108 protein-coding genes and 1 tRNA gene (2 of these 109 cut by a window edge) are annotated in these 113,215 nt (G+C 65.7%); 58 read left to right on the forward strand and 51 right to left on the reverse strand.

All coding sequences use genetic code 11. From position 1 onward, the window contains the following. The 3 genes from ubiG to VHN57_RS14140 all read left to right on the forward strand — a co-directional run. Window positions 1-204: the 3' portion of a bifunctional 2-polyprenyl-6-hydroxyphenol methylase/3-demethylubiquinol 3-O-methyltransferase UbiG gene (ubiG, locus tag VHN57_RS14130; protein ID WP_423284236.1), read on the forward strand. The gene continues 531 nt to the left of window position 1, outside the view; the window shows 204 of its 735 coding nt (coding positions 532-735); its start codon lies off the left edge, out of view; its stop codon occupies window positions 202-204. A 385-nt stretch (window positions 205-589) separates the two neighbouring features. Beyond that, entirely contained in the window at window positions 590-1,123 is a 534-nt protein-coding gene (locus VHN57_RS14135) for an energy transducer TonB family protein (protein ID WP_048937694.1), read from the forward strand. A 144-nt stretch (window positions 1,124-1,267) separates the two neighbouring features. After that, a complete protein-coding gene (locus tag VHN57_RS14140) occupies window positions 1,268-1,861 on the forward strand; it encodes a YdeI/OmpD-associated family protein (RefSeq protein WP_278984973.1) in 594 nt (197 codons plus the stop codon). Window positions 1,862-1,865: 4 nt separating this feature from the next. Here the strand turns inward: VHN57_RS14140 and VHN57_RS14145 are convergent, their stop codons facing one another. Together VHN57_RS14145 and VHN57_RS14150 are read right to left on the reverse strand one after the other, a co-directional pair. Further along, window positions 1,866-2,138, reverse strand: coding sequence for a hypothetical protein (locus VHN57_RS14145; RefSeq protein ID WP_278984971.1), 273 nt, complete (start codon window positions 2,136-2,138; stop codon window positions 1,866-1,868). Window positions 2,139-2,188: 50 nt separating this feature from the next. Then, entirely contained in the window at window positions 2,189-4,816 is a 2,628-nt protein-coding gene (locus tag VHN57_RS14150) for a TonB-dependent receptor (RefSeq protein ID WP_278984978.1), read from the reverse strand. A gap of 445 nt (window positions 4,817-5,261) precedes the next feature. Between VHN57_RS14150 and VHN57_RS14155 the strand changes: the two genes are divergently transcribed. Continuing rightward, window positions 5,262-7,298 (forward strand): tetratricopeptide repeat-containing sulfotransferase family protein, encoded by a 2,037-nt coding sequence (locus VHN57_RS14155; protein ID WP_423284239.1) that lies wholly within the window; start codon window positions 5,262-5,264, stop codon window positions 7,296-7,298. Window positions 7,299-7,392: 94 nt separating this feature from the next. On the opposite strand, the gene VHN57_RS14160 is transcribed toward VHN57_RS14155, so the two are convergent. Both VHN57_RS14160 and VHN57_RS14165 read right to left on the reverse strand, forming a co-directional pair. Then, window positions 7,393-8,805 (reverse strand): sensor histidine kinase, encoded by a 1,413-nt coding sequence (locus VHN57_RS14160; RefSeq protein ID WP_278984968.1) that lies wholly within the window; start codon window positions 8,803-8,805, stop codon window positions 7,393-7,395. Next, window positions 8,795-9,448, reverse strand: a complete 654-nt coding sequence (locus VHN57_RS14165) for a response regulator (protein ID WP_004208051.1) — start codon at window positions 9,446-9,448, stop codon at window positions 8,795-8,797. The genes VHN57_RS14160 and VHN57_RS14165 overlap by 11 nt, the downstream gene beginning before the upstream one ends. 106 nt (window positions 9,449-9,554) lie before the next feature. Between VHN57_RS14165 and VHN57_RS14170 the strand changes: the two genes are divergently transcribed. The 4 genes from VHN57_RS14170 to VHN57_RS14185 are packed head-to-tail and all read left to right on the forward strand — an operon-like array spanning window position 9,555 to window position 14,505. Next, complete coding sequence (locus VHN57_RS14170; RefSeq protein WP_037512766.1) at window positions 9,555-10,628, forward strand: ABC transporter substrate-binding protein; 1,074 nt, start codon at window positions 9,555-9,557, stop codon at window positions 10,626-10,628. Between the two features lie 2 nt (window positions 10,629-10,630). Beyond that, window positions 10,631-12,121 (forward strand): OprO/OprP family phosphate-selective porin, encoded by a 1,491-nt coding sequence (locus VHN57_RS14175; RefSeq protein ID WP_048937700.1) that lies wholly within the window; start codon window positions 10,631-10,633, stop codon window positions 12,119-12,121. Window positions 12,122-12,155: 34 nt separating this feature from the next. Continuing rightward, window positions 12,156-13,457, forward strand: coding sequence for a CitMHS family transporter (locus VHN57_RS14180; RefSeq protein ID WP_010335556.1), 1,302 nt, complete (start codon window positions 12,156-12,158; stop codon window positions 13,455-13,457). Window positions 13,458-13,461: 4 nt separating this feature from the next. After that, window positions 13,462-14,505, forward strand: coding sequence for an AbrB family transcriptional regulator (locus VHN57_RS14185; RefSeq protein WP_423284242.1), 1,044 nt, complete (start codon window positions 13,462-13,464; stop codon window positions 14,503-14,505). A gap of 184 nt (window positions 14,506-14,689) precedes the next feature. Here VHN57_RS14185 and VHN57_RS14190 read toward each other — a convergent pair whose 3' ends face one another. Both VHN57_RS14190 and VHN57_RS14195 read right to left on the reverse strand, forming a co-directional pair. Beyond that, window positions 14,690-15,343, reverse strand: a complete 654-nt coding sequence (locus VHN57_RS14190; protein ID WP_048937702.1) for a YjbE family putative metal transport protein — start codon at window positions 15,341-15,343, stop codon at window positions 14,690-14,692. A 117-nt stretch (window positions 15,344-15,460) separates the two neighbouring features. Further along, entirely contained in the window at window positions 15,461-16,111 is a 651-nt protein-coding gene (locus VHN57_RS14195; protein WP_004208058.1) for a DedA family protein, read from the reverse strand. Between the two features lie 201 nt (window positions 16,112-16,312). Between VHN57_RS14195 and VHN57_RS14200 the strand changes: the two genes are divergently transcribed. Beyond that, window positions 16,313-17,359: an NADP(H)-dependent aldo-keto reductase gene (locus VHN57_RS14200; protein WP_278984963.1), complete on the forward strand. Its 1,047-nt coding sequence runs from the start codon at window positions 16,313-16,315 to the stop codon at window positions 17,357-17,359. 18 nt (window positions 17,360-17,377) lie between these two features. On the opposite strand, the gene VHN57_RS14205 is transcribed toward VHN57_RS14200, so the two are convergent. Continuing rightward, entirely contained in the window at window positions 17,378-18,718 is a 1,341-nt protein-coding gene (locus VHN57_RS14205) for a sensor histidine kinase (RefSeq protein ID WP_278984961.1), read from the reverse strand. Beyond that, window positions 18,708-20,117, reverse strand: coding sequence for a sigma-54-dependent transcriptional regulator (locus VHN57_RS14210; RefSeq protein ID WP_278984959.1), 1,410 nt, complete (start codon window positions 20,115-20,117; stop codon window positions 18,708-18,710). Before VHN57_RS14210 ends, VHN57_RS14205 begins: the two co-directional genes overlap by 11 nt. A gap of 183 nt (window positions 20,118-20,300) precedes the next feature. On the opposite strand from VHN57_RS14210, the gene VHN57_RS14215 reads away from it, so the two are divergent. From VHN57_RS14215 to VHN57_RS14230, 4 genes are read left to right on the forward strand one after another with little or no spacing between them, the layout of a single operon-like run. Continuing rightward, window positions 20,301-20,501: a hypothetical protein gene (locus VHN57_RS14215; RefSeq protein WP_004208062.1), complete on the forward strand. Its 201-nt coding sequence runs from the start codon at window positions 20,301-20,303 to the stop codon at window positions 20,499-20,501. A 52-nt stretch (window positions 20,502-20,553) separates the two neighbouring features. Further along, entirely contained in the window at window positions 20,554-21,870 is a 1,317-nt protein-coding gene (locus tag VHN57_RS14220) for an efflux RND transporter periplasmic adaptor subunit (protein ID WP_037512776.1), read from the forward strand. Between the two features lie 11 nt (window positions 21,871-21,881). Beyond that, a complete protein-coding gene (locus VHN57_RS14225) occupies window positions 21,882-22,574 on the forward strand; it encodes an ABC transporter ATP-binding protein (protein ID WP_004208064.1) in 693 nt (230 codons plus the stop codon). A gap of 24 nt (window positions 22,575-22,598) precedes the next feature. Beyond that, window positions 22,599-25,103 (forward strand): FtsX-like permease family protein, encoded by a 2,505-nt coding sequence (locus VHN57_RS14230; protein WP_278984954.1) that lies wholly within the window; start codon window positions 22,599-22,601, stop codon window positions 25,101-25,103. A gap of 63 nt (window positions 25,104-25,166) precedes the next feature. Here VHN57_RS14230 and VHN57_RS14235 read toward each other — a convergent pair whose 3' ends face one another. Beyond that, on the reverse strand, window positions 25,167-25,610 hold the full coding sequence (locus tag VHN57_RS14235) for a pseudoazurin (RefSeq protein ID WP_017501382.1): 444 nt from the start codon (window positions 25,608-25,610) through the stop codon (window positions 25,167-25,169). An 88-nt stretch (window positions 25,611-25,698) separates the two neighbouring features. Continuing rightward, on the reverse strand, window positions 25,699-26,250 hold the full coding sequence (locus tag VHN57_RS14240; RefSeq protein ID WP_278984951.1) for a rhodanese-like domain-containing protein: 552 nt from the start codon (window positions 26,248-26,250) through the stop codon (window positions 25,699-25,701). A gap of 84 nt (window positions 26,251-26,334) precedes the next feature. On the opposite strand from VHN57_RS14240, the gene VHN57_RS14245 reads away from it, so the two are divergent. After that, entirely contained in the window at window positions 26,335-27,159 is an 825-nt protein-coding gene (locus VHN57_RS14245; protein WP_278984949.1) for a quinoprotein dehydrogenase-associated SoxYZ-like carrier, read from the forward strand. Beyond that, on the forward strand, window positions 27,156-28,109 hold the full coding sequence (locus tag VHN57_RS14250; RefSeq protein ID WP_278984947.1) for a quinoprotein relay system zinc metallohydrolase 1: 954 nt from the start codon (window positions 27,156-27,158) through the stop codon (window positions 28,107-28,109). Before VHN57_RS14245 ends, VHN57_RS14250 begins: the two co-directional genes overlap by 4 nt. Before the next feature lie 13 nt (window positions 28,110-28,122). On the opposite strand, the gene VHN57_RS14255 is transcribed toward VHN57_RS14250, so the two are convergent. Next, a complete protein-coding gene (locus tag VHN57_RS14255; protein WP_010335543.1) occupies window positions 28,123-29,058 on the reverse strand; it encodes a lactate/malate family dehydrogenase in 936 nt (311 codons plus the stop codon). Between the two features lie 15 nt (window positions 29,059-29,073). Continuing rightward, window positions 29,074-29,889 (reverse strand): HpcH/HpaI aldolase/citrate lyase family protein, encoded by an 816-nt coding sequence (locus VHN57_RS14260; RefSeq protein ID WP_278984975.1) that lies wholly within the window; start codon window positions 29,887-29,889, stop codon window positions 29,074-29,076. A 77-nt stretch (window positions 29,890-29,966) separates the two neighbouring features. Between VHN57_RS14260 and VHN57_RS14265 the strand changes: the two genes are divergently transcribed. From VHN57_RS14265 to VHN57_RS14285, 5 genes are all read left to right on the forward strand, one after another. Next, window positions 29,967-30,938: an SPFH domain-containing protein gene (locus VHN57_RS14265; RefSeq protein WP_169860132.1), complete on the forward strand. Its 972-nt coding sequence runs from the start codon at window positions 29,967-29,969 to the stop codon at window positions 30,936-30,938. Between the two features lie 457 nt (window positions 30,939-31,395). Next, window positions 31,396-31,842, forward strand: a complete 447-nt coding sequence (locus tag VHN57_RS14270) for an NfeD family protein (RefSeq protein WP_423284249.1) — start codon at window positions 31,396-31,398, stop codon at window positions 31,840-31,842. Between the two features lie 160 nt (window positions 31,843-32,002). Continuing rightward, the gene (locus tag VHN57_RS14275; protein WP_423284251.1) at window positions 32,003-33,079 is read left to right on the forward strand and encodes a CFI-box-CTERM domain-containing protein; all 1,077 of its coding nucleotides are present in this window, start codon (window positions 32,003-32,005) and stop codon (window positions 33,077-33,079) included. A 140-nt stretch (window positions 33,080-33,219) separates the two neighbouring features. Then, a complete protein-coding gene (locus VHN57_RS14280; RefSeq protein WP_004208075.1) occupies window positions 33,220-33,714 on the forward strand; it encodes a hypothetical protein in 495 nt (164 codons plus the stop codon). A gap of 138 nt (window positions 33,715-33,852) precedes the next feature. Next, a complete protein-coding gene (locus VHN57_RS14285; protein WP_423284253.1) occupies window positions 33,853-35,688 on the forward strand; it encodes a DUF885 domain-containing protein in 1,836 nt (611 codons plus the stop codon). Between the two features lie 245 nt (window positions 35,689-35,933). Here the strand turns inward: VHN57_RS14285 and VHN57_RS14290 are convergent, their stop codons facing one another. The 3 genes from VHN57_RS14290 to VHN57_RS14300 all read right to left on the reverse strand — a co-directional run bounded on the left by VHN57_RS14290 (window position 35,934) and on the right by VHN57_RS14300 (window position 38,964). Next, window positions 35,934-36,782: a ferredoxin--NADP reductase gene (locus VHN57_RS14290; RefSeq protein WP_010335536.1), complete on the reverse strand. Its 849-nt coding sequence runs from the start codon at window positions 36,780-36,782 to the stop codon at window positions 35,934-35,936. Between the two features lie 137 nt (window positions 36,783-36,919). Beyond that, window positions 36,920-37,237: a hypothetical protein gene (locus tag VHN57_RS14295; RefSeq protein ID WP_004208078.1), complete on the reverse strand. Its 318-nt coding sequence runs from the start codon at window positions 37,235-37,237 to the stop codon at window positions 36,920-36,922. A gap of 125 nt (window positions 37,238-37,362) precedes the next feature. Next, window positions 37,363-38,964, reverse strand: a complete 1,602-nt coding sequence (locus VHN57_RS14300; protein WP_278986436.1) for a phosphoenolpyruvate carboxykinase — start codon at window positions 38,962-38,964, stop codon at window positions 37,363-37,365. Between the two features lie 284 nt (window positions 38,965-39,248). On the opposite strand from VHN57_RS14300, the gene VHN57_RS14305 reads away from it, so the two are divergent. The 9 genes from VHN57_RS14305 (at window position 39,249) to VHN57_RS14345 (ending at window position 47,165) form a co-directional block, all read left to right on the forward strand. Further along, complete coding sequence (locus tag VHN57_RS14305; RefSeq protein ID WP_004208080.1) at window positions 39,249-39,953, forward strand: response regulator transcription factor; 705 nt, start codon at window positions 39,249-39,251, stop codon at window positions 39,951-39,953. Then, window positions 39,922-41,517 (forward strand): sensor histidine kinase, encoded by a 1,596-nt coding sequence (locus tag VHN57_RS14310; protein ID WP_423284256.1) that lies wholly within the window; start codon window positions 39,922-39,924, stop codon window positions 41,515-41,517. The genes VHN57_RS14305 and VHN57_RS14310 overlap by 32 nt, the downstream gene beginning before the upstream one ends. Before the next feature lie 117 nt (window positions 41,518-41,634). Next, entirely contained in the window at window positions 41,635-42,069 is a 435-nt protein-coding gene (locus tag VHN57_RS14315) for an HPr kinase/phosphorylase (RefSeq protein ID WP_004208082.1), read from the forward strand. Beyond that, on the forward strand, window positions 42,066-43,004 hold the full coding sequence (gene rapZ, locus VHN57_RS14320; protein WP_278986434.1) for an RNase adapter RapZ: 939 nt from the start codon (window positions 42,066-42,068) through the stop codon (window positions 43,002-43,004). The genes VHN57_RS14315 and rapZ overlap by 4 nt, the downstream gene beginning before the upstream one ends. Window positions 43,005-43,026: 22 nt before the next feature. After that, window positions 43,027-43,431 (forward strand): PTS sugar transporter subunit IIA, encoded by a 405-nt coding sequence (locus VHN57_RS14325; protein WP_004208084.1) that lies wholly within the window; start codon window positions 43,027-43,029, stop codon window positions 43,429-43,431. After that, window positions 43,428-43,700 (forward strand): HPr family phosphocarrier protein, encoded by a 273-nt coding sequence (locus VHN57_RS14330; protein WP_004208085.1) that lies wholly within the window; start codon window positions 43,428-43,430, stop codon window positions 43,698-43,700. Before VHN57_RS14325 ends, VHN57_RS14330 begins: the two co-directional genes overlap by 4 nt. A gap of 139 nt (window positions 43,701-43,839) precedes the next feature. After that, entirely contained in the window at window positions 43,840-44,835 is a 996-nt protein-coding gene (locus VHN57_RS14335; protein ID WP_278986433.1) for a sensor domain-containing diguanylate cyclase, read from the forward strand. A gap of 88 nt (window positions 44,836-44,923) precedes the next feature. Continuing rightward, window positions 44,924-45,721, forward strand: coding sequence for a TrmH family RNA methyltransferase (locus tag VHN57_RS14340; protein ID WP_037507764.1), 798 nt, complete (start codon window positions 44,924-44,926; stop codon window positions 45,719-45,721). Window positions 45,722-45,893: 172 nt separating this feature from the next. Next, on the forward strand, window positions 45,894-47,165 hold the full coding sequence (locus VHN57_RS14345; RefSeq protein WP_423284260.1) for an MFS transporter: 1,272 nt from the start codon (window positions 45,894-45,896) through the stop codon (window positions 47,163-47,165). A 1-nt stretch (window position 47,166) separates the two neighbouring features. On the opposite strand, the gene VHN57_RS14350 is transcribed toward VHN57_RS14345, so the two are convergent. The 12 genes from VHN57_RS14350 to VHN57_RS14405 form a co-directional block, all read right to left on the reverse strand. Continuing rightward, window positions 47,167-47,682 carry a GNAT family N-acetyltransferase gene (locus VHN57_RS14350; protein WP_423284262.1) on the reverse strand — a complete coding sequence of 172 codons (516 nt, stop codon included), beginning with the start codon at window positions 47,680-47,682 and terminating at the stop codon, window positions 47,167-47,169. A gap of 68 nt (window positions 47,683-47,750) precedes the next feature. Further along, entirely contained in the window at window positions 47,751-50,447 is a 2,697-nt protein-coding gene (locus tag VHN57_RS14355) for a TonB-dependent receptor plug domain-containing protein (RefSeq protein WP_004208090.1), read from the reverse strand. A gap of 326 nt (window positions 50,448-50,773) precedes the next feature. Beyond that, the gene (gene rplS / locus VHN57_RS14360; protein WP_004208091.1) at window positions 50,774-51,142 is read right to left on the reverse strand and encodes a 50S ribosomal protein L19; all 369 of its coding nucleotides are present in this window, start codon (window positions 51,140-51,142) and stop codon (window positions 50,774-50,776) included. Window positions 51,143-51,147: 5 nt separating this feature from the next. Next, the gene (gene trmD, locus VHN57_RS14365) at window positions 51,148-51,885 is read right to left on the reverse strand and encodes a tRNA (guanosine(37)-N1)-methyltransferase TrmD (RefSeq protein ID WP_278987584.1); all 738 of its coding nucleotides are present in this window, start codon (window positions 51,883-51,885) and stop codon (window positions 51,148-51,150) included. Further along, entirely contained in the window at window positions 51,882-52,154 is a 273-nt protein-coding gene (locus tag VHN57_RS14370) for a hypothetical protein (RefSeq protein WP_004208093.1), read from the reverse strand. The genes trmD and VHN57_RS14370 overlap by 4 nt, the downstream gene beginning before the upstream one ends. A 54-nt stretch (window positions 52,155-52,208) precedes the next feature. Beyond that, the gene (locus tag VHN57_RS14375; RefSeq protein WP_278987585.1) at window positions 52,209-53,678 is read right to left on the reverse strand and encodes a serine hydrolase domain-containing protein; all 1,470 of its coding nucleotides are present in this window, start codon (window positions 53,676-53,678) and stop codon (window positions 52,209-52,211) included. Window positions 53,679-53,707: 29 nt separating this feature from the next. Continuing rightward, window positions 53,708-54,082, reverse strand: coding sequence for a type II toxin-antitoxin system VapC family toxin (locus VHN57_RS14380; RefSeq protein ID WP_278987586.1), 375 nt, complete (start codon window positions 54,080-54,082; stop codon window positions 53,708-53,710). Further along, window positions 54,079-54,348 carry an AbrB/MazE/SpoVT family DNA-binding domain-containing protein gene (locus VHN57_RS14385; protein ID WP_125986220.1) on the reverse strand — a complete coding sequence of 90 codons (270 nt, stop codon included), beginning with the start codon at window positions 54,346-54,348 and terminating at the stop codon, window positions 54,079-54,081. The genes VHN57_RS14380 and VHN57_RS14385 overlap by 4 nt, the downstream gene beginning before the upstream one ends. Window positions 54,349-54,379: 31 nt before the next feature. After that, entirely contained in the window at window positions 54,380-54,874 is a 495-nt protein-coding gene (rimM, locus tag VHN57_RS14390) for a ribosome maturation factor RimM (protein ID WP_004208097.1), read from the reverse strand. 5 nt (window positions 54,875-54,879) lie between these two features. Then, window positions 54,880-55,320 (reverse strand): 30S ribosomal protein S16, encoded by a 441-nt coding sequence (rpsP, locus tag VHN57_RS14395; protein WP_004208098.1) that lies wholly within the window; start codon window positions 55,318-55,320, stop codon window positions 54,880-54,882. A 41-nt stretch (window positions 55,321-55,361) separates the two neighbouring features. Then, entirely contained in the window at window positions 55,362-56,852 is a 1,491-nt protein-coding gene (ffh, locus tag VHN57_RS14400; RefSeq protein ID WP_010335520.1) for a signal recognition particle protein, read from the reverse strand. Window positions 56,853-57,045: 193 nt separating this feature from the next. Continuing rightward, window positions 57,046-57,768, reverse strand: a complete 723-nt coding sequence (locus VHN57_RS14405; protein ID WP_278985479.1) for a hypothetical protein — start codon at window positions 57,766-57,768, stop codon at window positions 57,046-57,048. A 148-nt stretch (window positions 57,769-57,916) separates the two neighbouring features. On the opposite strand from VHN57_RS14405, the gene VHN57_RS14410 reads away from it, so the two are divergent. Beyond that, complete coding sequence (locus VHN57_RS14410) at window positions 57,917-59,314, forward strand: amino acid permease (protein WP_278985480.1); 1,398 nt, start codon at window positions 57,917-57,919, stop codon at window positions 59,312-59,314. Window positions 59,315-59,394: 80 nt separating this feature from the next. On the opposite strand, the gene VHN57_RS14415 is transcribed toward VHN57_RS14410, so the two are convergent. From VHN57_RS14415 to VHN57_RS14425, 3 genes are read right to left on the reverse strand one after another with little or no spacing between them, the layout of a single operon-like run. Further along, window positions 59,395-60,921, reverse strand: coding sequence for a DHA2 family efflux MFS transporter permease subunit (locus VHN57_RS14415; protein ID WP_004208105.1), 1,527 nt, complete (start codon window positions 60,919-60,921; stop codon window positions 59,395-59,397). A 12-nt stretch (window positions 60,922-60,933) separates the two neighbouring features. Further along, a complete protein-coding gene (locus tag VHN57_RS14420; RefSeq protein WP_037517377.1) occupies window positions 60,934-62,070 on the reverse strand; it encodes an EmrA/EmrK family multidrug efflux transporter periplasmic adaptor subunit in 1,137 nt (378 codons plus the stop codon). Then, entirely contained in the window at window positions 62,063-63,577 is a 1,515-nt protein-coding gene (locus VHN57_RS14425; RefSeq protein ID WP_169860116.1) for an efflux transporter outer membrane subunit, read from the reverse strand. The genes VHN57_RS14420 and VHN57_RS14425 overlap by 8 nt, the downstream gene beginning before the upstream one ends. Window positions 63,578-63,667: 90 nt before the next feature. Here VHN57_RS14425 and VHN57_RS14430 point away from each other — a divergent pair, with 90 nt between their 5' ends. Beyond that, the gene (locus tag VHN57_RS14430) at window positions 63,668-64,321 is read left to right on the forward strand and encodes a TetR/AcrR family transcriptional regulator (RefSeq protein WP_278392718.1); all 654 of its coding nucleotides are present in this window, start codon (window positions 63,668-63,670) and stop codon (window positions 64,319-64,321) included. Window positions 64,322-64,373: 52 nt separating this feature from the next. Beyond that, the gene (locus VHN57_RS14435; protein ID WP_423284270.1) at window positions 64,374-64,997 is read left to right on the forward strand and encodes a response regulator transcription factor; all 624 of its coding nucleotides are present in this window, start codon (window positions 64,374-64,376) and stop codon (window positions 64,995-64,997) included. On the opposite strand, the gene VHN57_RS14440 is transcribed toward VHN57_RS14435, so the two are convergent. The 4 genes from VHN57_RS14440 to argH are packed head-to-tail and all read right to left on the reverse strand — an operon-like array spanning window position 64,978 to window position 68,666. After that, window positions 64,978-65,736, reverse strand: coding sequence for a siroheme synthase (locus VHN57_RS14440; RefSeq protein WP_278985481.1), 759 nt, complete (start codon window positions 65,734-65,736; stop codon window positions 64,978-64,980). The two genes, VHN57_RS14435 and VHN57_RS14440, sit on opposite strands and share 20 nt — an antisense overlap. After that, complete coding sequence (gene lysA / locus VHN57_RS14445; protein WP_097384273.1) at window positions 65,736-67,001, reverse strand: diaminopimelate decarboxylase; 1,266 nt, start codon at window positions 66,999-67,001, stop codon at window positions 65,736-65,738. The genes VHN57_RS14440 and lysA overlap by 1 nt, the downstream gene beginning before the upstream one ends. Window positions 67,002-67,026: 25 nt before the next feature. Further along, window positions 67,027-67,293 (reverse strand): hypothetical protein, encoded by a 267-nt coding sequence (locus tag VHN57_RS14450; protein WP_048937729.1) that lies wholly within the window; start codon window positions 67,291-67,293, stop codon window positions 67,027-67,029. 5 nt (window positions 67,294-67,298) lie between these two features. Then, window positions 67,299-68,666 carry an argininosuccinate lyase gene (argH, locus tag VHN57_RS14455; RefSeq protein WP_037517474.1) on the reverse strand — a complete coding sequence of 456 codons (1,368 nt, stop codon included), beginning with the start codon at window positions 68,664-68,666 and terminating at the stop codon, window positions 67,299-67,301. 43 nt (window positions 68,667-68,709) lie between these two features. Here argH and VHN57_RS14460 point away from each other — a divergent pair, with 43 nt between their 5' ends. The 8 genes from VHN57_RS14460 to nadB all read left to right on the forward strand — a co-directional run bounded on the left by VHN57_RS14460 (window position 68,710) and on the right by nadB (window position 78,401). Further along, window positions 68,710-69,312, forward strand: a complete 603-nt coding sequence (locus VHN57_RS14460; RefSeq protein ID WP_017501888.1) for a TlpA family protein disulfide reductase — start codon at window positions 68,710-68,712, stop codon at window positions 69,310-69,312. Window positions 69,313-69,564: 252 nt separating this feature from the next. Beyond that, window positions 69,565-72,132, forward strand: a complete 2,568-nt coding sequence (locus VHN57_RS14465) for a TonB-dependent receptor plug domain-containing protein (protein ID WP_029547592.1) — start codon at window positions 69,565-69,567, stop codon at window positions 72,130-72,132. A 157-nt stretch (window positions 72,133-72,289) separates the two neighbouring features. After that, window positions 72,290-73,426, forward strand: a complete 1,137-nt coding sequence (locus tag VHN57_RS14470; RefSeq protein ID WP_278985482.1) for an aminotransferase class I/II-fold pyridoxal phosphate-dependent enzyme — start codon at window positions 72,290-72,292, stop codon at window positions 73,424-73,426. After that, window positions 73,423-74,682: an aminotransferase class V-fold PLP-dependent enzyme gene (locus tag VHN57_RS14475; RefSeq protein ID WP_423284274.1), complete on the forward strand. Its 1,260-nt coding sequence runs from the start codon at window positions 73,423-73,425 to the stop codon at window positions 74,680-74,682. Before VHN57_RS14470 ends, VHN57_RS14475 begins: the two co-directional genes overlap by 4 nt. Window positions 74,683-74,701: 19 nt before the next feature. Next, window positions 74,702-75,139, forward strand: coding sequence for a RidA family protein (locus VHN57_RS14480; protein ID WP_029547593.1), 438 nt, complete (start codon window positions 74,702-74,704; stop codon window positions 75,137-75,139). An 84-nt stretch (window positions 75,140-75,223) separates the two neighbouring features. Continuing rightward, window positions 75,224-75,511, forward strand: coding sequence for a terminase small subunit (locus tag VHN57_RS14485; protein ID WP_278985484.1), 288 nt, complete (start codon window positions 75,224-75,226; stop codon window positions 75,509-75,511). 206 nt (window positions 75,512-75,717) lie between these two features. Beyond that, window positions 75,718-76,647, forward strand: coding sequence for an ABC transporter ATP-binding protein (locus VHN57_RS14490; protein ID WP_125997914.1), 930 nt, complete (start codon window positions 75,718-75,720; stop codon window positions 76,645-76,647). 134 nt (window positions 76,648-76,781) lie between these two features. Next, window positions 76,782-78,401 carry an L-aspartate oxidase gene (gene nadB, locus VHN57_RS14495; protein WP_278985485.1) on the forward strand — a complete coding sequence of 540 codons (1,620 nt, stop codon included), beginning with the start codon at window positions 76,782-76,784 and terminating at the stop codon, window positions 78,399-78,401. Between the two features lie 116 nt (window positions 78,402-78,517). Here the strand turns inward: nadB and VHN57_RS14500 are convergent, their stop codons facing one another. Beyond that, window positions 78,518-79,360 (reverse strand): alpha/beta fold hydrolase, encoded by an 843-nt coding sequence (locus VHN57_RS14500; protein ID WP_423284277.1) that lies wholly within the window; start codon window positions 79,358-79,360, stop codon window positions 78,518-78,520. A gap of 155 nt (window positions 79,361-79,515) precedes the next feature. Between VHN57_RS14500 and VHN57_RS14505 the strand changes: the two genes are divergently transcribed. Continuing rightward, complete coding sequence (locus tag VHN57_RS14505; protein WP_037517655.1) at window positions 79,516-80,664, forward strand: serine hydrolase; 1,149 nt, start codon at window positions 79,516-79,518, stop codon at window positions 80,662-80,664. 103 nt (window positions 80,665-80,767) lie between these two features. Here the strand turns inward: VHN57_RS14505 and VHN57_RS14510 are convergent, their stop codons facing one another. After that, window positions 80,768-81,571, reverse strand: coding sequence for a transporter (locus tag VHN57_RS14510; RefSeq protein ID WP_278986907.1), 804 nt, complete (start codon window positions 81,569-81,571; stop codon window positions 80,768-80,770). A gap of 105 nt (window positions 81,572-81,676) precedes the next feature. On the opposite strand from VHN57_RS14510, the gene VHN57_RS14515 reads away from it, so the two are divergent. The 3 genes from VHN57_RS14515 to VHN57_RS14525 are packed head-to-tail and all read left to right on the forward strand — an operon-like array spanning window position 81,677 to window position 85,902. Continuing rightward, on the forward strand, window positions 81,677-82,768 hold the full coding sequence (locus VHN57_RS14515) for an FUSC family protein (protein ID WP_423284279.1): 1,092 nt from the start codon (window positions 81,677-81,679) through the stop codon (window positions 82,766-82,768). A gap of 47 nt (window positions 82,769-82,815) precedes the next feature. Next, complete coding sequence (polA, locus tag VHN57_RS14520; RefSeq protein ID WP_278986899.1) at window positions 82,816-85,614, forward strand: DNA polymerase I; 2,799 nt, start codon at window positions 82,816-82,818, stop codon at window positions 85,612-85,614. Between the two features lie 9 nt (window positions 85,615-85,623). Beyond that, window positions 85,624-85,902 carry a hypothetical protein gene (locus VHN57_RS14525; protein ID WP_423284281.1) on the forward strand — a complete coding sequence of 93 codons (279 nt, stop codon included), beginning with the start codon at window positions 85,624-85,626 and terminating at the stop codon, window positions 85,900-85,902. A gap of 121 nt (window positions 85,903-86,023) precedes the next feature. Here the strand turns inward: VHN57_RS14525 and VHN57_RS14530 are convergent, their stop codons facing one another. The 3 genes from VHN57_RS14530 to VHN57_RS14540 form a co-directional block, all read right to left on the reverse strand. Next, complete coding sequence (locus tag VHN57_RS14530; protein ID WP_278986903.1) at window positions 86,024-86,305, reverse strand: TFIIB-type zinc ribbon-containing protein; 282 nt, start codon at window positions 86,303-86,305, stop codon at window positions 86,024-86,026. A gap of 2 nt (window positions 86,306-86,307) precedes the next feature. Beyond that, window positions 86,308-87,000: a Bax inhibitor-1/YccA family protein gene (locus VHN57_RS14535; RefSeq protein ID WP_278986909.1), complete on the reverse strand. Its 693-nt coding sequence runs from the start codon at window positions 86,998-87,000 to the stop codon at window positions 86,308-86,310. A 251-nt stretch (window positions 87,001-87,251) separates the two neighbouring features. Next, window positions 87,252-88,013, reverse strand: coding sequence for a MerR family transcriptional regulator (locus tag VHN57_RS14540; RefSeq protein WP_278986904.1), 762 nt, complete (start codon window positions 88,011-88,013; stop codon window positions 87,252-87,254). A gap of 97 nt (window positions 88,014-88,110) precedes the next feature. Between VHN57_RS14540 and cysS the strand changes: the two genes are divergently transcribed. After that, entirely contained in the window at window positions 88,111-89,613 is a 1,503-nt protein-coding gene (cysS, locus tag VHN57_RS14545) for a cysteine--tRNA ligase (protein WP_423284284.1), read from the forward strand. 63 nt (window positions 89,614-89,676) lie between these two features. Next, complete coding sequence (locus VHN57_RS14550) at window positions 89,677-92,565, forward strand: CHAT domain-containing protein (protein WP_423284286.1); 2,889 nt, start codon at window positions 89,677-89,679, stop codon at window positions 92,563-92,565. On the opposite strand, the gene VHN57_RS14555 is transcribed toward VHN57_RS14550, so the two are convergent. Next, window positions 92,546-93,559, reverse strand: coding sequence for a 2-hydroxyacid dehydrogenase (locus VHN57_RS14555; protein WP_278986953.1), 1,014 nt, complete (start codon window positions 93,557-93,559; stop codon window positions 92,546-92,548). The genes VHN57_RS14550 and VHN57_RS14555 overlap by 20 nt on opposite strands. 153 nt (window positions 93,560-93,712) lie before the next feature. On the opposite strand from VHN57_RS14555, the gene VHN57_RS14560 reads away from it, so the two are divergent. Together VHN57_RS14560 and VHN57_RS14565 are read left to right on the forward strand one after the other, a co-directional pair. After that, window positions 93,713-94,078 (forward strand): Rap1a/Tai family immunity protein, encoded by a 366-nt coding sequence (locus VHN57_RS14560; protein ID WP_017502598.1) that lies wholly within the window; start codon window positions 93,713-93,715, stop codon window positions 94,076-94,078. 127 nt (window positions 94,079-94,205) lie between these two features. Then, window positions 94,206-95,576 carry a class II 3-deoxy-7-phosphoheptulonate synthase gene (locus VHN57_RS14565; protein ID WP_004208138.1) on the forward strand — a complete coding sequence of 457 codons (1,371 nt, stop codon included), beginning with the start codon at window positions 94,206-94,208 and terminating at the stop codon, window positions 95,574-95,576. A gap of 65 nt (window positions 95,577-95,641) precedes the next feature. Here the strand turns inward: VHN57_RS14565 and VHN57_RS14570 are convergent, their stop codons facing one another. Next, window positions 95,642-96,970, reverse strand: a complete 1,329-nt coding sequence (locus tag VHN57_RS14570) for a cytochrome P450 (RefSeq protein ID WP_278986956.1) — start codon at window positions 96,968-96,970, stop codon at window positions 95,642-95,644. A 139-nt stretch (window positions 96,971-97,109) separates the two neighbouring features. Between VHN57_RS14570 and VHN57_RS14575 the strand changes: the two genes are divergently transcribed. Next, entirely contained in the window at window positions 97,110-98,963 is a 1,854-nt protein-coding gene (locus tag VHN57_RS14575; RefSeq protein WP_278986959.1) for an acyltransferase family protein, read from the forward strand. Window positions 98,964-98,965: 2 nt separating this feature from the next. Here VHN57_RS14575 and VHN57_RS14580 read toward each other — a convergent pair whose 3' ends face one another. Beyond that, window positions 98,966-99,862 carry an N-formylglutamate amidohydrolase gene (locus VHN57_RS14580; protein WP_278986961.1) on the reverse strand — a complete coding sequence of 299 codons (897 nt, stop codon included), beginning with the start codon at window positions 99,860-99,862 and terminating at the stop codon, window positions 98,966-98,968. Window positions 99,863-99,997: 135 nt separating this feature from the next. Here VHN57_RS14580 and cpdR point away from each other — a divergent pair, with 135 nt between their 5' ends. After that, window positions 99,998-100,375, forward strand: coding sequence for a cell cycle two-component system response regulator CpdR (gene cpdR / locus VHN57_RS14585; RefSeq protein ID WP_004208143.1), 378 nt, complete (start codon window positions 99,998-100,000; stop codon window positions 100,373-100,375). Here the strand turns inward: cpdR and VHN57_RS14590 are convergent. Continuing rightward, on the reverse strand, window positions 100,368-101,708 hold the full coding sequence (locus VHN57_RS14590; RefSeq protein ID WP_125997899.1) for a dicarboxylate/amino acid:cation symporter: 1,341 nt from the start codon (window positions 101,706-101,708) through the stop codon (window positions 100,368-100,370). The genes cpdR and VHN57_RS14590 overlap by 8 nt on opposite strands. 142 nt (window positions 101,709-101,850) lie before the next feature. On the opposite strand from VHN57_RS14590, the gene VHN57_RS14595 reads away from it, so the two are divergent. Then, a tRNA-Val gene (locus VHN57_RS14595) sits at window positions 101,851-101,925 on the forward strand. A 91-nt stretch (window positions 101,926-102,016) separates the two neighbouring features. Then, on the forward strand, window positions 102,017-102,631 hold the full coding sequence (locus VHN57_RS14600; RefSeq protein ID WP_278983417.1) for a 5'-methylthioadenosine/S-adenosylhomocysteine nucleosidase: 615 nt from the start codon (window positions 102,017-102,019) through the stop codon (window positions 102,629-102,631). Here VHN57_RS14600 and VHN57_RS14605 read toward each other — a convergent pair. From VHN57_RS14605 to petA, 5 genes are all read right to left on the reverse strand, one after another. Next, a complete protein-coding gene (locus VHN57_RS14605; protein WP_423284291.1) occupies window positions 102,628-103,701 on the reverse strand; it encodes an endonuclease/exonuclease/phosphatase family protein in 1,074 nt (357 codons plus the stop codon). The genes VHN57_RS14600 and VHN57_RS14605 overlap by 4 nt on opposite strands. Window positions 103,702-103,772: 71 nt before the next feature. Beyond that, on the reverse strand, window positions 103,773-104,309 hold the full coding sequence (locus VHN57_RS14610; RefSeq protein WP_004208158.1) for an adenine phosphoribosyltransferase: 537 nt from the start codon (window positions 104,307-104,309) through the stop codon (window positions 103,773-103,775). A gap of 81 nt (window positions 104,310-104,390) precedes the next feature. Beyond that, window positions 104,391-105,239 (reverse strand): cytochrome c1, encoded by an 849-nt coding sequence (locus VHN57_RS14615; RefSeq protein ID WP_037507701.1) that lies wholly within the window; start codon window positions 105,237-105,239, stop codon window positions 104,391-104,393. A 14-nt stretch (window positions 105,240-105,253) separates the two neighbouring features. After that, on the reverse strand, window positions 105,254-106,546 hold the full coding sequence (locus tag VHN57_RS14620; protein WP_188082018.1) for a cytochrome b: 1,293 nt from the start codon (window positions 106,544-106,546) through the stop codon (window positions 105,254-105,256). Between the two features lie 11 nt (window positions 106,547-106,557). Next, window positions 106,558-107,124: a ubiquinol-cytochrome c reductase iron-sulfur subunit gene (gene petA, locus VHN57_RS14625; protein ID WP_026109474.1), complete on the reverse strand. Its 567-nt coding sequence runs from the start codon at window positions 107,122-107,124 to the stop codon at window positions 106,558-106,560. A gap of 193 nt (window positions 107,125-107,317) precedes the next feature. Between petA and VHN57_RS14630 the strand changes: the two genes are divergently transcribed. Genes VHN57_RS14630 through VHN57_RS14640 form a run of 3 tightly spaced genes read left to right on the forward strand, consistent with a single transcriptional unit; the run spans window position 107,318 to window position 109,252 of the window. Further along, window positions 107,318-107,776: a tRNA (cytidine(34)-2'-O)-methyltransferase gene (locus VHN57_RS14630; RefSeq protein WP_037507697.1), complete on the forward strand. Its 459-nt coding sequence runs from the start codon at window positions 107,318-107,320 to the stop codon at window positions 107,774-107,776. Next, entirely contained in the window at window positions 107,773-108,648 is an 876-nt protein-coding gene (gene hemF / locus VHN57_RS14635) for an oxygen-dependent coproporphyrinogen oxidase (protein ID WP_423284295.1), read from the forward strand. Before VHN57_RS14630 ends, hemF begins: the two co-directional genes overlap by 4 nt. A gap of 4 nt (window positions 108,649-108,652) precedes the next feature. Then, the gene (locus tag VHN57_RS14640; protein WP_278983408.1) at window positions 108,653-109,252 is read left to right on the forward strand and encodes a GNAT family N-acetyltransferase; all 600 of its coding nucleotides are present in this window, start codon (window positions 108,653-108,655) and stop codon (window positions 109,250-109,252) included. On the opposite strand, the gene VHN57_RS14645 is transcribed toward VHN57_RS14640, so the two are convergent. Next, window positions 109,234-110,028 carry a hypothetical protein gene (locus VHN57_RS14645; protein ID WP_004208165.1) on the reverse strand — a complete coding sequence of 265 codons (795 nt, stop codon included), beginning with the start codon at window positions 110,026-110,028 and terminating at the stop codon, window positions 109,234-109,236. The two genes, VHN57_RS14640 and VHN57_RS14645, sit on opposite strands and share 19 nt — an antisense overlap. A 76-nt stretch (window positions 110,029-110,104) precedes the next feature. Here VHN57_RS14645 and lipB point away from each other — a divergent pair, with 76 nt between their 5' ends. The 3 genes from lipB to VHN57_RS14660 all read left to right on the forward strand — a co-directional run bounded on the left by lipB (window position 110,105) and on the right by VHN57_RS14660 (window position 111,958). Then, complete coding sequence (gene lipB, locus VHN57_RS14650) at window positions 110,105-110,809, forward strand: lipoyl(octanoyl) transferase LipB (RefSeq protein ID WP_069335739.1); 705 nt, start codon at window positions 110,105-110,107, stop codon at window positions 110,807-110,809. A 62-nt stretch (window positions 110,810-110,871) separates the two neighbouring features. Further along, a complete protein-coding gene (locus tag VHN57_RS14655) occupies window positions 110,872-111,159 on the forward strand; it encodes a hypothetical protein (RefSeq protein ID WP_037517609.1) in 288 nt (95 codons plus the stop codon). A gap of 103 nt (window positions 111,160-111,262) precedes the next feature. After that, window positions 111,263-111,958: a hypothetical protein gene (locus VHN57_RS14660; protein WP_037517606.1), complete on the forward strand. Its 696-nt coding sequence runs from the start codon at window positions 111,263-111,265 to the stop codon at window positions 111,956-111,958. 12 nt (window positions 111,959-111,970) lie between these two features. On the opposite strand, the gene queE is transcribed toward VHN57_RS14660, so the two are convergent. Then, on the reverse strand, window positions 111,971-112,615 hold the full coding sequence (queE, locus tag VHN57_RS14665) for a 7-carboxy-7-deazaguanine synthase (protein WP_278983403.1): 645 nt from the start codon (window positions 112,613-112,615) through the stop codon (window positions 111,971-111,973). 3 nt (window positions 112,616-112,618) lie between these two features. Beyond that, window positions 112,619-113,215 carry the 3' portion of a 7-cyano-7-deazaguanine synthase QueC gene (gene queC / locus VHN57_RS14670; protein ID WP_004208170.1) on the reverse strand. 105 nt of this gene lie beyond the right edge of the window, so only the last 597 of its 702 coding nucleotides appear in the window; the start codon falls outside the window, past its right edge; it ends in the stop codon at window positions 112,619-112,621.

The raw sequence follows: 113,215 nt of genomic DNA on the forward strand, positions 1-113,215 counted from the left end.
ATCGGCGAAAGCATCGGCGGCATTCCCAAGGGCACGCATGACTGGGCCAAGTTCATCACCCCCGATGAACTGACCGCCTTGCTCGAAGAGGCGGGCCTGGAAGTCACCGACAGCAGCGGCCTCGCCTTCGATCCGGCGCGCGGCTTCACCCTGTCGGCGAACACAGCGATCAACTATCTTCTGACCGCGCGCCACAAGGGCTGAAAAGGACTCGGGCGCGCCAGCCTCAAGTCGACCGTCCCGCCATGGTCGACATGTGCCCCCGCCATCCTGCGCCAGGCCGGCCCGCGCGCCGGAATAACGCCCCGCTTTCCGGGACTTCCTCCCTTCCCCTGCCATCCAGCGCCAGAGAGGCCGCCCAAGAAACGCTGTTCTCACGAAAAGCATTTGCAACTAAATTTTAATTTCCAAACATCTTAAGCATCTAAATGGCAAATTCATTTGCCAAATTGTCATTTCATCTTTCGCCTGATAAAAAATGCGGGTGCAGACATTGCCGGGTCGCCGTCTGCACCTTCGACCGCATGCGGGCCGACCAACGACGTCCTTCCCGCCCCCGGCCGATCATCCGCTCTCAGGAGATCGAAACATGAAACTGCTTTTTTGCCTCTGCCTTGCCGTGCCGCTGCTGCTGCCGGCCGCATCCCGCGCCCAATCATCCGCCCCCTCGATCGACGTGACGGCGCCCACCACCGCCCCGCCCACGCTCGACCGCTGGGTCGAACGCACCGGCAACATCCTCTCCAACCGGCTGCGCTATCCCACCATCCTGTCCGGGCCGGAGGAAGGCATCGTCCAGGTCAAGTTCGCCTGCAGCGACAGCGGCGCGCCGGCCGGCATCGCCCTGCTCAACTCGTCCGGCTCGCGCCAACTCGACAAGGCGGCGATGCGCGCCATCCAGAGCATCCCGACCCTGCATCCGCTGCCCGCCGGCATCGGCGCCGGGCAGAATTATGTCGCCACCATCCTCTTCGCCACGACCCAGGCCAGCTACAATCGGCAGATCCGCGATCTCCAGCGGCAGGCGCTCGACAATAATGCCCGCTTCGCCCGTCGCGCGGGTGGCCCCGCCATGGCCATCGCCCTGCTCGACACGCCGGACACCCCGCGCGCTGTCAACTGAGCCAGGCTCTGCGGGCGCGTGAAAGGGGCGCGCCCGCAGTCCCCCTCGCTGCGCCCCGTGCGTTGCACTGCCCGCCGGCTGATGGCATCACCAGCCGATCGGGACAGCCGCTTAAGCCCGCGGCACAGCGAGGGGGATCATCCTATGGCTATGGATCCACGGATCGACGCCTATATCGCCGCCCAGGCGGACTTCGCCCGGCCGATCCTCATCCATATCCGCGCGCTGATGCACGCCGCGTCTCCGGACATGGGCGAAGCAGTGAAATGGGGCATGCCCTTCTTCACCTACAGGGACCAGAATCTCGCCAACATGGCCGCTTTCAAGGGCCATGCCGCCTTCGGCTTCTGGCATGACAAGGTTGGCAGGGAAGATGCCAGCGACGACGCCATGGGCCAGTTCGGTCGCATCACCGCCCTTGCCGACCTCCCCTCCGATGCCGACATCGCCGGGCTGATCGCGCAGGCCATGGCCCTGATCGACGCCGGCGATCGCCCACGCACCGGCCCCAAGGCACCAAAGCCGCCTCTGCCGGTCCATCCCGCCCTCGCGGCCGCCATTGCCGCTGCCCCGGCCGCCGCCGCCATCTGGGCCGCCTTCCCGCCCGGCAAGATCCGCGACTATTGCGAGTGGATCAATGAGGCGAAGACCGACGCCACCCGCGACAAGCGCATCGCCCAGGCCGTCGACTGGATTGGCGAGGGCAAGGGCCGCAACTGGAAATATGAGAAGAAATAGGGATCTACTTCCGTCCCTCCCGCGGCTCTGCGGGCCAGCAATTGGTGCAGCGCCGCCAGCAACTGACGCCCGGCATCGCGATCGCCGGCTTCAGCCCCGGTTCGGGATGCAGCCCCGCCAATATCTCCGGTGAAACACCCTCTGGCGCGGCGCGGCTGTGGCACATCAGGCATCGGGCGCGATAGCCTGCGCGCGTCAGGCCGGAATGATCCTCCTGCGCGCGCGGCGCCACCGGCATGGCGAGCAACATGCCCGCCACCCCGATGAAAATGGCCATGCCCCGCGCGCATATCGTGCGGGGCATGGCCATATTGTTCGGCGACCTGTTTAGAATTTTTGGCCGAACCTTATGCCGAAGAATTGCGGCTTGATCGTGAAGGTGCGCGAGCTGTTGGCGCAGAAGTCGATCGAGCAGAAGGTGTTGCGCGTCAGCTGCCCACGCTTGTCGAAGGCGTTCTGCAGGAACAGAGTGACGCTCCAACCATCCTTCTTGATCCCGCCCGAAAAATCGAAGCTGACAAAGCCCTTGGTATTGCCCAGCAGTTCGTTGCTCTCGACGTTCAGATCCTGCGTCGCGCCGGTCTGGTAGAGCGCCGCGCCCTGGATATAGGCGGCATAGTCGCCCAGGTCGGTGTCATAGCGGATCGATGTCGTGCCCTTGAAGCGCGGCTGGCGCGGCAGGCGGGTGCCGTTGGCGGCCGCGACCTGCGGCGTCGGCGGGCTCGATCCTTCGACGAACTCGCCCAGCGTACAGCTGCTCAGCTGCGCAATGGACTCGGTCTCGGTATTGAGTGCGAAGTTGCAGAAATCGCCCTTCAGCTTGGCATCGTTGAACGCGCCGGAGGTGGAGATCGTCACCTTGCCCAGCCGCAGGTCCGCATCATATTCGATACCCTTGACCTCGGCCTTGCCGGCATTGCCGGTCATGCCCGCGCCCTGTGCGCCCGACACCACCACGCCATATTGGATATTGTTCCACTTCTCATAATAGACGGCGGCGTTGAAGCGGAAGATATTGTTCCAGGTCGTCTTCACGCCGACCTCGAAATTGGTCAGCGTTTCCGACTTGAACGGCGCGACATTGACGATCTTGCCCAGGCTGCGGATGCGCAGCGGCCGGTTGAACCCGCCAGGGCGGAAGCCGGTCGAATAGTTGAAATAGACCATCTTGTCGGGCTGGAACTGCCAGTCGAGCGCAACCTTGTGGGTCTCGCCATCCTCCTTGTAGCGGCCGGTGCCGTCCGCCGCATTGGGGTTGGTGTTGACGCAGGTCAGCCGCTCGTCATCGGGCAGCGGCGTGGTGCAGCCCACGCCTGCGGCCGATCCGGCCACGCCCGCAAAGCCCCGAACCTTATAGTCGGTCCAGAAATAGCGGATGCCGCCGGTCAGCTTCAGCGTCGGCGTGATGTTGTAATGACCTTCGGCGAAGATCGCCTTGTCATGATAGAGCTGGTCCTGCTCGACATAATAGAAGGCGTCGCCCTTCACCGCCTGAGTGCCCAGGATCATCGTGCCTAGCGGATTGCCATTGGCGTTGATGACGTCGCTGGTATCGAAATAGGGATTGCCGTCCTCGTCATAGGCGATGCCATACATGGCCGGCACGCCGATCAGCCCGCCCGCCACATCGCCGCCGCCGGTCGCGGTATAGCCGGTGATCGTATCCAGTCCGCGGATCGCATAGCTGGTGTTCAGCTCATTCTTCTGCCGCTGATAGAAGCCACCGACGGTCACGTCGAACGGCCAGTCCTTGGGCGTCGAAATCCGCAATTCCTGGGTGAATTTGTTGCGGTGCGTGTCGGCATGATAATATTGGGTCGGGTTGATCATCTGGCACTGCTGACTGGCGCCAGAGCCGGTGCAATTGTCGAAGAATTGCAGATAGCTTTCATAGCCCGGCCCGAAGCCGTCATAGGTGACCGTGTAATAGGTATAGTCGTTCAGCGTGCGGGTGCGGCGCTTGAAATAGCCGGTGGCCGAGACGATGTCCCAGTCGCCGATATGGCCATGGATCGATAGCGCCGCCTGATACCAGCGATCGTCATTCTTGGTCTGGTCATAGTCATGGACTTCCAGGTCGCCGACCCGCGGATCATAGCCGAAATAACCGCGCGCCACCTGCTTCTGGGCCGTGATCTCGGGCGTGATGTCCCAGCCCTCGGTCGGCTGCCACAGCAGCTGGAAGCGGCCGCCAAATTCGCGGATGGTGTTGTAATCATCCTTGGCGATGTCGCTATTGTCGAGCGTGTAGGATGTGTTGGGATTGTTGTCGCCCAGCGTCAGCGTCGACGAACTGCCATCGTTGAACGTGCCATTGTTGGGCGTATTGTCGATATAGCCGCCGTCGCGCCGATAATAGCCCATGGCGCGCACCGCCAGCGTCGGCGCCAGCGGCACGTTGATGTAGGATTCCAGCTGGCCGCCGAAATCACCCTTGCCATATTTATTGGCTTCCACGTCATAGCCGAACTCGAACTTGTCGAGCTTGGGCTTGTTGGTGATCAGGCGGATGGTGCCGGCCAGCGAGCCGGCGCCATAGAGCGTGCCCTGCGGCCCGGACAGCGCCTCGACCCGTTCCAGGTCATAGGCATGGATATCAGGCACTTCGGTGCCGGTGATCGGCATGTCGTCGAGATAATAGCCGACCGAGGCATAGGCACCGCCGGCGGGCACGATACCGCGGAAGAAGGCGGTGTTGCGGCCGGGGCCAATGCCCTCGAACGAGACCGACGGCAGCAGTGCGGCGAAATCGCTCAGGCCCTTCACCTGTCGTTCCTGCAATTTCTCCGCACCCAGCGCCTGCATCGAAATCGGCACCTTCTGGATGCTCTGCGCGCTGCGCGTCGCGGTGACGACGATCTCGCCCAGCCCCTGTTCGGCCTCGGCGGCGGCCGCATCGGCGGCGGCGGCATCGGCTGCCGGGGCCTGCGCCAGTGCCGGCGCGGACAGGATCATCGGTGTGAGGAACGTGCTCGTACCAAGCGCGCAGAACGTGCGCACTCTTCGCGAGCGGAGACGAATGGCCATACGAATACCCCCTGATACGCGTTGCGACTCGTCCTCTCCTGCGAAATTCGCCCGGTGCTCCGGGTCTCCTTCCCTGACGCGTTCGCATGGCCTCGCGCACCGACGGCCGACAGGGCGAAGGATGCCCCGCCCGAAAGAGAGACTCTTTCAGGATCGCCGCCAGACGCTGGCCACGCTGTTTATCTGTTCCATAATCCCCGGACAGTTCGCTTTTGCAGCAATCAGAACAACTGTCCTAAATTCGATACTGCCGATCGGACACGCCCTGTCAAGCGGCTGTTCGGCGACTTTTTGAAACTTTTACGACAAGCTGACTCGACGCCTGCCTGCAGCCGTCATAAGATTTTGAGCAGTCGCACAAATATGAGGGGCTATGGGGAACGCGTCCGCCGTACCGGCAACCGACAGCATCCAGACGGCGCTGGCAGACGCTGCCGCCCTGCTCGACGCCCGCCCCGATGCGGCCTTGGCGCAGGCCGAGGCGATCCTGCGCCGGGCCGGGCGCCTGCCCCCCGCCGAACTGCTGATCGGCCAGGCGCTGCGCCGCCTCGGCAAGCCCAAGGCCGCACTGGCCCGGCTCACCCCCCTCGCCCGCCAGCATCCCACCGTCCCCGCGATATTGTGGGAACTGGCCCAGGCCGCGCAGGAAGCCGGCGACCAGCGTCAGGCGATCGGCGCGCTCGAAAGCCTGACCCGCCAGCAACCCGGCGTCCCCGGCGGCTGGTTCATGCTGGCCGGGCTGCTACGCACGATTGGGCGCGATGGCGATGCCTGGCGTGCCGACCTGTCGGGCGTCCACGCCGCCTCGCGCGATCGCGACCTGCTGGCAGCGGCCCTAGCGATGAACGAGGGGCGACTGGACGATGCGGCCGCGCTTCTCACGGCGCGCGCCGATCGCCTGCCCGACGATCCCGCCGGCACCCGCCTCATGGGTGAGGTGCAGTGGCGGCGCGGCGACATGAATGCCGCCCTCGCTCATGTCGAGCGCGCCGTCGCGCTGGCACCCGGCTTCGACCTCGCCCGCGATTTCCTCATCCGCCTGCTGTTGCAGAACAACCGCCTGAGCGAAGCGCTGGCCCATGCCGAAACCCTCGCCCGCTCGCCGATCCATAATCCGGGCTATGACCTCATCCGCGCATCGGTGCTGGTGCGGCTGGGCGATCAGGACGCGGCGCGCGCCATCTATGAGCGGTTGCTGGCCGATCGGCCCGACCAGCCGCAGGTCTGGCAGAATCTGGGCCATGCGCTCAAGACGCTGGGGCGACAGGCCGACGCGGTCCATGCCTATCGCCAGGCGGTCCATCATCGCCCGACCATGGGCGAAGCCTGGTGGAGCCTCGCCAACCTCAAGACCGTGAAGCTCGACGCCGCCGACATCGCCACGATGGAGCGCGCGCTCGAAACCCTGGCCCGCGATGGCCAGACGGAGGGCGAGGATGTCTTCCACCTCCATTTCTCGCTCGGCAAGGCGCAGGAGGATCGCAAGGCGGACGAAGCGGCCTTCCGCCATTATGACGCCGGCAACCGGCTGCGCCGCGCCATGATCCGCCATGATGCCGGCGAATTTTCCGCCGAAGTGGCGGCCACCGCCACGACCTTCAGCGCGCCCTTCATCGCCGCCATGGGCGATGGCGGCTGCCCCGCGCCCGACCCGATCTTCATCGTCGGCCTGCCGCGCGCGGGATCGACATTGGTCGAGCAGATCCTCGCCAGCCACAGCCAGGTCGAAGGCACGATGGAACTGCCCGAGATGATGATGATCGCCAGCCGCCTGCAATCGCGGGTGGACGATGGCGAATTTGCCGATTTCGCGACCATGGCGGCATCGCTGACCCCGGCCGACCGTCGTCGGCTGGGCGAGGAATATGTCGAACAGACCCGCGTCCACCGACAGAGCGGCAAGCCGCGCTTCATCGACAAGATGCCCAACAACTGGCAGCATGTCGGCCTCATCAAGCTGATCCTGCCCAATGCCAGCATCATCGACGCGCGCCGTCATCCGATGGGCTGCTGCTTTTCCGGCTGGAAACAGCATTTCGCGCGCGGCCAGGCCTTCACCTATAACCTTACCGACATCGGCCTTTATTATCGCGACTATGTCGCGCTGATGGCGGCCTATGACGCGGCCGCGCCGGGCCGGGTCCATCGCGTCATCTATGAACGGATGGTCGCCGACACGCCGGGTGAGGTCGACCGGCTGCTCGCCTATCTCGGCCTCGATTTCGAGACCGCCTGCCTGTCCTTCTGGCAGACCGACCGGGCGGTGCGCACCGCCAGTTCCGAACAGGTGCGCCAGCCCATCTATACCGGCGGCGTCGATCATTGGCGGCGATTCGAACCCTGGCTGGCCCCGCTGGCCGACGCGCTCGGGCCGATCGCGCACAGCTATCCCGACCTGCCGCCGCGCTGATCATGCGCGCCTTTACGCCCCTCCCTTCCAAGGGAGGGGCCGGGGGTGGGTGCGCCGCGAAGCGGCGGCCTACGCGCCAGTGGGCAGACGCGCGCTAAACCCCGCCATCCTCCCCCCGTCGCGGAAAGCGCACTCGGATATGCGTGCCCACGCCACCCTCGACAATCTCCACCTGCGCGCCCATGCGCGACGCGGCGGACTGGACGATGGCAAGGCCCAGCCCCGTCCCCTCCGGCGCGCTGGCGCCGCCCACGCGAAAGAAGCGTTCGAACACCTTGTCGCGATGCTCCACCGCAATGCCGGGGCCGTCGTCGCTGACCGTCATCAGGGTCGCATCCTCGCCCTGCGCCAGCGCGATCGTCACCGTGCCGCCGGGCCGGTTATAGCGGATGCCATTGTCGACCAGATTGGCCAATATCTCGAACACCAGCGTGCGATGCGCCTCGACGCGATAGCTTTCCGCGTCCGACGCCTCCAGATTGAGTTCGACCTGCGCCTGGATCGCCTGGTTGATCAGCCGGTTGACCACCACCGCGCTCACTTCCTTCAGGTCCACCGTCTCCAGCGGCGGCGATGCCCCGGCCTCCTCGGCCCGCGCCAGCGCCAGCAACTGCGTCACCAGCCGCTCCAGCCGCTGCGCCGCATCGGCAATTTCGTCGAACGCCTCGCGCGATCCCCGCCGCGCCAGCTCGATCTGCACCTTCAGCACCGAAATCGGCGTGCGCATCTGGTGCGAGGCATCGGCGGTGAAACGGCGCACGCCCCCCGTGGCCTGGTCCAGCTGGCGCAGCAACCGGTTGAACGCCCGCGCCAATGGCCGCAATTCGCTCGGCAACGGCCCCGCATCCAGCGCCGAGAAATCGGGCCGCGCGCCGCCATCGCGCACCTCGACCGCGCGCCTCAGCCGCAGCAACGGCCGCAGGCTCCAGCCCAGCGCCGGCCGCAGCAGCAGGATCGCCACCCCCACCAGCGTCAGTTCGCCGATCAGCAGCGCGATCATCAGCCGGTGCATCAGCGCCCGCCGGTTATCCAGCGTCTCGGCCACCTGCACGATCACCGGGTCGGCGATCCGCGGCAGGCTGCGCTTCACCTCGCCGATGCGGATGTCCTGCCCGCGATACCGGGCAAAGCGGAACCGCGGCTGGTCGACCGGCATGGTCCGCGGGTCGGGCGCGGGCAGATCGGCATAGCCGGTCAGCAGCGTGCCACCCACCGCGATCCGGTAATAGACATTGTCCCGCTCGCTATTTTCCAGCATGCCGAACGCGGCGGGCGGCAGGTCCAGCGTCACCTCGCCCCGTTCCACCTGCACGGTTTCGGCGATCGCGCCCAGCGCGCCACCCAGCACCCGGTCGTTGGTCCGGCGGACCACGTCGGAAATCAGCGTCGCGCCGCCCACGCCGATGATCGCCGCCGCGCCCAGCATCGGTCCCAGCATCGCCGCCAGCAGGCGGGTGCGCAGGGCAATGGCCCGCCCCTCGCCCGATGGCCGTCCCTCATTGGGCATCGAGCATATAGCCCACGCCGCGCACCGTGCGGATGCCCGGCCCGTCGGGCGCCAGCTTGCCGCGCAGCCGGGTCACATGCACCTCGATCGCATTGCTGCCGACCGGCTCGTCAAAGCCGAACACCTCGCCGATCAGCAATTCGCGCGGCACCACCTGCCCGGCCCTGGTCGCCAGCGACTCGAGCACCGCCAGTTCGCGCCGGCGCAGGTCCAGCGCCCGTCCGGCGACATCGGCGGCGCCGGTCGATCGATTGATGGTCAGCGGCCCGACCGTGATTTCCGGGGTCGGATCGCCGCCCCGCCGCCGCCCCAGCGCCCGCACCCGCGCCTCCAGTTCCTGGGGCTCGAAGGGCTTTCGCAGATAATCGTCGGCGCCCAGGTCCAGCCCCCGCACCCGGTCGTCCAGCGCATCGCGCGCAGTCAGCATCAGCACCGGCACTTTCTCGCCGCGCCGGCGCAATTCCGCCAATACGGTGAAGCCGTCGATATCCGGCAGGCCCACGTCCAGTATCACCAGCGCATAGGGTTCGCCGCCCACCACCGCCAGCGCATCCTCGCCGGTCGCGACATGGTCCACCGCATGGCCGCCCGCCCGCAGCAGCGCTGCAATGCTGCGCGCCAGTGCGGCGTCATCCTCGATCATCAAAATCCGAATAGGGCACCCGATGCTGAAAGGTTGATGACAGCTTGGCTTCGTAACTGCCTCTCCCAATCCGACAGAAGAACGGAACATGTGAGGAGCAGGGTCGATGCGAAGGGTTATTCAGATAGTGGCGGCGCTGGCAAGCCTGTCCGTCACCAGCGCGACAGCGGTAGCGCAAAGGCCAACCGGCTATCCGCGTTCCTATGACGATCTGATCGGCGATGCCCGTGCCGAACGGCAGGTCATCGTCTATGCCAATGCCGACACGTCGGAAATGGCACCGGTCATCCTGGCGTTCCAGCGCCGCTATCCCGGCGTCACCGTCAGCTATTCCGACCTCGGGTCGAACGAGATGTTCCGCCGCTTCTCGACCGAGGCGCGCAGCGGCCGGATGTCGGCCGACCTGGTCTGGTCGTCGGCGATGGACCAGCAGGTCAAGCTCATCAATGACGGCTTTGCCCAGGCCTATGCCAGCCCGGAAAAGCCCGCCCTGCCCGCCAATGCGGTGTGGAAGAATATGGGCTTTGGCGTCACCGCAGAGCCGATCGCCTATGTCTACAACAAGAAGGCGATTGCCAATCCGCCGCGCAGCCATGCCGCGCTGGAGGCGATGCTGCGCAAGGATCGCAAGGCGCTGACCGGCAAGGTCGCGACCTTCGATCCTGCCCGCTCGAACACCGGCTATCTCTATCTGACCCAGGATTATGCCATCACCCGCGACACCGGCTCGCTGGTCGAGGCGATGGCCGCGACCCGGCCGCAACTGCACATCACCACCGAACCGATGCTGCGCGGCGTGGCCGAAGGCAAATTCTCGATCGCCTATAATGTGATCGGCTCCTACGCGCAGGAACGCGCCCGCCGCGACCCGCGCATCGGCGTCGTCTTTCCCGAAGATTATACCATCGTGATGTCGCGCATCGCCTTCATCGCGCGCGAGGCGCGGCACCCTGCCGCCGCCAAGCTGTTCCTCGACTTCCTCCTCTCGCGCGAAGGGCAATCGCTGCTCGCGCAACATAGCCTCTGGCCGGTGCGGACCGACATCAACGGCCGCCGCCTGCCCGCTGCCCAGGCCCGCTCGATCCGCGTCGGCCCGCAGCTTCTCGTCAATCTCGACCGCCTCACGCGCCAGCGCTTCCTGCGCGAATGGCAGGCGGCCCTTGTTTCCGGAGCCCGATAAGCATGTCCCATCTGATGTTGCGCGGCGGTTGCGCCGCGCTGGCACTGATCGTCGCCACGCCCGCCCTCGCCCAGACGCCCAGCGCCGATGATCTGGCCGCACTGGTGAAGGCCCAGGCGGCCGAGATCGCCGCGCTCAAGGCCCGGCTCGACAAGATCGAGGGCCAGCAGGCCGCCGCCCAGGCCGCGACTCCCCCCGCCGCTGCGCAGCCCGCGCCGCAAATGGCGCAGCAGGACACGGCCCAGCCGCTGGTCATCGCCCCCTTCGCGCCGCAGATCGTGCCGCCCGGCCCGGCCGATATCGACGTGGCCCAGGCCCGCGCGGTCGCCGCCAATCCGTCCGGCGTCACCACCGAATGGGGCGCGGGCCTGCCCGTCTTCCGCTCGGCCGACGGCGTCTTCACCTACAAGCCGCGCGGCCGCATCCTGGTCGACGTCAGCTCGACCATGGGGTCGAAATATGGCGGCCGCAACACCACGACGACCGGCATGCGCGCGCTGCGCCTGGGTCTGGAAGGCGGCGTCGGTCCGCATTTCTTCTACCAGTTCGAAAGCGATTTTTCGGAGAATGAGGTCGACATCGTCACCGCCTTCCTGGGCTATCGCAACAAGATCAGCAGCAAGGTCGATTATGACGTGCGCGCCGGGCACCTGTTCAACGACCGCGCCTTCGAAGGCAGCACCGGTTCGGACTCCACCCCCTTCCTGGAACGGGGCGTGGTGTCGACCGCCATCATCCCGCAGCGCGGCTTCTACGGCATCGGCATCATGGGCCGCATGTTCGGCCCCAACTGGCATGCCTCGCTCAGCGTGACCGGCGACCGCGTCGATGGCGAACAGGCGACCAATGACAGCCGCACCTTCAGCGGCCGTGCGCACTGGAACCCGATCAGGACCGATCGCTCGCTGCTCCATGTCGGCGGCTGGTTCTTCGACGAAGCCCTGTCCTCCGCCGCGACCACGCTGACCCGCAGCACCGTCATCGGCGGCCGCTTCAACGGCGCGGTCCGCGTCACCACCGGCGAACTGCTCGGCGGCCGCTCGACCACCGGCTATGGCGCGGAACTGGGCGGCTATGTCGGCGGCCTGTGGGTGATGGGTGAGGCCGGCCGCCGCATCGCACGCCTCGACGGCGGACGCCCCAGCTTCGAAAGCAAGGCCTGGAGCCTGTCGAGCGGCCTGTTCCTGACCGGCGAACTGCCGCCCTACAACCCGCGCCTCGGCAGCTTCGGCCAGCCCAATGTGCTCGACCCCGTGCTGGACGGCGGCCTCGGCGCGATCGAGCTGACCGCCCGCTACGAAAATCTCGATTATACCGACCTGGTGCTGGGCGGCGACGGCTGGGCCGCGACGCTGGGCGTCAACTGGTATCTCAACAGCTTCACCCGGATCCAGCTCAACGGCATCCAGTGGCACACCAACAACCGCGCCGGCACCTACACGGGCGGCGATGACGGCCAGACCGTCAGCGCCCGTGTCGGCGTGACCTTCTGATCCTCCTTCCTCCAGCCCCCTCAAGGACGCAGCGATGAATCTTGCCCTGCTCGGCTTCCTGATGGTCGCCACCTTCATGACGCTGATCATGACCAAGCGGATGACGCCGCTGGTCGCGCTGATCGTCATCCCCTCGCTGTTCGGCGTGATCGCCGGTCAGGCCGCCGGCCTTGGCGACATGATGATCGACGGCATCAAGAATCTGGCGCCGACCGGCGTCATGCTGCTGTTCGCCATCCTCTTCTTCTCGACCATGACCGACACCGGCCTGTTCGACCCGCTGGTCGCCCGGCTGGTGAAGATCGTGCATGGCGATCCGCTGCTGATCCTGCTGGGCACCGTGGTGCTCTGCGCGATCGTCAGCCTCGACGGCGACGGGTCGACCACCTACATCATCACCATCGCTGCGCTGCTTCCCCTCTACAAAAGGTTCGACATGAACCGGCTCTATCTCGTCTGCCTGCTGATGGTGACGAGCGGGATCATGAACCTGACCCCGTGGGGCGGGCCGACCGCCCGCGCCGCAAGCGCGCTGAAGCTGGACCCGGCCACCCTGTTCCTGCCGCTCATCCCCGGCATGATCGCCGGCCTCGCCTTCCTGCTCGGCCTCGCCTTCTGGTTCGGGATCAAGGAACGCCGCCGCCTCGGCAAGGTGCAGGCGCGCCAGTCGGTCGCCCCGTCGGACCTGGGCGTCTCGCAATATCCCGAAGCGCGCCGGCCGCATCTGCGCTGGTTCAACGGCCTGCTGGTGGTGGCGCTACTCGTCCTGCTGGTCTGGGGCGTGCTGCCGCTCTCGGTGCTGATGATGATCGCCTTCGCCATCGCCATGATCGTCAACTATCCCGGCGTCGCCCAGCAGAAGGAACGGATCGCCGCCCATGCCGGCAATGTCCTGTCGGTCGTGTCGCTGATCTTCGCCGCCGGCATCTTCACCGGCATCCTCGGCGGCACCGGCATGGTGGAGGCGATGAGCAAGGAAGTCGTCGGCGTCATCCCGCCCGCGCTCGGCCCCTATATGGCGCCGATCACCGCCCTGCTCTCCATGCCCTTCACCTTCTTCATCTCCAATGATGCCTTCTATTTCGGCATGCTGCCGATCCTTGCCGAAGCCGGCGCCCATTATGGCGTCGAACCGATGGCGATCGCCCGCGCCTCGCTGATGGGCCAGCCGGTCCATCTGCTCAGCCCGCTGGTCCCCTCCACCTATCTGCTGGTCAGCCTGGCGGGCGTGGACCTGGCCGATCATCAGCGCTTCACCCTGTTGCCCGCCGCCGCGGTCGGCATCGTCATGACCCTGGTCGGCATGATCGCCCTGGCTTTCCCCTTTGTCGCCTAGGGGGGTGGACACACTTCTCCGCTTCCTGGCGGCGCTTGCCGTCGGGGCGGCCGGCGGCGCGCTTTTCTGGTCGATCCATGCGCCACTGCCCTGGGTGCTCGGATCGATGGCGGCCTGCGCGGTCGCCAGCGTCGCCGGTTTGCCGATTCAGGCTTCCGCCGCCACCCGCCGCCCGATGGCGGCGGTAATCGGCGTGGTGCTGGGCAGCAGCTTTGGCCCGCATTTGTTGCCGCAGGCGCGCGACTGGATCATCCCGCTCGCCGCCCTGCCCTTCTTCCTCGCCACCGCCGCGCTGCTGTGCGTCACCTATTTCCGCAAGGTCGCGAAGTTCGACCCGGCCACCGCCTATTTCGCCGGCATGCCCGGCGGCATTGCCGAGATGGTGGTGATGGGGGCGGAGCGCGGCGCCGACGAGCGCGCCATCGGCCTGATCCATGGCGCGCGCATCTTCCTCGTCGTCTTCATCCTGCCCTTCCTGATCCGGCTCGACCATGCGCCGGTCGCTACCAGCGCCATCACCCCGGTGACCGGCGATGTGGCCAGCTGGTCGCTGCTCTTCTGGGGGATGGGCTGCGCGCTTCTGGGCCTGCTGATCGGCCGGCTGTTGCGCCTGCCCGCCTGGCATCTGGTCGGGCCGCTGGCGGTCAGCGCCGCCGTGCATATGAGCGGCCTCGCCGATTTCCGCATTCCCGGCTGGGCACTGGCCGCGGCACAGGTCGGCCTTGGCGCCACCATGGGCTGCCGCTTCGTTGGCCTGACGTTGAAGGGATTGCTGCGCATCCTGGCGCTGGCGGCGGGGTCGACGGCGATCCTGCTGGCCGTCACCTTTGCCTGGGCGGCGGGGATCGGCACGCTCGCCGGGGTCGATCCGGTGCTGCTGACGCTCGCTTATCCGCCAGGCGGTCTCGCCGAAATGAGCATGGTTGCGCTCAGCCTGGCGCTGGAGCCGGGCGTCGTCGTCATCCACCATCTGACCCGCGTCATCCTGGTGCTGATCGGCGCGCCGCTCGGCTTTGCCTCCATGGGGCGGAAGAACGGGGCCGACTGACCAGCCCCGCGCTTTCTGAGAAATGCGCCTCTGGCGCATCCGCACCGGCCCGCACCCCCACCCGACCGCCCAGACATGGTATCCTGATGGGAGGTCGGGTGGGGTTCAAACGAGTCACGTGCCTCGTTTGAAGGCCGGTGCCGCATCGAAAATGCGCTCTTCCGCGCATTTTCCAAACAGGGCCTCAGAACAGGGTGATGAGGCCCGTGGCCGGGTCGATCGCGCCTTCATAGATCATCTTGCCGGCGACATAGAGGATCACGATCAGGCCGAAATAGGCGATCGCGCGATAGCGTTCGATCACGCGGGCCAGCAGGTTCGCCGCCACGCCCATCAGCGCTACCGACAGGACAAGCCCGATCACCAGGATGCCGGGATGCTCCCGCGCCGCGCCGGCCACCGCCAGCACATTGTCCAGGCTCATGCTGACGTCGGCAATGGCCACCGCCCAGGCCGCCTGGGCAAAGCCCTTGGGCGCGGCCTTGCCAGCAATATCCTCGGCATCTTCCGGTTCGCCATGCGCGCGCAGTTCGCGCCACATCTTCCAGCCGACCCAGACCAGCAGCAGGCCGCCGGCAAAGACCAGGCCGACAAGCTGCATCAGCTGCGTGACCAGCAGGGCAAAGGCGATGCGCAGCACCAGCGCGGCGATCACGCCGATCGCGATGACCTTACGTCGCGACGCCGGCGGCAGGCCGGCCGCCAGCGCGCCGACGACGATCGCATTGTCCGCCGCCAGCATGATGTCGATCAGCACCACCTGGCCAAAGGCCGCCAGCGCGGATGGAGAGCCGAGATTGGAAAAATCGGCGACTATGTGAGTCCAGATGTCGTTCATAAATCCTCTCGCCGTCCCGCAAGGCAACGACGTGAAGAACATCACCGCCGCAGCGAACAGCCTATTGGGTGTGAATTGGGCCGCCGCCGATTAGCGAAGCAGCCTGTCATCAACCTTTCAGCCGCGCTGTGCGGACATGGTGCGATGCCGCTGGCGCGGCTTGTTGAAGAAACGGATCGCCAGCCACCCCAGCAGCAGCGGCACCAGGCACAGGCCCAGCGCCATCATGGCGAAATGCTCGGCCTCGAAATCGAAATGGGTCAGCCGGCCGCCAGCCAGATAGCCGGGCAACAGCAGCGCCGGCACCCACAGCAGGGCGGACAGGATATTGGCGATCTGGAACGGGCCATGCGGCATCTTCACCACGCCCGCGACCACCGGCACGGTCGAACGGACCGGCCCCAGGAAGCGGCCGAGCAGCACCGAGATGAAGCCATAGCGGCGAAAGAAGAGCCGCGCCCGCGCAAAGGCCAGCCGGTGCCCGCGCAGCCAGCGATGGCGATAGATGGCCGGCCCGACCGACCGCCCCAGCGTGTAGGAGACCCAGTCGCCCAGGATCGCGCCGAACACGGCGCAGGCGAACACCGGCGCCGGATCGACCAGCCCCGCCCCGATCAGCCCGCCGACCGCGATCATGGTGGCGATTGCCGGCACGAACAGCCCGATCACCACCAGCGATTCGAAAAAGGCCAGCACGCCGATGATCGGCCCGCTCCACCAGCCATAGCGGGTAATCATGTCCAGGATGAGATCAGACAGGTCAGACATGCTCGATCAACGCACCAACAGGGAAGGAGTCGCAACCTAGGGCGATCCGATGAGCCTTTGGTTAACCGATGGACGAGTTGTTCCCTGTCTGCGGCGGGACGGATGCTGTCAATGATAGTTTCTCAACCGATCCCGCCATGGCTTTGCATTTCCCGACAAACGGCTAGAAACCAGTCGCTTGCCACGAAAGGGCCATGACATATGGAATATCGCACGCTCGGTCGCACCGACCTCTGGGTCAGCCTGATCTGCCTTGGCACCATGACCTGGGGATCGCAGAACAGCGAAGCCGAAGCGCACGCCCAGCTCGACTATGCGATCGGCCAGGGCGTCAATTTCATCGACACCGCCGAAATGTATCCGGTCACCCCGGTCAGCCGCGACACCCAGGGCCTGACCGAAGCCTATATCGGCAGCTGGATCGCCGGGCGAAAGAAGCGCGACGACATCATCCTGGCGACCAAGGTGGCCGGCCCCGCCCGCGATCCCTCGCGCGGCATCCGCACCGCGGACCGGCTCGATCGCCGGAACATTGAACAGGCAATCGACGACAGCCTGCGCCGGTTGCAGACCGACTATATCGATCTCTACCAGGTCCATTGGCCCGACCGGCCGGTCCCCTCCTTCGGCGTGCGCGGCCTGTCCGCCCTGGCCGACCGGCCCGACACCGTGCCGATCGAGGAAACGCTCGATGCCCTTGCCGATCTGGTGAAGGCGGGCAAGATCCGCCATGTCGGCGTGTCGAACGAAACCCCCTGGGGCGTCAGCGAATATCTGCGCCTGGCGCGGGACCAGGGCCTGCCCCGTATCGCGTCGATCCAGAACGCCTATAATCTGCTCAACCGCGTGTTCGAAATCGGCCTGTCCGAATTTTCCCTGCGGGAAGATGTCGGCCTGCTCGCCTATTCGCCGCTCGCCGGCGGCAATCTGACCGGCAAATATCTGGGCGGGGTGATCGCGCCCGGCACCCGCCGCGACGTCGCGCGCCAGTTCGTCCGCTACGACCTGCCCGGCCAGGCGCCGGCCGCCGCCCGCTATGTCGCGATCGCCCATGCCCATGGCCTTGATCCCGCCCAGCTCGCGCTCGCCTATGTCAACAGCCGCCCGTTCGTCACTGCGACGATCATCGGCGCAACCTCGCTGGACCAGCTCAGGGCCGACATCGACAGCGTCAACCTGACGCTCAGCGCCGATGCCATCGCCGCGATCGAGGCGGTGCATCGCGACCTGCCCGACCCTTGCCCCTGATCGGGGCCGGCCGCCGCGCTACAGCGTCAGCCGAAACAGCGCGCCGCCCGACGGCGCGCTGTCGATCTCGATCGTGCCGTCATGCGCCAGCAGCACCTGCCGGCCAAGGCTCAGGCCGATCCCGCTGCCGGTCTTCTTGGTGGTGAAGAAGGGCAGGAAGATGTCGTGGCGCAGCGCCTCGGGCACGCCGGGGCCATTGTCCGCCACCTCGATCCGGGTGCGCCCGGCGCTGATCGCGGCGATGCTCAGCGACACTTCCGGCCGGTCGCGATGGCATTCGGCCGCATCCGCTGCATTGCGCAGCAGGTTGATGACCACCTGCGCCAACAGGTCGGGATCGGCATCGATGCGATGGTCGGCGGGGCTGACCCGCACATCCAGATGCACGCTCGCGCGATCGGCATCGGCCGCGAACAGCTTGGCCAGTTCGTCGGCAAAGGGCCGCGCCGCGAACAACCGACGATCGACCAGCGGCGGGCGGGTGATGGTGCGATAGGTTTCGACGAAATGCATCACCCCGTCGGCGCGCCGGGCCAGCGTATCGACGGCGGCACGGGCATCGGCGATCAGCGGATCGTCGCCATCGTCCGCCTGCGCCATCAGGTCCGACGCGGTGCGGGCGAGCGATGTCACCGGCGTCATCGAATTCATGATCTCATGCGTCAGCACGCGGATAAGGTCGCTCTGCGCCGCCACCTCGACCGCATTCAGCGCCTGCTGGATCACCTGCACCGCAATCACCCGCGTCGCCCCGCCCAGCCGGGTCAGGCTGGCGCAGCGGATCAGCACGCGCTGCGGCCCGATATCGGTCTCGATCAACATGGTCTGGCTGCGCCCCGGCTCCAGCGCGGTCAGCGTCGCGGCGAAATGGCCGCCATAGGGGGCATAATCGTCCGGCCGCACCCCGGCATGGCGGTTGAACAGCTTGCGCGCCGCCTTGTTCACCGGCTCGATGCGGCCATCGGGCGCGATCGTCAGCAGCGCGGCGGGCGCATCATCGGCCAGCGCCTCGTAGAAGCGCGACGCCTCCTGCAAGCGCACCCGATCGTCGCGCAGCTTGCGGATGCCGCGGTCGAGCGCCGCGCCCAACTGGTCGAAGCCGCTGTCCGACCCCGGCCGGGCGAAGCGCGCCTGCAGGTCGCCAAACTCGATCGCCTCGACAAAGCGGGCCAGTTCGAAATTGGCGCGGCGCACATGATGCCATAGCGCCATAGCGCTGACTGCCGCCCCGATCGCACACAGGATGCGCACGGCGCCCAGGTCCGGCGTCATCAGCGCCCAGGCGAGCGCCGCCAGGCACGCCATCGCCATGACGAGCCGCAGCGCCAGGCCGATCGAGAAGCGCCGATCAAAGCCCATGTTTTTCCATACGGCGATAGAGGGAGGCGCGGGTCAGGCCCAGCTCGGCGGCGGCGCTGGAGATATTATAGCCATGCTTCATCAGCGCGGTCTCGACCAGTCGCCGCTCGACCCGTTCCAGATTCATGTCGTCGGGTGGTGGCGGCGCCTCCACCACGGCGGCCCGGTTGATCCGGACCGGCTCGGGACTGCCATGGTTGCGCAGCGGGATATCCTCGATGCCAAAGGGTGCGTCCCCGGCCAGGATCACCGCCCGCTCGATCGCATGCCGCAGCGCGCGGACATTGCCGGGCCAGTCATAGGCGACCAGCGCCGCCATCAGCTCGGGCGCGATCGGATGGACCGGCCGGGCATATTTGCGGGCATAGAGCGCATGATAATGGGCGACCAGCGCGGGAATATCCTCGCGCCGCTCGCGCAGCGGCGGCAGCACTATCTCGACCGTATTCAGGCGGAACAGCAGATCCTGGCGGAACCGCCCTTCGTCCGCGATCTGCCCGGCGCTCAGGTTGGTCGCGGCGATCACCCTGATGTCCACCGGCACGGGCTTGTTGGCGCCCACCGGCGTCACCTTGCGCTGCTCCAGCGCGGTCAGCAGCTTGGGCTGCAGGTGCAGCGGCAGATTGCCGATCTCGTCCAGGAACAAGGTGCCGCCATCGGCCGCCTGCAACCGCCCGATCCGGTCGGCCCGCGCATCGGTGAAGGCGCCCTTCACATGACCGAACAACTCTGAATCGATCACGCTTTCGGCCACCGCGCCCAGATCCACCGGCAGCATGATCCGGTCGGCCCGGCGTGATCGGCGATGCAGTTCGCGCGCGACCAGTTCCTTGCCCGTGCCATTCTCGCCCAGGATCAGCACATTGGCGTCGGTCGGCGCGGCACGATCGATCAGTTGCTGCACCCGCGCCATCGCCGGTGATGTGCCGAGCAGCGGCGTTTCGCCCGCCGGCGCCGCCGCGATCATCGCCACCTTGTCCTTCTGCGCCACCGCCTTGCGCGACGCGCGCAGCGCCGCGGCCGTGCGCACCGTCGCCAGCAGCCGCTCGTTCGACCAGGGCTTGGTCACGAAATCGGTCGCGCCGCGCTTCATCGCCTCGATCGCGACCTGCACCCCGGCATGGGCGGTAATCATCACGATCACCGCCTGCGGATCGCGCGCCAGGAAACGGCCCAGCCATTCGAACCCTTCCGCCGCATTGGTCGCCCCGCGCGAGAAATTGGCGTCGAGCAGGAACGCTTCGGGGGTCAGGCCGGCGGTCGCGGCAAAGGCGGATTCGGGGTCGCGAAAGGTCAGCACTTCGCCAAAGATCGCGCGCAGCAACAGGCGCGCGGCCAGCAATATGTCGTCATCATCATCGATGACGACGCACAGCTCGAATGGCTTCTCCTGTGTCATCCGCCCCTCTGTCATCCGTTCGCTCCCGTACAGCGCCTGTCCGGAACCGTGCAATCAATATCCGTGCCAGACCCGTCACGGCCCGGATTCCGTCCCGCACGCGCCCGCAAAAAGGCAACTGGCACGCCGCTTGCGAAGCATCGGGCAAAGGGCATGTGCCCCAAGTCCAGATGGAGACTGACAATGTATCGCCGGCCCGGCTCCTCGCTGTCAAAACCGCTTTCGATCCTGCTCGGCATCGCCGCCACCCTTCTGGTGATGGCCGCGCCGCAGGCCGCTTCCCGGCCGTTCGGCTGCGAAGCACCGCGCCAGATGGCGGCCGAGGCCGGGCATCTCCGCTGCCCCGCCCGCGCCGGCACCGGCTGCAAGCCCTTCCTCGCCTGATGTTCGCTATCGGACAAGCAATGTTCGAAATCGGACAGTGGAGCCGCCACGCATGAGTGTCGTCAGCATGCCGAGCGAAACGCCACGGGCCGCCGCGCCCACCAGTGGCGGCGCGATGGACCGGGTGGTGGCGCGCAAGACCCTGCCGCTGCGCGCCAAGGTCGCACTGGGCGCCGCTGGCGTGATCGCGCTGCTCGGCACCGCCTGGTATTATATGCCCAGCAGCAACAGCCAGACCCTGCCGGCCGACCGCATCGTCGTCTCCACCGTCAGCCAGGGCCGGTTCGACGATTTCCTGCCGCTGCGCGCCCGCGTCACCCCGCTCATCACCGTCTATCTCGACGCGATCGAGGGCGGCCGGGTCGAAGAGGTGCTGGTCGAGGATGGCGCCACCGTCCAGAAGGGCCAGTTGCTCGCCCGCCTGTCCAACGCCGAACTGCAACTGTCCGTCCTCGCCCGCCAGACCGAAGTGACGCAGCAGCTCAATTCCATGCGCAGCCAGGAACTGGCGCTGTCGCAGAACCGGCTCACCAACAACCGCGCCATGCTGGAGGCCGATCTCGACCTCAAGAAGGCACAGCGCCAATATGAGCGGGAAGCGCCGCTGGCCGCGCGCGGCTTCGTCGCCGGCCGGACCTTTGCCGACACGCGCGACGATCTCAGCTATCAGCGCGATCGCCGGGCCGTCCTCGCCCGCACCCAGCAGACCGACGAGCGGCTCCAGACCAGCCAGCTCGCCCAGCTGCGCGCCTCGGCCGAAACCCTCCAGTCCAGCCTCGGCGTCGCCCGCGCCAGCCTGGAGGCGCTCAACCTGCGCGCGCCGGTCGCCGGCACCGTCTCAGCCTTCTCGATCCAGGTCGGCCAGTCGATGGCGCGCGGCGAGCGGCTGGGCCAGATCGACAGCCCCGGCCGCAACAAGCTGGTCGCCGGGATCGACGAATTCTATCTGCCCCGCGTCCAGCTCGGCCAGACCGCGACGGTCGACTGGAACGGCAAGAGCTACCGGATGAAGGTCGCGAAAATCTATCCGACCGTGCGCAACGGCCAGTTCGAGATCGACCTGCAGTTCCTCGACGGCGAACCGCCCCAGATCCAGCGCGGCCAGACACTCCAGGCCAAGCTGACCCTGGGCGATCCGGTGCGCGCGCGCCTGATCCCCAATGGCAGCTTCTACAATGACACCGGCGGTGCCTGGGTGTTCGTGGTGACGCCCGACGGCGGCGAGGCGGTGAAGCGCGCCGTGCGCCTGGGCCGGCGCAACGCCGACTATATCGAGATTCTCGACGGGCTGGAGCCCGGCGAGCAGGTGCTCACATCCCCCTATACCGGGTTTGCCGACAAGGATCGGCTGGTCCTCGAGAAGAAGTGAAAGGCAAAGACATGACCCAAGCGTTGCTCAGCCTGCGTGAACTCAGCCGCGTCTATCGCACCGACATGGTCGAAACCACCGCGCTTGACGCGATCGACCTCGACATCTTCCAGGGCGAATTTGTCGCGATTATGGGCCCGTCGGGCTGCGGCAAGTCGACCCTGCTGAACATGATCGGCATGCTCGACAGCCCGTCGAGCGGTTCCTACCGCTTTGGCGACACCGAGATTGCGGGCCTGCCCGAACCCAGGCTGGCGGGCATCCGCAAGACGCATCTGGGCTTCATCTTCCAGAGCTTCAACCTGATCGACGAGCTGAGCGTGGCCGAGAATATCGAACTCGCCCTGCTCTATCACGCCATGCCCGCCGCCGAGCGCAAGGCGAAGGTCGAGGCGGTGATGGACCGGGTCGGCATCGCCCATCGCGCCCGCCACCGGCCCAGCCAGCTGTCGGGCGGCCAGCAGCAGCGCGTCGCCGTCGCCCGCGCGCTGGTATCCGAACCGCGCCTGATCCTGGCCGACGAACCGACCGGCAATCTCGACACCAGCCATGGCGAGGAGGTGATGAAGATGCTCCAGACGCTCAACGCCGAAGGATCGACCATCGTCATGGTCACCCATTCGCCCGCCCATGCCGATTATGCCAGCCGCGTCGTCCACATGCTGGACGGCCGCATCCTCCAGGAACGGCGCCGCGCCGCCTGATAGCCCAAGACGGAGAGACTTCCCATGTGGCGCAATTATCTGACGGTCGGCCTGCGGTCGCTGCTCAAGAGCCGCACCTATGCGGCGATCAACATATTGGGGCTGGCGACCGGCATGGCGGCCTGCCTCATCATCCTGCTGTTCGTCCGCAATGAACTGACCTTCGACGCCTGGATGCCGCAGGCGGACCGGACCTTCCAGTTCCAGACCTATTATACCGACCCGCATGGCGGCCGCGAAAACAATCTCCAGATGGCGCCCTATGTCGCGCAGGCGGCGCTGCGGAAGGATTTTCCGCAGATCGCGGCGGCCGTCCATCTGCTGTCGGCGGGGCCGGTCGTTCTGCGCAACGGCGTCGCGACCGAAGTCGACGACATGAAATTCGTCGACGGCCCGGTGTTCGACGTGCTCGACCTGCCGCTGATGAAGGGCGATCCGCGTACCGCGCTCGCAAAGCCCGGCGACATGGTGCTGACCGACAGCGAGGCCAAGCGCCGTTTCGGCAGCGAAGACCCGATGGGCCAGACGCTGACGCTCATCTCGCGCGGCATCTCGACCGACTATCGCGTCAATGGCGTGCTCAAGGATCTGCCCAAGGCTTCGCACCTCAAGCTCACCATGCTCGCCCGCTATGATCCGCCCAGCTACTGGGCGCAGACGCCCGATTTCCTCAGCCAATATGGCTGGCAGTCGGGCTGGATCTATGTCCGGCTGAAGCCCGGCGCCGACGTCAAGGCGATCAATGCCCAGCTGCCGCAATGGGAAAAGCGCAACATCCCCGACCAGTTTTTCGGCGGCCGTCGCTTCAACCAGGGCGACGACATGAACTTCGCCTTGGTCAATGTTCGCGACGTCCATCTCGGCCGCGCCCAGAACGGGTCGATGACGCCGGGCAATGATCGCGGCTCGATCATCACCTTCGCCATCGTCGCGCTGCTCATCCTGGGCATGGCCTGCGTCAATTTCGTCAATCTCGCCACCGCCCGCGCCAGCCAGCGCGCGCGGGAAGTTGCGCTGCGCAAGGTGCTGGGCGCCAATCGCCGCCAGCTGGTGCTGCAATTCATCGGCGAATCCATCCTGGTCTCGGCGGTGGCGATGCTGGTCGCGCTGGCGCTGACCGAATTGCTGCTGCCGCTGGTCAGCCGCTTCCTCGACGCGGACCTCAGCCTCCATTATTTCGGCAGCGGCGGCCTCATCCTGCCGATCATCGGCCTGGTGCTGCTGGTCGGCGTGGCCGGCGGCGCCTATCCCGCCTTCTACCTGTCCCGCTTCCAGCCCGCCCGCGTGCTCAAGGCCAACAAGTCGGCGGCCGATGCGGAAGGATCGGGCCGGCTGCGCAGCGCACTGGTCGTCGCCCAGTTCGCCGTGTCGATCGGCCTCATCATCTGCACGGCGGTGGTCTATGCCCAGACCCTCTACGCCCGCAATTCCGATCCCGGCTACAAGCGCGAGGGGCTGATCCAGATTTCGGGCATCAGCCGCCGCCAGCTCGACCCGGTGCTCGACACGATGGTGCGGGAAATCGAGAAGGTCGACGGCGTGACCTCGGTCGGCCGCACCAATATCGGCATCAGCACCACCAACAACACCAATAGCGGTATCCTCGTGCCCGGCCGCGAAGAGCCGATCAGCATGGGCATCTATCAGGTCGACACCAAATTCTTCGACACGATGGGCATCAAGCTGCTTGCCGGGCGGAGCTTCGACATCAACCGGCCGATCGACGACATCACCCGTCCCTTCCCGGAGGTTCCGGAGGCCGAGCGCGCCTTTGCCGCGCGCGGCGCCAATACGGTGGTCAACGAACTGGCGGTCAAGCGCTTGGGCTTTGCCTCACCGCAGGACGCGATCGGCAAGCAGGTCCGCGGCGGCCTGGTGCGCGACGAATTTGGCGGCAGCGTGCCCATCACCATCATCGGCGTCGTCCAGGATTCGCGCTTCCGCTCGATCCGCGATCCGATGGACCCGATCTTCTTCCTCTTCGATCGCGACAATCATAACGAAATGCTGATCCGCTATCATGGCAATCCGGCGACGGCGCTGGCGCGGATCGAAGGCGTGTGGAAGCGCCTCGCTCCCGAAGTGCCCTTCAGCGCGCGCTTCAGCGACGATATCGTGCGCGAAGTCTATCATGCCGAGGAAGCACGGGCCCAGGCCTTCGCCGCCTTCGCCCTGCTGGCGGTGATCGTCGGCTGCCTCGGCCTGTTCGGCCTGTCCGCCTTCACCGCGCAGCGCCGGACCAAGGAAATCGGCATCCGCAAGGTGCTGGGCGCCAGCACGGGGAAGATCGTGCAACTGCTGGTCTGGCAGTTCACCCGCCCGGTGCTGATTGCCAACCTGATCGCCTGGCCGGTCGCCTGGTGGGTGATGCGCGACTGGCTCAACGGCTTCGACTCCCGCATCGCGCTGACGCCCCTGCCCTTCCTGCTGGCAGGCGGGCTGGCGCTGCTGATCGCGATCCTCACGATCGGCGCGCACAGCTTCCGCGTCGCGCGCACCAATCCGATCCACGCGCTGCGCTACGAATGACAGAAAACAGGCCGGCCATCCTGGTGGATGACCGGCCTGCCTGCTTGCGGGACTGGCCCGCGCTTATTTCACCTGGGCCAGCGCCGCATTCATCCGCTTGGCGGCGAAGGGCGGCAGCTTGACCGCCTTGGCCGCCGTCACATCGGCCGCCGTCGGCTTGCCCACCTGCACCAGCGCCACCATGCCCATCGAATAATGGGGCATGCACTTGATGCCATAGAGGCCCGGCTTGCTGACGGTCAGCACCGCTTCCTTGTTCATCGCCCCCTTCATCGGGGTCGCGCCTGCCGGCAGCATGGTGGAGATGGTCTCGGCATTATGGCTGGGATCGGTCGGCTGGAAATGGATCACGTCGCCCGGCGCCGCCTTCACGAAGGACGGCTCGAACACCATCGCGCCATCGGCGCCCTTGTTCTTCATATGGACGGTGATGTCCTTGGCCGCGGCCGGCATCGCACTGGCCATGGCCAGGCCGCCGATGATCGCCAGCGCCGAACGATGAAGCATTTACTCTCTCCCGAAAATCAATGGTTTGAACTACCCCGTTAGCGTGCAACATGCCCAGAAACGGGGGCCAGACAATTGACCTTTGGTCCTATCGGCGCGCGGGTTGGACGGGCTCCAGGTCATGGCCCAGATCGCGCCAGCCGTCCGTCCCCTCGGCCAGCCACCAGATATTGCGATAGCCCATCACCCGCAGCCGTCGCGCCGCATTCCAGCCCATCCAGCAATCCGCGCGGCAGAAGGTGACGATCATCCGGTCGCGCTTCCCCCCGGTCAGCCGCGCAACCCCGCGCGCGAACCAGTCGGCGATATCCGGCATCGGCGCACCCCGCCCGCTTTCGGGAAACCAGTGGGCGCCGGGGATGCTCTCATGCGGCTGCGCCAGTTGCCAGCGTCCGTCCGCCGCGCGATGGCCGCCCTCGGCCGGCAGCACATCGATCAGGATCATGTCGACATCCGGCCGCAGCCCGGCGATCGCGGCCGGCGCGATCCTGCCCACCCCCTCGGGCGGGCGATGCACCGGGCTGCGATAATGGGTAATGCGATACCCCTCTGCGTCGAACAGGCCAGCCTCCTGCGCCCGCGCCTGCGTCACGCCCGGCACCAGCAGCAGCACCGCCATCAGCCCGATCCTCGCCCGCATCCCCATCCCTTCCACGCTCCACGACCCAAGGTGCAATGGTAGCCGGTTTTTCCCCGCGCTAGGCATGGACTTTGGGAGAAGAGGATGAACAGGCGCAAGACCCTGACAGCCATGGCCATGTCCTGCCTGCTGGCAAGCGGCGGCATCGCGCCTGCCCGCGCGCCCTATCCCACCGATCCGCTGCACTCGCCCATGTGGACCGCCCATGCGCAGACCATCTTCGGCGACGATCCGGTCCGCTTCGATCCGCGCGTGAAGGTTAGCTATCCCGAAATCGCGGAAAATCAGCGCAGCTTCCCGGTCGCGCTCGACGCGCGCGGCCTCGGTCCGGTCAGGCGCATGCTGATCCTGGCCGATCTCAATCCCATCCCGATCGCCATCGATTATCGGCCCGACGGCGCCGAACCTTATGTCGCCACCCGCATCAAGCTCGACCAGCGCACCCCGGTGCGCGGCGCGGTGCAACTGGCGGACGGCCAATGGCTGGTCAGCGGCGGCTGGGTCGATGCGGCGGGCGGCGGCTGTTCGGCTCCGCCGGTCAGCCGGGTAAAGGGCGACTGGGCCCAGCATCTGGGCGAAATGCGGGGCGAAGCCTGGCCAATGGCCGACGGCGCCAGCCGGCTGCGCGTCACCTTCCGCCATCCGATGGACACCGGCTTCGTCGCCAATATCCCGACCTATCATATCGAACAGATGCGCGTGACCGGCCCTGACGGCCGACTGCTCGGCGAGATGGAGATATGGGCCGCCGTCGCCGAAGACCCCGCCATCACCCTGATGCCCCGCGCCCATCCCGGCGACACGCTCTCCATCGCCGCGCGCGACACCAATGGCCGCGCCTATCTCGCCAAGGTGACGGTCGCCCGCCAGTCCCCCCTGCCCGCCGCCACCGGCGCGACCGGCCGATGATGCTCAGCCGCCGACAGGCGCTGGCCGGCATGAGCGGCGCCCTCCCGCTGCTGACCGGGGCCGCACCGGACGATTATCGCATCGATCCGCAGCCGGTCGCCGATGGCCTGTGGATGATCCATGGTGCCGACGAACCGATGCTGTTCACCAATGGCGGCGCGATCGCCAATATCGCGATCATCGCCACCCCGGCCGGCACATTGCTGGTCGATGCCGGCCCGTCGATCCGCTATGGCCACATGCTCAGGAAAGTGGCGGAGACATTGACCGGCCAGCCGGTCGTGCGGGTCTATGTCACCCATCTCCATCCCGACCATGGCATGGGCATCACCGCCTTCGATCCCGCCATCGTCGCCGCCCTGCCCGGCACCATCGCCGACATGGAACGGGACGGGCGCGGCTTTTCCGATGCGCTCTATCGCCTGCTGGGCGACTGGATGCGCGGCACCGACCTCGCCCTGCCGGGGCGGCGGATCGACCAGCCGACAGAGGATTTCGGCGGCCGCCGCCTGCAACTGCTGCCGCTCGCCGGCCACAGCAATGCCGATCTCGCCTTGTTGGACGAACGCACCGGCACGCTGATCGCCGGCGACCTGCTCTTTCTCGACCGCGCGCCCAGCACCCCGACCGCGAACCTCGCCCGCTGGCGCGAAAGCCTGGATGCGCTCGCAAAGCTGCCGCACAAGGCGGCGATCCCCGGCCATGGCCCCTTCGATCCCGCCGGCACCCGCGCCATCGCCCAGACCCGCGACTGGCTCGACTGGCTCGATGCGACGCTGCGCACCGCCGTGCAATCCGGCCTCGACATGGTGGAGGCCGGCACCCTCCCCATCCCCGATCGCTTCGCCACCATGGCCGCCGCCCGCTACGAACTGCAACGCAGCGTCGCGCACCTCTATCCCGCGCTGGAGGCGGAACTTCTGCCCAGGGTGGACCTGCCGGAAGGATGATCGCCGGCGATTTTCAATGGGATTCCAGCCCGTCCATGATGCCCTGCAACACCGCTGCCGACGCCCGCAGCGCCGCCCGCTCCTCCGCATCCAGGTCCGGCGCCAGCACTCGGCTCACCCCCAGCGCCCCGATCACGCAGGGCAGGCTCAGATAGACGCCCGCCACGCCGCATTCGCCATGGGCCAGGGTCGACACCGGCAGCACCACCTGCTCGTCGCGCCGCACCGCCTCGCACAGCCGCACGATCGCCGTCGCCACGCCATAGCTCGTATGACCCTTGCCATAGTTGATCGCATAGCCCGCCCGCATCGTCTCATGCGCCAGTTCCGCCCGGTCCAGCACCGCGCCGCCGCGAAACTGGTCCAGCGTCACCCCGCCGATCCGCACGCCCGAAAAGACCGCCACCTCGCTGTCGCCATGCTCGCCCAGCACCTGTCCCTCGACCGACACCGGCGCCACCCCCAGCCGGTCGGCCAGCCGCCGGCGAAAGCGCGCACTGTCGAGCAGCGTCCCGGTGCCGATCACCTGCCCCACCGGCAGCCCCGACGCGCGCTGCGCCACCTGCGCCATCGCATCGACCGGGTTGGACGCGACGATCATCACCCCGCCAAAGCCCGCTTCCACCACCCGCCGCGCACAGTCCGCCACGATCGCGGCGCTGCGTCCGGCGACCGACAGCCGGCTTTCCTCGCCATGGGTGGTCGCGCCCGCGGTGATGACCACGATCGCCGCGTCGCCCGCATCCCGATAGTCGCCGCGCAGGACATGGGCCGGCCGCGCCAGCGCATTGGCGTCGGCAATGTCCAGCGCCTCGGCCTGCGCGCGCGGCCCGTCCGCATCGATCAGCAGGATCTGCGTGAACAGCCCGCGCAGCATCATCGCATAGGCGGCCGTGGCGCCGACATGGCCGGTCCCGATGATCGCAACCTTGTCGAACCGTACCGCCATGCGCCTTGCCTTTCGCTATTGCCCGACCGCCTCCGCCCGCGCCACCAGCGCCCGCGCCTCCTCGACATGCATCGCCTCGATCATCCGCCCCTCGAAGCGCTCGGCCCCGCCGGTCGCCGCCTCGATCAGCCGGCGCGCATCCGCCACCGCCTGCGCGTCCGGGCCGAACGCCTGGTTCGCCACCGGCACCTGTCCAGGATGAATCAGCGTCTTGCCGTCAAAGCCGAAGCCATGGCCCTCGGCGCATTCCGCCTCCAGCCCCGCCTCGTCGTCCAGCCGGTTGAACACCCCGTCGAACACCGCGATGCCCGCCGCCCGCGCCGCCAGCACCACGCTCTGCAGCACATGGGCCAGCCCCGCCCGCCCGGCCGACGGCGGAATGCTCAGATCCTTGCGCAAATCATTGGTGCCCACGAACAGCGCCGCGCAGCCCTCGCCCGCCGCGATTCCCGGCGCCGCCAGCACGCCCTTCGCGCTCTCGATCATCGCGATCACCGGCTTCTGCGCGACGGAATAGACATCCTTCACCTGCTTGGCATTCTCGACCTTGGGCAGCACCACATAATCGGCCGCGGTGCGCTTCAATGCCACCATCTCCGGCCCATGCGACGGCATCCCCTCGACATTGATCCGCACTGCCATCAGCCGCCCGCCAAAGCCCTCGCCCACGGCCTCCACCGCCGCGTCCAGCGCCGCCGCCTTGTCCGCGTCGGGCACCGCATCCTCCAGGTCCAGGATCACCATGTCGCACGCCAGCGTGCGCGCCTTGGCCACCGCGCGCGGATTGGACGCGGGCAGGAACAGCAGGGATCGGGCGTGGCGCAACTGCATCTTATGTCTCTCCATCACTTTGCCTTTTCCCGTTAACGAATAGCCGCCATAGTGCGCTCCCACATTGGGGAGGACATATGGTGACGACCTTCGCACTCACGGTCACATTTCTGGTGCTCTTCTACCTGGCGGTCAGCGTCAAGGTGGTGCGGCAGGGCTATCAATATACCATCGAGCGTTTCGGCCGCTTTACCGAGGTGGCGAAGCCCGGCCTCAATTTCTACCCCGCCTTCTTCTACGCCGTCGGTCGCAAGATCAACATGATGGAGCAGGTCGTCGACATTCCGGGGCAGGAGATCATCACCAAGGACAATGCCATGGTGTCGGTCGACGGCGTGGTCTTCTTCCAGGTGCTCGACGCCGCCAAGGCCGCCTATGAAGTGTCCGAACTCTATGTCGCCATCATGCAGCTCGCCACCACCAATTTGCGCACCGTGATGGGCTCGATGGACCTCGACGAAACCCTGTCGAAGCGCGACGAGATCAACGCCCGCCTCCTCTCGGTGGTCGATCATGCCACCAACGCCTGGGGCATCAAGATCACCCGCGTGGAGCTCAAGGACATCCGCCCGCCCGCCGACATCGTCAACGCCATGGGCCGGCAGATGAAGGCGGAGCGCGAGAAGCGCGCCAACATCCTGGAGGCGGAGGGCCTGAAAAGCAGCGAGATCCTGCGCGCCGAGGGCCAGAAACAGTCGCAGATCCTGGAAGCCGAAGGCCGCCGCGAAGCCGCCTTCCGCGATGCAGAGGCGCGCGAGCGCGAGGCGGAAGCCGAAGCCAAGGCGACCCAGATGGTGTCGGACGCGATCGCGGCTGGCAATCCGCAGGCGCTCAATTACTTCATCGCCCAGAAATATACCGACGCGGTGCAGCAGTTCGCCACCTCGCCCAATGCCAAGACCATCCTCTTCCCGGTCGAGGCGACCCAGCTCATCGGCACGCTCGGCGGCATCGGCCAGCTCGCCAAGGAAGCGCTGGCCGACACCCCCACCCCGCCAGCGCCCCCCGCCGCGCCGCGCCGGGGCCCGTTCGGCCAGACCCAGGGCTGAGGGCGAGAGCGATGGCGCCCCTGCGCAACCGGTCCGCTCTGTCAGACCATGGCAGCCAAGCCACCGCGCGCTACGCACCCATCCCGCACACCCGAAACACCCCCACCGCCCCGAACCGCCCACCACATCCGTTCGCTTCGAGCGAAGTCGAGAAGCCCACAGCCCAACGCCCGCCCCAAACACCGTTCGGGCTGAGCGAAGTCGAAGCCTCCCCTGAGCGCAGTCGAAGGGGGCGCCTTTCTTCTAAAGGCAAAGGGCGTCGACCAACTCAGCCCGAACGAGGCGTGTTTGGCCCCACCCACCCCCATCATTCCCGCGAAAGCGGGTCGAAGAGAGGCCCGCGCCTCTCTTCGACATCTCCCCACCTTGGTTCAAGCCCGAGATCGCATGAGATGGATCCCCGCCTCCGCGGGGATGACGCAAAAACACCCCACCCCACCAACCACAGGACCACCCCATGAACGACTGGCTCAGCATGCTCCAGGATCATTGGGCCTGGCTGGTCTTCGCCGCGCTGCTGGCCATTGCGGAGGTGCTGATCCCCGGCGTCTTCCTGATCTGGATCGCGATCGCCGCCGCCATCACCGGCCTCGCCGCGCTGGCGCTGCCGATCGGCATCCCGCTCCAGCTCCTGATCTTCGCCGCGCTCTCGGTCATTTCGGTCTGGGCCGGGCGGCGCTGGTATGTGGACAATCCGGTGCCCTCGACCGACCCCAATCTCAACGACCGCACCGCCCGCCTGATCGGCGAACTGGTGACCGTGGTAGAGCCGATCCGCGACGGCGAAGGCCGGGTCAAGGTCGGCGACAGCGTCTGGACCGCCCGCGGCCCGGACAGCGAAGCGGGCGCGCGGGTGCGCGTGACAGGTGCGGAAGGCGCGGTGCTGTGGGTGGAGGGAATTTAATGCATATAACTGGCTAGCACCCTTTGCGGAAGCGTAAAAAGCCAATTTCCGAGTTTCCGAAAGTCGCCGCTTGCTCAGGTGTAGGCAACTGATCGCGGCGACCAGAGTTCGATCAATACGCGACCACAACTTAGCATTCGTACTATTGCTGTCGCCGGAAATGATCAGTGACCAGCATTCAAAGTTGCAGGAGGCCGGGACGGCTGCCACAAACCATGATCGGAAATTTGGCGGCAAGGGGGGCGAGTTAGTGCATTGTGGGAATTGTGGGGCTCAGGTCAGTGATACAGCGCGTTTTTGCACCGAATGCGGACAGCAGTTGGGTATAGCACCAACTGGAAAAGCAAAGGGTTCTGATGGGGATGCTGTCAGCGCCGCAACGTTGTTAGGCATGGCGAAGACCGCAGAAATTGGGGGCAATAACTCGGAGGCGCTCGGATATTTCAATCGTGTATTGGAGATCGATCCAACAAATTCGGAGGCATGGATCGGCAAGGGTAAGGCGGCTGCTTGGCAATCCACCTTGGCAAACATTCGCCTAAAAGAAGCCCTGATTTCCTTTCAGCATGCTGTTGCTAATGCTCCTGCCGATCAAAAAGTGGGCGTGACAGAAGAGGTTCTAAGTCAGGTAAATGCAGTGGTCGTTGCGCTCTATGGGATTGCGCGCAATCACATGATTGAGTTTGTCTCGCTCGACAATACTTGGCCACAATACCTGAATCAGGTTGCCCAACTACTGGATGTGTTGAACGATGCTAGCAAATGGTCTCAGCATCATCGCATCACGCTGGATAATATCATTCACCTCTGTAAAGATAATATCGAGGGTTACAGCTACCGCGACCGGCTCAACAACAATTGGCCATGTGTCCATTCTATTACCCCCGAGTATGAGAAATCTTTGCGGGAGATGATGGACCAAGCAGCGGCCTCTATCCGTGAAAGCGACACAAGTTACAGCCTGCCGAGTGTGGTGAAGAAAGAGAAAGATGCCTGTTTCATCGTCACCGCTACCATGGGTGACTTCAATCATCCGGATGTGGTTTATCTCAGGCTTTTCCGAGACGAGTGGCTTCGAAAGCGCGTGCTCGGTCGAATTTTTATTGCCGTCTATTACCGCATTGGCCCGTCCTTGGCTTTCCTGATCGACCAAAGTGAAATTCTTCGTCAGGCGTCGCGCAGGTTTATCGTCCAACCAGCAATTCGGGCTGCTGCAAGGAGGCTGCCACGGGGGTGACCGTTGTCATTGTGGCAACTGGACGGCAAGGAGAGTGTGCGAGCAGTCTCCTTGCCGCGCCTCCGCAATCTGTCAGTCCGCAACCGGCCAATTCGCGCGCCCCTGTCCTACACCTCTCGCCCCATGATAGCCTCGCCGGCATGACCGATATGCCCCTTCTCCATTTCACCTCCGTCCCGATGCTGCGCCGGCGCGCGTCGGGCTGGTCGCCGGCCGCGCAGCGGGCCTTTATCGACATGCTGGCGCGCTGCGGCGTGGTGGCGCAGGCGGCGCGCAGCGTCGGCTGTTCGCCGCGCTCGGCCTATCAGCTGCGGCAGAAACAGGGGGCGGAGAGTTTTGCCGCCGCCTGGGACTGGGCGCTGGAGATGGGGCTGGACGCCGCCCGTGCCCAGGCGATCGCGCTGACCCGCTGCGCGCAGGTCCGCCCCATCGTCCGGCGCGGCGTGGTGGTGGGCCATCGCCGCGCGCCCGACAATCGGGTGATGCTGGCGGCGATGCGCACCATCTGTGCCGAGCGCAGCGGCGCCCGCGCCGCCATGCCCCATCGCCAGCGCATCGCCCTGCGCGATCTGGTCGCGGAACTCTCGATCAGCGCGCCGGAGATCGACCTTGGCAGCATCGCCCGATTATTATGATCTGTCGCGGGTAGGAAATAAGATGTCGAAATGTGCGGGAAATATGCGAAGTTAAGCGAGCGATTTCCAACCCGGCGCCCCGCCGGATGACTCGGAAATCGCGCCAGCCGCGTGATTTCCTACGGAGACCCAACCCCCATGACGACCTCCCGCCGCGATTTCCTCGTCGCCGGCTCCTCCGCCCTTGCCCTGTCCGCCCTTCCCGCCCGCACCTTGGCGCAGGCGACCAGCGCAGACGCCCGCGCCGAAACCCTGCTCGCCGGCATGGCCGAGGCGATGCTGGCCGATGCGCCCGAAACCGCGAGCGGCCTTGGCCTCGACACCGGCGCCCGCGCCCCGCTCAAAGCGCGCCTTGGCGACAAGAGCCCGGCCGGCCAGGCGCGGATCGCCGCCCATGTGAAGGATCGCCTGGCCCAGCTGCGCGCCGTCGATCTCGACGCCCTGTCGCCCGCCACCCGCACCGATGTGGAGGTGGTGCGCGCCGCCCATGAACTGGCCGATGCCGGCTTCGCCTTCCCCTTCGGCGACATGGCGATGATGAACAGCAACTGGTCCTATCGCAACGCGCCCTATGCCGTCGCCCAGAATACCGGCGCCTTCATCGAGACGCCCGATTTCCTCGACGCCAATCATGGCATCGCCACTCCGGCCGACGCCGACGCCTATCTCGAACGCCTGACCCAATATGCCGCCAATCTCGACGGCGAGACCGAGCGGCTGAAGCATGATGCCGGCGTCGGCGTCGTCGCCCCCGCCTTCCTGCTCGACAAGACGCTGGGCCAGATGAAGGCGGTGCAGGGCCAGCCGATCGACCAGTGGGTGCCGGTCGCCTCGATCGCGCGCCGCACCCGCGACATGCAGGGCGATTATGCCGCCAAGGCGCAGCAGATCACCCGCACCGCCATCGCCCCCGCCCTCGCTCGCCAGGCCGCCGAACTCACTCGCCAGCGTGGCCTTGCCACCATGGATGCGGGCGTGTGGAAATTGCCGCAGGGCGATGCCTATTATGCCTGGGCGCTGCAGGCCGGCACCACCACCACCATGTCGCCCGACGAAGTCCATGCGCTGGGCCAGGAACAGCTCAAAGCCCTCCAGTCGGAAATGGACCGGCTCTTGAAATCCCTCGGCATGACCAAGGGAACCGTGGGCGAGCGGATGACGGCGATGGGCAAGGATCCGCGCTATCTCTTCCCCAATGACGACAAGGGTCGCCAGCAGATCCTCTCCTATATCGACGGGCGCCTCGCCGATATCCGCACCCGCCTGCCCCGCGCCTTCGCGACCCTGGTGCCGGCCAGGCTGGTGGTGAAGCGGGTGCCGGTGGAGATCGAGGCCGGGGCGCCGGGCGCCTATGCCGGCGCGGGCACGATCGACGGCAGCGTGCCGGGCAATTATTATATCAACCTGCGCGATACCAGCATCTGGCCGCGCTATTCGCTGCCGACACTCTGCTATCATGAGGGGATTCCGGGCCATATCTGGCAGGGCGAATATACCTACAAGCTCCCCCTGATCCGCTCGCTGCTCGCCTTCAACGCCTATTCGGAGGGCTGGGCGTTCTATGCCGAGCAACTGGGCGACGAGCTGGGCGCCTATGATGGCGATGTCGCCGGGCGCCTCGGCTATCTCCAGTCGATCGCCTATCGCTGCTGCCGCCTGGTGGTCGACACCGGCCTTCATGCCAAGCGCTGGACCCGCGAACAGGCAATCCACTGGTTCGCCACCACCAACGGCTCCACGGTCGAGGATGTGCAGGGCGAGGTCGACCGTTATTGCGCCTGGCCGGGCCAGGCCTGCGGCTACAAGGTCGGCCATGGCGAAATCGTCCGCCTGCGGGCACAGGCGCAACAGGCGCTGGGCGACAAGTTCGACTTCCGCCTGTTCAACGACGCCGTGGTCAAGGGCGGCGGCGTGCCGATGACCGTGCTGGCGAAAAATGTCGACGCCTATGTCGCCCAGAGGAAGGGGGCGTAACGGACAACTCCATCAGTGGACATGACATCCTCCCCTGCAAGGGGAGGGGGACCGGCGAAGCCGGTGGAGGGGTGTCACGCTATCGACGGCACGACACCCCTCCGTCAGCACTTCGTGCTGCCACCTCCCCTTGCAGGGGAGGATGAAAGAGCAGCCGGCCTGCTGAACATCCACTGCGCCATCACAAAGAAAAAGGGCCGGAGGATCGCTCCCCCGGCCCTTTCCTATCTCTCTAACGTCAGCCCTTAGCCTACAAACGCGCGCTCGATCACGAACTGACCCGGCGCCGCGTTGGAGCCTTCGGTGAAGCCCTGTTCCTCGAAATAGGCCGCGAACTGCTTGATCATTTCCATGCTGCCGCACATCATGATTCGGTCAGTCTCAGGATCGAACTTCGCCGCGCCCGGAATCCCCTCGAACAGCTTGCCGCTCTCGACCAGCTTGTCGATGCGCTCATTGTTGGGGAATTCCTCCCGCGTCACGGTCGGCACATAATGGAACTGGCCGGCGGCCTGTTCCGATACCAGCGGGTCTTCGGCCCACTTGCCTTCCATCTCGTCGCGGAAGGCCAGGTCGCTCACCCGGCGCACCGAATGCACCACCACGACCTGCTCGTAGAATTCATAGACATCCGGGTCGCGCGGCAGGCTCAGGAACGGCGCCAGGCCGGTGCCAGTCGACAGCATGAACAGCCGCTTGCCCGGCAGCAGCGCGTCGGTCACCAGCGTGCCGGTCGGCTTGCGGCCCAGATAGATCTGGTCGCCCGGCTCGATCTTCTGCAGCTTGCTGGTCAGCGGACCATCCTGCACCTTGATCGACAGGAACTCGATTTCCTCGTCCCAGGCAGGGCTGGCGATCGAATAGGCGCGCAGCAGCGGCTTGCCGTTATCGCCCTTCAGGCCGATCATGATGAACTCGCCCGAGCGGAAGCGGAAGCTTGCCGGGCGGGTGATGCGGAAGCTGAACAGATGCTCGTTCCAGTGCTTCACCGACAGCACGGTTTCCACGGAAAGCGCGCCGGTGGGTTCCAGAACCGGCTTTTCGATCGTCACGTCGGTCAAGACCTTATCCTTGCATTTCGTCGGCGCCGCCATGATCGGGCGGCGCTAGTTGCGGATCATTCGCAATAATGGTGTAGTCCGCAAATGGCCCCACCGCATCGCGAAGGCAAGGCCAAAAAAACTTGGGGGCGACCAAGGGCCGGCTTTGCCGACCCGCCCCTCGCCGTCTGTTAGCCGAACAGCCCTTTCGCGAGGCCGCTCAGCTCATTGAGCGGATTGCCGTCGCCATCCCGGTCCAGGAAGCCGCCAAGCTGGCCCAATATCGCCTCCGGCCCGCCAAACTGGCCCAGCAACTGCTGCAGCGCATCGGCCGACACGCCATGTTCGGCCGCCGTCTCGGCCAGTGCCGACACGCTGGTCTCGCCGCTGCCGATCTTGGCGCCGATCTCGTTCAGCAGGCCCTGCATCTGCTCCGGCTCCAGCCCGACCTTCTGCGCGATCGCTTCCAGCCCGCCCAGATTACCCATCAGATTGTCGAACATGCCCATGCTAATCTCCGCTGCCATGATAGGCGGGCAGCATAGCACCGCCGCGCGCCCGCCAAAAGCAAAAGAGCCGGAGCGTTTCCGCCCCGGCCCCTTCACTACATTGCTGCGTCCGATCAGGCGCCCATTCAGGCCGCCGTCAGCGCCGCGCTGCGCACGCCATCGTCGACATGCTCCTCGAACTGGGCGAAATTGTCGACAAAGGCCTTCACCAGCGTCGCCGCGGTCGCGTCATAGGCCTCCTTGTCCGCCCACATTGCGCGCGGGTCGAGGATCTGGCTGTCGACGCCGTTCACCGCCACCGGCACCTCGAACCCGAAATTGGGATCGGTGCGGAATTCGGCGCTGTTCAGGCTGCCGTCGAGCGCGGCGTTGAGCAGCGCGCGCGTCACCTTGATCGGCATGCGCTTGATCCCCGGCATGGTCGCCTTGCCACCGGCCCAGCCGGTGTTGACCAGCCAGCAGGTGACGCCGCCCTTGTTGATCCGCTCCTTCAGCAGATTGCCATAGACGCTGGGGTGGCGCGGCATGAACGGCGCGCCGAAGCAGGTCGAGAAGGTGGCGGTCGGCTCGGTCACGCCGATCTCGGTGCCCGCGACGCGCGCGGTATAGCCGGACAGGAAGTGATACATCGCCTGCTCCGGGGTCAGCCGCGCGATCGGCGGCAGAACCCCATAGGCATCGGCGGTCAGGAAGATGATGTTCTTGGGCACCGGCCCCAGATTCTTCTCCGACGTGTTCGGGATGAAGTCGATCGGGTAGGAACCGCGGCTATTCTCCGCCAGCGAGTTGTCGTCCAGGTCGATCTCGCGGCTTTCCTCGTCGATCACGACATTTTCCAGCACCGTGCCGAAACGCTTGGTGGTGGCGAAGATCTCCGGCTCGGCCTCGGCCGACAGGTTGATCATCTTGGCATAGCAGCCGCCCTCGAAATTGAAGACCGCCTGGTCCGACCAGCCATGCTCGTCATCGCCGATCAGGGTGCGGCTGGCATCCGCCGACAGCGTCGTCTTGCCGGTGCCGCTCAGGCCGAAGAAGACCGCGGTGTCGCCATTCGGGCCGATATTGGCCGAACAGTGCATCGGCATCACGCCCTTGGTCGGCAGCAGATAATTGAGGATGCCGAACACCGACTTCTTCATCTCGCCAGCATAGCGGGTGCCGCCGATCAGGATCAGCTTCTCGGTGAAGTTGACCGCGATCACCGTCTCGCTGCGGCAGCCATGGCGGGCCGGATCGGCGACGAAGGTCGGCAGGTCGATGATGGTATATTCGGGTGCGAAATCGGCCAGTGCAGCCGCGTCGGGCCGCACCAGCAGCGTGCGGATGAACAGATTATGCCAGGCGAACTCGTTGATGACGCGCACATTGACCCGATATTCGGGCTGCGACCCGCCATAGAGGTCGGCGACATAGAGCTTGTCCTTCTCGCCCAGCGCCTTGAAGAAATCCTCCTTCAGCGCGGCGAAATGCGCCGGCGTCATCGGTACATTGGTCTTGCCCCACCAGACGGTGTCCTGCGTTTCGGCATCCTGGACGATGAACTTGTCGCTGGCGCTGCGGCCGGTATGCTTGCCGGTCTTGACGACCAGCGGGCCGTCCTTGGCCAAAATGCCCTCGCCATTGGCAAGCGCGGCCTCGACCAGCGGCGCAGTGCCGAGGTTCCAATACTGGGTGGCATGGGTGGAGATGCCCTGGTCGACCAGGGTGATTGAGGATTTGGCCTGCACGCCTTAGCTCCTGATGTAAAAAGTCCCTTAGTCGCTTGTCTTTTTATGCGACCGGCCCGTCCGGGAGCGCCGCGATCCTTGTCGCGCGGACATCCTCCCCTTCAAGCCATACCGGCATAGGGCTTTGCGTTACGGCCGTCAAATAGGGGCGAACCACAGCCCGTCCCGAAAAACGACGCACGGGTCGCAGCAACAATTGCAACGCCCCTTCCTTGCAGGCCCGGCGGCCATCGTCTAACGCTGGATGCCTTCACCCATTTTATCATGACGTTCCGGGACGCAGCATGACCGCAACCATCGCGCTGGTGGATGATGACAAGAATATCCTGACGTCGGTGTCGATCGCGCTGCAGACCGAAGGGTTCGTCACGCGCATCTACACCGACCCGGAAGCCGCGCTGAAGGCGCTGACCGACAATCCGGCCGACCTTGGCGTGTTCGACATCAAGATGCCGCAGATGGACGGGCTGGAACTGCTGCGCCGCCTGCGCGAAAAGAGCCAGATGCCGGTCATCTTCCTCACCTCCAAGGCGGACGAGCTGGACGAGGCGCTGGGCTTGGCCATGGGCGCGGACGATTATATCTCCAAGCCCTTCTCGCAGCGGCTGCTGATCGCGCGCATCCGCGCCATCCTGCGCCGCGCAGAGATCAGCCGCACGCCCGAAGCCGCCGACGAGCCGCCGTCCGACCCGATCGTGCGCGGCCGGCTGGAGATGGACCCGCCCCGCCACCGGGTGAAATGGGACGGCAAGGATGTGACGCTGACCGTCACCGAATTCCTGATCCTGGAAACCCTGGCTGCACGGCCCGGCGTGGTGAAGAACCGCAACCAGCTCATGGACGCCGCCTATCAGGACGACGTCTATGTCGACGACCGCACGATCGACAGCCATATCAAGCGGCTGCGTCGCAAATTCCGAGAGGTAGACCCTGACTTCAACGCAATCGACACGCTCTATGGCGCCGGATACCGCTTCTCCGAAGAATGAGGACGCGTCGCTCGCGGTGCGCTGGTCGGGGCGATTGAGCCTCACCCCGCGCATCCTGGCGGTCAATGTCTTCGCGCTCGCCCTGCTGGCGGGCGGCTTCTTCTATCTGGACAGCTATCGCACGCGGATCGTCGACGATCGGCTGGAACAGTCGGCGCGCGAGCTGAAGCTGCTCGCCATTGGCCTGGAAAATGCGCCTGCCGACCGGCAGAATGCGCTGATCGCCGCCTATGCGCGCCAGACCGGCGACCGGGTGCGCCGCTATGACGCGGCCGGCAATCTGATGGCCGACAGCTTCGCCATGGATGCGCCGCGCTATCGGCTGCGCCTGCCCTCGGAAGAGGAATGGCAGCGCCATGTCGCCCGCTTCCTCGACAAGGCGGTCGACCGCGTCGTCTCCGCCGATCGCCCGCCCAATTTCGAGGAACCCGCCGTCGATCGCGCCAGCGCCTGGCCCGAACTGGTGCTGGCCGCCAAGACGCGCCAGCCCCAGGCGATGAACCGCTACGCGCCCGACCGCACCTTCATGATCTCGGCCGCCGTCGCCGTGCGCGACGGCTCGGGCCTGCTCGCGACCGAAAATGCGCGCGACATCACCCGCATCGTCCGCGCCGAACGGCTGCGCCTGGGCATCGTGCTGGCCGCCGCCGTCCTGGCCTCGGTGCTGCTGTCGCTGTTCCTCGCCCGCACCATCGTCCAGCCGCTCCAGCGCCTGGCCCGTGCCGCCGTGCGCGTTCGCCTCGGCCGCGCGCGGGAGGTCACCGTGCCCCGCCTGCCCGAGCGGCGCGACGAGATCGGCATGCTCGCCCGCGCCCTGTCGGACATGAGCCATGCGCTGCGCCAGCGGATCGACGCGACCGACGCCTTCGCCGCCGACGTCAGCCACGAACTCAAGAACCCGATCGCCTCGCTCCGCTCCGCGCTCGATTCGCTTGAACGGGTGGACCGGCCGGACCTGCGCGACCAGTTGATGGCGATCGCGCAGGATGATGTCCGGCGGCTCGACCGGCTCGTCACCGACATCGCCGAAGCCTCCCGCATCGACGCCCAATTGTCCCGCACCCGGTTCGAGCCGATCGACCTTGGCCTGCTGATCGAGCGCATGGTGCTCGCCCGCGAAGCACGCGGCGTGCCGCGCGGCATCCGCCTCGCCTTCGCCCGCCCGCGCAAGGAAGTCGCGGTCGTCCTGGGCGAGGAACAGCGGATCGTGCGCGTGCTCGACAATCTGATCGACAATGCCATCTCCTTCTCGCCCGACGACGGGCTGGTCCAGATCATCGCCACCGTCGCCGACAATGAAGTGCTGGTCAGCGTCGAGGATGAAGGCCCCGGCGTGCCCGAGGGCGAGCGCGAGCATGTCTTCCGCCGTTTCCACAGCGTCCGCCCGGAAGGCGAGGCATTCGGCAAGCATTCGGGCCTGGGCCTCGCCATTGCCCGCTCGATCGTCGAGGGGCATCAGGGCAAGATCAGCATCGCCGACCGCGAGGATAGGCTGAGCGGCGCCCGCTTCATCGTCCGTCTGCCCATGGCCGTGGAACGCGACCCCGGCATAATGTCCGAATGAAAGCAATAAGCTGTTCATTCCTGCTGGCCACAATGCTCCGCTGCGATGTCGCGTGAATCGACGCAATTCGATTTCCAACGCGGCGAACTGGGGCTAGAAGCAGGAAGGCAGGGGAACATGGTGCGGGCACTTTCATCAGAGACGCTTCACGCAACGACCGTCGCGATCGAGGGACGCTCGGTGCTGCTCTATGGCGCCAGCGGCATGGGCAAGTCCGACCTCGCCCTGCGCCTGATCGATCGCGGTGCGACGCTGGTTTCCGACGATTACACCCTGCTCAAGCGGGTCGACGGCCGGCTGATCGCCACCGCCCCCGAAACCATCAGCGGCAAGATGGAAGTGCGCGGCATCGGCATCGTGCCCGTCCCCCATGTCGGCGATTCGCCGGTCGCGCTGATCGTCGATCTGGCCGAAACGGTCGAACGCATGCCGATGCACGCTGCCACCCGCACCATCGCCGGTGTCGAAATTCCGCTGGTCGCCGTCGTTGCGCATGAGGCGTCCGCCCCGATCAAGGTCGAACTCGCGCTCAAGGCCCTGGGCAAGACATGAGCGGTAGCGCGCCCAAGACCATCCTGCTCGTCTCCGGCCTGTCGGGCGCCGGCAAGACCACGGCGCTCAAGACGCTGGAGGATATGGGCTGGGAAGTGGTGGACAATCTGCCGCTGGTGCTGCTCGACCGCCTGCTCGACACGCCCCTGCCCGCCGGTCATGGCGGCGAGGATGACCGGCCGCTGGCGCTCGGCATCGACGCACGCACCCGCGGCTTCGACGCCAATGCCATCGTCCAGCGGATCAAGGCGCTGCGCGAACGCCATGGCCATGATATCGAGACATTGTTCCTCGACTGCTCGGGCGCCGAGCTGGAACGCCGCTATGCCGAAACCCGTCGCCGCCACCCGCTGGCGCAGGATCGCCCGGCCGCCGACGGCATCGCCCGCGAACGCGAACTGACCGAGCCGCTGCGCCGCTGGTCGGCCCAGCTGATCGACACCACCAGCCTGTCGACCAATGCGCTGCAGCAGGAAATGCGCGCCCGCTTCGCCCGCGAACAGCTCTCCGACCCGGTGCTGACCATCCTCTCCTTCGGCTATTCGCGCGGCGTGCCGCGCAATGTCGACCTGATGTTCGACATGCGCTTCCTGCGTAACCCCTTCTGGGACGAGGATTTGCGTCCCAAGACCGGCCTCGACGCCGATGTCGCCGCCTATATCCAGGCCGACCCGGCCTATCAGGAGGCGCTGGGCAAGATCCAGGATCTGCTGACGACCCTGCTGCCGCGCTACGCCGAAGCGGGCAAAACCTATATTACCGTGGCTTTCGGCTGCACCGGCGGGCGCCATCGCTCGGTCCATGTCGCCGAACATGTCGCTAGATACTTGCAAGATGCGGGCTTTTCGCCCACCGTCTCGCACCGCAATATGGAATCAGCGCCCCAGGACAGTCTGGAGAAGCGCAGACCGGGAGGCCCGAAAGCAATATCATGACAAAGGTGGGCCGCGGAAGCAGATGATCGGACTCGTACTCGTCACCCATGGGTCGCTTGCGACGGAATTCGTCGTGGCCATGGAACATGTCGTGGGACCGCAACAGCAGATCGAAACGATCTGCATCGGGCCGGAGGATGACATGGAATTGCGCCGCGCGGACATCGCGGCGGCGGTCGCGCGCGTCAATGACGGCGCCGGCGTCATCCTGCTGACCGACCTGTTCGGCGGCACCCCCTCCAACCTCGCCATCTCGCTGCTCAAGGCCGGCGAGATCGAGGTGATCGCGGGCATCAACCTGCCCATGCTCATCCGCCTGGAAAGCGCCCGCAAGGTGATGGACGTGCGCGCCGCCGTCGCCGCCGCCCGCGAAGCAGGCCAGAAATATATCAGCGTCGCATCGGAATTGCTGGGCAGCACCTCATGAATGATATCAGCCGGGAAGTCAGGATCAGCAACAAGCGCGGCCTCCACGCCCGCGCCAGCGCGAAATTCGTGACCCTGGCCAGCGGCCTGCCCGCCCAGATCACCGTCAGCAAGGATGGCAGCGAAGTCACCGGCACATCGATCATGGGCCTGATGATGCTCGGCGCCGCCATGGGCGACAGCATCACCATCAGCGCCGCCGGCCCCGACGCGCATGACAGCCTGCACCAGCTCGTCGCCCTGGTCGAAGACAAGTTCGGCGAGGAATAGGCACGCGACCAGCGGCCGCGTTGCCGCGACGGGTTCCCATCCCGACATTGACGTCACGGCCTCGCCGTCCCATCTTGCGACATAGGGCGACCGCTGATCGGGAGGCAGCATTCGCCACCGGTTCAAGTGGATAGGCGCCATGCTCGACACGAAATTGAACGACGAAGCCGCCCGCCTGGCCGCGCTCGGCCGCTACGAAATTCTCGACACGCCGCCCGAGCCCGCCTTTGATCGCATCACCCAGCTTGTCCGGTCGATCCTGGGCGTGCCGATGTCGGTCGTGTCGCTGATCGACGGCGATCGCCAATGGTTCAAGTCGCGCACCGGCATCGACGCGACCGAAACCCCGCGCGACATCGCCTTCTGCAACCACACCATCCGCGACCGTGTGCCGATGGTCGTGCCCGATGCCTGTTCCGACCAGCGCTTCAGCAGCAATCCGCTGGTCACCGGCGATCCCAACATCCGCAGCTATGCCGGTGTCCCGCTGGCGACGCCCGACGGCTATAATGTCGGCACCCTCTGCGCGATCGATACCGTGCCGCGCGAATTTGATCCCGGCCAGATCGCCATCCTCGAAAATCTCGGCGCTCTGGTGGTGGAACAACTGGAACTGCGCCGCATCGCCGAGCGCGACCATCTGAGCGGCGCCCTCACCCGCCGCGCCTTCGTGGCGGAAATGGACAAGCATATCGCCCTCTTCCGCCGCTATGCGCGTCCGGCCAGCCTGCTGCTGTTCGACATCGATCATTTCAAGCGGGTCAATGACACCCATGGCCACCCGGCCGGCGATGTCGTGATCCGCGAGGTCGCCGCCTGTTGCGACCGGACCAAGCGCCCGAACGACATATTGGGCCGGCTTGGCGGGGAAGAGTTCGGCGTGCTGCTCCCCGAAAGCAATGCAGCGCAGGCCGGGGCTGCCGCCCAGCGTTTCTGCGATGCCATCGCCGCGCTGGAAATCGCCCACATCCCGCCGCTGCGCGTCACCGCCAGCTTCGGCATTGCCGAGATCGGGCCGGACCGGATCAGCAGCGACGCCTGGATCGCCGCCGCCGATGTCGCCCTCTATGCGGCCAAGCATGGCGGTCGCAACCGCGTAGTCATCGCGAAAACGGACGCCGCCCAGCCCGACTGACACCGAAAGGCTGTCCTTTTTCCCATTCCCTCGATAGAGAGGCCGCTTCGTCCGCACTGGTCGCGGACCAGAAGGCAGGACGCAGAACGTGGCACGCGAAATCACCGGTTTTTCCAACCCGCTGGTCAAGCGCGTGCGCTCGCTGCGGGAAAAGAAATATCGCAAGGCCGAAGGGCTGTTCCTCGCCGAAGGGCTGCGCATCCTGACCGAAGCGCGCGAGGAAGGCGTGCTGCCCGAAATGCTCTTCCATGCCGGCTCCACCCACCCGCTCGCGCTCGACCTGATCGACGCGATCGAGGCGGACGGCGGCGACGTGATCGAAACCACGCCCGACATCCTGTCCAAGATCAGCGGCAAGGATAATGCCCAGGCCGTGGTCGGCGTCTATCGCGACCGGCTGACCCCGCTGGAGAAGCTCGATCGCAGCACGGCCGACATCTGGATCGTCGCCCAGTCGCTGCGCGACCCCGGCAATCTCGGCACCATATTGCGCACCGGCGACGCGGTGGGCGCTGGCGGCCTCATCCTGATCGACGATTGCGTCGACCCCTTCTCGGTCGAATCGGTGCGCGCCAGCATGGGCGCCCTGTTCACCCAGTCGATCACCCAGGCCCGCTGGGGCGAATTCATGCACTGGCTGCGCCAGGGGCCGGGCGAACTGATCGGCACCAGCCTGAAAGCGACCCAGGATTATCAGGAGCCGAGCTATCAGAGCCCCAGCTTCCTGCTGGTCGGCAATGAGGCGCAGGGCCTGCCAGAAAGCTATGAAGCCGAATGCGACCAGCTGGTGAAGATGCCGATGCTGGGCAAGGCCGACAGCCTGAATGCCGCGGTCGCGACGGCGGTCATGGCCTATGAGCTGCTGAACCAGAAACGACGGAAATAGAGGCGAATGTCATCATCCTCCCCTGCAAGGGGAGGTGGCAGGGCGAAGCCCTGACGGAGGGGTGTCGCCCTATCGCGAGCGGCAACACCCCTCCACCATTTGCCAGGCAAATGGTCCCCCTCCCCTTGCAGGGGAGGATGGCGGCGCGAAGGGATTGAGAAGGATGGGGGCTATGACACAGACGAGCGGCATGGGCGCAATGTGGCTGCACAAGCGGGTGCTGGCGGCCAGCCTCATCGGCACGGCGGTCGAATTTTACGACTTCTATATCTACGCCACCGCCGCCAGCCTGATCTTCCCCTCGCTCTTCTTCCCGGCCTCCTCGCCCTCGGCGCAGTTGATGGCTTCCTATGGCAGCCTCGCCCTCGCCTTCCTCGCCCGGCCGCTCGGCGCCGCCGTCTTCGGCCATTATGGCGACCGCATCGGGCGCAAGGCGACGCTCGTCACCTCGCTGATGCTGATGGGCGGCTGCACATTGCTGATCGGCTTCCTGCCGACCTATCTCATGATCGGCTTCTGGGCGCCGCTGATCCTGTGCGTGCTGCGTTTCGGCCAGGGCTTTGGCCTGGGCGGCGAATGGGGCGGCGCGGCGCTGCTGGCGGTCGAGAATGCGCCCGAAGGCTGGCGCGCCCGCTTCGGCATGTTCCCGCAACTGGGCGCCCCGGTAGGCTTCATCGCCGCCAACGGCCTGTTCCTGCTGCTCGGCGCCTTCCTGACCGATGCGGAATTCTTTGCCTGGGGCTGGCGCCTGCCGTTCCTGGGCAGTTCGGTCCTCGTGATCCTCGGCCTCTGGGTCCGCCTCAAACTCACCGAAACGCCCGAATTCGCCGCCGCGCAGCAAGAAGCACCGCCGCCTGCCGTGCCGCTTGCCACCCTGCTCTCGACCCATCTGGGCGCGGCCATCGCCGGCACCTTCGCCTGCGCCGCCTGCTTCGCCGTCTATTATATCGCGACCGCCTTTGCGCTGGGCTATGGCACCACCGCACTCAAGATCGACCGGGAAATCTTCCTCGCGATCCAGCTTGGCGCCATCATGTTCATGGCGCTCAGCATCGTGATCGCCGGCTGGTGGTCGGACAAGAGCAGCCCCACCCGCGTCCTCGCCTGGGGCTGTGCCGGCACACTGGTCATGGGCATCGTCTTCGGCCCGCTGATCGGCACCGCCGCGCTGTTGCCGATCTTCGTCGCGCTGAGCCTCGCTCTGTTCGTCATGGGCTTCATCTACGGCCCACTCGGCGCCTATCTGCCCGCCCTCTTCCCGACCCAGCTGCGCTATACCGGGGCGTCCTTCGCCTTCAATCTGGGCGGCATCCTGGGCGGCGCGCTGGCGCCGATCGTTGCCACCTGGCTGATCGGGATGCAGGGCGTCGCGCTCGTCGGCCTCTATATGGCGGCGGCCGCGCTCATCAGCCTGGCGGGCCTGTGGTGGACCAGTCGCACCTGAATCAGATTGCCTTGCGCATCAGGATCATCGGGACGCCACTATCCTCGAACGGGCGGACATCGATGAACCCGAAGCTGCGATAGAGCGGCACGCCGGCCATCGTCGCCGACAATTCCAGCGCGGCAAAGCCCTCCTGCCGGGCGGCAGCCTCGCACAGCGCCAGGATGGTCGTGCCGACGCCTTTGCGGACATGGTCGGGATGGGTGTACATCGCCCGCACCTTCGCCGCCTCGGTCGCGGGATCGAGCATGCGGTCGTCGCGCCCGGCCGTGTGGTCGCCGCCATAGGCGGTCGCCCGGCGGCTCCATCCGCCACATCCGGCGATCGCACCATCCGCCTCCACCACGAAATAGGTCCGGTCACCGATCAGCCGCCGGTCCAGCCCCATGAAGCCATGGCTGGCCTGCACCTGCGCCGCGGTCAGATAGGCCGACTGCAATTGCTCGATGGCCAGCGTCATCAGGGTGGACAAAGCGAGTTCGTCGGCGGCGGTCGCCAGGCGGTTGGTCAAGGACATGGCCCCTCCTGCAACGAAATCGGCCGGCCCCGCAAGGGACCGGCCGATCAGATCATGATGATGCGGGATCAGAACTTGAATCCGACCTTCGCATACCAGAAGCCGCCGTTGAAGCCGAAGGGCGATACGTCGGGATAGATGTCACCGGTGAAGCGACCACCCGTCGACGCATAGACCGGCCCCAGCCCGCCAGCGCGATTGTCATATTTGTCGGGATAGTTGCTGAACAGGTTCTGCGCGCCGGCACTCAGCGTGAAATTGTCGTTGAGCTGATAGCTGACTTCCAGATCGAACACGAACTCGCTGCCAAAGCTCTGATTGACATAGCTTTCGCCGTTCGCACCGGTGCCGTCATCATAGACCTTGTACTTGCCATACCAGTTCGCCCGGCCGAGCACCGACAGCGCGCCGCTGGTCCAGTTCTCGGTCAGGATCACGCGCGTCTTGGGCAGCGTATTCTGCAGCTGCATGATGCGCGTGTCGCTGATGATCGGCGACCCGGTATCGGGGTCGAGCCCGACACGGATGACCTTCGTCTTGTTGTAGTTGAAGGCCAGCGTGGTGTTGAACGTCCCCATGCTGTCGGTCGAGAAGCGATAGCTGCCGACCACGTCGACACCCTGGGTCCGGGTATCGAAGGCATTGGTCAGGAACTGCACCTCGTTGACCGTGGCATAGTTGGCCAGGCCCAGCGCCTGAAGCTCGGGCCGCTGATCGTCGGTGATCACCCGCGATCCGGTGGTGCCGATGCGGTCCTTCACCTTGATGTTGTAATAGTCGATCGTCAGCGACGCGCCGGGGGCCGGCGTGAACACCGTACCGGCCGAGAAGCTGACCGACTCTTCCGGCTTCAGCGGCACCGCGCCCAGATATTGGGCGACCGGGCTGGCGACCGGCAGCGTCATGAACTCGATCGCGTTGGGATTACCCGGATTGAAGGTGGTCGCGATGCTGCTGGTGTTGGTCTGGCCCGGCGTCGGCGCACGGAAGCCGGTCGACAGCGTGCCGCGAACCGCGAACACATCCGGCACGATGGCGTAGCGTGCCGACACCTTGCCCGTGGTCGAATTGCCGAAGTCGGACAGATGCTCGTAGCGGCCGGCAAAACCCAGCGAGAAGGCTTCGGTGATGTCACCTTCCACGTCGATATAGAGGCCCTTGGAATTGCGGCTGCTCTCACCCGCGATCGCCGGACCATAGCCAGGGAAGCCATTGGCACCGACCGGCAGCGCGACCGAGAGCTGGCTGCCATCCGCGTTCAACACCGGCGTGCCATCCTGATGGAAGACCAGGTTCCCGGTATAGGGCCCGATCGCATAGGAAGCGGCGTCGCCCAGGCCCAGTTCATAGGATTCCCGGAAATACTGCCCACCAAACGCAATCGTGATCGGGCTCGCCAGCCCGACTTCCCAGGGATAGCTGAAGTCCGCATTGAACAGCGTTTCGCGCTGTTCCAGCTTGCCGAGGTAGAATTCGGTCGGCGAGGTGATGCCCAGCGACGGGTTCATCGTGCCGTTCATGGTATATTTCAGCGTGGACTGGCCATAGCTGCCCGACAGGTCGTAGTTCAGGCCAAAGCCGAGCGTGCCCTTGTAGCCGACGGTGCCCGAAATATCGTCGATCTTGCCGAAAAAGATCGGCGTGAAGCCGCCCGAATAGACGCAGCTCCAGTTCTGGACCAGCGGATCGGAGCAATCCGACACCTGCGTATAATCCCGCGTCGTGGGATCATAGCCGTTGGGCGCATAGACATTACCGCCCGCCGCGCCGGTCTGGATGCCCGGCGTCGTGTTGTCGAAATCGGTGAAATAGTCGTTGAAGATGCCGTTCAGGCCGAAATTGGCGGAATTGACCGACTGGCGATAGTTGAAGCTCTCTTCCTGGAAGCTGTGGCCGTAATTGCCAAAGAAGTAGATGCTGCTTTCGTCGCCCAGGTCGAACCCGCCATTCACGAAGAAGCGATAGGATTCCATCTTCGGATTGCCATAGCGCTGCGCCAGCTTGGGCACACCGATGTCGGGCTGCTCCTGCGACAGTTCCAGCGCGCCGGGTCGGGTGACGCCGCGGCTGGTCTTGCCGGCGTTCACATATTCGCCGCTGATGTTGATGAAGCCATTGTCGCCCAGCTTGAAACCACCGTTCAGCGCGACCTGATAATCCTCGCCATCGCCGCGATAATATTGGCCATAGCGGGCATAGCCCGAAATGCCGTCGGTATCGTCGCGCAGCGCCATGTTGATGACGCCCGCGATCGCGTCGGAACCATATTGGGCCGAAGCGCCGTCGCGCAGCACTTCGACGCTGCGCACCGCAATCGCCGGAATCTGCGCAAGGTCGGCCGAATGGGCGCCAGCGGACTGGGCGTTCGCGCCGATCTGCACCAGCGCGGAACGGTGCATGCGCTTGCCGTTCACCATCACCAGCGTCTGGTCGGGCGCCAGCCCGCGCAGGTTGGGCGGCCGGACGAAGGAGGAGCCGTCACCAATGGCATAGCGCGCCACCGAGAAGGACGGGACCAGGTTCTGGATCACCTGGTTCATGTCGGCGACGCCCTGCTTCTGCAGTTCCTCGCCGGAATAGACATCGATCGGCGTCGGCGATTCGGCGACGGTACGGTCGGTACGCCGCGTGCCGGTGACGATGATCGTCTGGCCGGGCGTTTCCGCTGCGGCCGCCTGGGGCGCAACATCCTGCGCAAGAACAGGCATGGAATAGGACAGTGCAATGGCAATCGCACTGCATGAAAACAGACCCTGATACTTCATCAAAAAGCCCCCTATTTCTTTTTTTAGAGACCTTTCGACACCCCCCTCTTCTTGTTGCCGGATGAGATCGGAATGGACGCAGTTATCCGTTCCTGAAATCGGAAATTTCAGTGCGTTTCACTCAGTAACATCTGGAAATATCAGGCTGGCATAATTGCATCGACTGCGAAATGGCCCTTTGGGCGGCCGCAAAAATTTGTTCGCAGGCGCAATAATTCATGCCGTAAAACAATGTGTCAAATCATTGTAACACAAAGAAAAAGGCGGCGGCCCTGGGGGCCACCGCCTGTTTCATTTTTACAACTGTCAAGGACAGTTTTGAAGGATCAACCTTCGGTGCGGGTATCGCGGCGCTCGGCGATACGAGCGCGCTTGCCGGTGCGGCCACGCAGATAATAGAGCTTGGCACGACGCACGACACCGCGACGAACGACGGTGATCGAATCGAGGTTGGGCGAGTAGAGCGGGAACACGCGCTCCACGCCTTCGCCGAACGAAATCTTGCGAACGGTGAAGTTGCTGCCCATGCCCTTGTTGGAACGGGCAATGCAGACGCCTTCATAGTTCTGGACGCGGCTGCGCTCGCCTTCGACAACCTTCACGCCGACGCGCAGGGTGTCACCGGGACGGAAATCGGGGATTTCCTTCGCCAGGGCAGCAATGTTTTCGGCCTCGATCTGCTGGATCAAGTTCATGTAACTCAGTCCTTATTTTCGCGTTGCGCACCAGAGGGCGACTGGTCCCGAACGCCGATATGACGTTCCCAAAGGTCCGGCCGCCTTAGCCGTGTATCTGCCTCCGCCTGTTGTTTCCGCCAGGCGGCGATCTTCGCATGATCCCCCGATCGCAACACTTCGGGAATCCTGCGCCCCTCCCATTCGACTGGTCGGGTATAATGCGGATATTCGAGCAAACCCGTTTCAAAGGATTCCTCGACACCGCTGGAAGCGGCGCCCATTACACCGGGAAGCAGGCGGATGCAAGCATCCAGCAGCATCAGCGCGCCCATTTCCCCGCCGGACAGGATGATGTCCCCCATCGAAACCTGCTCGATCGGCCGGGCGTCGAAAATCCGTTCGTCAAAGCCCTCGAACCGCCCGCACAGCAAGGTCACGCCGGGACCGTCCGCCAGCGCCCTGATCCGCGCCTGGGTGATCGGCTTGCCCCGCGGCGTCATCGCCAGGATCGGCAGGTCGGGCCGCTGCGCCAGCGCATGGTCGATGCCGCGCGCCAAGATGTCGGGCTTCAGCACCATGCCCGCGCCGCCCCCGGCCGGCGTATCGTCGACGGTGCGATGCTTGTCGGTCGCAAAGCCGCGCATCTGGATCGGATCGCACGACCATTTCCCCTCGGCCAGCGCACGTCCCGCGAGCGACACGCCCAAGGGGCCCGGAAACATCTCGGGATAGAGGGTCAGGATCTGGGCCGCAAAACTCATCGCCGGCGCGCCCGCAGCCGGGCGGCAGACAGGCCGCCAACCAGGCAGAGCGCACCGCAGCCCATCATCACGAAGCCGATCATCCGCAGCATGTCGGCAAAGGGCCGTTCGGGATGCAGCATGCCCGGCAGCAGCACCAGCAGCGGCAGGGGACAGACCAGCCCGATCGCCACCAGCCCCTTCACCCAGAGCGGCCAGCCAAGGCCGAACAGCCGCCAGCCCCCGGCCAGCATCATCAGCAGATAGATTGCGGTCAAAATTTGCGCCATGGCTGCGCGCCTAGAGTATTTTCGCCGCAGGGGGAACTGTCGATCGCCAGCGCCTCAGGGCGCCTTGACCTCCAGCTTCAATTCCTGGATTTCCGCGTCGGCGGTCGGCGCCAGCAACAGACTGCCTGCCACCCGCCCCTTCTCGCAGGTCCAGGTGAACTTGCCCGACAGATTGCCCGTCGCGCTCAGCGGTGCATCGACCGCGCAGCTACCGACTTCCCCCTTCAACGCCGCCAGGCGCTTGCCCCAATGCGCCGCATCGGCATCCATCAGGAAATTCATCGCCAGATTGTCGTGGGCGGCCAGCACATCGCCCGACGCATAGATGCGCCCCGCCGCGGCATAGCCCTGCGCCAGCAGCGGACTGACCGGCACGTCCCGCGCGATCAGTGCTCCCGCCTTCTGCAACAGCATCGCCGCATCCCAAGCGGCACCCGCCCCGCCATTATAGGTGCGATTGGTGAAGACAAAGATACCAACACCATAATCCGGCATCAGCATCACATGGCTGCCATAGCCGGGATAGCCGCCGCCATGGGACAGGGTCAGCCCCAGGTCGCAATCCTGCGCGATCCGCATGGCAAAGCCATAGGCTGCCGCCTGGCGGCAGGCGGTCGCCCCGCTCTTGCCGTTGCGCTGGCCAACGCTCATGAAATTGCTACCCTCCGCCAGCATCCGCACCGACGCCCGGCTGACCGGGCCGCTCTCCGCATCGTCGCGCGGCGGCCAGGCCGACAGCAGAAAGGCCACCCAGCGGGCATAGTCATTGGCACTGGTCTGCAGCCCGCCCATCGCGCCAAAGGCACCGTCGGCCATGTCGGGCTCGCGCTTCCAGCGCCCATCTTCCCAGCGATAGCCGAGCGACCGCCGCGCAACCGGCCATTCGCTCAGTTGATAGCCGCTCGACGCCATGCCCAGCGGCGTCAACAGGTTCTGCTCGACATAGCGGCGATAGGGCATGCCCGAGACATTGGCGATGATCCGCCCCAACAGCGCATAGCCGAAGTTGGAATATTCATAATGGGTCGCCGGCGCGCTGCTCATCGGCACGCCCTGCTCCAGCATCCGGGTGAAGTCCGCGTCGGGCAGCGGCGTCTGCCGGTCGCCCCACGGATTATCGTCGACAAAGCCCGCGCTGTGCGTCAGCAGGTCGCGGATGCGGATGCGCGGACTATCCTTGGTCGCATAGGTCCAGCCGCGCATTTCCGGCACATAAGTCTCGGCCAGATCGTCAAGCGAGAGCTTGCCCTCTTCCCGCAATTTCAGGATCGACAGGGCGGTAAACGCCTTGGTCATGGATGCGATACGAAACAGGCTGTCCCCCGTCACCGGCCGCTTCTGCACCAGATCCTGCGCGCCAAAGCCCTTCACATGAACCAGCCTGCCATCGGCAACGATGCCATAGACCAGGCCCGGCGCATGGCTATCGACCTGGAAATCGGCAAAGAGACGGTCAATCTCGGGGATGGCAGCATCGATCTTCCTGGCATCGGCGGCGACCGCCGGCGCGGGAAGAAAAGCCATGAACAGCAGAACGGGCAGGAAACATCGCGTCACCGGGTCCAATCCTCCACTTTCAGGCCGGGAATATCGGCAAAGTCAGACAGATTATTGGTCACGACCGTCGCGTCGAGACTCAGTGCATGTGCCGCCAGCAGGCGGTCAAATCGCCCTCTACGAAAGGGCATTCGCGCATAGGCGCGCGCCGCCGCATCGTCGAAGGGCAACAGGACAACCTCCTCCAGAAAGGCGTCCAGCAATTCGACAGGCGGAATCTTGCCATTGGCCGAACCAAGCGCCAGTTCGGCCAGAACGATCGTAGAGAGCGCGAGATCGCCGGACCGGCACGTAGCCGCACGCTTGACCAGTCCGGGATAGGTGCCGGCGAACAGGAAGATGCAACTGTTCGTATCCAGCAAATACATCAACGAAAGCCCGGAAAGTCGGGATCGTCCCACACTCGCGGACTGTCATCGAATTCTTCGCGAGAAAACGCCTCCAACCAGGGCGCCTTGCCGGCAAATTTGCTGACGTCGATCAGGCGCGGCGGCGCATCGACCGGCTCCAGGGTGAACTTGCCATTCTCCTCGCGCAGGCGCATTTCAGCGCCTTCCTGCAAGCCGAGCGCCTTTGGCAGCCGCAACGCCAGGCTGTTGCCCGACTTGAAGACCTTGGCCCGATATTCTTCGCCCATGGAGAAGCTCCGTATATACGGAGCGTATATACTATTCGGTAAAAGCCGCGTCAATCACGGCGCCGTCCTCGCTCAGCACCACCACATGCATCGGCGCCATGAAGCGCTTGCCGGGCTTGCCCTCGATCGACGGGCGCTGCACCTCGATGATGTCGCCGGCGCCGAAATTCTCGACCGCGATGATCTCGCCCAGCGTCTCGCCGGTACTGCTGGTGCAGGGAAGGCCGACCAGGTCGGCATGATAATATTCGCCCTCGGGCAAGGCCGGCAGGGCGGAACGCGGAACGGTCAGCGCCGTGCCGCGCAGGGCTTCGGCCGCGCCGCGATCGCCGATCTCGGCAAAGCGGGCCACCGCGCCATTGGGGCCGGGGCGCACCGACTTCAACGTCAATGTGCGCCCCGCCGCATCGAAGCTCTTGTAGCTTTTCAGAGCCTCGGCCCCTTCGCCAAACAGCTTCAGACGGACTTCGCCCGCCACGCCATGGGCACCGATGATCGCGGCCAGGGTGACGGGCTTGTCGGTCAAGAGGATCAGCCCTCGGCCTGCTCGGCAGCAGCTTCCTCGGCGGGAGCAGCTTCTTCAGCAGCCGGAGCGGCGGCAGCGGCAGCGGCTTCGCGCGCAGCTTCTTCAGCTTCGGCAGCCTTGGCGGCGCGATCTTCAGCGCGGTCCTTGGCCTTCTGGCCCGGCTCTGCCTTCTTCGGGTTGTTGCGAGCAGCGCGCTCCTTCACGCCAGCGGCGTCGAGGAAGCGGGCAACGCGGTCGGTCGCCTGGGCACCGGCGGCAACCCAGTGCTTCGCACGCTCGACGTCGATGATGACGCGCTTTTCGTCGCCCTTGGGCAGGACGGGGTTGTAGCTGCCGATGCGCTCGATGAACTTGCCGTCACGCGGAGCGCGGCTGTCGGCCACGACGATGCGGTAATAGGGACGCTTCTTGGAGCCGCCGCGCGACAGACGGATGGAGGTTGCCATGGAACTAGACCTTTCTATTCAAACCAAATTACGAAAATTGCTTATTTCTTCATGAAATTCTGAAAGCCGGGCGGAAGCTTGGGCATGTTGCCGCCCAGGCCACCAAGGCCACCCAGACCCGACAGGTCGGGCGGACCGCCCTGCCCATCCGCGCCGCCCGGACCACCCAGGCCGCCCAATCCACCCATGCCACCGCCGGTGAACATCTTGGCCAGCCCCTTGAGGCCGCCCATCTTGCGGATCTTCTTCATCGCCGTTTCCATTTCCTGATGCATTTTCAGGAGACGGTTGACGTCCTGCACGGTGCGGCCGGCGCCCTTGGCGATACGGATCTTGCGCTTGGCGTTGATCAGCGCGGGCTTCTCGCGCTCCTTGGGGGTCATCGACCCGATCATCGCGTCCAGATGCAGCAGCGTCTTATCGTTGGCGCCGCTATTGGCCATCGCCGCCTGCGCCTTCTTGAGGCCCGGCAGCATGCCGGCCAGCGCGCCCAGACCGCCCATGCGGCGCATCTGATTGAGCTGGCTGCGCAGGTCGTTCATGTCGAACTGACCCTTGGCCATCTTCTTGGCCAGCTTGTCGGCTTCCTCGGCGTCGATCGTCTCAGCGGCCTTCTCGACCAGGCTGACGACGTCGCCCATGCCCAGGATGCGCTGGGCAACGCGGGCCGGATGGAAGGGCTCAAGCGCGTCCAGCTTTTCGCCGGTGCCGGCAAACTTGATCGGACGGCCGGTAACCGCGCGCATCGACAGCGCGGCGCCGCCACGGGCGTCGCCGTCCATACGGGTCAGCACGACACCGGTCAACGGCACCTGCGCAGTGAAGCTGGTGGCCACGTTCACGGCATCCTGGCCGGTCAGCGAGTCGACCACCAGCAGGATTTCCGCCGGGTTGGCGACGTCGGCGACCGCCTTCATCTCGTCCATCAGCGCCTGGTCGACATGCAGTCGGCCGGCGGTGTCGAGCATGACGACGTCGAAGCCCTGAAGCTTGGCCGACTGCAGCGCGCGCTTGGCAATTTCCACCGGCTGCTGGCCGGCAACGATCGGCAGGGTCGCGACATCGATCTGGGTGCCAAGAACGGCCAGCTGTTCCTGCGCGGCCGGGCGCTGGACGTCGAGCGACGCCATCAGCACCTTCTTGCGCTCCTTGTCCTTCAGCCGCTTGGCGATCTTCGCGGTGCTGGTCGTCTTGCCCGAACCCTGCAGACCGACCATCATGATGACGGCGGGCGGGGTGACGTCGATCAGCAGGTCGCTGGTTTCGGCGCCCAGCGTCTCGGTCAGCGTATCGGAGACGATCTTGACGACCATCTGGCCGGGCGTGATCGACCGCAGCACATCGCTGCCGACGGCCTTTTCGGTCGCCTGGTCGACGAACTGGCGAACCACGGGCAGCGCCACGTCGGCTTCCAGCAGTGCGACTCGCACTTCGCGCATCGCGGCACGGACATCGTCCTCCGTAAGCGCACCGCGCCCACGCAGCTTGTCGAATACCCCACCGAGACGATCGCTTAGCGAATCGAACATCATCACCTCAATTCGGGCCAAGGCCCGGAAAATCCATGCACCACCCCAAAACGACAAAATCGCCGGCGGGCGAAAACTCGCCGGCCAGCGTCCATTCGATATCCCTCTTGGATATCCTGGAGTCGTCAGGGTTCCAGGACCAGAGTCCCGGATGCAGGGCGCCCCTTACGCCAAAGCGGCCGCAAGCGCAAGTCCGCTATCCCGCAGCCAGCGCGGCAGCCGCCCCGCTCATCATCGCCGTGCGCCCCAGCAACTCGACCAGCAGCAATCGCCCGGCGATCACCGCCAGTCCCCAACGATAGGCCGGATGCACCGCGCCGCGCAGTCCGGCATCGGCGCGCATCGCGATCCAGACATAGAGCAATTGCATCAGCGTCGCGCAGGCGCCCGCCCATGGCCCCAGCAGCGGCATCGGCAATATCCGGCCGAATGCCGGCTCCATCATCGCGATGGTCCCGCACAGCATCAGCCGCTTGTGCCAGTCGCTCCGCTGCCGCAGCAGGATCGCCGCCAATGTGAGCGAACCAAAGGCCAGCATGTCGAGCGGCCCCAGCACCAGGAATATGCCCGGCGGAAAGAAGGGGGGCACCCGCCCCATCTGCACCGCCAGGATCGACGTCGCAATGCCCCATGGGATCAGGAAGCAGGCAAGACCGGCCGCAACCCAGCCCAACTGGCGATGGAGATCGGTCCGCCGTTGCGCCACCAGCAGTGCCTGCGCCAGAAACAGCAGCGTCCATGCCAGCAGCGACAGCGCATGGACATGCACCCACCAAGGCACGGTCGCCACGTCGACATAGCCGCGTAGGGCAAAGCTGCCGAAGCCACCGATTACGGTGACGGCGACCAGCGCCGCCATGCCGGTAAAGATGCGCCGTTCCCGCGCCTGTCGTTCCACTGCACCGATTGCCGTCGCCATTGCGTCGACCTCCCGCTCTTTGGCAACAATAGCGCAGCAACCAGGCCCAATATTGTAAGAAGTCGCCACGTTCCGGCTCGGCGCTTGCGCCCGCCCGTCGTTTGCGCCAGCAAACCCGCCACAGACCGCATAACAGGGGGAGCTTTCTATGAGTTGGACACGTCGCAAGCCGATGGAGGCGATGACGCCCCAGGGAGGCGGCCACAGCATGGCGCGCACCCTGTCCTGGCCGCATCTGCTGGCGCTGGGCGTCGGCGCGATCGTCGGCACCGGCATCCTCACCCTGATCGGCGTCGGCGCCGATCGCGCCGGCCCCGCCGTCCTCATCTCCTTCGCCATTGCCGGCGCGATCTGCGCCTGCGCCGCCCTCGCCTATGCCGAACTGTCGACCATGATGCCGGCAGCGGGCAGCGCCTACAGCTACTCCTATGTGGTGCTGGGCGAGGGCATTGCCTGGATCGTGGGCTGGAGCCTGATCCTGGAATATTCGCTGGTCGTCTCGACCGTGGCGGTGGGCTGGTCGGGCTATGCCGCCCCGCTCCTCACCCCGCTCGGCTTTCCCGAGGCACTGACCAAGGGACCGGAGCTTGGCGGCCTCATCAACATCCCCGCCATCTTCATCATCGGCGTCGTCGCTGCCCTGCTGATGTTCGGCACGCGCGAAAGCGCCCGGCTCAACACGCTGCTGGTGCTGATCAAGATCGCGACCTTGAGCCTCTTCGTCTGGGTCGCCCTGCCCGCCTTCGACGCCCAGCATCTCGAACCCTTCATGCCCTTCGGCTTTGCCAAGCATATGGGGCCTGACGGCATCGAGCGCGGCGTGATGGCCGCCGCCGCGATCATCTTCTTCGCCTTCTACGGCTTCGACGCGATCTCGACCGCGGCGGAGGAAGCCAAGAATCCGGACCGTGACCTCGCCATCGGCATCGTCGGCTCGCTGATCGTCTGCACCCTCATCTATGTGCTGGTCGCCGCCGCAGCGGTGGGCGCCATGCCCTTCACCCGCTTTGCCGACAGCCCGGAGCCGCTCGCCCTCATCCTGCGTGAGATGGGCCAGGGGTCGATCGCCCGGATCGTCGCGATCGCCGCCGTCATTGCGCTCCCCACCGTGCTGCTGGGCTTCCTCTACGGCCAGAGCCGCATCTTCCTGGTGATGGCGCGCGACGGCTTCCTGCCGCAATCGCTCGCCCGCATCTCGAAGCGCGGCACCCCTGCCCGCATCACCGCCGTCACCGCCGTGCTGGTCGCGGTCATCGCCGGCGTGCTGCCGATCGACCAGATTGCTGCGCTCGCCAATGCCGGCACGCTGATCGCCTTCACCGCAGTGGGCGCCTGCCTGCTGATCCTGCGCCGCCGCGCGCCGAACCTCAAGCGCCCCTTCCGCACCCCGGCGGCGACGCTGGTGGGCCTGGGCGCCGTGCTCGGCTGCGCCTATCTGTTCCTCAGCCTGCCGATGAAGACCATCTATGCCTGCCTGATCTGGAACGCGATCGGCCTCGTCGTCTATTTCCTCTACGGCCAGAAGCGCGCCTCGGCCGCCCGCTAGGGCCAAGGTCCGCACAAAGAAAAAGCCTCCCGTCACGACAGCAACGGGAGGCTTTTTCTTTGCCTCGAACAGGGCAGCGCTCAGTGCGCCGCCGACGTGTCCACCGGCCCGCTGGGTTTGGGCGCCAGCCAGACGATCACCGCCGCCGCAAACAGAACGAGCGCGGAGATGAAGAAGACATAGTCGACCGAAATGGCGATCGCCTCCTGCTCCACCAGATTGGAGATGGTCTGGCGAATCTGTTCGGTCGTCATCCCCATGCCCGACAGCGCGCGCTGCGCATCGTCCGGCTGCAAGGCGCCGGCCAGCTCGTTGCGCGACACGCGCTGGCTGTCGCTCCACCCGGTCAGCACCAGCGACGTCGCGATCGCGATCGCCATGGTCCGCAGGAAATTCTGCAGGCCGGCTGCCGACGCCGTCTCGCTCGGCGGCACCGACCCCAGGGTCAGCGTCGTCAGCGGGATCATGAAGAAGGGCATTGCAAAGCCCTGCACGAACTGCGGCAGCGCCAGTCCGAAAAAGTCGATGCCGCTGGTCCAGTGCGCCCGCCACAAGGTCATGCAGCCCAGCCAGAAGACCGCGCCCGAAATCATGATGCGCGGATCGACCTTGCCGGTGAAGCGAGCCGCGAACGGCGCGCTCATCACCGCCGCCATCGCCGTGAAGGCGGTGACGATGCCCGACCAGGTCGCGGTATAGCCCATCGACATCTGCAGCCATTGCGGGATGACCACGATGCTGGAGAAATAGGCGCCGAAGGCCAAAGCCAGGGTAAAGACGCCCGATGAGAAGCCGATATGCCGGAACACCCGCAGGTCGACGATCGGATGCTCCTCGGTCAGCTCCCAGATGATGAAGACGATGAAGCCGATGCCGGCCAGGATGGCGAGCGTCAGGATCAGCGGGTCGGAGAACCAGTCATGGTCGCGACCGATGTCCAGCATCACCTGCAGGCAGCCGATCCAGAAGATCAGCAGGCACAGGCCGATCTTGTCGATCGGCTGGTGCGCCGTATCGGTCTCCACCGGCCGCAGCATCGCCATCGCCGCGAACACGCACAGCGCCGCGATCGGCAGGTTGATGAAGAAGATCCAGTGCCAGCTCCAATTGTCGCTGATATAGCCGCCGACGATCGGCCCCATGGCCGGCCCCAGCAGCGTCGTCATCGCCCACAGGCCCATGGCGCGCGGCCGCATTTCCGGCGGGAAGATGCGCAGCAACAGGGTCTGCGACATCGGCATGATCGGCCCGCCACAAATGCCCTGCCCCAGGCGCGCGGCCACGATCATGCCCAGCGTGGTCGACAGGCCGCACATCATCGAGAAGAAGCCGAAGCCGATCATCGCCCAGATGAAGGTCCGCACCACGCCGAAACGCAGCGCCAGCCAGCCGGTCAGCGGCACGCAGATCGCCTCCGCCACCGCATAGGATGTGATGATCCAGGTACCCTGGTCGCCGGAAATGCCCAGATTGCCGGCGATATGCGGCACCGAGACATTGGCGATGGTCAGGTCGAGCACGACCATGAAGTTGCTCAGCGCCAGCACCAGCCCGGCAAGCGTGCGGGTGCGCGGCGAGAGCAGATTGAAGGTTTCGGGACCGCTCACGCGCTCGCTCCCTTACTTGCCGGCCAGATCGATCTCGACTTCGGTGGACAAGCCCACGCGCAGCGGATGCTCTGCCAGTTCCTTGGGGTCGAGCGCGATGCGCACCGGCAGGCGCTGGACCACCTTGATCCAGTTGCCGGTCGCGTTCTGCGCCGGGATCAGCGACAGCGACGAACCGGTGCCGCCAGAGAAGCCCACGACCTTGCCATGATAGACGACGTCGCCGCCATAGATGTCGGCCACGACCGTGGCGGGCATGCCCACCTTCACATGGCGCAGCTGGCGTTCCTTGAAATTGGCGTCGACATAGACCTGCGACAGCGGGACGATGCTCATGATCGGGCTGCCCTGCGCGACGCGCTGGCCGATCTGGACCGCACGCTTGGTCACCACGCCGTCGATCGGCGCACGGATGATCGTGCGTTCCAGGTCCAGCTTGGCATTGTCCAGCTTCGCCTTGGCGATCATCACCGCGGGATCACTTTCCTCGGTCGAACCGCGGATCAGCGCATCATTGGCGGCCAGCTGGCCGGTGGCGGCATTGCGGGTCGCCTGCGCGGTCTCGACACCGGCACGGGCCAGGTCCAGCGCCGCCTTGGCAGCGGCATAGGATTTGCGCGCCGCGGTGACTTCGTCACCCGAAACCGCGCCGCCCGCGACCAGCGCCTCGCGGCGCTGCAGGTCGATGCGGGCCTTGTCGAAATCGGCCTGCGCGGTCGCCAGCTGGGCACGGGCCTGGACGATGTCGGCGCCACGCGCCTCGACCTGCGCCGACAGCGAACCGCTGGTCGCGCTGGTCTGGCGGAAGCGGCGACGGGCATCGGCCAGGTCGGCCTCGGCCTGCTGCAGCGCGATCTGCGCGTCGGTCGGGTCCAGCTTCACCAGGATGTCGCCACGCTTCACCGTCTGGGTGTCGGTGACGTTGACCTCGATCGCCTGCGCCGACAGCAAGGGGGTCACCTGGGCGACCTCCGCATTCACATAGGCATTGTCGGTGCTGACATGGTTGCGCCCGATCAGGAAGTACCAGGCCGCCCACAGGACACCGACCACCAGCACGGCGATCGCCAGACGGGTCAGCCAGGTCTTGCGGGCATTGCCGCGCTGCTCGGCCAGTTCGGGGGAAGTTTCGGTGGCGGCATCAGCCATTGGGTCGATCCTTGGACTGAGCGTCGCTCGCGGCAAAGCCGCCGCCGAGCGCGCGAATGAGGGCAATATCGAGAGAGAAGGCGCTCGCTTCCAGCTGCGCGACGGACTGACGCGCCGCGAGCAGCTGGTCCTCGACGTTCAGCACGTCGAGATAGGTGGAAAGCCCGCCCTTGTAGCGTTGCTGGGCGACGCCATAGGCATCCTGCGACGCGGCCAGCGCCGCCTTGGCGTCGGTCAGCCGCTGGTCCAGCGTCCGGCGGCTGGTCACGGCGTCGGCGACGTCCTGATAGGCGCCCAGCACCGTCTTGTCATAGCTGGCGACCGCCTCGTCATAGGTCGCGCGCGCGCCGCGATACTGGCCGCGCAACTGCCCGCCATGGAAGATCGGCAGGCTGATCGCCGGGCCGGCGCTGCCGAACAGCGAATCCTTCTTGAACAGATTGTCCGCAAAGGACGTCGAACCGCCCGAAGCACCGGTGCCGGTGAACAGCGTTTCATATCCCAGCGACTGGACGCCGATCAGGGCGCTCAGGCTCACCGCCGGATAGAAGGATGCCCGCGCCACCTTGATCCGGCTGGCGGCGGCCTGCGTCCGCGCCAGCGCCGCGGCGACGTCGGGACGACGCGCCACCAGATTGGTGGTGACGTCCGCCGGCAGGCCCAGCGGCGCCAACTGGCCGATCTGCGGCCGGGTCATCGCCAGGCCGCGGTCCGGCCCGGCGCCGATGAGCGCGGCGATCTGATGCTGGCGCAGCTCGATCGCCACGCGGGCGGCCGCCAGTTGCGCCTTCGCCGAGGACACGGTGGCGTCGGCCTGGCGCACGCTGCCGCGCGTTTCCAGGCCATTCTGCCGCCGGTCGGCGACCAGCTTCTGGCTGGCCGTGCGGATTTCCAGTGTGCGCTCCTGGATTTCCGCCTCGTCATAGAGGCGGGCCAGGTCGGCATAGGCATCGGCGATCGCGGTGGTCAGCGCCAGGCGTGCCTGCTGCGCGTCGATCTCGGCCGCGCGGGCCTCCGACGTGGCTGCCGCCAGCGACGCCCGGTTCTTGCCCCACAGGTCGATGTCCAGACCAAAGTCCAGCCCGACCTTGCCGGTGCCCAGCCAGCCCTGCGGCACGAAATCCTTGGGCATGCCCATATTATAGCTCTGCTTGGTCACGCCGGCATTGGCCGTGGCGTCGACCGTGGGCAGCAGCGCCGCGCCCGATTGCTGGGCCATCGCCGTCGCCTGGCGGAAGCGCGCCAGCGCCACCGCCATGTCGGGCGAATTGCGCAGCCCCTCCTCGATCAGCGATGTCAGCTGCGGATCGCCATAGGCGCTCCACCAATTCTCGCTGGGCCAGGCGACCGTGTCGGCGCTCAGGCTGCGCCCGGCCTCCACGCTCTGCGGCGCGCGAATCTCGGGCTTGTCGCCCAGATCGGGTATTGAAGCACAGCCGGCCAGAAGCAGCGCTGTCACTGCAATACCGCCGGTGCGAATGGAAAAACTGATGCGACTCACGGACATATCCAAACCGTACCATCCAGTATGAAAATCGCCTTTGCCCCGCCGTACCACCCTTGTCAATATAAATAGCGTACTCTATGGTACGCTTATATGACATGCCCGGAAAAAGCTTTAGCCCCCAGTCGTCGGGAGGCCCGCCGCCTCGACCGGCGCCAGACGATATTGGAGGTGGCTGCCCGGCATTTTCTGGAAAATGGCTATGCCGCGACCAGCATGTCGGCCATCGCCGCCATATTGGGCGGGTCGAAGGGCACGTTGTGGAATCATTTCCCTTCCAAGGAGGAATTGTTTCGCGCGGTTCTCGAAAATGCGACCAGCACCTATCGCGCGCGACTTTCGGAAATATTGGACCCCGGCGGCGACCTCGCCTCGACGCTGCACCGCACCGCGCTCAGCCTGCTCGAAAAGGTGACATCGCCCGAAGCGATCGCCCTGCACCGGCTGATCGCGTCGGAAGGTGGCCGTTTCCCGGAAATGAGCCGCATCTTCTATGAAATGGCGCCCAGCCATACGCGGATGCTGCTCGCCCGCTTCCTCGAAGGCGCGATGGACCGCGGCCAGTTGCGCCGCGACGACCCGGACAAGGCCGCCCGCGTGCTGATGCGCCTGACGACATCGGGCTGCCATGAATTGCTGCTGCTCAGCCAGATCGAACGGGTCACGCCGCAACAGATGGAAAGCGACGCCGCCTTCGCCGTCGACATCTTCCTGCGCGCCTATGGCGCAGAAGGCATGGCGCGTTAACCATTTCTTTGCCGCCAGCTTCTATCCTGCCGATCGCAGGAGTTGCTATCCAATGCCGTTTTTCAAGTGCAAGCCCCTTCACCAGATCATCGCGGAACAGCCGGAAAGCGGGGCCACAGCCTCGCGTCGGCTGCGCGTGCTGCTGATCGACGAGAATGCGACCGCCCGCGCCGTCATCGCCCGCCGCCTGTCGCGGCTTAACTATGACGTGGTGCTGGCCGAAAATGGCTTCATCGCCCTCAACCTGCTGGTCACGCGTCCGGTCGACCTGATCCTGATCGACATGGACCTGCTGATGCTGCCCGCCGTGGCGACGATGAAGCGCATACGTGCCACCGCGCTCGCCCCCCATGCCTGCATCGTCATGCTGACCGGTCGCATCGACAGCCAGTCCGCCGTCGAAGTGCTGGAAGCCGGCGCCGACGACCATATCGTCAAGCCATTCGATTTCGACCTGCTCGATGCGCGGTTGCGCCATCTGTGCGCCCGCGCCGAACGGCTCGGCATGCTCAGCCGGCACAATGCCGAACTCGATGCCCGCATCGCCCGCCGCGCGGTGGAGCTGGGTGAAACCCGCGACGCCCTGCAGGAAATGCAGCTCGACCGCGCCCGCCTCGTCTCCTCGATCCAGGCCTTGCAGGATGAAGTCGCCCGCCTCAGCGCGCGGCAGAACTGACCCATAGACTGAGGCCGGTTTCAAGCCGTTCGGGCGGACCATCCGCCGCGATCCGCTCGGCATCCGCCCGCGCCCGGTCCAATATCGCCGGCGCCACCGACGCATCATGATAGACCCGGTCGGCCAGTGCCAGCATCCGCGCATCGCGCATGGTCAGGTCGTCGGGATCGGCCGACGACAGCCGGACAAGATATAGCTCGCTATTGTCCGCCTCCGGATTTTCCGCCAGCCAGAAGTCGACATCCGGATCGAAACCCAGCGGGTCGATCGCCCCGCCCGGCGCCAGCGCCTTGCCGATCGCCTGCCGCCGTGCGCCGGCATCGGGCCACAGGTTGCGCAACCGCCCCCGCGCCGCAAACAGCGCCCGCGCCAGATCGCCCAGCCCGCTCGGCAACAAGGCCTCGATCCGCTGCCGCAGCGCCGCGGCCAGTCCCGCCGACGCCCCACCCGTACCGATCGCGATCAGCACCGGATCGCGATCGACGATCGCCGGTAGGGTAAAATCGCACAGGTCCGGCTTGTCGGTCGCATTGACCAGCACGCCGCGCGCGCGCAGTCGTGCCACCACCGCCGCGTCGCCATCCGACACGATCGCGACCCGCGCATCCGCATCATCCTCGCCGACGATGCGCGCGCCGGCGCGCTCCAGCAGCCGGCGCTTGGCATCGGCCGCCTCGCCCCGTCCGGTCAGGATGACCGCCCGCCCCTCCAGCCGCAGAAAGACGGGCAGGCTATGCATCAGCCAGCCACCCAATCGGGGATATGGTCGCCCGCGATCAGCGCCTCGATTGGCGGACGGGCGCGGACCACCGCCCATTTGTCGCCCGACACCAGCACCTCGGGGGTCAGCGATCGGCTGTTATAGGTGCCCGCCATGGTCGCGCCATAGGCGCCGGCGGTCATGAAGGTCAGCAGGTCGCCGGCCGCCACCACATCCATGTCGCGGCCCATGGCAAAGGTATCGCCGGTTTCGCACACCGGTCCGACCACGTTCGACGCGATCCGGTTGCCGTCCGGCGCCACCGCGCGGATATCGTGCCATGCGTCATAGAGGCTGGGCCGCATCAGGTCGTTCATCGCCGCATCGACGATCACGAACGGCGCCTGCGCGCCCTGCTTGACGCGGATCACCTTCGACAACAGCACGCCGGCATTGCCCACGATCACCCGGCCCGGCTCGAACATCAGCCGCGCATCCCAGCCCTGCGTCACTCGCGTGACCATCGCGCCATAGTCGGCCGGACTCGGCGGCAGCGGCTGCGACGGGTCGTAGGGCACGCCCAGGCCACCGCCCAGATCGGCGGTGCGGATGTCATGGCCCGCCGCGCGCAGCTGCTTGATCAGCGCGCCGACCTTGACGAAGGCCGCCTCCAGCGGCGCCAGGTCGGTCAGCTGGCTGCCGATATGCACGGCCACGCCCTGGACATCGAGGCCCGGCAGGTCGCGCGCGGCGGCATAGCTTTCCAGCGCCCGGTCATAGGGGATGCCGAACTTGTTTTCCGACTTGCCGGTCGAAATCTTGGCATGGGTGCCGGCGTCGACATCGGGGTTGATGCGATAGGCGACCGGCGCCTTCTTCCCCATCGACAGCGCGACCTCCGACAGCATTTCCGCTTCCGGTTCGCTTTCCAGGTTGAACTGGAAAATGCCCAGCTCCAGCGCCAGCTTCATTTCCTCGGCGGTCTTGCCGACGCCCGAAAAGACGATGCGATCGGCCGGAATGCCCGCCGCAACAGCGCGCTGCAATTCGCCGCCCGACACCACATCGGCGCCCAGCCCCAGCTTCGCCAGCGTCGCCAGCACGGCGGCATTGGGATTGGCCTTCACGGCAAAGGCGATCAGCGGATTGTCGAGCTGGGACAGCCCTTCGCGGAACACGCCGACATGGCGTTCCAGCGTCGCGGTCGAATAGACATAGACCGGGGTGCCGACCTGCTGCGCAATTTCCGTCATCGGCACCTGCTCCACATGCATGGTACCGTCTACATAATCGAAATGGTCCAAGGTCTGATCCTTGCGGGAATAGGGACTATTGTTGCGGCCGGCTTTCCGGCGGCAGGTCGAACTCGTCATTGCCGCGCTGGCGCGACTGGGTCAGAAGTTCGACGTTACGTTCCGGGCGGGCCTGGGTGCCCGGATCCATCATGTCGGCGGCGGTCGGCGCAGTCGCCGCCCCTACCGGCACGGCAGGCAATTTCTGGCCCGCCACGGGTTTGAGCGATTCACGACCACCGCAGGAGGCCAGCACCAGCGCCATTGCCCCGATCATCAGCCCGTTGCGGACATGCCGTGCCATCTGCCTCACTCCTGTGTCGCGCGCGCCGCGGCGATCCGCGCGCGCACCTGATCGGGCGCCGTGCCGCCATGGCTCTTGCGGCTGGCGACCGACGCATCGACCGTCAATACCGCATAGATGCGATCGTCGATACGCGCATCAATGGCCTTGAGCGTGTCAAGCGGCAGGTCGGCCAGCTGCACGCCGGCTTCCTCCGCCGCCGCCACCGCGCGCCCGGTGATATGATGCGCCTCGCGGAAGGGAATGTCGCCCTCGCGCACCAGCCAGTCGGCCAGGTCCGTCGCGGTGGCAAAGCCGCTTTCGGCCAGCCCCCGCATCCGGTCGGTGCGGAACGTCACCGTCTCGATCATGCCGGTCATCGCCGCGATCGACAGGCCCAGCAGGTCGTGCGCCTCGAACACCGGCGGCTTGTCGTCCTGCATGTCCTTGGAATAGGCGAGCGGCAGGCCCTTCATCGTCACGCACAGCGCGTTCATGCAGCCCATGATGCGGCCGGCATGGCCGCGCACCAGTTCGGCCGCGTCGGGATTGCGCTTCTGCGGCATGATCGAGCTGCCGGTCGAATAGGCGTCGGGCAGCTTGACGAAGCCGAAGGGCTGGCTCGCCCAGATGATGAACTCTTCGGCCAGGCGCGACAGGTGCAGCGACGCCTGGGTCGCGGCCATCAGATAGTCGAGCGCGAAGTCGCGGTCGGACACGCTGTCCAGGCTGTTGTCGGTCGGCTTGGCAAAGCCCAGCGCCGCCGCCGTGGCATGGCGATCGATCGGGAAGCCGGTGCCGGCCAGCGCGGCGGCGCCCAGCGGGCATTCGTCCAGCCGCACGCGCGCATCGGCAAAGCGGCTGCGGTCGCGGCGCACCATTTCATAATAGGCCATCAGATGATGGCCCAGCGTCACCGGCTGCGCCGACTGGAGATGGGTGAAGCCCGGCATCACCGCATCGACATGTTCCTCGGCGCGGGCGAGCAGCGCCTGCTGCAACCCGGCCAGGCCCGCCATCACCTCATCCATGGCGTCGCGGACCCACAGGCGGAAATCGGTCGCAACCTGATCGTTGCGGCTGCGCGCGGTGTGCAGGCGTCCGGCGGCCGGGCCGATCAGTTCAGCCAGCCGCGACTCCGTGACCATGTGGATATCTTCCAGGTCCAGATTGACCGGAACGCCATTGGCTTCATATTCCGCCGCGATCCGGTTCAGCCCCTCGGTGATCGCCTGCGCATCCTCGCCATCGACGATGCCCTGCTTGGCCAGCATCGCGACATGCGCCTTGGACCCGGCGATATCCTGTTTCCACAAGCGCTTGTCGAAGGGGATGGAGGCATTTATCTCACGCATGATCGATGCCGGGCCGGCCGCGAACCGGCCACCCCACATGCTGTTGGAGCCTGCTTCCATGATATCGTCCTTGCGCTCGGTAATGACACTGCTCCTGCTGGCTGGGCTGGCGGCATGCGATAGGCAATCCCCGCCCGCGGGGCAAGCCAATGCGAGCGCCAGCGGCAAGGTGACGGGCGACGAAGTGCAACCCGCTGCCGGCGGCAGCGCCAAGGGCGAATTCAACTACACGATCGACCGCAGCAAGGCGGGCACGCCCGCGCCGACCTTCGCGTTCGAAAATCCGCAGGGCGGCACGGCGACCCTGCAGGACTTTGCCGGCCGCCCGCTGCTGGTCAATCTCTGGGCGACCTGGTGCGCGCCCTGCGTCGCGGAGATGCCGACGCTCGACGCCCTCGCCGCGCAAAGTGACAGCGAAGGTGACAGGAGCCTGGTCGTTTTGACGATCTCGCAGGACGTGCAGGGCCAGGCCGCGATCAAGCCCTTCTTCGCCAAGCACAAGTTACCCCACCTCAAGGGCTGGACCGATCCGGAGAACAAGCTCGGCCTGGGCTATGCCACCGGCGTCCTGCCGACCACCGTCCTTTATGATGCCAAAGGCAAGGAGGTTGCGCGCGTGGTCGGCGCGATGGACTGGACCGGCGCGGAAGCCCGGAAGCTCATCGCCATGGCCAAGGGCGAATGAGGCAAAAGTAAATCAACAACGAACCAGGATCAAAAATCCTCCATTCCAGTTGATTGCAAAACGCATCAATGTCGATGCATTACATATAATTGCACAGTCCGGCAGCACCGCAATAAGCTAATGAATCCTGACACGGAAAAATTGCAGAAACATTTCATTTTTACTTAAATTTTGTGCGGCGCAATAGAGGATATTCCGCAGATCATTCGTCACCCCCTATGTCGATATAATGACAAAATCAGGGGGCATCGAATGAATAGACTATCTGCTCTAAAAATTTCTCTGATCGCAGCATCATCCTGGTCGGCCTGCGCCATGGCGCAGGAAGCACCGCAGGAACCGCAGGCCGATGAAGGTGCAGCCATCATCGTTACCGGCACCCGCGCAACCGGCATGCAGGCCGCGGAAAGCGCCGCGCCGGTTCAGGTCTTCGGCGAGGAAGCGCTGAGCCATGTCGGCCAGCCGAACCTCAACCAGGCCCTGACCCAGATGGTGCCAAGCTTCACCGCCCAGACCCAGGGCACCGACATGTCGAACTTCTCGCTGTCGGCCCGTCTGCGTGGCCTGAGCCCCAACCACACGCTGGTGATGGTGAACGGCAAGCGTCGCCATGGCTCGGCCATTCTTCAGGTCATCGCCGGTCCGTTCCAGGGTTCGGCCGCGCCCAGCATCGACCTCATTCCGCCAGATGCCGTATCCCGCATCGAAGTGCTGCAGGATGGCGCCGCCGCCGTCTACGGCACCGACGCGATCGCCGGCGCCATCAACATGATCCTCAAGGATGACAGCGAAGGCGGCAGCTTCAAGGTCACTGGCGGCCAATATTACAACAGCGAGGGCGAACTGTTCTCGGCTTCGGGCAATGTCGGCTTCAAGCTGGGCGAAGACGGTTTCTTCAACCTGACCGGCTTCCATCGTCGCCAGAACTACACCTCGACCGGCACCGGCCAGGTGACCATGTCGGACATTGACGGCAATCCCTATGTGCCGACGGCCGGCACCTATCCGGGCTCGTTCGGATCGACCAACAATTATTATGACCCCGCCTGGGCTGGCCTCGACCTCAACGGCATCAACGGCGGCCAGGCCAAGTCGCAGCTTAACCTGCTCTTCTACAATATGGGCTATGATTTCGGCGGCGTCGAACTCTACAGCTTCGGCGACGTGTCGCGTCGCGTCGGCTATGCCAAGCAGGGCTATCGTCCGCCCAACCGCATCTGCGCCAGCACCACCGACACCAGCACCTGCTTTGGTGACACCGGCACGTTCGGCATGGTCCCCCAGCAGAAGGTGGAGCAGAAGGAATATAGCTTCACGGTTGGCGCCAAGGGTGAATTTGGCGGCGGCTGGAACTATGACGTCAGCACCACCTATGGCTATGACCAGAACAAGATCTGGACGATCGAATCCGCGCATCGCGCCATGTGGATCGAAAGCTACACGGCCGCACAGAATGACTCCAGCATCACGCCCTACACGCCGACCGACGCCTATGACGGCGGCTTCAAGCTTAGCCAGCTGACCAACACCCTCGACATCCGCAAGGAATTCGACGTTGGCATGGCCGAACCGCTGACCCTGGCCTTCGGTGGCGAATATCGTCGCGATACCTATGAAATCGTCGCCGGCGACTTCGCATCGACCTACAAGGAAGGCGTCCAGTCCTTCCCCGGCTACAAGGATGTCGATGCCGGCAAGCACAGCCGCAGTTCGAAGGCTGGTTACATCAACCTGATCGCCAGCCCGGTCGAAGGCTGGACCATCGACCTTGCCGGCCGCTACGAAGATTATAGCGACTTCGGCGACACCACGATCGGCAAGATCACCACCCGCTACGACTTCTCGGATGCCTTCGCGATCCGTGGCACGGCCAGCACCGGCTTCCGTGCGCCCACGCTTGCGGAATCCTTCTACTCGACCGTCAATGTCGGCCCGACCAGCGCGGTGCTCCAGTTGCCGGCCGGTTCGCCAGCCGCCATGCTGCTGGGCTTCAATGCCCTGCGTCCGGAAAAGTCGACCAACTTCTCGGCAGGCATCGTCCTGCGTCCGGCTCCCAAGCTCGCGATCACGATCGATGGCTATTATATCAAGATCAAGGATCGTATCTCGGCAACGGCTTCGCTGCCGGCCATTCAGGGCGGTCTGCCCGTCGCCGGTGCGGAAGACATTCTCGCGGCGATCGCGTCCACCGGCCTGGTGCTCGACACCGGTCTGCAGACGCTGGGCGTGGCGAGCTTCACCAACCTGATCGACACGGAAACCTATGGTGTCGACTTCTCGGCCAACTATGTCGTGCCGCTCGACTTCGGCAAGCTCAACCTGTCGCTGAACGCGAACTACAACAAGACCAAGATCACCGACAACAAGAACACCAGCCTGTTCAGCGCGCAGTCGGAAAGCTACATCGAAGACGCTTCGCCCGACTACAAGATCGTCGCCGGCATCAACTTCGCCAGCGGCCCCTTCTCGGCCAATCTGCGCCAGACCTTCTACGGCAAGACCAGCATCCTCGTCCGCTCGGCCCTTTCGGCAGCGGCGATGAACGGCCAGCCGCTTGAACGTGACGGCGTGGTCAAGGCGACCGGCATCACCGATCTGGAGCTGGGCTATGACTTCACCGATTATGTGAAGTTCTCGATCGGCGCGAACAACCTGTTCGACAAGCGCCCCGAAAAGCCCAAGCTGCTCAGCGGCGTGACCGTCCTCCCCGGCCAGTCGCCCTATGAGAACGGCTCCACCAGCTGGAACTCCTATTATGGTCACGGTGCCTATGGCTCGGCCGGTGGCTATTACTACGCCCGCGTAGACTTCAAGTTCTGATAGGCTAGAACTGAAGGGCCGGTCTCCCAGGAGACCGGCCCTTTTGCTTTGTTAGCGTTCTGAAGCCGGTCGGCACGACCGGCGGCTCGCAGGACGCGGCAGCAATAACAGGGATGTGGATCGATGCCTCGATCCCCATCAGGGGGAAGCGAAAACCATGACCGACCGTCCGGACAATCTCAGCCGCCGCATGCTGATGCGCGGTGCCATGGGCGCGGCGGCAATAGCCGGTGCGGCGCCCGCCCTCGCCCAGCGCGACCGCAAGGTGGCGATGAGCGACGATCCCAAGGCGATGGTCGCGACCCTCACCGACGGCATCTTCATCAACAGCAATGAAAACCCGCTTGGCCCCGCGCCCGCCGCGCTGCAGGCGCTGTCCGGGCTCGATCCGCTCGCCGGCCGCTATGGCATGGCCTTCGCCTCGAAGCTGGAAAGCCTGTTCGCGCGCCAGAACGGCCTGACGCCCGACCAGGTTCAGGTCCATCCCGGCTCCTTCATGCCGCTGCGCTCGGTCGCGCTGACCTACTCGTCGAAAACCCGCCCGATCGCCTATTTCGAGCCGACCTTCGACCAGGGTTTCCTCGGCAAGGGCAACCGGCCGGTCACCCGCACCGTCGCCCTGCCGCTGGCCGGCGACTTCACCGCCGATGTCCGCAAGCTGCTCGCCGCCGCGCCGGACGCCGGCGTCTATTATCTCTGCAACCCCAACAATCCCACCGGCCTGCCGATCCCGCGCGCCGACATCGAATGGCTGCTCGCCAACAAGCCGGCCGGCTCCGTGCTGCTAGTAGACGAGGCCTATATCCACTATAGCGACGCGCAGAGCTGCCTCGACCTGGTGGCCAAGGGCGCGGACGTGCTGGTCACCCGCACCTTCTCGAAAATCTATGGCCTGGCCGGCCTGCGCTGTGGCCTGATCGCCGGGCGCAAGGATCTGCTCGACGGCATGGCCGACTATGGCGTCAACATCACGCCGATGCCCGCCGTGATCGCGGCCGAAGCCAGCCTGCTCGATCCCACGCTGCTGCCCCAGCGCAAGGCCTATAACAAGGCGGTGCGCGACGATCTCTTCGCCTGGCTCGACGCGCGCGGGCTCAAATATCTCCCCTCACAGACCAGCTTCGCGATGATTCATGTCGGTCGCCCCGGCGCCGATGTCACCGCCGCCCTCGCCAAGGAGAAGATCTTCATCGGCGGCCCGCGCAAGCATATGGACGACTGGGTCCGCGTCTCCTTCGGCACACCGGCGGAGATGCAGGCGTTCAAGACCGCGCTCGCCCGGATCATGGCATGAGCCTCAGCCGGCGTCAGGCGCTGGGGGCAGCGCTCGCCGTGCCGCTGGCGGCAAAGGCCGCCCGCGCCGTCGCCGCACCGCCGTCGCTGCCCGACAAGGCCAGCTTCGCCGCCACCCCGCTCGCCTATCTCGACAGCGCCTCCACCCATCCGGTGAGCCTCGGCGCCAAAGCCGCCGCCGACGCCTATCTCGCCGGCCGCACGCTCGATCCCGTCGCCGCCGCGCGCAAGCCCGTCGACCGCGCCGCGTTGATCGCGAAATTCGCCGCGCTGATGGGCGCCGACGCGGACGAGATCACCTGGGTCCAGTCCACCACCATGGGCGAGCAGGCGGTGCTGCGCGCACTCGGCTTTCCAAAGGAGGGGGGTCGCGTCGTCACCGACACGCTCCATTTCTACGCCGCCTTCCCCATGTATCAGGAAATGGCGAAACAGGGCGTCGATGTTGCCTGGGTGCAGGCGCGCGAGGGCCGCATCGCGCCCGAGGAAATGGCCCGCGCCATCACGCCGGGAACGAAGCTGGTCAGCATCTCGGCCGTCTCCACCTATAATGGCTTCCAGCATGACCTGAAGGCGATCAGCGCGATGGCGCACAAGGTCGGCGCGCTGGTCTATGCCGACATCATCCATGCCGCCGGCGCGGTGCCCATCGACCTGCATGACAGCGGCGTCGATTTCGCCGCCTGCGCCACATACAAATGGCTGATGGGCGATTTTGGCCTCGGCTTCCTCTATGTCCGGCGCGGCGTGGCGGATCGGCTGCCCCGGGCCGAATATGGCTATTATGGCTTTGCCGCGCCCGGTGCGCCGCCCGGCATCGGCCTGTCCCCACCGCAAACCCATGTCTTCCCGCTCGATCCGCCCGGCGATGCACCGACCAGCTATGTCGCCCGCCCCGGCGCGCTCGGCCATTTCGGCACCGGCACCTATGCCCAGGCGATCAGCGCCATGCTCGATCATTCGATCAGCTATATCTCTGCGCTCACCGTGCCAGCGATCCAGGCCCATGCCCAGCAATTGATTGGCAAGCTGCGCGACGAACTGCCGCGCAAGGGCTATCGCCTCATCACCCCGCCGGGCACGACCAGCCCGCTGCTCAGTTGCATCCTGCCCAATGCGAAGGGCCTGCTCACCGATCCGCTGGCGCGGGCGCAGGTCCGCATGTCCGTCCACGACAATTATTTCCGCATCTCGCCATCGGTCTTCAACGATGACAGGGATGTCGAACGGCTGATCGCCGCCCTGCCCCGCGTCTGATCCTTTTCGGAGCCCTATGATGAAAAAGCTGCTCGCCCCCGCCCTGCCAATGACTCTGCTGGCCGCCCTGATGATCGCCGCCCCCGCCGCCGCACAGAAGCCGCTGCCGGCCAAGCTGCCCTTCTCGCCCGCGATCCGGGTCGGCGACATGCTCTACATGTCGGGTCAGATCGGCCAGGTGCCCGATGGCATGGACCCGCACAAGGAAGGGTTCGACGCGGCAGTGAAGAACGCGATGGATTCGATCGGCAAGATCTTGAAGGACAATGGCCTCGACTTCGGCCATGTCGTCAAATGCACGGTGATGCTGGACGACATGGCCGACTGGCCGCGCTTCAACACCACCTATGTCAGCTATTTCGAGGGCAAGCGCCTGCCCACCCGCAGCGCCTTCGGTGCCGACGGCCTGGCGCTCGGCGCCCCGCTCGAAGTGGAATGCCTGGCCTCGTTCAAATAGGCCAGCCGGGCCTCGCCTGGACCGTCACGGACAGGCGAGCCTCCCGTCTTTCCTACACGCGTTTTTCCTGATCTATCCTGACGGATGGACCAGCCCCTCCCCAATCCGCCCATCCCCGCACCCCGGCGCGCCCGCCGCCAATGGACGCCCGATCGCCAGCGCCGCTTCCTCGCCGCGTTGCTCGAAACCGGCAATATCAGCCATGCCGCGCAGATGGTGGGCATGTCCCGCTCCAGCGCGCACCGGCTGCGCGATCGGCTGGCCGGCACCGGCTTCGACCGGAGCTGGGCCAGTGCGCTGGCGCTCCACGCCGCCCGCCGGGCCGATCCGCTCGCGCCGAGCCGCCCGCACAGGGGACCGATCGGCCAATAAATGTAGCCTCACTGTCGTTTCGCTGTCGCCTGGCTGTCGCTTCGGCGTGCCCCCATTGTCGCTTCGGCGTCGCGTGACCGGCGCGTTACAGGCGCGTCTCCGCCGAAATCGCCCGGAAATCGCGACGCACGACACTGTGAACTTTCAACTGTCGCGTCGTTTCGCCCCCTTCCCTTCCCCCGCTTCGATCCCCATAGAGATCAGCCATGACCGACCAGCCTGCGCAAGCCGCCATCGAGATCCGCGACCTGACCAAGGTCTATAAGGGCGGCAAGCGCGCGCTCGACGGGATCAACCTCACCATCCCGCGCGGCCAGATCTATGGCCTGCTCGGCCCCAATGGCGCGGGCAAGTCGACCACGATCAACATCCTCGCGGGCCTCGTCAACAAGACCAGCGGTTCGGCCAGCATCTGGGGCTTCGACATCGACGCCAATCCGCGCAATGCCAAGAACAGCATCGGCATCGTGCCGCAGGAGATCGTCTTCGATCCCTTCTTCACCCCGTTCGAGACGCTGGAGAACCAGGCCGGCTATTATGGCGTGCCCAAGGACAGGCGCCGCTCGATGGAGCTGCTGCGCGCGGTCCATCTGGAGGACAAGGCCAATGCCTATGCCCGCACCCTGTCAGGCGGCATGAAGCGCCGGCTGCTGGTGGCCAAGGCGATGGTCCATTCGCCGCCGATCCTGGTGCTGGACGAACCCACCGCCGGCGTCGACGTGCAGCTGCGCCAGCAGCTCTGGGCCTATGTGAAGGAACTGAACGCCATGGGGGTGACGATCGTCCTCACCACCCATTATCTCGAAGAGGCCGAGGAGCTGTGCGACCGCATCGGCATCATCAACCATGGCCGGGTCATCACCGACAAGCCGACCCGCGAGCTCATCGCGATGGCGCAGGAAAAGGTGGTGCAGGTCACCGTCGACCGCGACATCGCCACCCCGCCGAGCGACCCCAGCTTCGAGAAGGTCGAGCTGACCGACGAGCGCACCCTCACCATCACCTATATGAAGAACCGCGCCAATGCGGGGCAGGTGCTGAGCGCGGTGCAGGCCGGCGGCCTCGCCATCGTCGACGTGGTCACCCGCGACCCCGACCTGGAGGATGTCTTCCTCAACCTGACGGCAGCTGCGTGACCGAAAATCTCCGTTCGGGCTGAGCTTGTCGAAGCCCACGCCTGAGCGTAGCGAAGGCAAAACCTCACTGCGTTCGGCCTGGCCCTTCGACTTCGCTCAGGGCGAACGGATATTGGGAAATAGAAGGCCAGTTCATGCCCACCATCACCCATGACGTCGTCATCATCGGTTCCGGCGCGGCCGGGCTGACAGCCGCCATCAACCTCGCGCAGGACCGCAAGGTGGTGGTGCTGGCCAAGGGCGCGCTGGATGGCGGATCGACCAACTGGGCGCAGGGCGGCATCGCCGCGGTACTCGATGCGGGTGACAGTTTCGCGGCCCATGTCCATGACACGATGGTCGCAGGCGCCGGCCTCAACGATCAGGACACGGTCGAGTTCGTCGTGTCCGAAGCCCCCGCCGCGATCGAGCGGCTGGCGGCACTGGGCGTGCCCTTCAATCCCAATGAAGAGGGGGATGGCGACGAGTTCGGCGAACGCTGGCACCTCACGCGCGAGGGCGGCCACAGCCATCGCCGCATCGTCCATGTCGACGACGCCACCGGCCATGCCGTACAGGTCGCACTGCTCAAGGCCGCGCGCGCCAATCCCAACATCACCCTGATGGAGGATATGGTCGCGGTCGACCTCATCACCTCGCGCCATGGCGAGCGCTATTCGGGCGATGGCCATGTCTGGGGCGTCTATGCCTTCAACAAGCAGACCGGCCATGTCGACACGATCCTCGGCCGCGCGACCATCCTCTGCACCGGCGGCGCGGGCCGTACCTATCTCTTCTCAACAGCGCCAAGGGGCGCGACCGGCGACGGCATCGCCATGGCCTGGCGCGCGGGCTGCCGCGTGTCGAACATGGAGATGAACCAGTTCCACCCGACCTGCCTCTATAATCTGGAGGTCAAGAATTTCCTGATTACCGAGGCGGTGCGCGGTGAAGGCGGCCACCTGAAGCTCCCCCCTGGCGTGCCCGGCGGTGGCGAGCGTTTCATGCCCCGGTTCGACGCCCGCGCCGAACTGGCGCCGCGCGACGTGGTGGCGCGCGCGATCGACCATGAGATCAAGCGGCTTGGCCTCGACTATGTCCATCTCGACATCAGCCACAAGCCGCCCGAGTTCGTGAAGCAGCATTTCCCGACCATCTATGCCCGGCTGCTGGACCTCGACATCGACATCACCAAGGAGCCGATCCCGGTCGTTCCGGCGCAGCATTATACCTGTGGCGGCGTCATCATCGACCTGGATGGCCGCACCGACCTGCCCGGCCTCTATGCCGCTGGCGAAGTGACCGAGAGCGGCCTGCACGGCGCCAATCGTCTCGCCTCCAACTCGCTGCTCGAATGTTTCGTCTTCGGCGAGGCGGCGGCCAAGCATATCCGCGCCCATTGGGACGATCTGCCCGCCCCGCCGCCGATCCGGCCGTGGGACGAAAGCCGCGTCACCAACAGCGACGAGGAAGTGATCGTCCAGCATAACTGGAAGGAAATCCGCCGCTTCATGTGGGACTATGTCGGCATCGTCCGCACCACCAAGCGGCTGGAGCGCGCCCAGCATCGCATCGACCTGCTGTCGAAGGAAGTCGATGAATATTACGGCAATTTCCGCGTGACGCCGGACCTGATCGAGCTGCGCAACCTGCTCGAAGTCGCCCGGCTGGTGGTCCGCTCGGCGCTCCATCGCAAGGAAAGCCGGGGCCTGCACTACACGCTCGATTATCCCGAGACGCTGGCGCAAGCCGTCGACACGGTGCTGGCGCCCTGACCCAAAAAAGAGGCGCGGCCGGGCAGCCGCGCCTTTGAAGGGAGGAGGAGCAAACGCCAGGGGCGTCGTCTCGCCGATCACCCTAGCGTCGGCATCAACCGGCGCTTTGATCCAGGTCAAACGCCCTTGAGGAAATTGCCGAGCGCCGCGTTGAACCGGGTCGGCTGGTCGGCCATCACGACATGGCCGCTCGGCCCGATCGGCATCAGCTTCGCGTCCTTCTTGGCCGCATAGGCGGCCCGGAAGCGCCGGGTGATCTCGACCGACTGGGCCTGGTCCGTGCCGACGGCATAGACCACCGACATCGGCACCCCGATCCGGCCGAGCTGGGGGCCAAGATCGGTATTGGCCAGGTCACGCAGCGCGGTGGCGATCACCTCCGGATTGCTGCCCTCCGCCCCCGGCGCCTGCGCGACGATCTGGGCGAGGTAGCGGCGCCCGGCCGCCGTGCCGGTGAAATATTGGCTCAATTGGTCGGCCAGATAGCCCATGCCATTGGCGGTGCCGCCGACCATCGCGGCCCCGGCGGGCAGCATGTCGACCACCATCACCCGGCTGGCGAGGCCCTTCATGCCCTGCATCATCGCCAGCGTGCCGCCCATGCTGTGCCCGACCACCGCCGGTCGCCGCAGTCCCGCGGCGGCGATATAACGGGCAATCTCGTCCGCCACCGGCTGCACCACCGGCCCGCTGCCATTGGCGTCGGCAGCAAGCCCCGCAAAGCCGCGGACATGAACCAGATGCCAGCGATAGCCCGGCATCTGCCCCGTCACGCCGTTCCAGATGCCCGGACCGCTGGCAAGACCGGGGATCAGCAGCGCGTCCCGGCCGCTGCCGCGCACCGTCACCATGATCCGGCGCGAAGCAAAATCCGCCGCCAGTGCCGGCATCGCCCATCCCGCCGCCAGTGCGCCCGCGCCGCAGAGCAGGCTGCGTCGATCCATCAGTCCATCCGTCATCCGCTCCCTATTGCCGCCTCGCCGCTGAACCGCAACTGAGCGCCGCTCCGCCGTTCAGACTCCTTACATCGCAATTGTGGAATCATTCGTCGCATCGTCCTTGCCTACAATGCGGGTCGCCGCGCCTTGTAACGGCTTGAAGTGCGGGGTTAGTGATGAGTTCGAATGATAGCAGGCGCGTCTCGTCGCGCCTTGTGCTTGCGGTGGTTGCCTTGTCCGCCTGCGTCGGCGCGCCCCCCCAGCCGGGTGCCCAGGCCAGCAGCGCGCGACCGAATAATCCGCCGCGCCAGACGGTGCAGCCCACGACCAACACCTGGCCGATCAAGCAGGTCGCCAATCCCCCCGCCCCGTTCAAGGATATCGACCAGCGCGAGCAGCCCTCGCCCGCACTCGTCAGCGTGATCCAGAATCTGGGTCAGAGCTTCCGTGGCAAGGTCGGCATCGCGGTGCGCCGGGTCGGGGCGGACTGGACCGTCGCCTATAATGGCAATGCCCTGTTCCCGCAGCAGAGCGTGTCGAAGCTGTGGGTATCGATGACCTTCCTCGACGCGGTCGATCGCGGCAAGATCCGCCTCGCCGACTCGACCACCATCACGAAGAAGGATCTGACCCTGTTCCACCAGCCGAGCGCGGCGATGGTGGGATCGGGCGGCTGGACCACCACCTATTCCGACCTGATGCGCCGCGCGATGACGCAGAGCGACAATACCGCCAACGACACGCTTCTGCGCGCGGTCGGCGGGCCGGACGCGGTGCGCGGCTATCTGGCGCGCCGCCACATCGCCAATATCCGCTTTGGTCCAGGCGAACGCCTGCTGCAATCGACCACCGCCGGCCTCGACTGGCGGCAGGATTATTCGATCGGCCGCAATTTCTACGCCGCCCGCGCCGCGCTGCCCATGTCGGTGCGGCAGAAGGCGCTCGACAATTATCTCGCCAGCCCGCCCGATGGCGCCGCGCCGGCGTCGATCGTGCAGGCGCTGGCCAAGCTCAAGGAAGGCGACATGCTCTCTTCCGCATCGGCCCGCGTGCTGATGAACTTCATGGAGGAAGCCAAGACCGGGCCGCAACGGATCAAGGGCGGTGTCCCCCATAGCTGGACCTATATGCACAAGACCGGCACCGGGCAGGACCTGCCGCCTCGTTCGACCGGCTATAATGATGTCGGCATCATGACCGCGCCCGACGGCACCAGCTATGCGGTTGCGGTGATGATCGGCAGCACCACCGTGTCGATCCCCGAACGCTGGCAACTGATGCAGGCCGTGTCGCGCGCCGTGGTCGCCAATCATGAGAAGCGCTAGAGCATTCTGAAGTCGGCTGGAACCGCAGACGACTCGCAGAATGCGGCAATCAAAACAATTAGATCGTCCTACGATTCACCCTAATCGGAGGATACTCTAAGGATCAGAACCGCCTGACGACGCCGACATAGAGTTCGGCGTCGGGGCTGTCATGGTTGAGGCCGAGATTAGCGCCGGCATCGAACTGCATGTCGTCGCCCGCCTGCCAGCCCAGCGACAGGCCGGCCAGCGCCTGGGTGGCATGGCCGTCGGGATCCTCGTCGCGCATCAGCGACGCCTCGATCGATCCGGACAGGCTGTCGCTGATGTCGAAGCCCAGCCCGGCAACGCTGCCATAGGCGAGATGCCGGCCATCGCCATCCTCATCGACCGCCGCATCCACTTCCGGCGTTGCCAGCAGGCTGAAACCCTGCCCCAGATCATAGCTGATCGGCACCAGCATCCCGGCGCCCCAATCACCCTCGCCGATCGCGTCGCCGCCGGTCGGCAGGCTGGCATAGGGCATGACCGCGATCGAGAAGCCCGAACCATCGGGGTTGCGCAGATTCTGCCGCAGGGCGACGCGCATGTCGCCGATGCCATTGTCCGTCTCGACTGCGCCGGTCACCCGATCGCGCGTGCGCACATGGCCAAAGGCGGTCCAGCCCAGTTGCGCTTCCATGCTGTCGGTCAGGCCGATGCGCAGCAGCGCGTCACCGAAGTTCACAGTGTCGATGCGATCTTCCGCATCCTGTTCGCGGCTCCAGTCGCCCAGCCCCAGTTCGACCTGAACCTTGCCCGGCGCCATGGTGCAGGGCGGGGTATCGAGCCCCGGCCGGTCGGCGCAGAATTCCCGATCGTCCTGCGCCCAGGCCGCGCCACCCTGCGCCGCCATCGCCAGCAGCATCGCCGCGCCCCATGCCCGCATCACATGCCCTCCCCTTCCCAATCTATTTCCAGCGCAACGAAACGGATAGGAAGCGGCAAATATCCCGCGCTGGCCTTTACTGTCCCGCTGCGGCACTAAGTCCCTATGCCGCGCCCCTTTTCCTCGCTGCTCGACCGCGTGACGCCGCGCACCATCGATGAACTGGAATGTGCGCTGTCGGTGCTGGGCGCGATCCTGCTCGCCCATCTGCTCGGCGCCACCCATGTCTCCTGGGCCGCCTTTGCCGGCTATATGGTGATGCGTGGCCATGCCGCCGAAACGCTGGCGCGCGGCGTGCTGCGGATCGTCGGTACGGTCGCGGGCGGGCTGATCGCGCTGGGCAGCGCGCCCTTCATTGTCGGCTACTGGCCCGCCGCCGCCGCGGCGCTGGCGCTGATGGGCACGATCAGCCTCTATGCCGCGATCACCTCGCGCCGTTCCTATGCCTGGCTCTTCTTCGGCCTGACCTATGCGATGGTCGTGCTCGACAAGATCGAGCATCCCGCGATCGCCCTGCCCGAATTCGTCCAGACCCGCGTGCTGGAAACGCTGGCCGGCATCGCCGCCAGCCTGATCGTCAGCCTCGCCTCCACCCTGACGCTGCGCCGCCGCTGGCCGGCCAAGCGCACGCCCGCCGCGACCGGCGCGGGCTGGCACGGGGATTCGCTGCGCCACGCGCTGCAGGCCGGCGTGGCGCTGGCGCTGCTGGTGGCGCTCAATGCCTGGATTCCTGTGCCCGCGCTGGCGCAGGGCGCGATCATGATCATGGCGGTGATGCTGCTGCCGGTCACCGGCATCGGGTCGAGCGGCCTCGCCCCGGTCAGCCAGCGCATATTGCAACGCATGGTCGGCTGCATCGGCGGCGCCTTGTTCGCCGCCTTCTTCTTGGTCGCGGGCGCCGACAATATGCCGCTGCTGCTCGGCGCCACCGCGATCGGCGTGATGCTGGGCCGGCATCTGGAAAATGGCGATCCGACCCATCGCTATGTCGGCACCCAGTTCACCCTGGCGGTGCTGGTGATGCTGGTGCCCGACCGCTATGACCAGCTGGTGCTGGAACCGGGCGTCGAGCGGCTGATGGCGATCTTCATCGGCATGGCCGTGCTGATGCCGGTGCTGCTGGTCGGCCATCTGCTGAGCGGCCGGCGCGCCGACGAAGCGACCGCCCCGTCCAGCGGCAAGAGTGGCGGCGTATAAGCGGCGGGCACTAGAGCGGCGCCCGATATGCCGCTATCCCCTGCCCCATGTCTCAGCAGAATCATCTCTATCTGGTCGACGGCAGCGGCTATATCTTCCGCGCCTATCACCAGCTTCCGCCGCTCACCAACCAGCATGGCCAGCCGGTCGGCGCGGTCTATGGCTATACCACCATGCTGTGGAAGCTGGCCGAGGAACTGGGCAAGGCGGAAGGCCCGACCCATCTGGCCGTCGTGCTGGACAAGGGCAGCCACACCTTCCGCAACGACATGTATGATCAGTATAAGGCGAACCGGCCGCCCGCGCCCGAGGATCTGGTGCCCCAGTTCCCGATGATCCGCGACGCCACCCGCGCTTTCTCGCTCCCCTGCATCGAGGAAGCCGGGTTCGAGGCGGACGACATCATCGCCAGCTACACCCAGGCCGCCGTGCGCGCCGGCTGGCATGTCACCATCGTGAGTTCCGACAAGGATCTGATGCAGCTCATCCAGCCCGGCGTCGACATGTACGACACGATGAAGAATGAGCGGCGCGGCGCCGACTATGTCATGGGCAAGTTCGGCGTGCTGCCCGAGCAACTGGGCGACGTGCTGGCGCTGATGGGCGACAGCGTCGACAATGTGCCGGGCGTGCCGGGCATTGGCCCCAAGACCGCGGCCAAGCTGATCACCGAATATGGCACGCTGGAAGCGGCGCTGGACGCGGCCCCTTCGATGAAGAAGTCGAAGATGCAGGAAAACCTCATCGCCCATGCCGACATGGCGCGGCTGTCGCGCCGGCTGGTCGCGCTGCATGACAGCATGGACCTGCCCGAGCCGCTGGACGACCTGACCTTGAAGGGCATTCCCAAGGAGCCGTTGCAGGCCTTCCTGTCGCATCATGGCTTCAAGACCCTGCTCAACCGCCTGGGCGCGCCGGCCGCTACGGTTGCGGTCGCCAGCGCGGCCGCTGCGACCGGCAGCGCCGACGCGCCACCGCCGCCCCCGGTAATCGAGGTCGAGCATCCGCCGATCGACTGCGCCCTCTATGAAACCGTCACCACGGTCGAGGCGCTGCAGGTCTGGATCGACGAAGCCCGCGCGCTCGGCGTGGTCGCGGTCGATACCGAGACCGATGCGCTCGACAGCATGGAATCAGGCCTGGTCGGCATCAGCCTGTCCACTGGCCCCGGCCGCGCCTGCTACATCCCGCTCGCCCATCGCTCCGCGGACGACATGTTCGGCGAAGTGCCGCAGCAGATCGCGCTCGATGACGCGATCCGGTTGCTCAAGCCCCTGCTCGCCGACGATGCGGTGCTCAAGGTCGGCCATAATATCAAATATGACCTCAACGTCCTCGCCCGCGTCGGGCTGGAGGTGACGCCGATCGACGATTCGATGGTGATGAGCTTCAACCTCGACGCCGGCAAGTCGCTGGGCGGCCATGGTATGGACGAAGCGGCGAGCGTCCACCTCAATCACACCTGCATCAGCTTCAAGGAAGTGACCGGCACCGGCAAGAAGGCGATCAGCTTCGCCCATGTGCCGCTCGACAAGGCCACCGCCTATGCCGCCGAGGATGCCGAGGTCACCTGGCGCCTGTGGCACAAGCTGTCGGGCCGTCTGCCAGCCGAGGGCGCGACGCGGGTCTACCAACTGGTCGACCGGCCGCTGATCCCGGTGGTTGCCGGCATGGAACGGCAGGGCATCAAGGTCGACCGCGAAGCCTTATCCCGCCTCTCGGGCAGCTTCTCCCAGTCGATCGCCGGCCTTGAAGCCGAAATCCACGAACTCGCTGGCCATCCCTTCACCATCGGATCGCCGCAGCAATTGGGCGTTGTGCTGTTCGATGAAATGGGCCTCAAAGGCGGCAAGAAGGGCAAGAGCGGCACCTATTCCACCGACGTCACCGTGCTGGAGAAGCTCAAGGCCGAAGGCTCCGCCATTTGCGGGCTGGTGCTGGAATGGCGCCAGCTTTCCAAGCTCAAATCCACCTATACCGACGCGCTGCAGCAGCAGATCAACCGCGACACCGGTCGGGTCCATACCAGCTATTCGCTGACCGGCGCCCAGACCGGCCGCCTGTCCTCGACCGATCCCAACCTGCAGAATATCCCGATCCGCACCGAGATCGGCCGGCAGATCCGCCACGCCTTCGTCGCCGAACCCGGCAATGTCATCCTGGCGGCGGACTATAGCCAGATCGAGCTACGCCTGGCCGCGCACATGGCCGACGTGCCCGCGCTCAAGGATGCGTTCGAACAGGGCGAGGATATTCATAACCGCACGGCCATGGAATTGTTCGGTGAGGTCAATCGCGACACGCGCGGCCGCGCCAAGACGATCAATTTCGCGATCCTCTATGGCATTTCGCGCTGGGGCCTGGCCGGCCGGCTGGAAATCAGCGCCGACGAGGCGCAGGACATGATCAGCCGCTATTATGAGCGCTTCCCCGGCATCAGCGTCTATATCAACGAGACACTGGAGAAAGCGCGCGCCAACGGCTTCACCGAAACCCTGTTCGGCCGCAAGACCTGGTTCCCGCGCATCAAGGCACCGGTCCAGCACGAACGGCAGGGCGCCGAGCGCGCCGCGATCAACGCGCCGATCCAGGGCACCAGCGCCGACATCATCAAGCGGGCGATGGCCCGCATGGGCCCGGCGCTCGAAGCTGCGGGCCTGCCCCGCGTGCGCATGCTGCTGCAGGTGCATGACGAACTGGTGTTCGAACTGCCCGAAGCCGATGTCGAGGCGGCGAGCAAAGTGATCCGCCAGGTCATGGAGAGCGCGGCCGAACCGATGGTCAGCCTGTCCGTGCCGCTGGGCGTGGAAATCGGCACCGGCCCGAGTTGGGGCGCGGCGCATTAAGGCATGGGCATGACTCCGTCTGAACTTGACAGCCTCGTCGACCTGATCGTGAACATTCTAAAGACGGAGCACGGCGTTCGAAGGGCAATCACGCCCAAATCTCAGTTATGCAATGACCTTGGTGTCTGTGATGATGACATCGATGATGTCATGCTCGATGCCCTTCGTTACATTAGCCGACGCCCCCTCATGGTCGGAGAGCCAGGCAGCGAAGACGTCGTATTCGACCCTCAATTGACCGTTGAAGGACTGGCGCAATTCATGCTGGAAAAATGCCCAAAGGCATGAAGCAGGGCGGCGGGAATATTTCGACGGTCGCTGAGAATATTTGATGTCAGCCTTCACTGGCATGACGGAAGGAAGAAGCCCTCAACGAAAAAGGCCGGCCCCATCGGGACCGGCCTTTTTCTCAATCGAACAGCTCTTCCAGAAAGCTCTTCCTGCGTTTCTTGGGATAGCCGCGCCCATCGTCGCGATATTCGCGGTCCGGGCGGTAGTTCATCTGCGGCGCGGCGGGGGCCGGGGCCGGCTGAACCGAGCGCTCGATGATCTTGTCGAGTTCGCCCCGGTCGAGCCAGACGCCACGACATTGCGGGCAATAGTCGATCTCCACCCCCTGCCGGTCGCTCATGTGGAGCCCCACATGGCAGACCGGGCAGAGCATGGCCGACACGGTGGCTTGGTCCCGCATGCTTATTCGCGCTCGCCGGTCAGGCTCAGCAGCATCTGGAACAGGTTGACGAAGTTGAGGTAGAGCGACAGCGCGCCCATCACTTGCATCTTCTGCGCCACCTCATGGCCGGCATAGTAGAAATATTCCGACTTGATGCGCTGCACGTCCCAGGCGGTGAGGCCGGTGAAGACCACGACGCCGATGATCGAGATGACCATCGCCATGGCCGACGAGCCGATGAAGATGTTGATCAGGCTGGCGACGACGATGCCGATCAGGCCCATCATCAGGAAGCTGCCCATCTTGGTCAGGTCACGCTGGGTGGTATAGCCCCAGAGCGCCATGGCGAGGAACATCACCGCCGCCGAGAAGAAGGCCTGGGCGATGCTGCCGCCGGTGAAGACCAGGAAGACGCTGCCCAGCGACACGCCCATCACCGCCGCGAAGGTGTAGAAGGCGGTGCGCGCGCCAGCCGTCGTCATCTTGTCGATGCGGAAGCTGAAGAAGAAGACAAAGGCCAGCGGCGCGAAGATCGCGACCCACTTCAGCGGCGTGCCGAAGATGGCAGCGGCCAGCACCGGGGTATTGCCGACCAGGCCGGCGACCAGGCCGGTGATGACCAGGCCGATGCCCATGTTGCGGAAAACGCCGAGCATGTGCGCGCGCAGGCCAGCATCGGTCTGCGCCGTCTGGCTGGCACCATAGCCCGGCATGCGTACGGGATTGTTCACGGCTTCACTCACTCCATCATAAATGTGGTTCGAGTGAGCCCGGTGCGGTCTCCTGCGGCAAAAAGAGGGGGGAATTGCCACAAAACCTGCACCGGGCGCACCCGATGCGGTCCGACATCGCGACCTGGATCAAGGGGGAAGAGATCCATGTCGCCAGAGGGGCCCGGTCCGCACAGCCAATATCGGGTCGCCCGGACGATCGCGCAAGGCGCCACCGCCCAAGCAACAATTTATTACATTTGCCGCGCCGCCGCGACGCTGCGGATGAAGTGCCACACTTCCGAGGCGAAGGGCGGCTGCCGCTCGTCCTTCCACTCGTCGACATGGTCGTACATCCGCGTCACCCCCTCCATCATCGCCGGTGTGGCGATGGCGGTGAAGGGCGCGAGCAGCGCCTGCCATTCGTCATAAAAGGCCCCTGCCGCCGCGCTCGCCGGGTCAAGCGGCAGTGCCGCCTCTATCCGGGCGGTGAGGTCCGCCCATTGCGCGCTATAGGCCGCCTGGTCGAAATCGGCCGGCATGTTGGGCATCGTCTCGGCAAAATCGGCCTCGGCCTGGGCGCTGATATAGCGGCCACTGACCGCCTTCCATTCTTCTTGCATGGTCATGCTTTCTCCACTGCGGATCAGCGAGCAAAGGGTCGCGGCATCGAGCGGCTCGCCACGGTCGATGCGGGACAAGGCGATTTCCAGATGGCTGCGCGCCTGCGCCAGTTCCTGCGCCTGCGCGTCGATCGCCGCGACCTGCGCGCGCAGCAGCGCGCCAAGGTCGATCGGCCGGCCGTCGAATAATGTCTTGATCTGGGCAAGGCTCAGCCCCGCCCGCTTGAGCGCCAGCAATTGGTGCAGACGCGCCAGTTCGGCCGGGCCGAACAGGCGCCGCCCCGACGCGGTGCGCAGCGGCGCGACCAGCCCGCGCGCCTCATAGAAACGCAGCGCCCGGCTGGTGAGGCCGGTGGCGCGGGCGACGGCGGCAATATCCAATATATCGGTCATGCCCCTTGCTACCGCTTGACCCAAGGTCAAGTTCAAGCGCTTTTTTGCGGTGCCCGCCCCGTTGACGATCGCGCCGTCTCGCGACATGGCTGGCGCCATGAGCCAAGACCAGCATAGCGACGCGCCCCTGCGCCTGTTCAACAGCCTGACCCGGTCGATCGAGCCGTTCGCGCCGATCGAGCCCAACCATGCGCGCGTCTATAGCTGCGGCCCGACCGTCTATAATTATGCCCATATCGGCAATCTGCGCGCCTATGTGTTCGTCGACACGCTGCGCCGGACCCTGCTGTGGAAGGGGCTGGACGTCACCCAGATCATCAACATCACCGATGTCGGCCATCTGACGTCGGATGCCGACGCCGGCGACGACAAGATGGAGGCCGCCGCCCGCGCCAGCGCGAAGAGCATCTGGGACATCGCGGCCCATTATACCGAAGCGTTCAAGGCCAATATCGCCGACCTCAACATCATGGCGCCCAGCGAATGGACGGTCGCGACCGACTATGTGCCCCAGATGATCGAGTTCGCGCAGAAAATCGCCGACGCGCATTGCTACGAACTGGACAGCGGCCTCTATTTCGACAGCTCGACCGTGCCCAATTATGGCGCGCTGGCCGGCGGTCGCGACGATGCCGCCCATGCCCGCATCGACCCGGTGGCGGGCAAGCGCAACCCGAGCGACTTCGCCATCTGGCGCAAGTCGCCGCCGGGCGAGCAGCGCCAGATGGAATGGGACAGCCCCTGGGGCAAGGGCGCGCCGGGCTGGCACCTGGAATGCTCGGTCATGAGCCAAGCCCGCCTGGGCCAGCCGTTCGACATCCATACCGGCGGCATCGACCATCGCGAGATTCATCATCCCAACGAGATTGCGCAGAATCAGGCCTATTGCGGCTGCACCGATACGCAGCCGGACTTCACCGGCGCGCGCTGGTGGATGCACAATAATTTCCTGGTCGACCGGCAGGGGAAGATGTCGAAGTCGAAGGGCGGCTTCACCACCCTGTTCAGCCTGGTCGATGCCGGCGTGCATCCGATCGCCTATCGCCTGCTGTGCCTGGGCGCCCATTATCGCAGCGAGCTGGAGTTCAGCGCTGACAATCTGGCCGCTGCGCTGACCCGCCTCAAGCGGCTGGTCATGGGGGTCGAGGGGCTGAAAAGCCGGGCTGAGGGGATCACCTGGCAGTCGGTCACGCTCGATTATCTGCGCGCCAATCTCCACCCCAAGCTGGTGCCGCTGCTGGAGCAGTTCGACGCCGCGATCGCCGACGACCTGATGACGCCGCGCGCGCTGCCGCTGTTGGAAGAAGCGATCAGCATGAAAAAGGTGCCGGTGGACGAGAAGCTGTGCCTGATCGCCGCGTTCGACCAGGCGCTGGGCCTGCGCCTGCTGGACCTGACCCGCGCCGAGTTGCGGGTGCAGCCCAAGGATGCGCAGATCACGCCGGAAGAGATCGAGGCCGAACTGGAGCGCCGCACCGCGGCCCGCGCCGAGAAGGATTTCGCCCTGTCGGACGAGATACGCGACGCGCTGATCGCACGCGGGGTCGAGGTGATGGACGGCGATCCCCTGCGCTGGGACTGGCGCCTGACGCTGGCCTGATGACTTGACGCCGTCCTGGGTTCCACCCAAGACGGTATCGGGTCGAGAAAAGTGGGGCGCATCATGCTGTTTTCCGCGCGCGCGGGCGCGTTTCTGCTGGCCTTGGCCGGCCCCGCGCTGCTGCCCGCTGCCGCCGCACCGCCGCCTGCCTTCCGCACCGACGATCCGCGCTATGCCCGGCTCTACGCGCTGGAGGACAAGGCCGATGCGCTGTTCGAGAGCGATGATTATGCCCTGTCCATGTCGCAGAAGACGCGCGACGCCTGGACAGCGCTCGAAACGGCGGCATCCCACAGCAAGGTGCAGGGCCAGGCCCATCCGCTGGCGGGCGTCGCGCTCATCAACCTGTCGTCGATGGACCAGATCGACGGTCGCAACCCCGACGCGCTCGCTCATGCAGACCGCGGCCTTGCCCTGCTGTCGCCCTTCCGCGACGCCTATCCGATCTACTGGATGCAGGGCCTGTCGATCAAAGGCTATGTCCAGGTCACGCTGAACCAGATCGGCGCCGGGGTCGAGACGCTGGCCGAAGCGAGCCGCTATATCGACGGCTATTTCGCCCGCACCGATCCCAAGGCGCTGGATGAATCGGCGATGATGCTGAAGTCCAACATCGCCTTCGCCCATGCCCAGGCACTGTCCCGTCTCGGCCGCAACAGCGAGGCGGTCGAGGCGCAGCGCCGCAGCATGGAGGCGCGGGTCGCCGCCAGCGGCCAGAACAGCGCGGACGCGGTCGGCGCCTATTATATGTACGCGCAGATGCTCTCGCGCGCGGATCGCGATGCCGAGGCGGAAATCTATGCCCGTCTGGCGGTGGATACCGCGACCGACCATGTCGATCGCAAGCATCCCAATTATGCCCGCGCACTCGAAGCGCTGGGCCTGCTGCTCTCGCGCACCGGAAGGCGCAACGAAAGCCTCGCCTATCTGGAGCGATCGATCGCGATCAAGCGCGAGACCAGCGGCACGAAGAGCCTGGCCTTTGACTTCGCGCTGCAGAATCTCGGCAATCTGCTGCTGCCGCTGGAACGCTATGACGAGGCCGAACCGCTGTTCCTGGAAGCCGAGCGCGGCTTTCGTGACATCGAAGGTGACACCAGTCCGCAATCCGCGCGCGCGCTGGCCTTTGCCGGCGTCGCCGCCTTTGCCCAGGGACGCAGGGATACGGCGATCAGCCGGCTACAGACTGCATTGGCCCGCGGCCGCACCGGCAGCGCCGAGGATCGCGACATGGGGCAGCGCGTCTATCCCTTTCTGATCCCCGCGCTGATCCAGGCCGGCCGGATGGACGAGGCGCGCGCTGCCGCCACCGATTTCGACCGGGAAACCCGCCAACTCGACAATCTGCCCGGCTTCGCCATCGCCAATGCCGGCATGCTGTCCGCCTGGGCCAATGGCGGCGACAGCGTCGATGCGGCCTGCCGATTGATCGCGCTGCTGCGCACCAGCCTCAGCCTGCAGGAGGACGGCGCCCTGACCGAGGATCAGCGCGCCGCGCTGGACAGCGTGCTGGCGATCGCGACACAGGCGCGCGACGCCGGGCTGGCGATGGATGCCATGGCGCTGCTTGCCGGATCGGGCATCGTCCAGGCCAATCATCTGGTCGCGCAGCGGATGGTGGACGACCCCACACTGGGCAACCGGGTCCGCGCGCTGCAGGACCGGACCCGCGCGCTGCAGGCCGCCGACAGCCTGTTGCTGCAGGCGCTCGCCCGCGACCAAGGCGTCGCCGCCGCACGCGCCAGTCGCGCGACATTGGCAAAAGAGGTCAATGCCGACCGCACCGCCATCGCCCATGACTTCCCCCGATGGCTGGAGGCGCGCGGCGGCGCCCTGCCCGACCTGGCATCGCTGCAAGCCAATCTGGCGGCAGACGAGGCGCTGCTGGCGGTGACGCCGGCCTTTGACGGCGTCTATATTCTGGCCGTCAGCCGCGAACGGACCACCATCATCCGGGCGCAGGAGACGCGCGCCGATCTGGTCGGCCGGATCGCGCGACTGCGCGCATCGCTGAGCGCCACCGGCTTCGACCAGGAAGGCGCCCATATCCTCTACACCCAGATCTTCACGCCCGATGTCCAAGCCGCGCTGGGCAAGGCGCAGCGCCTGCGGGTCGTGCCGACCGGCACTTTCGCCGCCCTGCCCTTTGCCATGCTGCCGCAAAAGCCGGTGCAGCATATCGACCGCAACACACCCTGGCTGATCCGGCGCTATGCGCTGCGGATCGACAGCGGCTTCCGCCCCGTCGTGCCGCAAAAGCTGGCGGCGCAGGATGACCGGATGCTGGGCATCGGCGCGCCCCTGCCCTTTTCGCAGGAGACGCAGGCGATCGCCCTCAAGCAGCGCGGCGGCGGCGCGGCCACGCTGGCGCAATTGCCGCCCCTGCCCGGATCGGCCGAGGAATTGCGATCGGTTGCGCGCTATTTCGGCCCCGATCATGCCCGGTTGCTGATCGGCGCGAACGCCAGCGAGGCGACCCTGCGCTCCAGCGACCTGCGCCCCTATTCGGTCATGCTGTTCGCCACCCACGGGCTGGTCGGCGGCCAGATGGAGGGGCTGGACGAACCGGCGCTGCTGCTTTCGCCACCGGACATCGATTCCGGCAATGACGGGCTGCTGACCGCATCGGAAGTGGCGCAGATGCGGATCGGCGCCGATTGGGTGATCCTGTCCGCGTGCAACACCGCCGCCGGCAGCAGCGCCCAGGCCCAGACCTATTCCGGCCTGGCCCAGGCATTCCGCTATGCCGGCGCCGGCGCCCTGCTGGTCTCGCACTGGCCGGTGCGGGACGATGCCGGCACCTTCATCACGGTCGAGACGGTCAAGGCCAACCGGCGCGGCGCCTATCGCGGGGTGGCATTGCAACGGGCGATGCTGAAGCTGATCCGGTCCGGCAAGCCGGACGCGGTGCAGCCCTATGTCTGGGCGCCGTTCATCCTCGTGGGGCAATAGCCGCTTGCGGATCGACCCGGTTGGCGAGCGGACGACCGGCGGCGAAATCGCTGATATTCGTCATCGTCGTCTCGGCGATGCTCGCCAGCGCCTCTTCGGTCAGGAATGCCTGATGCCCGGTGACCAAAACATTCGGGAAGGTCAGCAGCCGCTGGAACAGATCATCCTCGATGATCTCGTTGGACAGATCCTCGAAGAACAGGTCGGCCTCCTGCTCATAGACGTCAAGCGCGACGCCGCCGATCTTGCGCGACTTGAGCCCCGCCACCAGCGCCTGCGTATCGATCAGCGCGCCGCGGCTGGTATTGACGATCACCAGTCCATCGCGCGCCCGGCCGATCGCGTCGGCATTGATGATATGGCGCGTATCCGGGGTCAGCGGGCAATGGAGCGAGACGATATCGACCTGTTCCAGCAGGTCGCGCGGCGACACGTAGCGCACGCCCATCGCCAGCAGCTCGGGATCTTCCGCCACATCGCTCGCCAGCACCTCGCAGCCAAAGCCCAGCTTCAGCGTGCGGGCGACCAGCGCGCCGATCCGCCCGGTGCCGATCACGCCCGCCACCCGGCCATGGAGGTTGCGGCCGATCAGCCCGTCGAGCGCAAAATTATTTTCCCGCACCCGCGCCCAGGCGCGATGGATGCGCCGGTCGAGCGCCATCAGCAACGCGACGGTGAATTCCGCAACCGCATGGGGCGAATAGGCCGGCACCCGCACAACCGTCAGCCCCAGTTCCGCCGCCGCGACCAGATCGACATTATTATAGCCGGCACAGCGCAGCGCGATCAGCCGCGTGCCGCCGGCCGCCAGCTTGGCCAGCACGGCCGCGTCCAGCCGGTCGTTGACGAACACGCAGACCGCCTCGAACCCTTCGCCCAGGCTCGCGGTGTCCGCGTCCAGACGGGGTTCCAGGAAATGCAGTTCATGTCCCTGATTGGCGGCCGACAGGAAATGCCGGTCATAGCCCTTGGTGCCGAAGATCGCGATGCGCATGGCGCCATAGTGCCCGCCCGCCCGCCATCGTCAAGCCGCGGCATATACTGAGCCAGTCCGTTTCACATGTCGGCCAGTCCGGTTGGACAGGCTATCCCAAAGACGGCACTTTGCGTCGCATCCTCAACGATCCGATATGAGTGCCCCGCCCCCATGTTTGCGCTTCTGCTGGCGATCGCCGCCGCATCATCGAGCAAGGTTCCGCCGCCACCGCCCGCATCGGACGAAGGCGGCATCTACATGTTCGAGACCGGCACCAGCCTGCTCGCCAAATGCCGCAACAAGGCGCCGGAATATAAGCTGGCCTGCACCGCATATATCGCCGGGGCGACCGACGGCATCCGCAAGGAGATGTTCCTGGGCCGCGCCCGGACGGTCTGCTGGCCAAAGCGGATGGCGGCCGAGGATGTGAAAAGCACTGTCGTCGCCTATCTGGAGCGCTACCCCGACCAGCGCGGCGCAGCGGCGTCGGCGCTGGTCAGCATCGCCCTCAACGATCGCTATCCCTGCCAGAAATAAAGCCGCTCGATCAGTCTGATCGATAGTATCCTTGCGCAAAGAGGCGCCGCAACCGCTATAAACTTGCCCTGCCGGGCGGTTACGCGTAGATGCGGCCCCTATTTTTTTGACGTGAAGGAGACTCGACGTGGCGGCGAAGTGGACGCCGGAAAGCTGGCGGGAGCATAAGGGCATCCAGATGCCCTTTTATCGGGACCAGGAGGCGCTTGCCTCGGTAGAGGCCCAGCTTGGCCAGTTTCCGCCCCTCGTCTTTGCGGGCGAGGCACGGAATCTGAAGGCCGATCTTGGCCGCGTCGCGAACGGCGAAGCCTTCCTGCTGCAGGGCGGCGACTGCGCCGAGAGCTTTGCCGAGTTCCATCCGAACAATATCCGCGACACGTTCCGCGTGCTGCTGCAGATGGCGGTCGTCCTGACCTTCGCCTCGAAGCTGCCGGTGGTGAAGGTCGGCCGCATGGCGGGCCAGTTCGCAAAGCCCCGCTCGGCCGATACCGAGACGATCGGCGGCGTGGAATTGCCCAGCTATCGCGGCGACAATGTCAACGACATCGCCTTCACCCCTGAAGCGCGCGAGCCCGATCCGCAGCGGATGATCCGCGCCTATAACCAGTCGGCAGCGACGCTGAACCTGGTACGCGCCTTCTCGACCGGCGGCTATGCCAGCCTCGACCGGGTGCATGGCTGGATGCTCGATTTCATGGGCCGCAGCCCCTGGGCCGCGAAGTTCGAGGCGATGGCCGACCAGATCGGCCAGGCGCTCGACTTCATGCGCGCCTGTGGCCTGGACGCGGACAGCGTGCCGCAGCTTGGCGGCACCAGCTTCTACACCAGCCATGAGGCGCTGCTGCTGCCGTTCGAACAGGCGCTGACCCGTCAGGACAGCCTGACCGGCGACTGGTATGACACCTCGGCGCACATGCTGTGGATCGGCGACCGCACCCGCTTCGAAGGGTCGTCGCATGTCGAATATCTGCGTGGCATCGGCAACCCGATCGGCATGAAGTGCGGCCCGACGCTGGAGCCGGACGAACTGCTGCGCCTGCTCGACCTGTTGAACCCGAAGCGGGAAGCCGGGCGCATCACGCTCATCACCCGCTATGGTCATGACAAGATCGAGGCCGGCCTGCCCAAGCTGGTGCGCGCGGTGAAGCGCGAGGGTCATTCGGTGGTCTGGTCCTGCGACCCGATGCACGGCAACGTCATCAAGGCAGCCAATGGCTACAAGACGCGGCCGTTCGACCGCATCCTGGCCGAAGTGCGCGGCTTCTTTGCCGTGCATCGCGCCGAAGGGACGTTCGGCGGCGGCATCCATGCCGAAATGACCGGCCAGAATGTCACCGAATGCACCGGCGGTGCGATCGCGATCACCGACGAAGGCCTGGCCGATCGCTACCACACCCATTGCGATCCGCGCCTCAACGCGGCGCAGAGCCTGGAACTGGCTTTCCTGCTGGCAGAAATGCTGAACGAGGAACTGAAGGAACGCCGCGCCGCGGCCTGACGAAAAAGGAACCGGCCCCTCCGAATCGCATGGAGGGGCCGGTTCATCCCGCCTCTGCCCCCTGTTCAGCCGGGATCCGCGATCGGATCGAACTCCAGATGCAGGTGCCGCAGCGCCCGCAATATATAGGTGGGCTCATAGTCGAAGCGCAGCGCCTCACCCGCCCCATGATGGGCCGGGGACAGGCGGATATTGCCCATCCGCGCCAATAGCCGTTCGATGCTGACCGCTACCTCGCGCCGGGCGAGCGGCGCGCCGATGCAGGTATGCGCCCCCCGGCCAAAGGCCAGATGCTCCTTGGCACGCGGCCGATCCATGTCGAACTGCGCCGGATTGTCGAAACGGCGCGGATCGCGATTGGCCGCCATGTGCGACATCAGGATCGTCGTCCCCGCCTTGATCTCGATCCCGCCCAGCTCCGTCGTCCGCGTGCAGATACGCCCCCCGCTCTTCACCGACCCGTCATAGCGCAGCACTTCCTCCAGGAAATTGGGGATACGCTTGGGGTCGGCACGCAACTGCGCCTGGATATCCGGCCGGATCGCGATGATGCGGAAGGCGTTGGCCAGCAGCCGGTTGGTCGTGTCCTGCCCCGCGCCGAACAGGAAGGCCGCCATCGCCGTCAGGTCGACCAGGGTCGGGCTCGTCCCATCCGGGAACTTCGCCAGCGCCAGCGTCGTCAATATGTCCTTCTTCCCCGTGTCCGCGCCCAGCAGCCTGCGCACCGGCAGCACCGCCGGATGGTTCAGGAAGCGGCGCCAGGCGATGTAGCGGAACATATGCTTGCCAAGGCCGACCAGCGGATTGTGCTTCAGATCCTCGGGCGATCCGTCGATCTGGGCCGGCACCGCCCCTTCCAGCAGGACGCGGAAGGCCGCACGCCCCTTGGCCGGGATGCCCAGCAGGTCGGCGATCACCAGCGTCGCATAGGGGCCGCCATATTGGCGCACCAGATCGACCTTACCATCGGCGGCAAACTCGTCGATCAGGCTATCGGCGGTCGCATAGAGGGATGGCTCCAGCGCCTTCAAGCGGCTGGGGGTGAACAGGCTGCCGATCACCGATCGCAGCTTGGCATGGCGGGTGCCGCTTTCCGTCACGATCTGGTCGGCAAAGGCGATCTTGGGCCGCGCCGCCTCCAGTTCCGCCGCGATATCGTCGCCCTGCGGCGTGAACGGCAGGTCCGTCATCGGCCCGGTCACGGCGTTGATGCTGGAAAAATGCTCGGTATCGAGCATCACCTGCACCGTTTCCTCATAGCCCGTCACCGCCACCACATTGCGGTGCGGCAGCCGCGTCACAGGCCCCTGGGCACGCAGAAAGTCGAAATAGGCATGGGGATCATCGACCAGATCCACATCCTTGTAGAAGTCCGCCGTGGCGTAATCGCGCATGATCCTCACCCATTTATGATATACACTGGATCATATCAGCTGTCATGTCGCTGTCAACGACGGCAAAATGGTAAAGCAAATCGCAGGGCTTTCGCGCTAGGACAGCGCCATGCATGGGTCGGCACCACAGGAAAGCAGCATGATCGGGGCGGGTCGTTATCGCCGCGACATTGACGGGCTGCGCGCCATCGCCATCCTGCCGGTGCTGCTCTTCCATGCCCATGTGCCAGGCTTTTCCGGCGGCTATGTCGGCGTTGACATCTTCTTCGTGATCTCCGGCTTCCTCATCACCGGCATCATCGCGCGCGAGGTGGATGAACAGCGCTTCTCGCTCGTCCATTTCTACGAACGCCGCTTCCGCCGGATCATGCCGGCGCTCAGCCTGATGATCCTGGCCGTGCTGGCGGCGGCCTGCTGGCTCTATCTGCCGGGCGATATAGAGGGCGTGCCGAAATCCGCGCTCGCCGCCACGCTGTTCGCCTCCAACCTCTGGTTCTTCACCGACACCGGCTATTTCGCCGGCGGCGCCGACGTGAAACCGCTGCTCCACACTTGGTCGCTGGCGGTGGAGGAGCAATTCTACATCGGCTTCCCGATCCTGCTGATGCTGGTCGCACGCTTTGCCGCCCGCTGGCGCGGCCTGATCGTCGGCGCGATCGCCGCGATTTCGCTGGCACTGGCGATCGCGCTCCAGCGCGACACCAGCGGCTTCACCTTCTACTTGCTGCCCACCCGCGCCTGGGAATTATTTGCGGGCGCCTTGCTGGCGCTCGGAGCCATCCCGGCCGCACGGGCGCGCTGGCTGCGGGAGGCGCTTGCGTGGAGCGGCCTTCTATCTGTCGCCTTCGCTGTCATCTTCTACACCCGCGAGACCGTCTTTCCCGGCATCACCGCCCTGCCCCCGGTGCTGGGCGCGGCGCTGTTGCTGCACAGCGCGCCGGGCACCAGCGTCGGGCGCCTGCTCAGCATGCCCCTTTTCGTCGGCGTGGGTCTCATCTCCTACTCGCTCTATCTGTGGCACTGGCCGCTGATCGTCTTCACCGAATATGCGACCGATGCGGCCCTGACCGGATCGACGGCCATCGCGGTCGTGACAGCTTCCTTCATCGCCGCCATCCTCTCCTGGCGTTTCGTCGAGCGTCCCTTCCGCGATGCCCGCCGCATCCCCGCCCGGCGCATCTTCCAGTTCACCGGCGGCGCCATGGCGCTGCTGTGCCTCCTGTCGCTGGCGCTGCTGGCGATGGGCGGCTGGCCGCAGCGCTTTGCGCCGCAGGTGCTGCAACTCGCCGCCGGCCGCACTGACATCAGCCCCACGCGCAAGGCCTGTCACGACACATTCGCCCGCGGTGCCCAGCCCTGCATTCTCGGTGCCAAGGTCCGACCCGACGCCCTGCTCTGGGGCGACAGCCATGGCGTGGAAATGGCCTATGCCCTGTCGCTCAGGGCCAGGGCGGAAGGCCGCGCCCTGATCGAGCGGACCACGTCCAGTTGCCCGCCGGTGCTGGGCTATGACGCGCCCAAGGATGCCCGTTGCGCCCGCGCCAACCAGGCGGCCTTTGCCGCGATCCGTGCCGATCCGGCCATTCGCCGCATCTATCTCGCCGCCTTCTGGGCCAATGGCGAATTTGACGATCCCGCCTTCGTCGCGAAACTCGACGCCACCATCCATGCTCTGCGCGCCGAAGGACGGCAGGTCATCCTGATCGGACCGGTGCCGCCCCAGCCTTTCGACGTGCCACGCCATCTGGCCCATCTCGCCCGCGGCGGCGATCTTGGGCAGGCGCAGGGTGTAGACCGCGCCACGATTGGGGCGCACACCCATAATCTGCGCGCGCTGTTCGCGCGATGGCAGGCACAGGGCGTGACGCTGATCGATCCGATGGCGCGGCTATGCGATGCCCGCCGCTGCGCCATCATCCATGACGGCAAGCCGCTCTATTTCGATTCCCACCATCTGAGCGTCGCCGGCGCCCGGCTGGTGATGAACGACTAAAATCATTCCGCCGCCATCGCGTAGCTGCGCGGCAGTTCGTTCGCCAGCGCCTCGGCAATCGCCGCCACCACGCCTTGCATGCGCGTCAGCCCCGGCCCCGGCCGGTCGAGCGTGACGTCGAGATAGAGGGCACGGTCCACCTCCAGTTGCAGCGCATGGAAACCGCGCTCCGGCCGACCATGCCGCTCGATCAGATGATCGCCGGCATAGGGATGGTTCTGCGACGTCAGCACGCCATGTCCTGCCGCAACATCGGCCGCCAGCATCATCAGCCGTGTCGCGGCGCTGCGGCCGAAGCGATCGCCCAGCACCAGCGCCGGGGCAGCCTGTCCGGCGGCCGGCGGCGGCAGCGGTGGCATGGAATGCAGGTCGATCAGGATGGCATGGCCATGCCGCTCCCGCGCAGCCGTCATCATCTGTGCCAGCCGGGCATGATAGGGCCGATGCACCGTCTCGATCCGCCGCCGCGCCTCCTCCCATGGGATGGGGCGCTGCCACAATTCCAGGGCGCCGGGCAGGCGACGGGGAATGAGGCCCAGCCCGCCGCGCAGCTTGGCGCTGCTCTGCAGCGGCTGGTCGCGGGGCAGACCGGTCACCATCACCGGATCCAGCTCCCGCTCATGCCGGTTGAGGTCGATCATCGCGCGCGGCGGGCGGGCGACCAGCACGCTATAGCCCCGCGCGACCAGCGGCCCCGCCAGCATGTCGGCCCAGCGATCTTCCAGCCGGCGCAGCACCTCCGGCCGCACCCGCGCCAGAGCCAGCAATTCAGGGGAATAGTCGCGCCCGGCATGGGGCACGGACACAATCAAAGGACCATTGGGAAGAGCAGGACCATGAAGATCATAGGCCGCCGTCGATTCGGTTGGCGGACACGTACCAAAATGATCCAACGCCATTCCTTTCACCGGCCGGGGAAAAATTTGGTCGGCTGGATAATCTTTAATCCTTGTCGCATATATCCGAACGGCTTGCCAGTCTGTGGGCAAGGCAAGGGGCGCCGCGGAAGACGGCTTACAGGAAATTTGGGGTCAATGGTTCGAATCCTGCTGGCGGAAGATGATGACAGCATGCGCGCCTATCTGGCGCGGGCGCTGGAAAAGTCGGGTTATGAGGTGGTGGCAGTCGCCACCGGCACCCAGGCCGTGCCGCATATCGAATCGGATCGGTTCGACCTGCTGCTGACCGACATCGTCATGCCCGAGATGGACGGCATCGAACTGGCCCAGCACACCGCCAATGTCGCGCCCCAGACCCGCATCATGTTCATCACCGGCTTTGCCGCCGTGACGCTGAAGGCCGGCAAGGCGGTGCCGCAGGCGAAGGTGCTGTCGAAGCCCTTCCACCTGCGCGACCTGGTGCTGGAAGTCGAACGGATGTTCGGCAGCGAGACGCTGACCGGCCTTAGCTGAGCGCTTCGGCCTCGTCCGCGCCCTGCCCCTGCGGCGGCAGCGGCTTGCCCGCCATGGCCGCCGCAAAGCGCTCGCGATCCAGACCCTTTTCCCAGACCGACACCACCACCGTCGCCACCGCATTGCCGACGAAGTTGGTGAGGCTGCGGCATTCGCTCATGAAGCGATCGACACCCAGGATCAGGGTCATGCCCGCGACCGGCACCGACGGCACGATCGACAGGGTGGCGGCCAGGGTGATGAAGCCCGCGCCGGTCACACCCGCTGCGCCCTTGGACGACAGCATCGCCACCAGCAGCAGCAATATCTGTTCCTCCAGGCTCAGATGCACGTTGGTCGCCTGCGCGATGAACAGCGCCGCCAGCGTCATGTAGATATTGGTGCCGTCGAGGTTGAAGCTGTAGCCGGTCGGCACGACCAGCCCGACCACCGACTTGCGGCACCCCGCCTGTTCCATCTTCTCGATCAGGCTGGGCAGCGCGGCTTCCGACGAGGATGTGCCCAGCACCAGCAGCAGTTCGGCGCGCAGATAGCGGATCAGGTGCAGGATGTTGAAGCCGGCGAACCAGGCGACCGTCCCCAGCACGACGAGCACGAACAGCAGCGAAGTGAGGTAGAAGGTCGCGACCAGCCCGGCGAGGTTGGCGAGCGTCCCGACGCCATATTTGGCGACGGTGAAGGCCATCGCGCCGAACGCGCCGAAGGGCGCCGCCTTCATCAGGAAGGACACCAGCTTGAAGATGGCGAGGCTGGCCGATTCCAGCACCGTCATCAGCGGCTCGGCCTTTTCCCCGATCATGCTGAGCGCGATGCCGAACAGGATCGCGACGAACAGCACCTGCAGGATATTATGCCCGTCGGCCACCGCCGACACTAGGGTCGCGGGAATGACGTTCAGCAGGAAGGCGACCAGCGTGCGGTCATGCGCCTGCTGCGCATAATCGGCGATCTTGCTGGCATCCAGGGTCGCCGGATCGATGTTGAGGCCAGCACCGGGCTGCACGACATTGGCGATGATCAGGCCAACGATCAGCGCCAGGGTGGAGAAGGTCAGGAAATAGGCAAAGGCCTTGGCCGCGACCCGGCCGATCGCGCCCAGTTCCTTCATGCCGGCAATGCCGGTGACGATCGTCAGGAAGATGACCGGCGCGATGATCATCCGCACCAGCGCGATGAAGGCATCGCCCAGCGGCTTCATCGCCTCGCCCGTCGCCGGGAAATAATGGCCGAGCAGCACGCCCAGCGCGATCGCCACCAGCACCTGGAAATAGAGATGGCGATAGAAGGGGAGCGGCCGAACCGGTTCCGTCGGCGTCGATGGCGTAGGCAACATGATGTTTTTGCGTCCCCCCTTATTTGCACCGCAGCATATGGCCTCCCCACCCCCTGTCCAGCGGGTTGGAAAAGTTTCTACAAAAAAGTGTCATTTAGCGCTTGCGCGAGTCACCGACCCCCGTTATTGGCCCCTCCACGGCGGGCGTGTAGCTCAGTGGTAGAGCACTGTGTTGACATCGCAGGGGTCGCAAGTTCAATCCTTGCCACGCCCACCATGATAAGGCCTTGGAAGTCTCCGGATTTCCGAGGCCTTATTTTTTGCCCTTTTCCGGCTATGACGCGCAGCAGCGAGACGGAGACCAGCAGATGACGGCAACATGTGTGGTGATGGGCGGACGGCGGGTGCTGTTCGTGATGGCGATCGACGCCGAATATGGCCCACATCTGCAAGCCCGGATCACCCCGCTGATGACCGGCGTCGGCCCGGTCGAGGCGGCACTGGCCATGGCCGTGACGCTCGACCGGATGGCGCAGGCGGGCACCCTGCCGGATCTGGTCGTATCGCTCGGCTCCGCCGGGTCGCGCGTCGGCATGCTGGGGGAGGTCTATCAGGTCGCCAGCGTCTCCTGGCGCGACATGGACGCCTCTCGTCTGGGCTTCACCAAGGGGGTGACACCGCTGATCGACCATCCGGTCGACATTCCGCTGGTCACGCCGCTCGAAATCCGCGCCCTGCGCCTGTCGACCGGCGCCAATGTCGTGGGCGGCGAGGAATATGCCGCGATCGACGCCGACATGGTCGACATGGAGACTTTTGCGATCGCGCGCGCCTGCCAGCGCTTCTGCGTGCCGCTGATGGGGTTGCGCGGCATTTCCGATGGGCCGGGCGAGTTGAACGACATGCTCGGCTGGACGCAGTTGCTCTCGCTGATCGACGAGAAGCTGGCGGTGGCCGTCGATGCCCTGGCCGACGCGCTTTAACAGCCGCCCGGCTGGCGCGCGACGCCGCGCGGCCAGGACAGTTCATAGGTAACGAGGAAGCCGTCATGGTCGGACAATTCCGGCCCGCTCGGTCCGCCATCGAACATCGCCTCCACCCGGATCGGGCGAAGCGAGACCCGGTCACCGGGCCAGAAGAATTGCAGATCCTGCGTGTCCATCCAGGGTTCGTCGCCATCCCAGGACATGCGTACATCGCAGCCTGACGCCGCATCGGCGCAGACGCGATGGACCAGGTGGAGCGCTTGGTAGCGGGAGAAATTCTCCCAGCGCGGTTCGGAATGGCGCATGTTGAAATCGCCGCCAAAGATCAGCGGATAGGCATCATCATGGCTGGCATCGATGAAGGCCGAGGCTTCGAGTGCCTGCCGTTCATGCGCGGCGAGATTGCGCGGTCCGGGCGCGCGGGAGGCCCCGCGCGAGTTCATGTGCGTGTCATAGATGTCGATCGGCGTCGGCACGCCGGGCATGGCGATGCGGGCCAGCACGATCCCCTTGTTCGACAGGCAATCCAGGCCCGCACAGGATTTGCGGCCATAGGCGCGCCGCTGCGTCAGGAGGATCGGATAGCGCGAGGCGACCGCGAGGCCGCTGCCGGAAAAATGAATGCCGATCTCGCCCCGGTCGATATGCGACTTGCCCGGCAGCTTGTCCTTGGTCGCCCCGCGCGCGCGGGTCGTGCGATGCGGGCCGGCGGCGATCGCCGGATAGCCGGTATCGGCCACCGCCTGCTTCGCCGATCCGCTGAACATTTCCTGGAACAGCACCACATCGGGCGCCGTCCCCGCCGCGCGCATGGCGGCCAGTCGCTCCGCTATCTGGTCAAGGGACGGCCCCCGTCCGCTGCGTGCCGGCCAGCCCAGCCCCTCGATATTATAGGTCAGCACCGACAGGGTGGTGGTGATCCGCTGCGCATCCGGGGCGGCGAGCGCAGGCGCGACTGCCGCGCTACAGGACAATTCGCGATAGGGTGCCGGCGTCGCACAGGCCGATAGCAGCAGCGGCGCCACACAGGCACCGAACCGGCGGAGGAAGCGGGAAGTAGCGGCCATATGCTCCTCGTCATCGGATCGGCGCATCATGACGCGAAAGGGCGCCGGCGACAACCGGCGCCTGGAGGGGATCAGTCGCCCTCGAACAACAGGATCGCGCGCGACGGGACACCGTCCTGCTCCAGCGCGGCAAGTCCCCCCAGATCCGGCAAGTCGATCGCGAACAACGCCATCAGCACCTGCGCGCCCTGCTCGCGCAGCAACCGGGCCGCCGCCTGCGCCGTCCCGCCGGTGGCGATCAGGTCGTCGACCAGCAGCACGCGCGCGCCCTGCGGCACCTGTCCTTCATGCAGTTCCAGCCGGTCGGTGCCATATTCCAGCACATAGTCGATGCCGACGGTCTTGCCCGGCAGCTTGCCCTTCTTGCGGACGGGCACGAAACCCTTGCCCAGCTTCAGCGCCAGCGCCGCGCCCAGGATGAAGCCCCGCGCCTCCACGCCGACGATCAGGTCGGGGTCGAGCGGCCCTGCCACCTTCGCCATCTGGTCGATCAGTTCGGCCAGACCCGGCCCATCGGCCAGCAGGGTCGTGATGTCGCGGAACTGGATGCCCGGCTTGGGGAAGTCGGGGATGGTGCGGACCAGCGCGGTCAGACTGTCGATGCTCATGGTTGAAGCCCCATAAGGAAAGGGCGCGCTCCCGACAAGGAAGCGCGCCCCGTTCTTTCATGCCATCGGGCGCACGTGCGGTCAGGCCGCCTTCTTCTTGTCTGCCCAGATATTCTGATAGGCCATATAGGCCAGCCCCGTGGCGATCAGCAGGAAGAGGATCGTCGCCACGCCCGCGCGACGGCGATTTTCCAGCTTCGGCTCGGCCGTCCAGGTGAGGAAGGCGGCCACGTCCTGCGACATCTGGTCGATGGTCGGCTTGGTGCCATCGCCATAGGTCACCTGGCCATCGGCCGACAGCGGCGGCGCCATGGCAAGGTTCAGGTTGGCGAAATAGGGGTTGAAGTGCAGCCCCTCGGGCGTCTTGGCATCCGGGAAATGCTTGAGCAGTTCGGCCGGCTGTTCCTGGAAGCCCGTCAGCAGCGAATAGACATAGGCCGAGCCATGATGGCGCGCCTTGGTCATCAGCGACAGATCCGGCGGGATCGCATTATTGTTCGCCGCCGCCGCCGCGACATTGTTCGCGAAGGGGGACGGGAAATAATCGGCCGGAATGCCATCGCGGGTCGAGGCCTCGCCCGTCGCCGGATCGACGCTGGGCGTCTTGATCGCCCAGTTCTTGGCGATCGCCTTGATCTCCGCCTCGTTATAGCCAATGCCGGCGAGGTCGCGGAAGGCGACGAACTTCAGGCTGTGGCAGGCCGAGCAGACCTCCTTGAACACCTGGAAGCCGCGCTGGAGCTGCTGATTGTCATAGCGACCCAGCGGCCCGTCGAACGAGAAGGAGACATGCTTGGGGGCCAGGTGGAATTCATGTTCCACCGTCTTGGCCGGGGGCTCCACCACATAGGAATAGGCACCCACGAGGAAGGAGATGAGCAGCCAGCCGGCGAAGAAGAGGCCGACAAGGAATGCGCCGATGCGTACCATGCTTGTCTTCCCCCTTATTCGGCCGGGACTGCGGCGGGTTCGCCGTCAGCCTTGGCATATTTGGCCAGCACCGCCTCGGTGATCGAATTGGGCAGCGGCAGCGGCTTTTCGAAGCGCGCGATCATCGGCAGGATGATCAGGAAATGCGCGAAATAATAGGCCGCGGCGACCTGGCTGATCATCACATAGGGTTCTTCCGCCGGCGCACCGCCGCAATAGCCCAGGATCAGCACGTCGAGCACCAGGATCCAGAAGAACGTCTTGAAGGTCGGGCGATAGCTGCCCGAGCGCACCGGCGAAGTGTCAAGCCAGGGCAGGAAGAAGAGCAGCAGGATCGATGCGAACATCGCCAGCACGCCCAGCAGCTTGGCCGGCACGAAGAAGAAGTCGACGGTGAAGGCGCGCAGGATCGCGTAGAAGGGCCAGAAATACCATTCGGGCACGATATGCGCGGGGGTCGAGAGCGGGTTCGCCTCGATATAATTGTCCGGGTGACCCAGATAATTGGGCGCGAAGAACAGCAGGATCGCGAACAGGATCAGGAAGATGCCCGCCCCGAAACCGTCCTTCGCGGTGTAATAGGGATGGAAGGGCACGGTATCCTGTGGCCCCTTAACCTCGACACCGGTCGGGTTGGAGGAACCGGGAATGTGCAGCGCCCAGATATGCAGGATCACCACCGCCGCGATCACGAAAGGCAGCAGGAAGTGGAGCGAGAAAAAGCGGTTCAGCGAGGCATTGCCGGGCGCAAAGCCGCCCAGCAGCCAGGTCTGGATCGGCTCGCCCACCACCGGGATCGCGCCGAACAGGCCGGTGATGACCTTGGCGCCCCAATAGCTCATCTGCCCCCAGGGCAGGACATAGCCCATGAAGGCGGTCGCCATCATCAACAGGAAGATGACGAGGCCGAGCAGCCAGACCATTTCGCGCGGCGCCTTGTAGGAGCCGAAATAGAGACCGCGGAAAATATGGAGATAGACGACAATGAAGAAGAAGCTGGCGCCGTTGGCATGGGCATAGCGCATCAGCCAGCCCGCATTCACGTCGCGCATCGTCTGTTCGACGGTGCCGAAGGCGACCAGCGTGTTGGCGCCATAATGCATCGCCATGACCACGCCGGTGACGATCTGAATCAGCAGCGCCAGGCCGGCGAGGACACCGAAATTCCAGAAATAATTGAGGTTGCGCGGTACCGGATAGCCGGCACCGACGGCATTGTAGACGAGACGCGGCAGCGGCAGCTTCTCGTCGACCCACTGCATCAGCGGATGCTTGGGGGTATAATGTTCAGCCCATGGAAAGCTCATGACGGTCCCCCTCAACCCACAAGAATGGCAGTGTCGGAAGTGAAGCTATACTTCGGCACTTCCAGATTCTTGGGGGCAGGCCCCTTACGGATGCGGGCGGCCGTGTCATAGGACGAACCGTGGCAGGGGCAGAAATAACCGCCGAATTCGCCGCGATTTTCGCCCTCGCCCGCGCCCAGCGGCACGCAGCCAAGATGGGTGCAGACGCCCATGGTGATCAACCACTGCTTCTTGCCGTCGACCGTCCGCTCCGCCAGCGTCTGCGGATCGCGCAGCGTGGACGGGTCGACCTTGTCGGCCTCGGCAATTTCCTTTTCGGTAAGCTGGCGAACGAACAGCGGTTGCGACCGGAAGGTGGTCTTGATCGCCTGGCCCGGCTGGATCGCGGAAAGATCGACCTCGGTCGATGCGAGCGCCAATACGTCGGCGCTGGGGTTCATCTGATCGATGAGCGGGAGAATGACGCCGACGGCGCCCACCCCTGCGAAGCTCACCGCAGCGATATTGATGAAATCGCGGCGACGCACTCCGTCTTCGCCGGATAGACCCTGCCCGTCAACTTGTTCTGAGTTCGCCATGCACCTCTACCCTTGCAAGACTTCCCTATTCACGCCGGAATGCCTTGAGTGATCCTGATTATCAAGGGAGTTAGGGTATACCCCGCCTCCCCCCGGCGTGGGTCAAAGGTCTGATAACCGGACTGTCAGGGCTTTGCCAACCGCAAAGTCATCCAGACTATGACAAATCGCCGCGCTGCATTATGCGACAGCCATGCGTATCGCTCTCTACCAGCCCGAAATCGCCGGCAATGTCGGTGCCATCCTGCGCCTCGCCGCCTGTTTTGCCGTGCCCGTCGACATCATCATGCCGACCGGATTCGCCTTTTCCGATGCCCGGCTGAAGCGCGCGGCAATGGATTATGGCGCATCGGCCGAAGTCGTGCGCCACGCCAATTTCGAGGCGTTCGACGCGGAAAGACGGGCCGCCGGCCGCCGCCTGCTGCTGATGAGCAGCCACGCGTCGGAACGACTGCCCGATGTGACATTTCGCAGTGACGATGTCTTGCTGATGGGATCGGAAAGCGCGGGCGTGCCCGATCATGTCCGCGATCTGGCCGATATTCGCGTGCGCATTCCGATGGCACCGGGCTTCCGCTCGCTCAACATCGCCGTTTCCACCGGCATCGCCGTTGCCGAGGCCCTTCGCCAGACCGGGAGTTTCCCTGCATGACGCCTGACATCCGCTTTCCCCTGAACCCGCAGCAGCAGGCGGCCCGTGCCTGGTTCGAATCGCTGCGCGACCGGATCTGCGCGGAGTTCGAGGCGATCGAGCGCGAAGCCGGCAGCGACGCCAGCTTCGCCTACACCCCCTGGGATCGCGAGGCCGAAGGCGTAGCGCCGGGCGAAGGCGGTGGCGGCGTGCGCGGGGTGATGAAGGGCAAGGTCTTCGAGAAGGTGGGCGTCAATATCTCCACCGTGACCGGCGATCTTGCCCCCGGCTTTGCCCAGACCATCCATGGCGCGGCCGACAATCCGGCCTTCTTCGCCACCGGCATAAGCTTGGTCGCGCATATGGCAAACCCGCATGTGCCGGCCGTCCATATGAACACCCGCTTCCTCAACACGACCAAGAACTGGTTCGGCGGCGGCGCCGACCTCAATCCGCCGCTGCCGCGCGACGAGGATACGGCGGATTTCCATGCGGTGTTGCAGGCCGCCTGCGACGCCCATGATCCGGCCTATTATCCGCGCTTCAAGGCCTGGGCCGACGACTATTTCTTCATCCCCCATCGCGGCGTGCATCGGGGCGTCGGCGGCATCTTCTACGATCATCTCGAATGCGCGGACGATGCGGCGTTCGACGCCAATTTCGCCTTCACCCGCGATGTCGGCGACGCGTTCCTGGCCGCCTTCCCGCCGATCGTGCGGCGGCGGATGAACGAGGCGTGGGGCGAGGAAGAGTATCGCACCATGCTGGAATGGCGCGGCCGCTATGCCGAATTCAACCTGGTCCATGACCGCGGCACCCTGTTCGGGCTCAAGACCGGCGGCAATATCGACGCGATCCTAATGAGCCTGCCGCCGATGGCGAGCTGGAGTTGATCGCGTGGCACTGACCCCGGTCGATCCGCGCGAGATCGCGACCATCGTCACCCATCTGGAAATGCGCGAGCGGCCCAGGCCCGCGCCGATCCCGCCCGCGCCGCTGCGGTTGGTACCGTGGAAGACGCCGGACCTTGCCGCCTATCGCGCTCTGTTCCGCCGCGTGGGCGAACCGTGGCTGTGGTTCTCGCGGTTGGTGATGCCGGACGTTCAACTCGCGGCCATCCTGCATGACCCCCTGGTCGAGGTTTATGCCGTCACCGATCCGCGCGGCGTGGAGGTCGGCCTGCTGGAACTGGATTTCCGCAGCCCGTCGCAATGCGAGCTGGCCTTTTTCGGGCTGGTGCCCTCGCTCAACGGCAAGGGGCTGGGCAAATGGCTGATGGCGCAGGCCAAGTCGCTCGCCTGGCGCAAGGGGGTGGAGCGCTTCTGGGTCCATACCTGCACGCTCGACAGTCCGGCGGCGCTCGGCTTCTACATCAGGTCAGGCTTCACGCCTTATGGCCGGGAGATCGAAACCTTTGCTGACCCACGCCTGCTGGGCCTGCTGCCGCCCGAAGCAGCGCCGCAGATCCCGATGTTCGGTCAGCCGGCCGACGCCTGACGATAGATGCGGGCCAGCATCACCAGCATATAGACCTGGATCACGGTCGATACCGCCGCCGAGGCGACGCCGCCCACCAGCCGGGCGGCCTCCGGCCCAGCGGCAAGGCCGGCGAGCGCACCGAAGATCGTCTGCGCCGCCATGCTGGCAATGCCCGACAGCAGGGTGATCAGGATGATGAAGCCCAGCAGCCGCCAGAAACAGCCCCGCGTCAGCGCCCAGGCATGGCGCAGCGAGGGCACCACCCCCTGATTGCCGTCGATCACCGCCGGATTGAGCAGCATCAGCCGGACGCTGGCGAAGATGGTGGCGCCGCCGACAAAGGCGCCGAGGATGGCGCCGATGCTGGTACCCACGGACTCCGAGACCAGGCTGGCCAGGACGGCGACCAGAATCGCGGCCAGCATCAGCCCGCCGATCAGGAACATGGCGAGCAAGGCGGTACCCAGCAGCACCGGCAGTCGCGCGAAGCCCAGGCGCAACGCCTCCCCAACGCTGATGCCCGGCCGCAGCGCCAGCGCAAACAGCGTCAGCGATCCGAACCAGATGATGACGACACCCAGCAGCATCGCCAGCGCAAAGCCCGGCGGAATATCGGGCAGGCCGGTGCGCTGGGGATTGGCCATCCATTCGGCCAGTTGCGGCGGCGTCATTTCCTGCAGGATCAGCCCCGGCAGGGCCAGGAACAGCAGCGCGACGGGAAAGAGCAGCGACGCTTCGCGGGCGACGAAGGCAACTGCCTCCTCCCACGCCTTGCCGATCGAGACTGCCGCCATATCTAATGCCTACCCCTGTCCTGCGAAATGCGGCCCGAGACTTGATCGCTCGCCCCGCTCAAGTCAAGGAAGCGCCATGACCGATCCCCTGCCCTTTCCTGACGTCGAGTGGCGCAGCGATGCCGCCCCCGTCGACTATCCGACCGCCCTTGCCGATATGGAGGCGCGGGCCGCCGCCATTTATGAGGGCGAGGCACGCGAGCGCGTCTGGCTGCTGGAGCATCCGCCGCTCTATACCGCGGGCACCAGCGCCGATCCGGCCGAACTGATCGATCCGCGCTTTCCCGTCCATGATGCCGGACGCGGTGGACGCTATACCTATCATGGGCCGGGCCAGCGCATCGGCTATCTCAACATCGACCTGCGCGAGCGCGGCAAGGATGTGCGCAATTTCGTCCATCATCTCGAAGGCTGGATGATCGACGCGCTCGCCGATCTGGGCATTGCCGCCCGCCGCGCCGAAGGGCGCATCGGCATCTGGACCGACGACCGGCAAGGACGCGAGGCGAAGATCGGTGCGCTGGGCATTCGCGTCCGTCGCTGGGTGACGCTGCACGGCTTTTCGATCAACGTCGATCCCGACCTGTCCCATTTTGGCGGCATCGTGCCGTGCGGGATCAGCGAGTTTCCGGTGACCAGCATCGCCGCACTGGGCGGCAATGCCTCGATGGAAGCCCTTGATGCCGCGCTCAAGGCACATTTCCCCGCCTTTCTCGGCCGGCTGCGGCGCTGCGGATCGGGCGACGGCACGGGACTTGAGCAATGCGGGACCGCCCGCTAGGGTCCGCCACTTCGCCAGGTGGGGGGCCGCCGGGCATGTTGAGCCATGTTATGGAGACCCGGATGCGCCTTGACGCAAGGATGATGACTGCCGCCCTGTTGATCGGCTGCATGCCGCTGGCAGGCTGCGGCGGTGGCGGCGAAAAGAGCGGCAACACGGTGCAGATGAAGGATATGGAAGTGGTCGATGGCACCGCCACCGACGCCATGACCGATCTGGACGGCGTCCAGAGCGAGGGTACCAGCCTGGCCTTGCCGGAAAACCGCGCCGAAACCAAGGCCGCTGCCCCGGCCAAGGCGGACAATGCGTCCGCCCCCGCCAATGATGAGGAAGTCGTGTCGGATCAGTGAGGCTTTTGCCGTTCACTTCCGATACAGCCGCGCTATAGTTGATGCCGTTATGGGGGAATTGGGCGTTCGCGCCGTCAAGACCCCGGCTGAGAGGGTTTATTCAATGACGTTCCGTTTTCGCTCGCGCCAGGCCTTTGCCGCCCTGACGATCGCCGCCGCGTCGCTCACCGCCGCGCAGCCGGCCGCCGCGCAATTCTTCTGGTCGCCGCCCGACATGTCGGCCCCGGCCCTGACCGACGAGGCCGCCGCCACCGCGCTGGGCCTGCCCGGCGCCACGGCGGACGAGATCAAGGCTGGCCTCACCTGGAACCTGCGTGCCGCGATCAACGTCGCCGCGCTGCAGTGCCAGTTCGAACCGACCCTGCTGTCGGTCAGCAACTACAATGCCATGATCGCCCATCATGACGCCGAACTTGACGCGGCGCAGGCGACGCTGCTCGGCTATTTCCAGCGCACCAAGGGCAAGGGCAAGCCCGGCCAGTCGGCATCCGACATGTATAATACCCGCATCTATTCGGGCTATTCGACGGTCCAGGCGCAGCGCGGCTTCTGCCAGGCGGCAGCGGCGGTCGGTCGCCAGGCGATCTTCGCCGATCGCGGCCAGCTCAACGTCGTCGCGCGCCAGGGCCTGGCCTCGATCAAGAAGTCGCTCGTCCATGCCGGCGAGCAATATTATGGCGATCCGGGCTGGAACTATCAGCTCGCTTTGCCCTCGCTCGACGCCAAATGCTGGAAAAAGGGTGTGCTGCTGCCCGAATGCCACCAGCAGTGGAACCAGAAGGCAGGCGTTCAGCCCTGATCTGACGATGACTTAACGCAGGCCCAGATATTTATGGGCCTGCACCGTCAGCCGCCAGCGCGGCCGGGCCATCACCAGATCGATGGCCGCGCGGGCATTGTCCACGGCATGGGCATCGTCGAGCGGCTGGACCAGCAGATGGTCGAAGCCCCAGCCCTCCATCGCCTCGACATCGGCCAGGCTGTGGCCGCCATCGGGCTGCGGCCAGACCAGCTTCAGCTCATTGCCCTTCACCTGGACCACGTCGCTGCCCGCCTTGGGGCTGATGCAGACCCAGTCGATGCCCGGATGCGCCGGCAAGGTGCCGTTGCTTTCGATCGCGATGGTGAAGCCACGGGCATGGAGCGCATCTATCAGCGCATCGTCGACCTGCAACATCGGCTCGCCACCGGTCAGGACGATATAGAGGCCTTCCCCCTCGCCCCAGAAGGCGAATGCCGCATCGGCGAGCGCGTCGGCGGTCGCGAACTTGCCGCCGCCATCACCGTCAGTGCCGACGAAGTCAGTGTCGCAGAAGCGGCAGACGGCATCGCGCCGGTCCTGCTCGCGCCCGCTCCACAGGTTGCAGCCGGCAAAGCGCAGAAATACCGCACGCCGCCCCGCCTGCACGCCTTCGCCCTGCAGGGTCAGGAACATTTCCTTGACCGCATAGGTCATGTGTCAGGCCTTTCCGGGACGCGTCGCATAGACGGTGGGATCGGGCAGCCCTGCTTCCTCGAAGCCCTTCGAGCGCAGGCGGCAACTGTCGCACAGGCCGCAATGCTTGTTGTCAGGCGTCGGATCATAGCAGGACCAGCTGAGCCCGGCGTCCAGGCCCAGGCGATGCGCCTCGCGCACGATGTCCGCCTTGGTCATGAACTGCAGCGGCGTGTTGATGCGGATCGGATGGCCCTCGACCCCCGCCTTGGTCGCCAGCGTCGCCATCTTCTGGAACGCGTCGATGAATTCGGGACGGCAGTCGGGATAGCCCGAATAGTCGAGCGCATTGACACCGATATAGATGTCGCTGGCCGACGCGACTTCGGCCAGGCCCAGCGTCAGCGACAGGAAGATGGTGTTGCGCGCCGGCACATAGGTGACGGGGATTTCGTCGCCCACGCCGCCCTTGGGCACTTCGATGTCGGCGGTCAGCGCCGACCCGCCAAAGGCCGTGAGGTCGAGCGGCAGCACGATGTGCGACATGGCATTGAGCGCCGTTGCGACCTTGGCCGCGGCGCGCAGTTCGACGCGATGCCGCTGATTATAATCGATCGTCAG

The sequence above is a fragment of the Sphingobium salicis subsp. salicis genome (assembly GCF_049472635.1).
Taxonomy (GTDB): Bacteria; Pseudomonadota; Alphaproteobacteria; order Sphingomonadales; family Sphingomonadaceae; genus Sphingobium; species Sphingobium yanoikuyae_A.

Coding starts and splice junctions, on each gene's coding strand:
- VHN57_RS14135 (WP_048937694.1), top strand. CDS start 590: ATGAAACTGCTTTTTTGCCTCTGCCTTGCCGTGCCGCTGCTGCTGCCG.
- VHN57_RS14140 (WP_278984973.1), top strand. CDS start 1,268: ATGGCTATGGATCCACGGATCGACGCCTATATCGCCGCCCAGGCGGAC.
- VHN57_RS14145 (WP_278984971.1), bottom strand. CDS start 2,138: ATGGCCATTTTCATCGGGGTGGCGGGCATGTTGCTCGCCATGCCGGTG.
- VHN57_RS14150 (WP_278984978.1), bottom strand. CDS start 4,816: ATGATCCTGTCCGCGCCGGCACTGGCGCAGGCCCCGGCAGCCGATGCC.
- VHN57_RS14155 (WP_423284239.1), top strand. CDS start 5,262: ATGGGGAACGCGTCCGCCGTACCGGCAACCGACAGCATCCAGACGGCG.
- VHN57_RS14160 (WP_278984968.1), bottom strand. CDS start 8,805: ATGCCCAATGAGGGACGGCCATCGGGCGAGGGGCGGGCCATTGCCCTG.
- VHN57_RS14165 (WP_004208051.1), bottom strand. CDS start 9,448: ATGATCGAGGATGACGCCGCACTGGCGCGCAGCATTGCAGCGCTGCTG.
- VHN57_RS14170 (WP_037512766.1), top strand. CDS start 9,555: ATGCGAAGGGTTATTCAGATAGTGGCGGCGCTGGCAAGCCTGTCCGTC.
- VHN57_RS14175 (WP_048937700.1), top strand. CDS start 10,631: ATGTCCCATCTGATGTTGCGCGGCGGTTGCGCCGCGCTGGCACTGATC.
- VHN57_RS14180 (WP_010335556.1), top strand. CDS start 12,156: ATGAATCTTGCCCTGCTCGGCTTCCTGATGGTCGCCACCTTCATGACG.
- VHN57_RS14190 (WP_048937702.1), bottom strand. CDS start 15,343: ATGAACGACATCTGGACTCACATAGTCGCCGATTTTTCCAATCTCGGC.
- VHN57_RS14195 (WP_004208058.1), bottom strand. CDS start 16,111: ATGTCTGACCTGTCTGATCTCATCCTGGACATGATTACCCGCTATGGC.
- VHN57_RS14200 (WP_278984963.1), top strand. CDS start 16,313: ATGGAATATCGCACGCTCGGTCGCACCGACCTCTGGGTCAGCCTGATC.
- VHN57_RS14205 (WP_278984961.1), bottom strand. CDS start 18,718: ATGGGCTTTGATCGGCGCTTCTCGATCGGCCTGGCGCTGCGGCTCGTC.
- VHN57_RS14210 (WP_278984959.1), bottom strand. CDS start 20,117: ATGACACAGGAGAAGCCATTCGAGCTGTGCGTCGTCATCGATGATGAT.
- VHN57_RS14215 (WP_004208062.1), top strand. CDS start 20,301: ATGTATCGCCGGCCCGGCTCCTCGCTGTCAAAACCGCTTTCGATCCTG.
- VHN57_RS14220 (WP_037512776.1), top strand. CDS start 20,554: ATGAGTGTCGTCAGCATGCCGAGCGAAACGCCACGGGCCGCCGCGCCC.
- VHN57_RS14225 (WP_004208064.1), top strand. CDS start 21,882: ATGACCCAAGCGTTGCTCAGCCTGCGTGAACTCAGCCGCGTCTATCGC.
- VHN57_RS14230 (WP_278984954.1), top strand. CDS start 22,599: ATGTGGCGCAATTATCTGACGGTCGGCCTGCGGTCGCTGCTCAAGAGC.
- VHN57_RS14235 (WP_017501382.1), bottom strand. CDS start 25,610: ATGCTTCATCGTTCGGCGCTGGCGATCATCGGCGGCCTGGCCATGGCC.
- VHN57_RS14240 (WP_278984951.1), bottom strand. CDS start 26,250: ATGCGGGCGAGGATCGGGCTGATGGCGGTGCTGCTGCTGGTGCCGGGC.
- VHN57_RS14245 (WP_278984949.1), top strand. CDS start 26,335: ATGAACAGGCGCAAGACCCTGACAGCCATGGCCATGTCCTGCCTGCTG.
- VHN57_RS14250 (WP_278984947.1), top strand. CDS start 27,156: ATGATGCTCAGCCGCCGACAGGCGCTGGCCGGCATGAGCGGCGCCCTC.
- VHN57_RS14255 (WP_010335543.1), bottom strand. CDS start 29,058: ATGGCGGTACGGTTCGACAAGGTTGCGATCATCGGGACCGGCCATGTC.
- VHN57_RS14260 (WP_278984975.1), bottom strand. CDS start 29,889: ATGCAGTTGCGCCACGCCCGATCCCTGCTGTTCCTGCCCGCGTCCAAT.
- VHN57_RS14265 (WP_169860132.1), top strand. CDS start 29,967: ATGGTGACGACCTTCGCACTCACGGTCACATTTCTGGTGCTCTTCTAC.
- VHN57_RS14270 (WP_423284249.1), top strand. CDS start 31,396: ATGAACGACTGGCTCAGCATGCTCCAGGATCATTGGGCCTGGCTGGTC.
- VHN57_RS14275 (WP_423284251.1), top strand. CDS start 32,003: ATGATCAGTGACCAGCATTCAAAGTTGCAGGAGGCCGGGACGGCTGCC.
- VHN57_RS14280 (WP_004208075.1), top strand. CDS start 33,220: ATGACCGATATGCCCCTTCTCCATTTCACCTCCGTCCCGATGCTGCGC.
- VHN57_RS14285 (WP_423284253.1), top strand. CDS start 33,853: ATGACGACCTCCCGCCGCGATTTCCTCGTCGCCGGCTCCTCCGCCCTT.
- VHN57_RS14290 (WP_010335536.1), bottom strand. CDS start 36,782: ATGGCGGCGCCGACGAAATGCAAGGATAAGGTCTTGACCGACGTGACG.
- VHN57_RS14295 (WP_004208078.1), bottom strand. CDS start 37,237: ATGGGCATGTTCGACAATCTGATGGGTAATCTGGGCGGGCTGGAAGCG.
- VHN57_RS14305 (WP_004208080.1), top strand. CDS start 39,249: ATGACCGCAACCATCGCGCTGGTGGATGATGACAAGAATATCCTGACG.
- VHN57_RS14310 (WP_423284256.1), top strand. CDS start 39,922: ATGGCGCCGGATACCGCTTCTCCGAAGAATGAGGACGCGTCGCTCGCG.
- VHN57_RS14315 (WP_004208082.1), top strand. CDS start 41,635: ATGGTGCGGGCACTTTCATCAGAGACGCTTCACGCAACGACCGTCGCG.
- rapZ (WP_278986434.1), top strand. CDS start 42,066: ATGAGCGGTAGCGCGCCCAAGACCATCCTGCTCGTCTCCGGCCTGTCG.
- VHN57_RS14325 (WP_004208084.1), top strand. CDS start 43,027: ATGATCGGACTCGTACTCGTCACCCATGGGTCGCTTGCGACGGAATTC.
- VHN57_RS14330 (WP_004208085.1), top strand. CDS start 43,428: ATGAATGATATCAGCCGGGAAGTCAGGATCAGCAACAAGCGCGGCCTC.
- VHN57_RS14335 (WP_278986433.1), top strand. CDS start 43,840: ATGCTCGACACGAAATTGAACGACGAAGCCGCCCGCCTGGCCGCGCTC.
- VHN57_RS14345 (WP_423284260.1), top strand. CDS start 45,894: ATGACACAGACGAGCGGCATGGGCGCAATGTGGCTGCACAAGCGGGTG.
- VHN57_RS14350 (WP_423284262.1), bottom strand. CDS start 47,682: ATGTCCTTGACCAACCGCCTGGCGACCGCCGCCGACGAACTCGCTTTG.
- VHN57_RS14355 (WP_004208090.1), bottom strand. CDS start 50,447: ATGAAGTATCAGGGTCTGTTTTCATGCAGTGCGATTGCCATTGCACTG.
- rplS (WP_004208091.1), bottom strand. CDS start 51,142: ATGAACTTGATCCAGCAGATCGAGGCCGAAAACATTGCTGCCCTGGCG.
- trmD (WP_278987584.1), bottom strand. CDS start 51,885: ATGAGTTTTGCGGCCCAGATCCTGACCCTCTATCCCGAGATGTTTCCG.
- VHN57_RS14370 (WP_004208093.1), bottom strand. CDS start 52,154: ATGGCGCAAATTTTGACCGCAATCTATCTGCTGATGATGCTGGCCGGG.
- VHN57_RS14375 (WP_278987585.1), bottom strand. CDS start 53,678: ATGGCTTTTCTTCCCGCGCCGGCGGTCGCCGCCGATGCCAGGAAGATC.
- VHN57_RS14385 (WP_125986220.1), bottom strand. CDS start 54,348: ATGGGCGAAGAATATCGGGCCAAGGTCTTCAAGTCGGGCAACAGCCTG.
- rpsP (WP_004208098.1), bottom strand. CDS start 55,320: ATGGCAACCTCCATCCGTCTGTCGCGCGGCGGCTCCAAGAAGCGTCCC.
- ffh (WP_010335520.1), bottom strand. CDS start 56,852: ATGATGTTCGATTCGCTAAGCGATCGTCTCGGTGGGGTATTCGACAAG.
- VHN57_RS14405 (WP_278985479.1), bottom strand. CDS start 57,768: ATGGCGACGGCAATCGGTGCAGTGGAACGACAGGCGCGGGAACGGCGC.
- VHN57_RS14410 (WP_278985480.1), top strand. CDS start 57,917: ATGAGTTGGACACGTCGCAAGCCGATGGAGGCGATGACGCCCCAGGGA.
- VHN57_RS14420 (WP_037517377.1), bottom strand. CDS start 62,070: ATGGCTGATGCCGCCACCGAAACTTCCCCCGAACTGGCCGAGCAGCGC.
- VHN57_RS14425 (WP_169860116.1), bottom strand. CDS start 63,577: ATGTCCGTGAGTCGCATCAGTTTTTCCATTCGCACCGGCGGTATTGCA.
- VHN57_RS14430 (WP_278392718.1), top strand. CDS start 63,668: ATGACATGCCCGGAAAAAGCTTTAGCCCCCAGTCGTCGGGAGGCCCGC.
- VHN57_RS14435 (WP_423284270.1), top strand. CDS start 64,374: ATGCCGTTTTTCAAGTGCAAGCCCCTTCACCAGATCATCGCGGAACAG.
- VHN57_RS14440 (WP_278985481.1), bottom strand. CDS start 65,736: ATGCATAGCCTGCCCGTCTTTCTGCGGCTGGAGGGGCGGGCGGTCATC.
- VHN57_RS14450 (WP_048937729.1), bottom strand. CDS start 67,293: ATGGCACGGCATGTCCGCAACGGGCTGATGATCGGGGCAATGGCGCTG.
- argH (WP_037517474.1), bottom strand. CDS start 68,666: ATGTGGGGTGGCCGGTTCGCGGCCGGCCCGGCATCGATCATGCGTGAG.
- VHN57_RS14460 (WP_017501888.1), top strand. CDS start 68,710: ATGACACTGCTCCTGCTGGCTGGGCTGGCGGCATGCGATAGGCAATCC.
- VHN57_RS14465 (WP_029547592.1), top strand. CDS start 69,565: ATGAATAGACTATCTGCTCTAAAAATTTCTCTGATCGCAGCATCATCC.
- VHN57_RS14470 (WP_278985482.1), top strand. CDS start 72,290: ATGACCGACCGTCCGGACAATCTCAGCCGCCGCATGCTGATGCGCGGT.
- VHN57_RS14475 (WP_423284274.1), top strand. CDS start 73,423: ATGAGCCTCAGCCGGCGTCAGGCGCTGGGGGCAGCGCTCGCCGTGCCG.
- VHN57_RS14480 (WP_029547593.1), top strand. CDS start 74,702: ATGAAAAAGCTGCTCGCCCCCGCCCTGCCAATGACTCTGCTGGCCGCC.
- VHN57_RS14485 (WP_278985484.1), top strand. CDS start 75,224: ATGGACCAGCCCCTCCCCAATCCGCCCATCCCCGCACCCCGGCGCGCC.
- VHN57_RS14490 (WP_125997914.1), top strand. CDS start 75,718: ATGACCGACCAGCCTGCGCAAGCCGCCATCGAGATCCGCGACCTGACC.
- nadB (WP_278985485.1), top strand. CDS start 76,782: ATGCCCACCATCACCCATGACGTCGTCATCATCGGTTCCGGCGCGGCC.
- VHN57_RS14500 (WP_423284277.1), bottom strand. CDS start 79,360: ATGACGGATGGACTGATGGATCGACGCAGCCTGCTCTGCGGCGCGGGC.
- VHN57_RS14505 (WP_037517655.1), top strand. CDS start 79,516: ATGAGTTCGAATGATAGCAGGCGCGTCTCGTCGCGCCTTGTGCTTGCG.
- VHN57_RS14510 (WP_278986907.1), bottom strand. CDS start 81,571: ATGCGGGCATGGGGCGCGGCGATGCTGCTGGCGATGGCGGCGCAGGGT.
- VHN57_RS14515 (WP_423284279.1), top strand. CDS start 81,677: ATGCCGCGCCCCTTTTCCTCGCTGCTCGACCGCGTGACGCCGCGCACC.
- polA (WP_278986899.1), top strand. CDS start 82,816: ATGTCTCAGCAGAATCATCTCTATCTGGTCGACGGCAGCGGCTATATC.
- VHN57_RS14525 (WP_423284281.1), top strand. CDS start 85,624: ATGACTCCGTCTGAACTTGACAGCCTCGTCGACCTGATCGTGAACATT.
- VHN57_RS14530 (WP_278986903.1), bottom strand. CDS start 86,305: ATGCGGGACCAAGCCACCGTGTCGGCCATGCTCTGCCCGGTCTGCCAT.
- VHN57_RS14535 (WP_278986909.1), bottom strand. CDS start 87,000: ATGCCGGGCTATGGTGCCAGCCAGACGGCGCAGACCGATGCTGGCCTG.
- VHN57_RS14540 (WP_278986904.1), bottom strand. CDS start 88,013: ATGACCGATATATTGGATATTGCCGCCGTCGCCCGCGCCACCGGCCTC.
- cysS (WP_423284284.1), top strand. CDS start 88,111: ATGAGCCAAGACCAGCATAGCGACGCGCCCCTGCGCCTGTTCAACAGC.
- VHN57_RS14550 (WP_423284286.1), top strand. CDS start 89,677: ATGCTGTTTTCCGCGCGCGCGGGCGCGTTTCTGCTGGCCTTGGCCGGC.
- VHN57_RS14555 (WP_278986953.1), bottom strand. CDS start 93,559: ATGCGCATCGCGATCTTCGGCACCAAGGGCTATGACCGGCATTTCCTG.
- VHN57_RS14560 (WP_017502598.1), top strand. CDS start 93,713: ATGTTTGCGCTTCTGCTGGCGATCGCCGCCGCATCATCGAGCAAGGTT.
- VHN57_RS14570 (WP_278986956.1), bottom strand. CDS start 96,970: ATGCGCGATTACGCCACGGCGGACTTCTACAAGGATGTGGATCTGGTC.
- VHN57_RS14575 (WP_278986959.1), top strand. CDS start 97,110: ATGATCGGGGCGGGTCGTTATCGCCGCGACATTGACGGGCTGCGCGCC.
- VHN57_RS14580 (WP_278986961.1), bottom strand. CDS start 99,862: ATGGCGTTGGATCATTTTGGTACGTGTCCGCCAACCGAATCGACGGCG.
- cpdR (WP_004208143.1), top strand. CDS start 99,998: ATGGTTCGAATCCTGCTGGCGGAAGATGATGACAGCATGCGCGCCTAT.
- VHN57_RS14590 (WP_125997899.1), bottom strand. CDS start 101,708: ATGTTGCCTACGCCATCGACGCCGACGGAACCGGTTCGGCCGCTCCCC.
- VHN57_RS14600 (WP_278983417.1), top strand. CDS start 102,017: ATGACGGCAACATGTGTGGTGATGGGCGGACGGCGGGTGCTGTTCGTG.
- VHN57_RS14605 (WP_423284291.1), bottom strand. CDS start 103,701: ATGGCCGCTACTTCCCGCTTCCTCCGCCGGTTCGGTGCCTGTGTGGCG.
- VHN57_RS14610 (WP_004208158.1), bottom strand. CDS start 104,309: ATGAGCATCGACAGTCTGACCGCGCTGGTCCGCACCATCCCCGACTTC.
- VHN57_RS14615 (WP_037507701.1), bottom strand. CDS start 105,239: ATGGTACGCATCGGCGCATTCCTTGTCGGCCTCTTCTTCGCCGGCTGG.
- VHN57_RS14620 (WP_188082018.1), bottom strand. CDS start 106,546: ATGAGCTTTCCATGGGCTGAACATTATACCCCCAAGCATCCGCTGATG.
- petA (WP_026109474.1), bottom strand. CDS start 107,124: ATGGCGAACTCAGAACAAGTTGACGGGCAGGGTCTATCCGGCGAAGAC.
- VHN57_RS14630 (WP_037507697.1), top strand. CDS start 107,318: ATGCGTATCGCTCTCTACCAGCCCGAAATCGCCGGCAATGTCGGTGCC.
- hemF (WP_423284295.1), top strand. CDS start 107,773: ATGACGCCTGACATCCGCTTTCCCCTGAACCCGCAGCAGCAGGCGGCC.
- VHN57_RS14645 (WP_004208165.1), bottom strand. CDS start 110,028: ATGGCGGCAGTCTCGATCGGCAAGGCGTGGGAGGAGGCAGTTGCCTTC.
- lipB (WP_069335739.1), top strand. CDS start 110,105: ATGACCGATCCCCTGCCCTTTCCTGACGTCGAGTGGCGCAGCGATGCC.
- VHN57_RS14655 (WP_037517609.1), top strand. CDS start 110,872: ATGCGCCTTGACGCAAGGATGATGACTGCCGCCCTGTTGATCGGCTGC.
- VHN57_RS14660 (WP_037517606.1), top strand. CDS start 111,263: ATGACGTTCCGTTTTCGCTCGCGCCAGGCCTTTGCCGCCCTGACGATC.
- queE (WP_278983403.1), bottom strand. CDS start 112,615: ATGACCTATGCGGTCAAGGAAATGTTCCTGACCCTGCAGGGCGAAGGC.